This window comes from Roseovarius sp. E0-M6, from assembly GCF_037083845.1.
In the GTDB taxonomy this organism is placed as follows: Bacteria; Pseudomonadota; Alphaproteobacteria; order Rhodobacterales; family Rhodobacteraceae; genus Roseovarius.
On sequence record NZ_JBAPLA010000002.1, the window covers coordinates 621,866 to 717,084 of the forward strand.

A 95,219-nucleotide genomic window follows, 5' to 3' on the forward strand; every position below is an offset into this window, starting at 1 on the left:
AGTCAACGCGATCGCCCCGGCCACGCACAACATGAGGCCGTAAAGATCGACACCACTCGAAATCCGGCTGCCCATGATGATCGACACCCCGATAAGGCCCGCGACCAAGCCGCCGATGGCCATTGGGGTGATGCGCTCTCCCATAAAGAGCCACAGCGCCAGCGCCACCAGAAGCGGCATCGTAGAGGCGATGATCGCGGCAAGCGACGCCTCGATGGTCTGCATCGCGACGAAGTTAAGACCCAGATAGAGCGCGTTCTGACAGATGCCAAAGATGATCGTGGCGCGCCATTGCATAGGGGTGAGCCGCCATTTCTGTCCCATCATCCGCGCGATCAGAACCCCAAGCAGCCCGGAGATAAGGAACCGCAGCGCCAGCGCGCTGACCGGCGGCGCATGTGCCACGATCACCCGTGCCGAGGTGAAGGCCGAGGACCACATGACCGCAAAGGCCACGCCCATGATGATCGCGCGAATGTCCAAAGAATGCCTTTCACCCATGTGTGGAGTGTCATGCCATAGCGGTGCAGTATTGGAAAGCGGGGTTAGGCGCCCGCGAAACGCAGGGTCATGCGGCTGCCTGCCTCGGTCAGATCCTTGTTCAGCGTCGCGCCCAATGTGCTGGCGGCGGCGTCGACGATGTCCAAGCCGATGCCGGTGGAGATCGCGTCCTCCGATGGGCGCGCGGCCGAACCCACGCCGTCATCTTCACACCGCAAGGCGATCTCTCCACCCTCGGCCCGCCCAAATCGGAAGCGAACGGTTCCGGCCCGCTGGTCTGGAAAGCCATGCTTGATGCTGTTGGCCGCGAACTCGGTCATTACCACGGCGACTTGGGCGGCTTGGGTCGCGCCAAGCATGATGTTTTCCGTCTCGACCGACACGGTGACATGCGCGGGCGCTGTCCGTTTGATCAATTGGCCTATGCGCGGCAGATACGCACCCATGTCTATCTTGTCATGCTCGGTCGCCGTCTGTAATTCGGCATGTAGCGCGGCGACGGCCTCGATGCGGCGTTCCACCGCGGTCAACGCTTCGCGCGCGTCTTCTTGGACGATTTTGCGGGCATGCAGCCGCACCACGGCACTTATGGTCTGAAGCGAATTCTTGACCCTGTGGTCGATTTCGGATCGCAACGTGTCGGCGGCCTTGAGCGCGCGGCGCAGGTCCAACTCTCTCATGACGCGCTGTGCCAGAACTTTGAGCGTGTCGCGCTGAATCTCGGTCAGGGCGCGCGGTTCATGATCGAGCACGCAGAGCGTTCCAAGAGGAAGCCCATTGGCCGCCACAAGTCGCGCGCCAGCATAAAAGCGCAGACCCGGATCTCCGAGGCACAGCGGATTGTCCGCCATGCGCGGATCGGCCAGCGTGTCGGGGATTTCGATGAAATCCCCCTCCAGAATGACATGCGAGCAGATCGAGGTTTCAAGCGGCGTCTCGCGCACGCCCAAGCCGACCTCGGCCTTGAACCACTGCCGGTCGATGTCGATAAGGTTGACCACCGAGATGGGCGCCTCGCATATCCGCGAGACAAGCGAGACGATATCGTCGAAATCCGCCTCGCGCGGGGTGTCGAGAATGTCGTAGCGACGCAGGGTTTCAAGTCTGGCGTCCTGCATGGGATGTGGTTGGGCGCGCATGGAACGGGTCCGGGATATCGTGGTTCGGTCGGATACGTCATCTGACGCTTCCATTCGCGCTTACATCAATCTCGGCCCAAATAAAAGAAGCCGCCCACACAGGACGGCTTCGAAACTCGGTAAGGGATCAGCTGATCACTCGTTGACGCTGTCCTTGAGTGCTTTTGCGATGGTCATCTTGACCACCTTGTCAGCTTCCTTCTTGATCTGCTCGCCCGTGGCGGGGTTGCGGACCATGCGCTCGGGCCGCTCGCGGCAATAGATTTTGCCAACGCCGGGCAGGGTCACGGCACCGCCTTGCGAAACTTCACGGGTGATCACCGCGCAGACGGCGTCAAGCGCGGCGGCTGCGGATTTCTTGTCGCTGCCCATTTCTTCGGCCAGAGCCGCGGAAAGCTGAGATTTGGTCATCGGTTTTGCCATTTTATGGTCTCCTTCAACTGCCCGTTTCTTGGGCCTCATGACCGGGAGTTAACTGCATATCGTGGGTGAACACAACAAACAGTGTAACAAAATAAGGGTATTTTTGCCGTTTTCGGCCCGTTTCGCGCGGTTGCGGGACAGCCTTTCTCTGCTACTGCGCTATAGCGGACCGGAAAAGACGTGCTAGCTTCGCTATTTGAAACATATCGAACGTGCAGCGGTGGCGCTTTGGGAGGGCATCATGCGAGACAAACAAGGGCTTGATCCGTCCGATATCCGTATTCTCAGTGCCGTTCAGAAACACGGGCAATTGAGCAAGACAAAGCTTGCCGAGCTGGTGAACCTGTCGGCCACGCCGTGCTGGTCGCGGCTGACCCGGCTGCGCGAGGCAGGTTATATCCGGGGCTATCACGCGGATATCGAGCTGGAACGCGTGGTCGATGTCACGCGGGTGGTCGTGACGGTGGGGCTGACGCATCACCGCAAGACCGATTTCGACCGGTTCGAGGCGCATATCAGGACCCGGGACGAAATCATCAACTGCGTCGCCACGGGCGGCGGGATAGATTACGTGATGACGGTCGTGGTGAAGAATCTGGAGGCGTTTCAAGCGCTGATGGAGGATCTGCTTGCCGCGGATATCGCGATCGACCGCTACACGACGTATTTCGTCACCCGCCTGATCAAGGCGCAGCAACCCAACCTTGCGAATCTGGCCGCATCGAAGGTCCGCTGAGGCATTAGGACCATTTGGTCCTCTTTTCCCGGAAAAGATAGCCTGTCCGGTCTTTAAAGCGCCTCCTGTTCAGGCTGTGTGTCAAAAAAATAGGCGCTATGTGAAGGGGACATCGACGCGCCCGATGTTTCGGTCGACGCGCACATCACGGGAGGATGACATGATGCAAACGCAGGAGTTCGGCTTTGGTACGCAGATTCGCAAATCGCCCTATTTCGACGCCACAGTTCGCTGGGGCGCTCAGGGGTTTTCGGTCTACAACCACATGTACATTCCACGCGATTTCGGCGATCCGGAACAGAATTTCTGGAACCTAGTGAACGACGCCATCCTGTGCGACGTCGGCGTCGAGCGTCAGGTCGAGATCACCGGCCCGGATGCCGCGCGCTTTACCCAGATGCTGACGCCGCGCGATCTGTCGAACATGGCGGTCGGCCAGTGCAAATACGTGCTGATCACCAATGGCGAGGGCGGCATCCTGAACGATCCGATCCTTCTGCGCCTTGCCGAAAACCATTTCTGGCTGTCGCTTGCCGATAGCGACATCCTGCTCTGGGCGCAGGGCGTGGCGGTGCATTCCGGGCTCAACGTCAAGATCACCGAGCCGGACGTGTCGCCGCTGCAGTTGCAGGGGCCGAAGTCGGGCGAGATCATGCGCGCGCTTTTCGGTGACGAGATCATGGACCTGCGCTATTACTGGCTGCGCGAACTTGAGCTGGACGGAATCCCTCTGATCGTGTCGCGCACCGGATGGTCGAGCGAGCTGGGCTACGAAATCTACCTGCGCGACGGCGCCTACGGCGATGCGCTGTGGGAGCGGATCATGGCCACGGGTCTGCCCCTGGGCCTGAAGCCCGGCCATACCTCCAGCATTCGCCGGATCGAGGGCGGGATGCTGTCCTATCACGCCGATGCCGACACCACGACCAACCCGTTCGAGCTGGGTCTGGACCGGTTGTGCAACCTGGACATGGATGCTGAGTTCATCGGCAAGTTCGCGCTGCAGCGGATCCGCGACAACGGGGTTTCGCGCAAGCAGGTCGGGCTGATCCTGGACTGCGACCCGTTGCAGGGGCCGAACACCGCGTTCTGGACAGTGTTCCATGAGGGCGAGGCCGTGGGCAAGGTGACCTCGGCGGTTTACTCGCCGCGTCTGCAGAAGAACATCGCGCTGGCCATGGTGTCGGTCGAGTGCGCCGGGCTTGGCACGGAACTGAGCGTGGCGCGCCATTCCGGCGAAATGACCGCGCGGGTGGCCGAGCGGCCGTTCTACGACCCCCGCAAGTCGATCGCGGTGGCCAACCGAGCCTGAGCTTTGCGACAGGACGCGCGCGGATCGGAGCAGGACCCGCGCGCGCGCCTAAAGCGTTCCGAGAAAAACCTGTTGCGCAGCTTTTTGGGGATACGTTAGAGAAAGGCTGTCTCGTCAAATGAGCGTAGTTTCCGGCTGTGAATCCGTTCAAGTGGCATGTCGCGCAAGGCCTCCATCGCGCGGATTCCGATCATCAAATGCCGCGCAACCTGCGTTTTGTAGAAGTCCGACGCCATGCCGGGAAGCTTCAATTCACCATGCAGCGGTTTGTCGGATACGCACAAAAGCGTCCCATACGGCACCCTGAACCGATAGCCGTTGGCGGCAATCGTGGCGCTTTCCATGTCCAGCGCGATCGCGCGCGATTGGCTCAGGCGCTGCACCGGGCCGGATTGGTCCCGCAATTCCCAGTTGCGGTTGTCAAAGCTGGCCACGGTGCCGGTGCGCATCACTCGCTTGAGGTCATATCCCTCAAGCCGTGTTTCCGCCGCCACGGCCTGTTCCAGCGCGATCTGTATCTCGGCCAGTGCCGGCACGGGCACCCATGCCGGCAGATCGGCGTCAAGCACGCCGTCCTCGCGCAGATAGGCATGGGCCAACACGAAATCCCCGAGCGACTGAGAATTGCGCAGGCCCGCGCAATGGCCCACCATCACCCAGGCATGCGGACGCAGCACCGCGATATGATCGGTCGCCGTCTTGGCGTTGGACGGCCCCACCCCGATATTCACAAGGGTGATCCCCGACCGGTCGGGCCGCTTCAGGTGATAGGCCGGCATTTGCGGGAGTTTCGCAGGCCGCGCGATATCCGACATGGGGTCGGTGATCTCGGAGTTGCCGGTCGCGACAAAGCTGTCATACCCGCTGTCGGGATCGGACAGCATGGCCCGGGCGAAGGTTTCGAACTCTTCAACATAGAATTGGTAGTTGGTGAAAAGGACGTGGTTCTGAAAATGGCCCGGATCGGTCGCGGTGTAATGCGACAATCGGGCCAGGGAATAATCGATCCTCTGGGCGGTGAAAGGCGCGAGAGGCAAGGCGGCGTTGGTTTCGGGAATATGCGTGCCATTGACGATATCGTCATTCGTGGTGGCAAGGTCCGGCACGTCGAAGTGATCGCGCAGCGTAAAAGGCGCGGCCCCCTGATGCGGCACGGTCAGAGCCTCATCCCCCGCCACGGCGAAATGCACCGGCATAGGCGTGGTCGACTGCCCGATCACCACCGGCACCTTATGATTGCGTAGCAAAAGGCCGATCTGCTGCTCGAGATAGTCGCGAAACAGGTCGGGCCGTGTGACCGTTGTGGCATAGATGCCCGGCGCCGCCACATGGCCAAAGCTCAGGCGGCTGTCCACCTGTGCGTGACTGGCGGTCGTGATGCGAATTTCGGGATAAAAGGCCCGGATACGGCGGCCGGGCACCTTGCCGGAAATGGCGTCGGTGAACTCGTCCCTCAGAAAGGTCACCGCCTGTTCATAAAGCGTGACAAGCCGGTCCACGGCCGCGCCCGCGTCATCGAAAGCCTCGGGGGCTGACACGTCGGGCGTAAGGCTCTGGGGCGCGGTGCGGGAATTGGTCATGTGGGGGCCTGTCCGTGATGCTTGGGCAGGTTGACACGGCTTCGGGGCGGGATCAAGCTGGCGTCTCAAGACACGGGAGACGCCCTTGGACTACGAGACGGTCAGCCCCGAAGCCTTTGGTGCTTCGCTACGCGGTCTGGGGCTCAATATCCTCGTGCGTGACGTCGAGGCACAGGCACGATTCCTCTGCGATATCTTCGACATGAAAGCGCATCGCCTCAGCCGTGATTTCGCCATCATGACCTATGGCCAGCAGGTGTTTCAGCTTCACAGCGATGGCACCTATGCCGAAAACCCGCTTCTGTCGCTTGTGCCCGAGGCGGGCGCGCGGGGCGGCGGGGCCGAGTTTCGCCTCTATGACACAGACCCCGACGATGTGGCCGCCCGCGCGACGGCCCGCGGCGCGATGATCCTTCAAGACCCCACCGACAAGCCCCACGGCCTGCGCGAGGTTTATGTGCTCTGCGACAATGGTTATGCGTGGGTCGCCTCAAGACCGCTTGACAGCCAATGACAGGCACATTGCTCAGCTTTGGTCACGGCTATTCGGCGCGGGCCCTCGCGCGCTTGTTGGTGCCGCAGGGCTGGTCCGTGATCGGCACAACGCGCGATGCGGCCAAGTCAAGCGCGATCGCGGCAGAGGGTGTTCAGCCCGTCTTGTGGGATAGTCCCGAGGTCGACACCGCCCTCCAAAGCGCGACGCATATCCTGAGTTCCGCCGGGCCCGGACCCGAGGGCGATCCGGTTCTCGCACGCCACTTCGCCGCGATCCGCGCTGCCGCGCCGCGCCTGACTTGGGTTGGCTATCTGTCGACCACCGGGGTTTATGGCGATCACGCTGGCGGATGGGTGGACGAGGACACCGTGCTCTCACCTTCGACGGCGCGGGGCCGCGCGCGCGCCAAGGCCGAGGTGGCTTGGCAGGCCATCCCGGACCTGCCGCTGCATATCTTCCGCCTCGCCGGGATCTACGGACCCGGCCGGGGGCCCTTTGAGAAGGTGCGCCGGCAAACCGCCCGGCGCATCGTGAAAGACGGGCAGGTCTTTTCGCGCATCCATGTCGACGACATCGCGCAGGTGCTCGCCGCCTCCATCGCCCGTCCCCGGCCCGGCGCGGTCTATAACTTGTGTGATGACGATCCCGCCCCGCCCGAGGACGTGATCGAACACGCCGCCCGGCTTTTGGGCCTGCCCGTGCCGCCCGCCGTGCCCTTCGAGGAGGCCGAGATGACCCCCATGGCGCGCAGCTTCTATGCCGAATCCAAGCGTGTGCGAAACGACCTGATCAAAGAGGAACTGGGTGTGCGTCTGATCCACCCCGACTATCGAAGTGGCCTGCGCGCGCTCCTCGAGTCCGGCGCCGAGGATATCTGAACACGCCTTTGCGGGGCTTTCCGCGTTGCGCTCCCCGGTCGTTGGCGGCTACCACGGCGGGGCGGGCACGCCGTCCGCCCGCATCAGGACCGCCCGCCGTGACCACAAGCCCCGCTCTCGCCGCCCGTGCCAACGCCGTAGGTGCCCTGTGGATGGTCGCCGCCATGGCAGGCTTCGCCATCGAGGACACCTTTCTCAAACATGCCGCCGTGACGCTTCCCATCGCGCAGATCCTCGTGATGTTCGGGGCCGGTGGCGCATTGCTATTTGCGGGGCTGGCGGCGGCGCGGGGCGAACGGCTCGTGACTGCGGGTGTCGGCTCACGGGCGATGCGGGTCCGCGTCGGGTTCGAACTGACAGGGCGGCTCTTCTACACTCTGGCCATCGCCCTCACGCCGCTCTCCTCGGCCACCGCAATCCTTCAGGCGACACCTATCGTCGTGGTGCTGGGGGCGGTGCTCGTCTTTGGTGAAAAGGTGGGCTGGCGGCGCTGGGCGGCCATCATCGTCGGGCTTCTCGGGGTGCTGGTGATCCTGCGCCCCTTGGGCCAAAGCTTTTCCGCGCTGTCGCTGCTTGCGGTGATCGGCATGCTGGGCTTTGCCGGGCGCGACCTTGCCAGCCGCGCGGCGCCCCTGACGCTCAGCACGCGGATTCTGGGCCTCTACGGCTTTGTGACGATCATCCTCGCGGGTGGGCTCTATGCCATGTGGGAAGGGCGCGCCTTCGTGATGCCTGCATATGATGCGGCGCTGGCAATGACCGGCGCCATTCTGACCGGCGTCTTTGCCTATAACGCGCTCATGTGGGCGATGCGCACCGGCGACGTGTCGGTCGTGACACCTTTTCGCTATACCCGCCTGCTCTTCGGTCTGGGGCTGGGCATGCTGATTTTCGGGGAACGCCCCGATGCGATGATGCTCGTCGGCTGCGCGATCGTCGTGGCCTCGGGGCTCTTCCTGCTTTGGCGTGGCCGAAGATGACCCGCCTTGCGCCCCCCGGCCCCCTTTGATTTAACCGCTTGGCACAGTTCCGAAAGGCTCGCCCATGGTCGATATCGCCACCCGCGTCCACAACCACCGCTGGAAGATCGACCCGATCGTCCGCTCATTGATTGATACGGACTTCTACAAGCTCCTGATGTGCCAGTCGGTCTTTCGCAACAAACCCGACACGCATGTCACCTTCAGCCTGATCAACCGGACCAAATCCATCCGTCTGGCAGACACGGTGGACGAAGGCGAATTGCGCGAACAGCTTGATCATATCCGTTCGCTGTCACTGTCGCGGGGCGAATCCACTTGGATGCGCGGCAACACCTTCTATGGCAAGCGACAGATGTTCACGCCCGAGTTCATGGACTGGTTCGAGGCTCTGCGCCTGCCGCCCTACCACCTTGAGAAACGCGACGGTCAGTATGAGCTTACCTTCGAAGGCAAATGGCCCGAGGTCATGCTGTGGGAAATACCGGCGCTTGCGGTGATCATGGAACTGCGTTCGCGCGCGGTGACCGGCGGCATGGGCAAATTCGAACTTCAGGTGCTTTATGCCCGCGCCATGACCAAGCTTTGGGAAAAGGTCGAGAGGCTGCGCCCCGTGCCCGACCTGCGGATCGCCGATTTCGGCACGCGGCGGCGGCACTCCTTCCTCTGGCAGGACTGGTGCGTGCAGGCCATGACCGAGGGGTTGGGCCAGAAATTCGTCGGCACCTCGAATTGCCTCATCGCCAAGAACCGTGACCTCGCGGCGATCGGGACCAACGCGCATGAACTGCCGATGGTCTATGCCGCGCTGGCCGACACCGACGAGGAACTGGCCCGTGCCCCCTATGACGTGCTCAGCGACTGGCACGAAGAGCATGACGGCAACCTGCGGATCATCCTGCCCGACACCTACGGAACCGAAGGGTTTCTGGCCAACGCGCCCGATTGGCTCGCCGGGTGGACCGGCATCCGCATCGACAGCGGCGACCCGGCCACAGGCGCCGAAACCGCGATCCGCTGGTGGAAAGAGCGCGGCGAGGATCCGATGCAGAAGCTCATCATCTTTTCCGACGGGCTGGGCGAGAAAAAGATCATGGCGCTTCACAATCAGTTTCATGGCCGCGTCCGTGTGTCCTTCGGCTGGGGCACGCTGCTCACGAACGACTTCCGCGGCCTCACCCCCGATGACGCGCTCGCGCCCTTCTCACTGGTCTGCAAGGCCGTCTCGGCCAATGGCCGCCCCACGGTCAAACTCTCCGACAACCCGCGCAAGGCCATGGGGCCTATTGACGAGATTGCGCGCTATAAGCGAGTGTTCGGGGTGGGCGAGCAGGAGGCGCTGGAGGTGGTGGTTTAGGGAACGCCATTCGGTAGGGGCGCCCATGATCGCGCATCCGGTCAAGCGAACAGAACAAAACCGCTCACAAGCAGTATCACGAAGAAACCCAGAACCTTGAGGTTGAACCCGTAATGCTCGTCATCGCGGTCGAACAGGGTGTCGTGGCGGAACGGTCTGACGAGGAAATGCATGTAGAATGCAAAGAACAGGAAACCGAGAAAGGCGACGATCCATATCGCCTGTGCGACTATACTGAAAATTTCAAACGACATCCTCTGCTCCTGTTATAGATGACGCGATCCATGGCAATGCGACCCCGCTCAAATCCGCGTATGCGGCCCCCGCGCGCCCCAGAGCCGGGCGCGGCGCAGTTGCCGTTCCCGCCATACGATCAAAAGACCGCCCGCCGCCACGAGGACCGCGCCCGGCATCAGGTCGTCCACCGGTGCCTCGTCGTAAAAGATCCACCCCAACACGAAGGCAAACAGGATGCCGAAGTAATGGAACGGGGCGAGGTTCGCCTGTTGGGTCATGCGGAACGAAATCACCAGCAGAAGAACCGCCGAACCGCCGAACATGCCCATCGCCACGATCCAACCAAGGTCACCCGGCCCCCGGATGCCCGAGAACCCGCCAAGCGCAAGCGTAAGCAGGCTCGCGCCCACCACCGACGTGGCGGTTCCATAAAGGTTGATCAACGGGCTGGGCACATCCGCATCCATCCGCCGCGCCAGAACACCCGACAGCGCATAGCAGAACGCCGCCACCAGCGGCAGAAGCGCGGCAGGGGTGAAGCTTTGGCTGCCGGGCCCCATGATCATCACCACGCCGGCAAAACCGATGCCCACCGCAAGCCACCGCGCCTTGCCAACCTTCTCTCCCAGAAGCGGCACCGCCAGAGCGGTCATGAAAAGCGCGTCGGCATAGCCGATCGTCGCCGCCGTCGCGAAAGGCAGCAAGCCCAGCGACATGTAGAAACAGAATTGCGCCAGCGTCGTGATCATGCCGCGCAGGCAACCCACCTTCCATTGCCGCATCCAAAGCTGTCGGCCTTTCGCGTGCCACGCCCGCGATGACCAGAGCGCGATTGCGCTCGGCACAAGGCCAAAGAAATTGCGATAGGCGCTGAGTTCGGCCGGGCTGTAGTGTTCAGACAGGTGCTTGATGATCAGGCCCATCGCATCGAACAGCAACAAGGCGACAAGGCTCAGGCCGATGGCAAGCCCGGTGCGGTCGCTGTCGCTTTGCATGTCGCTTTGTCCCTGATGTCCGGTCTGGTCGGGTGACGTTGGAGAAGGTCCGGGCAAAGGGCAAGGGGCGCCGGGAAGAAACGGAGGTCAAAAGGCGGTCATGCCGATATGTGAAGGGTGCGCTTCACCACGGGCACCCCGCCTACGGGCGAATGAGCCCGACACCGCATTTGGCCGCGGTTCCATCAGGAAAAGATCAGGTCGAGGCGCGCTCCGGCTTGGCGGTCGCCGCTATGATCGTCATCGCGATCGCGGCACCGAGTGCATTGAACACTAGGTCAAGCGCGGTATTGAAATATCCCCCGACATTGGTTTCCGGCACCGAAAGAATAGCGATGAATTCGATGATCTCGTTGACAGTTCCAAGGCCCATGGCCGCCAGTGCCGGGTAAAGCAGGCTCGTCTTGGTTCCCATCAGCATCGGAAAATGCCGCTTCATCAGATACCAGAGCACCCAAGCCGTCACGCCGAACCCATAGGCGTGGACGATCTGATCATACTTGAGCAATTGCATCTCACCATCCGCCGGCGTGATTGGAAAGAGTTGCAGCGAATAGAGAACAGACCCGGCCACTGGCACGCCGCCCCCGGCCATGTGCAAAAGTCCCCATGCCGAAAGCGCCCAGAGCATGGACACCGGATACTCCACCGACCGGAGACTCCTGCCGATGAGCGTGATCAGGATGAACATCGTGATCACGTAGACGACGAATTCGTAATTCCCGCTCATCAGAAACCAGACCGTGAAGGCCAAGACATAGACAGTTGTGAAAATGGCGACCGGATACTCACGCGGTTTAAGCTTGATGACTGGCATCCAAAATACTCCTCCGTTTCTGGCATGGCCAATGCGTTTCGGCTTTAGCCCGACTTGCTCCGCCTTTTGATATATCAGGTTACAGACGAGGTGCTTTAACTTCGGGTCTCAGCGTTCAGGTTCATGGCTCTCTCATGGGTGTCGCCCATGCAATGTTTCGCACCGGCGTGATACCGACGTGAATGCCGACGTGAATACCGACGTTCCGTTCGCTGCGTTAACCCGGCCCGGCTTCAGGCCGGAACGTGTTTGTGAAACTCCGCCTCGGCCCGGCCCCAGACCCCGCTGTCCGGCTTATCCAGCGTCAGGAGTGATGGCAGAAGTTGTGCCGCATAATCCTCGCTGCTCTCAACAGGAAGAAGGGAGGGAAGATTGTCGATCGCCATCACGTCGAGCACCGGATTTTCGGACACCCGCACCACGGGCTTGGTCCATGTGGTTGCGGCGTCATAGACCGGTACAGGGTTGTAGTCGCTGTCGGGATCACAGGCCACGTCGCCGATCACCTTCAGGCGGCGCGGCGCTGTCAGCGCGGTTTCCGGGACAAAGACCGGCGTGCCGGGACGGGCAAGGATACAGTTGAAAAAGAGGTCATGTTCAAGAAGTTCGGGAAACGGGCCGCCATGCGATGTTTCTTCTATATCCCAGCGGGTTACGGTCATGCTCAACGCCTCGCAAAGGTCGGCCGCACCAGTGCCGACGCGGCCTTTCGCGCCGATGACGATGGCGCTTGGGCGGGATGCGCCTAACGCATCGCGAAGCGTTTCAAGAAGGGCCGCCGTATCAGGATAGGTCGCCACGGGTGGACAGATGCCGCCATCTCTCTGCGCGACCCAAGCCAGGGTTGACACCGCGGCGCCCGCATATCCCGCCCAATATCCGAACGCCGCCACGCGGCGGCCGTCCGCGTCCACGAGATACTCAAGATCATAGAGCGTTCCGCCCCCCTTTGCGAAGCGCGCCAGAAGTGCCGCGCCCGAATGCTGGCCCTTGTAGGCATGGCCGAACATGATGTGACGGTGTCGCAGCGGCGTGCCATCCTCGGGCAGTTCCTTGAGCCCGAAAATCACCGCATCTTGCGGCGCCTCGGGCCAGCTTGCCTCGGGTGCGATGTCGCATCCCGCCGCGCGGTATCCTTCGATGGGAATCGCCCGCCGCCCGCTGTCTTCGACCGTGACCGAAAAGCCTTTTTCCATCAGGGTCTTGGCGCCTTCCGGCGTGAGGCCCGCGCGCTCTTCGTTGGGCCGTTGTTCGGCCCGCACCCAAAGATGTGTCATCGCTTATGTCTCCCAAAGCGTTGGTGTGGTGTGCCGGGTGTCACAAAAGCTGTGAGCCAAGCTCTTCGCAACACCTATCAGCCAAACAACCCGTTTTCGCGTGCGAACCGCACCGCGTCTCGCATCTCCATCTCGGCCCGGAAGGCCCTGATCCCCGGAAGCGGCTGAACGTCTACGCCATCGCCTTCGAGCCACGAACAGACAGTGTAAAGATAGAAATCGGCCACGCTCAGGTCAGCTCCAAGGATGAACGGACCGGTCAGCACGTTCGCCTCGATATAGCGCGCGCTGTCGGTCATGGTCTGCGCCACCTTCCCGGTCATGTCCCTGCGGCTTTCCTCGCGATCGGCCCAGCGATGACCACGCCGTTTATGCGCGTGGTTCACATGCATGGTCGAGGCGAGGTAATACATCGCCGCGCGCATGCGCGCCGCCTTCAATGCATCAACAGGGACAAGCGCGCGATCGGGCGCCTGTGCCGCGATATATTCAAGGATCGCTCCGGTTTCGGTCAGGATCTCGCCCCCGATGTCAAGCGCCGGCACCCGCCCCTTGGGGTTGATGGTGTGAAACGCCGCGCTCGATTGTTCGCCACCGGCGATGTCGATCGGCGTGAGCTTGTGCGCAAGCCCGGCCTCCTGCAAGGCCATCGCGACAGCCACCGAGATTGTCTGCGGTGCATAGTAAAGTTCCATGATGCGGGTCGCCTTTCAGATGAAGGTGCGGCCATGGGCGCGTTCGGGCGCGTCCAGATGCGGCGTGGCATTGAACGAGGACAGCATAAGCCGTCCGTGAACGAAATGCAGCCGATGCATGGACGAGTTCATCACCTGTAGCATGACTTCGGCCATCGCTTGCGTCTCAAGCCGCAGGATCTGACGCAGAACCATCCCGATCACGCCCCCTGATGTCACGACAAGAGTTCGACCCCCGAGAGAGCACAGCTCACCCAGAAGCGAATCGACCCGCGTGTGAAAGCTGTGAAATGTTTCGGGAACTTCGTTGAGCCGGTCCTCGGCCCAATGCTCGACCACTTGCGGCAGGTAGCGCGCGAATTCGCGCGCATCCAATGGTGCCGGAAGGCCAAATTGAACCTCAACCGCCTGAGCCAGCGCGAAATAACTCAACTCATTGAGCCGGGCATCTCTTTCATGCGTCTCGTATCCTGCGCTGCGGGCGGTCTCGATCTGACGCGAGAGGGTGCCGGTGATAACCCGGTCAAAATGCGGATTGGTCGCCTGCAAATGCGCACCCAACCAACGCGCCTGATCATGGCCGAGATCGGACAGGCGATCATAGTCCTCTTCGTCCTGTGCATGCGAATTGGCTTGCCCGTGCCGCACCAGAAGGATGTCTGCCATGCCCGCCTCGTTTTTTGTGAATGACCGAAGCTGCAGGTTAGGGTCGGCCCCGGCCGATTGCAACGCATCCACAGCGGGAAAAACCGTTCTTTATTGGAAACCTCGCGGGGCGTTTGGCGCAAAAAATGCAGCAGGTGTCGCGATTGGCGGACTCCCTTTTTGCGCCTCATGGTCTAGAATGGTTACAAGTAGGGAGCGCACTCATGTCCGATACGATCAAGTTCACGCTGGATGGCAAGGAAGTCGAGGCCCGCACGGGCGAGACGATCTGGGAGGTGGCCAATGGCCGCGGACTGGTGATTCCCCATCTGTGCCACAAGCCTGCGCCCGGCTATCGCCCCGATGGCAACTGTCGCGCTTGCATGGTCGAGGTCGAGGGCGAGCGCAATCTTGTCGCGTCGTGCATCCGTGAACCGCGCGATGGCATGGTCGTGAAGACAGACACATCGCGCGCGGCCACCGCCCGCAAAGTGGTCATCGAGATGCTGGCCGCCGATCAGCCCGAGCGCAACGAAGCGCACGACAAATCGGCGCATTTCTGGGATATGGCCGAAGCGCAGGGTGTTTCGGAAAGCCGCTTCCCCAAGCTTGAAGACGGGCGCATTCCGCTTCTGGATGACAGCCATGTCGCGATGAGCGTCAATCTCGATGCGTGCATTCAGTGTGGGCTCTGCGTGCGGGCCTGTCGCGAAGTGCAGGTGAATGACGTGATCGGCATGGCCGGACGCGGGCATGACACCTATCCGACATTCGATTTCGCCGATCCGATGGGCGACTCGACCTGCGTCGCCTGTGGTGAATGTGTTCAGGCTTGCCCGACCGGCGCGCTGATGCCCTCCTCAGTGGTCGACGAGGATCAGGTGGGCGACCGCGCCGACTACGACCACGAGGTCGATAGCGTCTGCGCGTTCTGTGGGGTCGGCTGTCAGATTTCGGTCAAGGTCAAGGACAACAAGATCAAATATGTCGAGGGCATCAACGGCCCCGCCAACGAAGGTCGCCTCTGTGTCAAGGGGCGGTTCGGCTATGACTACATCCACCATCCCCATCGCGTGACCACGCCGCTGATACGGCGCGAAGATGCGCCCGAAAAGGCGCTGAACGTCGAGCCGGGCAACTGGCAGGAATTCTTCCGCGAAGCATCTTGGGACGAGGCGCTCGATGTGGCGGCCAACGGGCTCAAGGGGCGCGGTCGCGAGGTCGCGGGCTTCGGCTCGGCCAAATGTACGAATGAAGAGGCTTATCTCTTTCAAAAGTTCATCCGCGAAGGCTTTCGCCACAACAACGTGGATCACTGCACGCGGCTGTGCCATGCCTCTTCGGTGGCCGCACTAATCGAGAACGTGGGCTCTGGGGCCGTGACCGCCACGTTCAACGAGATCGAGAATGCGGATGTGGCTATTGTCATTGGTGCCAACCCGATCGAGAACCATCCCGTCGCCGCCACCTATTTCAAACAGTTCACCAAGCGCGGTGGCAAGCTTATCGTGATGGACCCGCGCGGCGTGGGCTTGCGCCGCTTCGCGACGCATATGCTGCAATTCCGCCCCGGTGCGGATGTTTCGATGCTCAACGCGATCATGCACACGATCGTGGATGAGGGGCTTTACGACAAACAGTATATCGACGCCTACACCGAGAACTGGGAGGCCGAGAAAGCCCACCTTGCAGATTTTGCGCCCGAAAAGATGGAAGACCTTTGCGGTATTCCGGCCGAAACCCTGCGCGAGGTCGCGCGCGAATTTGCCGGTGCGAAATCCGGCATGATCTTCTGGGGCATGGGCATCTCGCAGCACATCCATGGCACTGACAATTCGCGCTGCCTTATCTCGCTTGCGCTGATGTGCGGGCATGTGGGGCGGCCCGGAACCGGGTTGCACCCGCTGCGCGGTCAGAACAACGTTCAGGGCGCGTCGGATGCGGGTCTCGTCCCGATGTTCCTGCCCGATTATCAGAGCGTCACCGACGACAAGGTGCGCAAAGCCTTCACCGATGTCTGGGGGTCCGGCGATTTCAGCAACGAGAAGGGGCTGACCGTGACCGAGATCGTGGACGCGATCCATGACGGCGATATCAAGGCCATGTATATTCAGGGCGAGAACCCGGCCATGTCGGACCCCGACGTGGAGCATGCCCGCGAGGCGCTGGCCAAGCTCGATCATCTTGTGGTGCAGGACATTTTCATCACCGAGACGGCCAACTATGCCGACGTGATCCTGCCCGCCTCGACCCTCTATGAAAAGTCGGGCACCGTTTCGAACACCAACCGTCAGGTTCAAATGGTGCGCCCCGCCGTCACCCCACCCGGAGATGCGCGCGAAGATTGGGCCATTCAGGTGGAATTGGCCCGGCGGTGCGGACTCGACTGGGGATATACGCATCCCTCCGAAGTGTTTGCGGAAATGGCGCTGAACATGCCGTCGATGAACAACATCACCTGGGCGCGGCTTGAGAAGACCGCCGTGACCTATCCAAGCCTCAGCCCCGAAGACCCCGGTCAGGCGGTTGTATTCGGCGACGGATTCCCGCGCAGCGAGGGCCGGGCCAAGTTTACCCCGGCAAGCGTCATCGCGCCGGACGACACACCCGATGCGGATTATCCGATGATCCTGACAACGGGCCGTCAGCTTGAGCATTGGCACACCGGGTCTATGACGCGCCGGTCGCGTGTTCTCGATGCGGTCGAGCCCGAGGCGAACTGTTCGATGCACCCCTCCACGTTGCGCAAGCTCGGTGTAGAGCCGGGCGGCATGGTGCGTCTCACCACCAAACGCGGCACGATCATGGTCATGGCCCGCGCCGACCGGGCCATTGCGCCCGATATGGTGTTCCTGCCCTTCGCCTATGTCGAAGCGGCTGCGAACATCCTTACAAACCCGGCCATCGACCCCTATGGCAAGATCCCCGAGTTCAAGTTCTCGGCGGTGAAGGTCGAAGCGGTCGAAGGGCAGGTCGCGGCGGAGTGAGCGAAGCCTGACGTTTCAAGGCGCGCGCGTGGTCATGGACCCGCGCGCGCTTAGCGTCCAAAGCGTTTCGCGAAAATCTGTGATTCAGGTTTTTCGCGAAACGCTTTAAGTTTGCCGAAATCCCGCGTAGACGGGCATCCGGCATCGAGGCGTTATGGCAAAATCAACGAAACCCGCGAAGCGTGCCCCGTGGCATGTACGACTGCGCCGCTGGTTCCGGCGTTGGACATTGTGGTTTCTCGTCACCTCGCTTCTCGTTGTGGCCGGGGTGGTCGCCGCGCATCGCGTGCTTGATCCCGGTGTCACGCTTTACATGAAGCAGGAACGCCACCGGCTTGGCACGATCCGCCATGAATGGGTGGATATCGAGCGCATTGCGCCGGTGATGGCCCGCGCCGTTGTCGCAGCCGAGGACGCGAATTTCTGCCGGCACTGGGGCTTTGACATGCGCGCGATCCGCAAAGTTGTCGAAAGCGGTGAAACACGCGGCGCTTCGACGCTTAGCCAACAGACCGTGAAGAACGTCTATCTCTGGCATGGCCGGTCCTACCTGCGAAAGGCGCTTGAGGCGACGATCACGCCGGTCATCGAAGCCTTCTGGACCAAGCGGCGCATTGTCGAAGTCTATCTCAACATCGCCGAGTTCGACGAAGGTGTCTTTGGCATCGAAGCGGCGGCACAGCATTATTTCGACCGGTCTGCCGCTGAACTCAGCGCGGTTCAATCCGCGCGGCTTGCGGCGCTGCTTCCTTCGCCGAAAACACGCTCGGCCAGTCAACCGTCAGCGCGCTTGCGCAACCGCGCCGCACAGATCATGGACGGGGCGGCCACCATCCGCCGGGATGGCCGCGCCGCCTGTTTCGAGGATTGAAACCCGTCGCTTATCCGGGCATTGAAGAAGAACACGCAACACCGGAACTCCGTCCGCCCATGGCCAAGCTCTTTCACGTCCCGCTCTCGCCTTTTTGCCGCAAGGTTCGGCTAAGCCTTGCCGAAAAGAAGATCGACTGTGAATTGGCCGAAGAGCGATACTGGGAGGCGAGCCCGGATTTCCTTAGGCGAAATCCGGCGGGCAAGGTGCCGGTGTTGCGCATCGAGGGGCGCACACTTTCCGAAAGCGCCGCGATCTGCGAATACCTCGAAGAAAAGTATCCCGAACCGCCCTTGATGCCCAAAAGCCCCGAAGCACGATACGAAGTGCGGCGTCTGGTGAGCTGGTTCGATGACAAGTTCCACCATGAGGTGACATCAAAGCTGGTCTATGAGCGGGTCAACAAGAAGGTGATGGGACAGGGCTTTCCCGACAGCACGAATGTCAAGGCCGGCGCCAAGGCCATCAAGTTTCACCTCGATTACATGGCGTGGCTTCTCGATCACCGCCGCTGGCTGGCGGGTGACGTGATGACCCTTGCCGATTTCGCCGCCGCGGCGCATCTGAGTTCGCTCGATTATATCTCGGACGTGGATTGGAACCGTAGCGAGACGGTCAAGGACTGGTATGCCAAGATCAAATCGCGCCCGGCCTTTCGCCGTATCCTCGCCGATCAGGTGCCCGGTTTTCCGCCTCCCGCGCATTATGCCAATCTCGACTTCTGATAGGCGCGGTGCCCCCTGCTGCGAAGGGCGGGGGGATTTCGCGGTTTCGCCGGGATATTTCAGGCAAGAAGAAAGATGAGCTCGCTCAAGGACAAACTGGTCGCCCGTGCGATCGAAGAGGGCTTTGACCTTGCCCGTATCTGCCGGCCCTGGGACGTGCCGCAGGTGCCCGAACGGCTGGCTGAATTTCTCGCAAAGGGGCGGCATGGTCAGATGACATGGCTCGAAGGTCGCAGCCAATGGCGCGCCGATCCTTCGGTGCTTTGGCCCGAGGCGCGGTCGGTGATCATGCTGGGCGAAAGCTATACCCCGGAACGCGATCCGACCGAGACCCTAGATCAAGGCGATGTTGGCACGATCTCGGTCTATGCGCGGGGCCGCGATTACCATGATATGGTGAAGAAACGGCTCAAGCGGGTGGCTCGCTGGCTCATTGCCGAAACCGGAGACGAGACCGAGGTGAAGGTCTTTGTCGACACCGCGCCCGTGCCGGAAAAGCCACTCGGAGAGGCCGCTGGTCTTGGTTGGCAGGGCAAGCACACCAATCTTCTGAGCCGGGATCTGGGCAATTGGTTCTTCATCGGCTCGATTTTCACCACGCTGGAATTGCCGGTGGATACGCCCGAGGCCGATCATTGCGGATCGTGCCGCGCGTGCCTTGATGCCTGTCCGACAGATGCGTTTCCCGCCCCCTATCAACTGGATGCCCGGCGCTGTATTTCCTATCTCACGATCGAGCATCATGGCCCCGTGGACCCTACGTTGCGCCCCCTCATGGGCAACCGCATTTATGGCTGTGACGATTGTCTTGCGGCCTGCCCGTGGAACAAGTTCGCGGTGACGGCGCGTGAAACGCGCTATCATGCGCGCGATGATCTGAACGCGCCGCCATTGGCCGAGTTGGCCACGCTCGACGATGCCGCGTTCCGCGCGAAGTTCTCAGGCTCGCCGATCAAACGGATCGGGCGCAACCGCTTTCTGCGCAACGTGCTTTATGCCATCGGCAATTCCGGTGATCGCGCGTTGATCGCCTCTGCCGAGCCGCATCTTGCAGATCCCGATGAAACGGTGGCGGATGCTGCGCGCTGGGCGGTGGAACGACTGAAATCTGACGCAAACGGGCTGGACCACGACGCCTGAATCTCTAAACCCTTGCCGAGACAACAGGAGACGGGTGCATGGCGCTTTTGCTTGGGGTGGATACGGGCGGAACCTATACTGACGCGGTATTGATCCGCGACGAGACCGAGGTGATCGCCACGGCCAAGTCTCTGACCACACGGCATGACCTTGCCATCGGCATCGGCGGCGCGGTCGAGGCGGTTCTGGCTCAAAGCGGTGCGGATGTGTCTGAAATCGGTCTGGCCTCACTCTCGACGACACTTGCTACAAATGCGCTGGTCGAAGGGCAGGGCGGGCGCGTTGGCCTTGTCTATGTCGGGTTCAAGGAGCGCGACCTTGAGGCTCACGGTCTTCGTGAGGCGCTCTCGGGCGACCCGGCGCTCCTGCTCAGTGGTGGTCACAGCCATGCGGGTGGTGAGACGGCCCCGCTCGACCTCGATGGGCTTGCGCGCTGGCTCGCTCAGGATCAAGGCATCTCCGCCTTTGCCGTCGCCGCGCAGTTCGCAACGCGAAACCCGGCGCATGAACTGGCCGTGGCCGAGATGATCCACGATGTCACCGGGCGGCCTGTCTCGTGTTCGCATCATCTCTCGGCGCGGCTCAATGGCCCGAAGCGGGCCCTGACGGCGGTGCTGAATGCGCGCCTTATCGGAATGATCGCGCGCCTGATTGACCGCGCCGAAGGCAAGCTGCGGGAGCTTGGCGTCACAGCGCCGCTGATGGTGGTGCGCGGTGACGGAGCGTTGATCAGTGCCGATCAGGCCCGTGCCCGCCCCATTGAAACCATTCTGAGCGGTCCCGCCGCCTCAATCGTTGGCGCCCGCTGGATGACGGGGGCCGAATTCGCCCTTGTGTCGGATATCGGCGGCACCACCACGGATGTGGCAGTGCTTCGCGAAGGGCGACCGGCGATCGACCCTGCGGGCGCGCGCGTCGGACCGTGGCGCACCATGGTCGAGGCGGTGGCGATGCGCACCACCGGGCTTGGCGGCGACAGTGAGGTGCATGTCGAGGACGAAGGCCTCAAAGGCGGCCTGACACTTGGCCCGCGCCGTGTCGTGCCGGTCAGCCTGATTGCCGCCGAGGCGCCCGGTGTCGTGCATGCGGCCCTTGAGGAACAGGTGCGCAGCGCGGCCCCGGGCGAGTATGACGCCCGTTTCCTGCGTGCCGTGCCGGGGATGGAGGCCGATGGTTTGCAGGATCGCGAGGCGGCGTTGCTGGCCCGGATTGGCGATAGCGTGCATCCTGTGGGCCGTGTTTTGCGCACCCGGATGGAGGCACAGGCGCTCAGGCGGCTGGTGGCGCGTGGGCTGGTGCAGGTTGCGGGCCTCACCCCCTCGGACGCGAGCCATGTGCTCGGACAACTCGACAGCTGGGACAGTGAGGCCGCGCGAATGGCACTTGAACTCACCGGGCGCAAGCGCACCGGTGCGGGCAACATGCTCTGCCCCGATCCGGTGCAACTGGCCCGTTTGATCGTGGATCAGCTGACACACCAGACCTCGCTTGCCTTGCTGGAGTCGGCGTTCGACGAGGACCCGCATGATTTCAAAGAGCCCGCGGTCAACCTCGCGCGTCACGTCCTCACTCAGCGGGGCCTTGACGGGCATCGCGGCCTTGTGCGGCTTTCGGCGGGACTCGACGTGCCGGTCGTCGGCCTTGGCGCCTCGGCCCGAACCTATTATCCGGCGGTCGGGGCGCGGCTGGGATGCGAGATGGTCCTGCCCGAATATGCCGGCGTCGCCAATGCCATCGGGGCCGTGGTGGGGCGCGTCACCATCCGGCGTAGCGGCACCATCACCGTGCCGGGTGAAGGTCGGTATCGGGCGCATCTGGAAACCGGGCCCGAAGATTTCACGACCGTGGACACCGCGATCGAAACCCTGCTGTCCCACCTCCGCAAGGAGGCGCGCTCCGAGGCTGTCGCCGCAGGCGCCGAAGATATTCAGATCAAGGATCATCGCGATATCCGCAAGGCGCAGGCCGAGGGGCGCGAGGTCTTTCTCGAAGCTGAAATCACCGTCGAGGCGTCGGGTCGTCCGCGCATCGCGGAATGACTTCGCTGGGCCCGTGGTCTTTCTTCTTGCCGAAAATATCCCCGCCGGAGGCATGAAAATCAAAGCGTCTCACACGGCGAGCGCCACCAGCCAATCCCGCACTTGCTTTGCTTCGGGGCTGAGCGGGCGCGACGCCGACCAGACAAGATAGAAGCCTGCCCCCGTTTCCCAAGCCCAGTCCTCGCGCATCGTCAAAAGCCCTTGGGACGTAAGAGTTTCGGTCGTATGCCGCCAACCAAGCGCAAAGCCTTCGCCGGCCATCGTCGCTTGCAACACAAGCGCATAGTCATTCAGTCTCAGACCCTTGTGAGGGGCCTTTACGGTCAGGTTCCAATGGGCAAAGAACTCGGCCCATCCGGGCCGGTGACGAACCGGTTCCTCCAAGTGGATGAGCGGCAGACTCAGCAGATTGGCCAGCGTGCGAAGATGCGCCGCCGCGGCCATAACCCGTGGCGCGGCAATGGGGGCGATCACCTCGGGTGCGATCCTGTGGCAATGGCATCCCGGCCACTCGCCATGGCCCCGGCGAATGGCGAGGCTGATCCGCTCCGCGTCCATGTCGGGTTCCCTGTCTGAGGTTTGCAGCCGCAGGTCGATGTCCGGCTGCGCCTCGTGAAATCGGGCAAGGCGTGGCACCATCCAGTAATGCGCAAACGCGGTCGAGGCCGAAAGGGTCACATGGTTTTGATCACCGCGTGACGCGATCATGATTGCGGTCTGATGTATCCGGGCAAAGCCCGCCGCCACATCCGCATAAAGCCGCTCGCCCGCCTGTGTGAGCGTGACCGCACGATGCGCGCGCAGGAAAAGGGCGGTGCCCAACGAGGTTTCCAATTGTTTTATCGCTGCGGAAACGGCGGGTTGCTGCACGTTGAGTTCCCGCGCGGCACGGGTGAACGACCCGGTGCGCGCCGCGGCCTCGAACACCAGAAGATGCCGCGGTGAGGCGACCAGTTTCCATAGATCATGCATAAGCTGTGTTTATCCAAAGCGTTGAATTTTGCAAGGATCACAGGGCGGAAAAGCTTGTATAGATTGATTTGCTCAGAGGGGGGATCGCATGGCAAGACGTGTGAGATCGCGGCGCGACACCGGGGCTGCATTGTCGGCGTTGCCGTCGCCGCATGTGCGGCGGGGCCTGCCCTTCTTCGACGTGATCGACGAAGAGACCCTCGTCAGGCTCGAAGCGCAGGTGAATTGGCTGATCGAAGTGAACGGAGTCGAATTTCGCGACGACCCCGAAGCGCATCGCATCTGGAAAGACGCCGGTGCCGACATTCAGGGCACGCGCGTGCGCGCCGATGCCCAGTGGATTCGCGAGCTGTGTGCCAAGGCGCCCAGTGAATTCACCCAAGTGGCCCGCAATCCCGCTCGGTCGGTCACCATCGGCGGCACGCATCAGGTGTTTGCGCCGATCTATGGCGCGCCCTTCGTGCGCGACCTTGCCGGCGGGCGGCGCTACGGCGACATGGCAAGTTTCGAGAAGCTGGTAAAGCTCGCCTACATGCATCCCAATCTGCATCACACGGGCCTCGTGATCTGTGAGCCTTGCGACGTGCCGGTCAGCCATCGACACCTCGACATGATCCTGTCCCACATGACCGCCTCGGACAAACCGCATCTGGGTGCGATCACCGAAATGAGCCGCGCACAGGACAGCGTCGACATGGCCGAGATTCTGCACGGCCGCGATGTCATGGACCGGCAATGCGTCATCATGGGCAACGTCAACACCAACTCGCCGCTCTTGGTGGACAAGGTCGTGACCGAGGCGATCCGGGTTTATTGCGGTCGCGGACAGGGGATCATCGTGGTGCCGTTCATCCTTTCGGGTGCCATGGGGCCGGTCAGCACGGCGGCCAGCGTGACCCAAGCCATGGCCGAAGCGATGATGTGCTGCGCCTTCGCTCAGCTTGTCAGGCCGGGTGCGCCCTTTGTGCTGGGCAACTTCCTGTCGTCGATGAGCCTCAAGAGTGGGGCCCCCACCTTCGGCATGCCCGAGCCGGTGATCTCGAACTATGCCATCGGTCAGATGGCGCGCCGCGTGGGGCTTCCCCTGCGCTGTGGCGGGTCGCTGACCGCCTCCAAGATCGAAGACGCGCAGGCCGCCTACGAATCCGCCGATTCGATGCACTCGACCGCGCTGGCCGGTGCTCATTTCGTGTTGCACGCCGCCGGCTGGCTCGAAGGTGGGCTCTGCACCGGCTTCGAAAAGTTGGTGATGGATGCCGACCGGCTCGGTGCGTATCAGAAGTTTCTGGGCGGGCTTGATGCCAGTGACGAGGCATTGGCAAGAGATGCCTATAAGGAGGTCGACCCGGCGGGTCATTTCCTTGGATGCGCGCACACCATGCGCAACTACCAGACAGCCTTCTATGAACCGGCCCTCAGCGACAGCGAGAATGTCGAAAGCTGGGAGGACGGGGGCTCGATGGATATGCGCGTCAGGGCTCATGCCCGCTGGAATGCGCTGCTTGATGCCTATCAGCCGCCGAAGCTCGATGAGGCCAAGGAAGAAGAGCTGCGCGCCTATGTTGCCCGTCGAAAATCTGAGATACCAGAGGCATGGTATTGAAGCTGGATACAGGCGGGCTCCCATGGACCTGCCCCCCGTATCGGGAGGGATCCGGCGGTAAGAAACACAGGAGAGCGATATGCGCGCTGCCGATAGGTTCAACGACGACATCAACGACCGCCTCGACGGGTTAAGGTCCGACGGGCTTTACAAGAGTGAGCGGGTCATCACCTCGATGCAGGCCGGTGAGGTAACACTGGCCGGCGGGAATGAGGTGATCAATCTCTGCGCCAATAACTATCTGGGCCTTGCCGATGATCCCCGCATCATTGCCGCTGCCCATGACGCGCTTGACCGTTACGGGTTTGGCATGGCCTCGGTGCGCTTCATCTGCGGCACGCAGGAAGAGCACAAGGCGCTCGAAGCACGTATCGCGGGGTTTCTGGGCAAGGAGGACAGCATCCTCTATGCCGCCGCTTTTGACGCCAACACCGGACTTTTCGAAACCATCCTCGGCCCCGAGGACGCGATCATTTCGGATGCGCTTAACCACGCCTCGATCATCGACGGCGTGCGGCTCTGCAAGGCGCAGCGGCTGCGCTATGCCAATTCCGACATGGCCGATCTTGAGCGGTGCCTGAAAGAGGCAAGCGGCGCGCGCCACCGCCTGATCGCGACCGATGGCGTGTTTTCCATGGATGGCTACTATGCAAGGCTGGACGAGATCTGTGATCTGGCCGATCGGTATGACGCCATGGTCATGGTGGACGATTGCCATTCCACCGGCTTCGTCGGCCCCACCGGGCGTGGCACCGCCGAGAAATTCGGTGTGACCGACCGGGTCGATATCATGACCGGGACGCTGGGCAAGGCGCTGGGCGGGGCCTCGGGTGGTTACACAGCGGCAAGCGCGCCGGTGGTGGACTGGCTGAGGCAAAGGTCGCGCCCCTATCTCTTTTCGAATACGCTCGCGCCGGTCATCGCTGCGGCGTCCCTCAAGGTTTTTGACCTGCTTGAGGATGGCGGTGAACTGCGAACCCGCCTTTGGGAGAATGCCGCCTATTTCCGCGAGAAAATGGGCGCACTCGGATTCGAGCTTCTGCCCGGTGAGCACGCGATCATCCCCGTCATGCTGCGCGATCCGAAACTGGCACAGGAGATGGCCGCGCGACTGGGCGAAGAGGGGGTTTACGTCACCGCCTTCAGCTTCCCCGTCGTGCCGCGCGATCAGGATCGCATCCGCACACAGATGAGCGCGGCGCTCACCCGCGACATGCTCGACCGCGCGATCGCGGCATTCGAGAAGGTGGGCCGTGAGCTGGGGGTGATCTCGTGATCCTGCCATCGGTCATAGACGCAATCGGCGGCACCCCTTTGGTCGAGCTGAGCCGTATCAGGGACGAATTGGGCCTTGAGGGCCGGCTTCTGGCCAAGCTCGACAACCTGCTGCCGGGCTATTCCAAGAAGGACCGCGCCGCCCGTGCCGTCATCGAAGACGCCCGCGCAAGCGGTGACCTGTCCGAGGGGCAAACCGTGGTCGAACTGACCTCGGGGAACATGGGCACCGGGCTGGCCATCGTCTGCTCTGTGCTTGGCCATCCCTTCGTCGCAGTGATGAGCGAGGGAAATTCGCCTGAACGCGCGCGGATGATGCGGGCGCTTGGCGCCGAGGTCGTGCTTGTCCCACAGGCCGAGGGCGCCCGCCCGGGTGAGGTTTCGGGCGCCGATCTTGCGCTGGTGGATAAGGCCGCGACACGCCTCACCAAAGAGCGTGGCGCCTTCCGTGCCGATCAGTTCCGGGGGCCCGCGAACCCGCGCGCCCATGAAACCGGCACCGCGCCCGAGATATGGGACCAATCCGGCGGTTCGATCACCGCGTTTTGCGATTTCATCGGCTCTGGCGGAACCCTGGGCGGCTGTGCCCGCTATCTTGGGCCAAAAGGTGTCCGCCTTTACGGTGTCGCCCCCGAAAGGCCCGATCACCCGATACAGGGTGGCGGTTACGGAATGCCCGAGCTTGCACATCTTGCGCAGGTCGATCTGGCGGGAACGGTCACTGTTTCGGGGCATGACGCGCGTGAGAACGCCCGCCGCCTTGCCCGTCACGAAGGTATCTTCGGTGGCTACTCGGCTGGCGCCAACCTTGCCGCGGCCATCGACCTTCTCAAAGGGCCCGAACGGGGCGGCACCGTTGCCTTCGTCGTCTGCGACAGCGGGCTCAAATATCTGTCAACCGACCTCTGGGAGGACGCGGCATGAAGAACGAAATGAAAGCACTCGTCAAAGCCAAACCCGAGCCGGGCCTTTGGATGGAATACGTGCCCGTGCCCGAGCCGGGGCCGAACGACGTGCTGATCAAGGTCAGGAAATCGGCCATTTGCGGGACCGATGTGCATATCTGGAAATGGGACGAGTTCAGCGCCAAGACCGTGCCGGTGCCCATGGTAGTGGGTCACGAATTCGTGGGCGAAATCGTTGATATGGGACCGGCGGCCACCAAATACCGCAAAGGTCAGCGGGTGAGTGGCGAAGGCCATATCGTCTGTGGAACCTGCCGCAACTGCCGCGCGGGCCGCGGGCATCTTTGCCGCAACACCAAAGGTGTCGGCGTGAACCGCCCCGGTAGCTTTGCCGAATACCTCTGCATCCCCGAGGACAACGTCGTGCCCATTCCCGACGATATCCCCGACGAGATCGCGGCCATCTTCGACCCCTTCGGCAACGCCGTGCACACCGCGCTCAGCTTCGATCTGGTGGGCGAGGACGTGCTTGTGACAGGTGCTGGCCCCATCGGGATCATGGGGGCGCTGGTGGCGCAGAAAGTGGGCGCGCGCAAAGTCGTGATCACCGATATCAACCCCTATCGCCTCGATCTGGCGCGCCGGATGGGCGTGCAACACGTCGTGGATGTCAGCAAGGAAGAGCTGCGCGGCGTGATGGATGATATCGGCATGACCGAGGGCTTTGATGTGGGCCTCGAGATGTCTGGGGCTGCGGCGGCCATGCAGCAGATGATCGCGCGCATGAACAACGGCGGCAAGATCGCCCTGCTTGGCATTGCACCAACCGAGTTCGCGGTCGACTGGAACACGCTCATCTTCAAGATGTTGCATGTCAAAGGCATCTACGGGCGCGAGATGTTCGAGACTTGGTACAAGATGATCGCGCTTGTGCAGTCGGGCCTCGATGTGTCGGGCCTTATCACCCATCGGATCGGAATCGACGACTTCGAAGAGGGATTCGCCGCGATGATCTCGGGCAATTCCGGCAAGGTCGTGATGGATTGGGAAGGATAGAAAATGGCCGATATAGGCTCTGTTTTTCGCGATTTGCACAGGCCGGGAAAGCCCTTCGTTCTGGTGAACGCGTGGGACATGGGATCGGCCCGCATGGTCGAAGCCTTGGGCGCTGAGGCCATCGCAACCACCTCGGCCGGCCATGCCTTTACCCAAGGCCGCGTCGATGGCGGAACGCTGACCCGTGACGAAGCGCTTGCCCATGCTGCCGATCTTGTGAGTGCGGTCGGTATCCCCGTCTCCGGCGATTTCGAAAACGGCTTCGGTGAGCCGCCCGATCACGTGGCCGGGACCATCCGCCTTGCCGCCGAGGCCGGGCTGGCCGGGTGTTCGATCGAGGATACGGCGCTACCCGCCTTCACGCCCTACGCCACCGATCTCGCCGTAGAGCGCATCCGGGCAGCGGCCTCAGAGGCCCGCGCCCTGCCGCGCGATTTCGTGCTGGTGGCCCGCGCCGATGGCCTCATGCTGGGTCAGTATGATCTGGCCGAGGCCATCCGCCGCATTCAGGCGTTCGAGGCCGCGGGCGCCGATTGCGTCTATGTTCCGGGCTTGCCCGACGCAGATGCAGCAAAACAGGTGATCGCAAGCGTATCCGTGCCTGTGAACATCCTTGCAAGTGGCTCGCTTTCGGCTCTGACACACGCGGATTTTGCGGAAATGGGTGCGGCGCGTCTCTCGGTCGGGGGGTCGCTCGCTCGCGTCGCCTATGGCGCGGCCATCACCGCCACGCGCGGCCTGCTCAGCGGAGATTTCACCGGGCTTTCGCGGGCCATGGATGAAGATGACATCAACGATCTATTGACGAAAAACCACGGAGACCAAGATGCCTGAAGTCCTGAAAGAAGGTGAAGCCGGGGGCAAGACGCTCCCCTCGCACACACGGGTGGTTGTGATCGGCGGCGGCGTGGTCGGCTGCTCGATCCTGTTTCACCTCGCCAAGTTCGGCTGGAAGGATGTCGTTCTTCTGGAACGCGATGAGCTGACCAGCGGATCAAGCTGGCACGCCGCGGGGCAAATCCACACGATTTCAAGCGACCCCAACATCAGCCGCCTTCAGGGCTACACCATCGACCTCTACAAGGAGATCGAGGAAACCAGCGGACAGTCGGTCGGCCTGCATATGACCGGCGGCTTCTATCTTGCATCGAACAAGACATGGTATGACTACCTCAAGCGTGAACGCTCCAAGGCGCGCTATATGGGCCTCAATCAGGAATTCATCTCGCCCGAAGAGCTGGCCCGCCGTCATCCGCTTATTGACCCAAAACACTACCTTGCCGCCCTTTGGGATGATCAAGATGGCGATCTTGATCCATCGGGCGCCACTTATGCCTTTGCCAAGGCCGCGCGGCATCACGGCGCGCAATATTTCACGCATTGCGGTGTCACAGAGACGAAACAGCGCCCCGACGGAAGCTGGGACGTGACCACCCCCAAGGGCGTCATCAACGCCGAGCATATCGTCAATTGCGGGGGCCTCTGGGCGCGCGAGGTGGGGCATATGCAGGGGCTCAACATCCCCGTGCAACCGATGGAACATCACTACCTTATCACCGAAGCGATCCCCGAAATTGCCGAGCGCAGTGAGCGCCTGCCTTGCGGCATCGACTACGAAGCCAATATCTATTTCCGGCAGGAGCGGCAGGGGATGCTCTTGGGCACCTACGAGCCGCGCGGCACGCCATGGAAGGTCGACGGCACGCCGTGGGACTTCGGTCACGAACTGCTTCCCCCCGACCTAGACCGTATCGCCGACCGGCTGGAACTCGGGTTCGACCGGATTCCGGCGCTGGGGCGCGCAGGGATCAAGGACATGATCAACGGGCCCTTCACCTTCGGCCCGGATGGCAACCCGATGATCGGGCCGGTGCCTGGCATGACCAATTACTGGTGCGCGGTCGGTGTCATGGCGGGCTTCTGTCAGGGCGGCGGCGTGGGTCTCACCATGGCCGAATGGATGATCGACGGTGAACCCTCGATAGATGTCTGGGCGATGGACGTGGCGCGCTTCGGTGACTGGGCCAGCCCCGATTGGGGCACCGTCAAATCGACCGAGAATTACGAGCGCCGCTTCGTCATGACATTCCCGAACGAGACCCTGCCCAAGGGCCGCAAGCAGAAAACCACGGCGCTTTATGACCGTCTCGTGGCCAAGGGCGCGATCATGGATCAAGGCTTCGGGCTTGAGCATGCGCTCTGGTTCGCCGACGGCCCGGAGGATGCCCACGAGGTTCCCTCGTTCGAGCGTAACCGCTCTTTCGACTATGTGAAACGCGAGGTCGAAGCCGTGCGCTCTGACGTCGGGGCCATCGAGATCGCCAACTTTGCCAAGCACGAGTTCAAGGGCACTGGCGCGCGCGCCTTCCTCGACCGCGTTCTGGCGGGGCATGTGCCCAGGCCGGGCCGCCTGACGCTCACTCCGATGCTGACCGAGAAAGGTAAGCTTTACGGTGATCTCACGGTGGCCTGCCTTGCCGAGGATCATTTCATGCTCTTCGGATCGGGCGCCATGCAAGAAGCGCACCGCCGCTGGTTCGAGGCCCGCCTGCCCGACGATGTAGCCTATGAAAATGTCTCGGATGACTGGCACGGAATCGCGATCTCGGGGCCCAGATCGCGTGATCTTCTGCAACAGATCACCCGCAAGGATGTCTCGGCCGAGGCGTTCAAATTCCGCGACCTCGATCAGTGCTATGTCGGAGATGTGCCGGTGATCCTGAACCGGATCAGCTTCTCGGGGGAATTGGGCTACGAGATTTATTGCAAGCCGCAATACCTCATCCGTCTGTCCGAGGCGATCGAAGAGGCGGGCGCCGATCTCGGCCTGCGCTGGTATGGGGCGCGTGCCCTCATGTCGATGCGGCTGGAAAAGGGCTGGGGGGCTTGGGCGCTCGACTTCCGGCCTGACTTCAACGCGGTTGAAAGCGGGCTCGACGCCTTCATCAACTGGAAAAAGGATTTCATCGGCAAAGCCGCCGCCGAAGAACAGCGTGCTTCGGGTGCCGAAAAGAAACTCGTAACCCTTGTCATCGACGTGGACGGCATCGACGTCAGCAACGATGAGGCGATCCTGAGGAATGGCGACGCTGTCGGATACGTCAGCTCGGGTGGATATGCCCACCATGTCGGGAAATCTGTCGCAATGGGGTATATCCCGTCGGAAATGGCTAAGGACGGTGTGGAGTTACAGGTAGAGATTCTGGGCGAAATGTATGACGCGCGCGTTCAGGGCGCGCCGCTCTATGACGCCAACGGAGCCAATATGCGCGCCTGAATGAAAGGATCCCGGAATGCTGGAGGATAGACCCAAACGCTATGTCTTCCTGTTGATTCCGGGATTTTCACCCCTTGGTCTCACCTGCGCCCACGAGGCGTTGGCGCTGGCCAACCGTTTTGCCGACGGCCGCACCTATTACGACTGGCTGTTCCTGAGTGAGGATGGTGCGCCGGTCACCGCGTGGAACGGGGTGCAGGTGGGGGTGGATGCGGGGCTGATCGACCTTCACCGCGATGATACGCTGATCGTGTGCGCCGGTGTCGATGCGCTGGCCGGGAGCACCAAGCGCATCCTCAACTGGCTTCGGCGCGAAACCCGCCGGGGTATAGATTTCGGCGGGATCAGCGCGGGCACTTATACGCTGGCCTTGGCCGGGCTTTTGAATGGCAGGCGCGTGACGACCCATTGGGAATACGCCAGCGCCATGGCCGAAACCTTTCCCGATGTCGATGTGCAGGATGTGATCTATGCCGTGGACGACCGGATATTCAGTGCCGCCGGAAGTGCAAGCTCGATGGATTTGATGCTGGACCGTATCCATACCGATTACGGGGCCGACCTTGCCGCGTGGGTGGCCGATCAGATGGTTTATCCCGCCCCGCGCCCCGAAAGCCAGTCACAGCGGGGCTTTCTTCCCAGTCAGCCCGGCGTGCGGCAATCCGGGCTGTCCGTAGCCATCGAGATCATGCGCCATAACCTTGAGGAGCCGCTTCGCCCGACCGAGATCGCCGGCTTGGTAGGGGTGTCCACGCGACAGCTTGAACGGCTTTTTCAACGGTATCTCGGCACGTCGCCAAACAAGTATTATCTCAGTTTGCGGCTTGAGAAGGCGCGCAATCTTCTGGCGCAAACGAACCTGAGCCTGATGGAAATCTGCCTGTTATGCGGGTTCAAGGCACCATCGCATTTCTCGAAAAGCTATCGTCGCGCCTATGGCATGCCACCAAGCCGTGATACGGGCGGTTCGAACCTTCTCATGTCGCGCAAGTGATCCGGGCGCGCGCGCTGCACGGCAGGTCCGCGGCTTCAGTCAAGAAACCTTTCGATCTCGCGAGTGATCCGGGTCGCCATCGGGCGCACAGGGCTGCCATAAGTGGCCGCAACGCGGCCATCGGGGGCGATCAGGATCTTGTTGAAATTCCACGAGGGCGCGAACCCCGTTTCGGATTTCACCGACTGATAAAAGGGATGGGCTTCTGTGCCCCGCACCGATGTGATGCCGGTCATCGGCATGTCGATCCCGTAGGTGAGCGTGCAGAACTCCTTGACCTCCGCGTCCGACTTCAGCTCTTGGCGGAAGTCGTCGGACGGCACGGCAAGCACAACAAGCCCCTGATCGCGGTATCGGTCATAAAGCGCCTGAAGCTCTTCGTATTGACGCGTAAAGGCACAGCGCGACGCCGTATTGACCACGAGGATCGGTTGCCCGTCCCACTCCGACAGGCTGAGCGTGCCGCCATCTATGTTCTGGAACGGGGCCTTGAGGTCAAGCGCGGCTGCGGGCAGGCCCCACAGAAGGACGCATAAGGCGGTGATAAGGCGCATGGCACGATTCCTTGTCGTGTTAAAAGTATCCGTCTTGCATGATCGGTCTTGAGGTTATTCGCTAACGCAGAACATAGTGCTCGTGGTGAAATTGGTAGCGAGCGAATGACGGCAGTCAGCCCGAAGCGGACGACGTCAGTTGCTCTACCGACGGTTATACGTGGACTGGAAGGCACAGAACTTTCCTCTGCTTGCCCCTTGAGGCGTAAGCGTCAGTCAGGCTATCGAAAGGCATAGAGTGTTTTGCGGCTCTGCAGTTCATTAACGCGGACGCTACAGGAGCATTGATCGTGGGAGAGGCGAAAATCAGGAGCCGCCGGCGGGAGGAGATCCTTTCCTCACACCCTCGGTGCATTTATTGCCCATCTACCCATGCAAGCACGCTCGAGCACATGCCGCCACGCGGTCTATTCAAAGACAAACAACGTCCCAGTGGCTGGGAATTTCCCGCATGCTCAGATTGCAATGAGGGAAGTCGTGGAGCAGATGCCGTCGCTGAGATGCTATCATTGATCCAACCTTTCGAGGAAGATCGATGGCAGTTTGAGAGAATGAAGAAAGTTCTGCCATCAGTAAAGAAGCACGCACCTCGCGCCTATCAGGAAATCAGTTCAAATAGGAAAGCAAAGTCGCGCTGGATTAAAAGCCGTGGATTACTGAGGGATGTGGTCGAGGTCACAGCGGATGGTCCAAGCACAGTCGCTCACTTAGACGCATTCGCGGGTAAGATGGCTTTAGCTGCGTTCGCAGAACTCACAGGGCGACCGATTGAGCTTGATGGCACGCTGTTTACGCAGTGGTATTTGAACGTTGGCCTCAGTCAAGAGGCCTACCATAACCATCTCAGTATCCTGCCAAGTTTCTCTAAATTGCAGCAAGGCAAGATGACTTCGGATGGCCAATTCTGGCTGCACTATAACACTGATATGAAATCGATCATTGCAGCGCTTATTGTGTTTCATGGCAACTTAAGTGTCATGGCCATTGCCTCAGATGGCGAACCTTACAAGCAGGCGCTGGTTGATGTCCTGGACGACATTTCCGGACCAAATCGGCCGGGGTCTCGTTTGATGCATCCCATTGACCTGAAGCTTGATAGCCTACGAGATATGTGACCGACGCAAGATGTGAGCGGACTTCTGCTGCGTCTGACGCAATCTGCGGTTTCGGGTCGCTGAAAGGTCTTTATCACACGACTTTGCAAAGTGCGCTATCTGCGCATAGCTGCCGTAGCCTCGTCAACGTCGACTTACGAGTCCGCTCAGGTGTGCGGTGTGCGTGGGAAAATAATGACCTACGGACGCCTGTCACTCTCCCGAAAAACGCGGCGGTGGCATGATGGGATCACCCAAGAGTGAAAGCCGTGAAATAACCCTTTGCTTCTGTCCCGATGCCCCCATTTAATGACCATGAACCGCAAGGAGGGACTCATGGCGAAATATGAAAAGTCACCTGATGCGCTCGCGGCCCTCGACGCCGAGCAATTCCGTGTCACACAGGAAGGTGGCACAGAACGCCCCGGCACCGGCAAATATCTCGACAACAAGGCGCCGGGCATCTACGTCGATATCGTTTCGGGCGAGCCGCTTTTCGCCTCGTCTGACAAGTATGAATCGGGCTGTGGCTGGCCCAGCTTTACCAAGCCGATCGAACCTGCCCACGTGGCCGAGCTGCGCGATACCTCGCACGGGATGGTGCGCACCGAGGTGCGTTCGGCTCACGGCGACAGCCATCTGGGCCACGTCTTTCCCGACGGGCCGCAGGACAGGGGCGGGCTACGCTATTGCATCAATTCCGCCTCGCTCAGGTTCATCCATCGCGATGAGATGGAGGCCGAAGGCTATGGCGATTATCTGGATCAAGTGGAGGACGTGACATGACTGAACGCGCTGTATTTGCCGGGGGCTGTTTCTGGGGCATGCAGGATCTCATTCGCAAGCTCGACGGGGTGGTGTCCACCCGTGTGGGCTATACCGGTGGCGACGTGCCCAACGCCACCTATCGCGACCACGGCACCCATGCCGAGGGGATCGAGATTCACTTCGACCCCAAGCGCATCAGCTATCGCGACCTGCTGGAATTCTTCTTCCAGATTCATGATCCGACAACCCTCAACCGTCAGGGCAACGACACCGGCATCAGCTATCGTTCGGCGATCTATTATGTGAACGAGGGCCAGAAATACGAGGCCCTGCGCACGATCTCGGATGTCGAGGCCTCGGACCGGTGGCCCGGCAAGGTCGTGACCGAACTTGAGCCCGTGGGCGACTTCTGGGAGGCCGAACCAGAGCATCAGGATTATCTCCAACGGTTCCCTCAGGGCTATACCTGCCATTTCCCGCGCAAGCAGTGGGTTCTGAAACGCCAAGACGCCTGACAGTGCAAAGGCTGGCCGCAACGAAACGGGCCGGATGATGCCCGGCATGTCGCTGATCGCAGGGGTGCTGGCCGGGATTCTTTTCTTCTCGCTGCTTTCCGAGCGGCTCCAGCGTAGCGCAATCACGCTGCCGATCTTCTTCACCGCGCTCGGCTACGGGATGACGCAAATCCCCGACACGAGTATTGCGGCACTGAGCGATCATGGGATGCTTCTGACCTTGACCGAGGCGACATTGGTCTTGGTCCTGTTTTCTGACGCTAGCCACGTGCGGCTTCGCGATCTTTGGCGCAGCGCGGCCTATCCCGCGCGTATGCTGCTGATCGCCATGCCGCTGGCGATTCTGCTGGGCGCGGGGGTGGCGCGGTTCATGACGCCCGAGGCGCCTTGGGTGATCACGCTTCTGCTCGCCGCGATTCTGGCCCCGACCGATGCCGCGTTGGCACAGGCTGTGACCTCGTCCGAAAAGGTTCCGGCCCGCCTGCGGCGCAGTATCGAGGTCGAAAGCGGGCTCAATGACGGGCTGGCGTTGCCGATGGTGCTGGCGGCGGCGGTCGTGGCCGTCGAGGTGCTGGGCGTCACGGGCGCGCAGGTTCCGGCCAATCTTGGCCTCTTCACCCTGAAACAGATAGTACTCGGCCCCCTCGCAGGCATTGTGGTGGGCTGGGTCGCGGCGCGGGCGCTGGATTTGGCAATGACCACGAAGTCGATCTCGCCGGCCTATGACGGTCTGGTCTTTCTTGCCGCAGCCTTCCTTGCGTTCGCGGTGGCCGGTGCGATCGGCGGCAACGGCTTGATCGCGGCCTTCGTCGGCGGGCTGACCTTTGGACATGCCCTTCGGACCTCCACCAGCTTCATCTCCGAGTTCATGTCGGCCGAGGGCAAGCTCCTGACCATGCTCAGCTTCACGATCTTCGGGGCCGCTATGGTGCCCGATGGGCTCGCGCATGCCAGTTGGGCCACGGTCGGGGCGGCGGTCTGTTTCCTCACGATCGTGCGCATGGGGCCTGTCTGGCTCTCGCTTGCGGGAACCGGGCTGCGCCCCTGCGAGAAGCTTTTTCTTGGCTGGTTCGGGCCACGCGGATTGGCCTCGGTGCTATTCTCGCTTCTGGTGCTCGAAAAATTTCAGCTTCCCCATATCGAAGAGCTTGTCGCCTGCGTGGTGCTGACGGTGATCCTGTCGGTGGTCCTACATGGAATTTCCGCGCGGCCGCTTGCAAGCCTCGTCAAGGATCAGGAAAACAGCGACGCGTGACCCTCGCGCAGCGCCTTTTTCTGCACCTTGCCCATCGTGTTGCGCGGCAACTCGTCCACCATGATCACGCGCTTGGGCTGCTTGAACCGCGCCAGACCGCTTGCAAGGGCGGCCTGAATGTCGGCCTCGTCAATCCCGCCATCGGGCACGACAACGGCGACGACCGCCTCGCCCAGATCGGGATGCGGCACACCGATTACGGCGCTTTCACGAACGCCCGGTAGCGCGTCGATCACGCTCTCGACCTCCTTGGGATAGACGTTGAAACCACCGGTGATGACCATGTCCTTTTCGCGGCCCACGATCGTCACATACCCGTCGGCATCCACCATCCCTTGATCGCCGGTGATGAACCAGCCGTCGGGCCGAAGCTCTTCTGCCGTCTTTTCGGGCATCTGCCAATATCCCTGAAACACGTTGGGGCCGCGCACTTCGATCACGCCGATCTCGCCTTGTGACACCTCCGTGCCGTCGCGCATCACCCGAAGCTCGACACCGGGTAGGGGGCGGCCCACCGTGCCGGCCCGCCGCTCACCATCAAGCGGGTTCGACGTGTTCATATTGGTTTCGGTCATGCCATAGCGTTCAAGGATGCGGTGCCCTGTCGCGGCCTCCCACCGTTCATGCGTTTCAACCAGAAGCGGTGCCGAGCCGGACACGAAAAGCCGCATGGCTTGCGTGCGCTCTTGGGTTAGGCCGGGATGATCGAGCAGGCGGGTATAGAAGGTCGGCACCCCCATCAAGGCGGTCGCCTCCGGCATCGCCGCTATGATCGCATCCGCATCGAAGCGGGGCAGGAAATGAACCGACGCCCCGGCCAGAAGCGCCACGTTCGTCGCCACGAAAAGCCCGTGGGTGTGAAAGATCGGAAGCGCATGAATCAGCACGTCCCTCTCGGTAAATCCCCAGACTTGGCACAGCGTCTCCGAGTTCGAGGCGAGGTTGGCATGTGACAGCATCGCGCCTTTGGACCGGCCCGTGGTGCCCGAGGTGTAAAGGATCGCAGCAAGGTCATCCGGCCCGCGCGCCACCGCCCCGAACCGGCTTTCGCGTCTGGCGGCTACGGGCAATGTGCCCTCACCATCCGGGCCAAGGGTCATGACCACCGCATCGGCTGCCAGAGCGGCGACCTCGGCTTGGCTCGATGGGTCGCAAACCACCACGCGCGGCGTCGCGTCGCCTATGAAATAGGCCACCTCCGGCCCGGTATAGGCGGTGTTGAGCGGAAGAAACACGCCCCCCGCCATCACCGTCCCAAGATATAATTGCACCGCTTCAAGTGATTTCTCGACCTGCACCGCCACCCGGTCACCGGGATTGAGCCCCGCCGCCACCAGCGCCGCCGCCATTCGTTCGGCCCCTTCAAAGAGCGCCCCATAGGTCATGTCCGCGGCGCCCGGACGGGTGGCAAAGACCTTGTCCCGCGGTCCATTGGCGGCAAGTTTTCGGATCAGGTGATTGGCGTCATACATCGTGTCGGTCCCTCCCTTGACCTTCCATGCAACAAGGCGCAGACCAAAGGCAAGGAGACCCGACATGCACCCTGTCAAAGGCATCGCGCTCAAGCTTTGTGCCGTGATACTTTTCATATGTATGGCATCGCTGATCAAGGCCACCGCCGACCATGTTCCACCGGGCGAGGCGGTGTTTTTCCGCTCGTTCTTCGCGCTGCCGGTGATCGTCGGCTGGCTGATTGTGCGCGGCGATCTTGCCACGGGGCTGCGCGTGGTGTCACCCATGGGTCACTTCTGGCGCGGGTTCGTGGGCACGGCGGCGATGGGGCTGGGGTTCACGGCCCTTGGCCTGCTGCCGCTGCCCGAGGCGACGGCGCTGGGATATGCCGCGCCGCTTCTCACCGTGGTGTTCGCCGCGATGTTTCTGGACGAAAAGGTGGGCCTATTCAGGATCAGTGCGGTGCTCTTGGGTCTTGGCGGTGTCGTCATCGTGCTGAGCCCGCGGCTCACCGCCTTTGGCGGGGAAACGGTTCAGACGTTGCAGGCGGTCGGCGCGCTTGCGGCACTCACCGGGGCGATCTGCGCCGCGCTTGCCCAAATCTACATCCGCAAGATGGTCGCCACCGAACAAACCTCGGCCATTGTGTTCTACTTTTCGATCACCTCGGCCCTTCTGTCGCTCCTCACCGCGCCGTTCGGCTGGGTCATGCCGGATGGCCCCGAACTTGTGCTGTTGATAAGTGCGGGGCTTCTGGGGGGGCTGGGACAGATTTTCCTCACCTCCTGTTACCGGTTCGCCGATGCATCGGTCGTCGCGCCTTTCGATTATGCGTCGATGATCTTCGCCCTTGCGATCGGCTTCGTCATTTTCGACGAAGTGCCGACCTCGACCATGCTTGGCGGCGCGTCTCTGGTGATCCTTGCCGGTTGCCTGATCATCTGGCGCGAGCGGCAGCTTGGCCTGCGCCGCGAACGGTCGCGCGCGGTCAAGACACCACAAGGCTGAGATGGAAGCGGGCCTGATCCGACGGTCCGGCACAAGCCGCGGTCAATCGCCCCGCAACGTCGCCCATGCATAAAGCGGCCACATCAGTTTGCGCCGCTGTTGGCCCAGCGGCATCCGCTCGGGCGGGCGCGTCATGATCTCGGGATGAAGCCGTGTTGACGGGCGCTCGAGCACCTGATCGGCCAAAAGCGCGCCGGCATAGCTGGCCATCGCGACACCATTCCCGTGATAGCTCAGCGAGGTAAAGGCGCCCTCCATGCCGGGGATGGCGCCGGTATAGGGCGTCCGGTCCCACGAGATGCTCAGCAGACCGTTCCAGTAATGCTCGGCCTCCACATGCGACCACGCCGGAAACATCCGGTCGAAATGACCCTTGATGACGTTGAGCATATGCGCGTCGCCCTCGGGCGAACACCGCAGTCCCGCACGCATCCCAAAAAGCATCCGTTTGTTCGGCATCAGGCGGAAGTAGTGCAGGAAAAACCGATCATCATAACACATCTGGTTGGTGGTCCAGCCCTGTGCCTGCAACTCTTCATCGATCATTTCGCGGGTGACGATCACGTTCGACTGCGTCGGAAGATACCGCCCGCGCATCCAGTCGGGCAGGTCGTCCGAAGAATAGCCGTTGGTGGCCACGACGATGCGCCTTGCCCGGATCTGCGCGTGATCGGTCACAAGGGTGTAATCGCCTGATCTGTCGATCCGCCGCACCGGGCTTTGACCGAAAATCCGCACACCCGCCCGCATCGCCGCCCGCGCCAGGCCGTTCACATATTTGAACGGGTTGACCGCCACGCCGATGGGCGTCGTCATCGCCGCAAAGAAGGGGCCGCGCATACCGTTCTGCGAAAGCTCGGCCTCGGGGGTGATCTTCGGCGTCACGCCGAAATCCGCCTCGACCTGACGCGCCCGCGCTTCGAAGCCTTGGGCGGCCTTGCGGGTATGCGCCATAAGGTTTTCACCCTCGGAATGCATGTCCACATCAATCTCGTGTCGTGCCATGAGATCGCGGGCGAACTCGACCGAGGCGAGCTCGGCCTGGCACCATTCCTTGCGCGCGGCCTCTCCATAGGATCGGCGCAGCGCGTCGTCGCTTGCCGCGGTGCCACCAAGGCAGCAGAACCCGCCATTGCGCCCCGACGCGCCCCAGCCCGGAAACTCCGCCTCAAGGACCACGACATCGGCCCCCGCCTCGGCCATGTGCAACGCACAGGAAAGGCCGGCAAAGCCCGCCCCGATCACCGCCACATCGGCGCGTATCTCGCCGCGTGCCTTGGGCACCTCGACCGGTTCGGCGGTGGTGGGCCAATAGCAGTTTTCGCGCGGGGCCGCGCCATAGGCGTGGGCGGGGTAAATCCTGCTCATCCGCGCATCGCCGCGCGTTCCTCGGCCTCCTGCCGAAGCGTGGCGCGCTTCGAGATGAGTGATGCACTGATCACACCGACGGTCACGATGGCGATCATGATCGTCGAGAGCGCGTTGATTTCCGGGCTGACGCCCAGACGCACCGCCGAGAAGATCTTGATCGGCAGGGTGGTGGCCGACGGTCCGGCGGCAAAGGATGCGATCACAAGGTCATCAAGGCTGAGCGTGAAGGCCAGAAGCCAGCCTGATATCACCGCAGGCGCGATGATCGGCAAAGTGACAAGCCGGAACGCGGTAAAGGGCGTGCAGCCAAGGTCAAGTGCGGCCTCCTCGAGCGAGCGGTCGAAACTCACCAGCCGCGACGAGACGACGACGGAAACATAGCACATCGAAAACGTCGTATGCGCGAGCACGATGGTCAGAACCCCCCGGTCCAGCCCGATCCCGATGAACAGGAGCAGAAGCGACAGGCCGGTGATCACCTCGGGCATCACCAGCGGCGCATAGATCATCCCCGAGAAAAGCGTCCGCCCGAGGAACCGCCCCGACCGGACCAGAACATAGGCCGCCATCGTCCCCAGCACCGTGGCGATGGTCGACGAAAAGACCGCCACCTTGATCGTGACCCACGCGGCGTTCAAAAACGCCTCGTTCTGGATAAGTTCACCATACCACCGGGTCGAGAAGCCGCCCCAAACCGTCACCAGCTTCGAGTCGTTGAAGCTGTAGACCACGAGGATCACCATCGGCAGGTAAAGAAACGCAAAGCCCAGCGTCAGCGAGACCGTGTTGAACCATGTCGTGCGCGTCATCCCTCGGCCTCCCTCTGCTTCTGCTGGTTCCTCTGGAACAGGATGATCGGGATGATCAGGATAAGCAGCAGAACCACGGCCACCGCGCTTGCCACCGGCCAGTCACGGTTGTTGAAGAACTCTTCCCAGAGCACCTTGCCGATCATCAATGTGCGCGAGCCGCCCAGAAGCGAGGGAATGACGAACTCGCCCAGCGCCGGAATGAAGACAAGGAAAGACCCCGCGATGATCCCCGATTTCGAAAGCGGCACAGTGATCAGCCAGAAGGCAGAAATGCGCGAGCATCCCAAATCCTCTGCGGCCTCCAAAAGGCTCACATCCATCCGTTCAAGCGATGCATAGATCGGCAGGATCATGAAGGGCAGATACGTATAGACGATGCCGATATAGACCGCGACATTCGTGTTGAAGATCGTAAGCGGCTCGGAAATCACGCCCGTCCACATCAGCACCTGATTGAGATAGCCCTCGGTCGAAAGAATGCCCATCCACGAATAGACCCGGATCAGGAACGACGTCCAGAACGGCAGGATGACAAGCATCAAAAGGGTAGGCCGCCAATGTGTCGGCGCATTGGCCATGCCATAAGCGATCGGATAACCGACCAGAAGCGTCATCACAGTCGAGAGGAACGCGATCTGAACCGACGACAGATACGCCTTCCAATAAAGATCATCCGTGGTCAGAAACTCGAAATTCTCAAAATCCAGCCCGGCGAAGAAATCCTTGATCCCCTGCCAACCCTCTCCAAGGTCAAGTGTCGGCGTATAAGGCGGAATGGCCAGCGCGATGTCGCTCAGGCTGATCTTCAGAACGATGATGAACGGCACAAGAAACAGCGCGAGAAGCCAGTAATACGGCACCACGACAATCGCGAGCGCGGCGATACGATCACGCATCCTGCTTGGTGTAATGGCCAGCAATCCTATGGCCAAAAGCACCGCGATGACGGCTCTGCCATGAGTGAACACAACCGTATCCAACCGCCACGGATTCAGGATCAGGACGGCCGCGGCATAGACGACAAGGCCGATGACCGCGGTCAGGATCGTCAGGTTCACAAAGCGCAACATGCCCTCACCCCTCCAAAAGGACGCCGGCGGTGGCAGTCCAGCTTAGCCATACCTCGTCCTCCCATGTGAAGGGACGGGCCGACAGGCGCCGGGTGTTGGCGGCCTGCGCCTTGATGATCTGCCCGCCCGGCAGTTCGACGTGATAGGTTGAAAGATTGCCGAGATACGCGATATCGAGAATTTTGCCCCGAACCGCATTCGGCAGGTCGTCGGGCTTTTCGGCGGAAATGCGCATCTTCTCGGGGCGGATCGCGAGGTAACAGGTCTGACCCGCGGTGAAGGTGATATCCGACTTCGCGTGCAGGTCCGGCTGATCCTCGGCAAACGCGATGTCATAGCCGTCGCCGCTCGGGGTGGCGCGGCCTTCGATGATCGTGACGTCGCCGATGAAATCGGCCACGTAGGCGGAATTCGGCATCTCGTAGATGCGCGCCGGCGTGTCGGCTTGAATGATCTTGCCGTCGTCCATCACCGCGACGCGGCTGGCAACGGTCATCGCCTCTTCCTGATCGTGGGTCACGATCACGAAGGTTGTGCCGGTCTTTTCCTGAATGTCCATCAATTCGAACTGCGTGTCCTGCCGCAGCTTCGCATCAAGCGCCCCCAGCGGTTCATCCAGAAGCAGAAGCTTCGGCGCCTTGGCGAGACTGCGCGCCAGCGCCACGCGCTGCCGCTGTCCGCCGGAAATCTGGTGCGGCTTGCGCTGTCCGAACTTTTCAAGCCGCGTCAGCTTGAGCATCTCGGCGACGCGCGCCTCGATCTTGTCCTTGGCAAGGCCGTCACGCTTGAGACCGAAGGCGATGTTGTCCCACACGCTCAGATGCGGAAACAAGGCATAGGACTGAAACATCATGTTCACCGCCCGCTTGTTCGGCGGGATGGGTGCGATGTCCTGACCACCAAGAAGGATCGTGCCCTCGGTCGGCTTCTCGAACCCCGCAAGCATACGCATCATCGTGGTCTTGCCACATCCCGACGGGCCGAGCAGGGCAAAGAATTCCTGCTCATAGATATCGAAGGTCTGATCGTCGATCGCCGTGAATGTCCCGAACCGCTTGGTGACGTTCTTGAACTGGATCAGAGGTTTCGCCTCTGGATCGTTCCACGGCTCAAAAGTCTTCTCGCCCATGACTGTCCCTTGTCCCTGTCGGAATGCCTTTGTTGGATCCCCCTTTATGTATGGGGGTAAAACACCCGCGCGGCCATGCCGCGCGGGTGTGATGCTGACGGGGTTCAGGTGCCCGACTTGATCTTGGTCCAGAGGCGCGTGACGATCCGCTGCACCTTCGCCGGATAAGGCGTCGTGGTATAGAGGTTCTCCAGCGTCTTTTCGTCCGGATAAACGGCAGGATCGCCGATCACATCCTCGATCAGAAGCTTCTGGGCGTCCTTGTTGCCATTGGCATAATAGACATAGTTCGAGGCCGCGGCGATGTTCTCGGGCTCCATGATGAAGTTCAGGAACGTGTGCGCGCCGTCGGGATTGGGTGCATCCACCGGAATCGCCATCTGGTCGAACCACATCAAAGCGCCTTCGGACGGCGCATTATACAGGATCACCACCCCGTTATCCGCTTCATCGGCGCGGTCACGGGCTTGAAGGATGTCCCCGGACCAGCCGAAGGCGACACAGATATCGCCGTTGGCAAGTGCGTTGATATATTCCGAACTGTGGAATTTCTGCACATAGGGGCGCACACCGGCCAGAACGTCTTCGGCCTTGGCGATAACGTCCGGGTCATGGCTGTCGGGGTCTTCGCCCAACCAGGCCAGGGCGGCCGGGATCATCTCGACCGGCGCATCAAGGAAATGCACACCGCACTCGGCCAGCTTTTCCATGTTATCGGGCTCGAAGATCAGGTCGAGAGACCCGACCGGGGGGTTTTCACCCAAGGCATCCGTCACCTTGTCGATGTTCACACCAATCCCTGTCGTGCCCCACATGTAATTGATCGAATACGCGTTATTCGGATCGTATTTCTCCGTGCGGGCCTCGATCGTGTCCCACATGTGTTCGATGTTGGGAAGCTTGGACTTGTCCAGTTTCTGGAACGCACCGGCAGAGATCTGGCGCTGCAGGAACGTGCCCGAGGGAACGACGACATCATAACCGGACCCGCCGGCCAACATCTTGGTTTCCAGAACCTCGTTGCTGTCGAACACGTCATAGATCAGGTCGATGCCGGTCTCTTCCTCGAACTTGTCGATAAGCTCTTCGTCGATGTAGTCGGACCAGTTATAGACGCGCACTTCCTCGGCATTCGCGGCCATTGCACCGAATGCCAAGGCGGTCGTCGTGGTCATTAGAAGTCTGTTCATCTTGTTCTCCCTTTTCGCGGCGTTATCTTTGCACCGTCGCAACGGATTTGATCAAACTATTTCTTCCGTTGCAATATGGTAATGCTTTCATGGGGTCGTTAAACTCGCAAGGGACGACGCCAAAATAGACGGATGGAGCCATCTGACATTGACCGAATTCGCTGACATTTCAGGCTCCGAAGCCCCGGCTCCGCCAAACCTGCCCGCCCATGAACTGGTGTACCGCAAACTGCGCGCGATGGTGCTGTTCGGCGACCTGTCTCCGGGGCAGGCGGTGACGATACAGGGGTTGGTGGATGAGCTGGGTGTCGGCATGACCCCGGTGCGCGAGGCGATCCGCAGGCTGGTGCCGCAGGGCGCGTTGGAGTCGCGGGGCAACCGCCGGGTCAGTGTGCCACTTCTCAAGGCGTCGAGTATCGCTCAGATTATCGTGGCCCGGCAATGGCTTGATCCCCATCTTGCCCTCAAGGCATGCGAGCGGGCGAGTGACGAGGACGTGGCCCATCTGGCAAGCCTCGACACCGCGCTTGATCGCGCCATCGAGACCGGGGATCACAGATCATATCTTGAGCTGAACTACCGGTTTCACAAGCATATGTACGACATGGCGGAGGCCCCGATTCTCGCCGAAATGGCCGAAGGTCTCTGGCTTCGGTTCGGACCCTCGATGCGGGTGGTCTGTGGCCGAATCGGCACCCAGAATTTGCCCGATCGGCACAAGGATACGGTAGAGGCCCTGCGCGCCCGCGATGCCGAAGCCGCGGCCCGCGCAATTCGCGAGGATGTGCTTCAGGGAATGGAGCAATTGCGCGCCGCATTCGACCAATAGGGGGCGTTCCGCTGATTCGGTTGACAATTCAGGATTTGATCATATTCTGCTGCGCAGACGCCGGCCACGGGCCGGGCACCCCGCTCTCAGCACGAAAGGTCCGTCCATGAACATGCTCACCAATCATCCGCCCACCGCCGAACTTCAGGCGCTTGACGCGGCCCACCACATGCACCCCTTCACCTCGGGGACCGAGCTCAAGGGCAAGGGCGCGCGCGTCATCACCCGCGCCCGCGGCGTGACGCTGACCGACAGCGACGGCAATCAGATGCTGGATGCCATGGCGGGTCTCTGGTGCGTCAATCTCGGCTATGGCCGGGATGAACTGGCCGACGCCGCGGCACGCCAGATGAAGGAACTGCCCTACTACAACACCTTCTTTCAGACGACCCACGTGCCCGCCATCGCGCTCTCGCAGAAGCTCGCTGAACTGGCCCCCGAAGGCATCAACAATGTCTTCTACGCCTCCTCCGGCTCCGAAGCGAATGACACCAACATCCGGCTGGTGCGCACCTACTGGGCCGAAAAGGGGCACCCCGAGAAAAAGATCATCATCTCGCGCCACAACGCCTATCACGGCTCCTCGGTCGGAAGCGCGAGCCTCGGCGGGATGAAACCGATGCACGCCCATGGCGGCCTGCCCATCGAGGATATCCACCACATAGAAGAGCCGAACTGGTATGCCCAAGGCGGTGACATGTCGCCCGAAGAGTTCGGCCTCGCCCGCGCCCGTCAGCTTGAAGAGGCGATCGAGCATTATGGCGCCCACCGGGTCGCCGCGTTCATCGGAGAGCCCGTGCAGGGCGCTGGCGGCGTGATCATCCCGCCCGAAACCTACTGGCCCGAGATTCAGCGCATCTGCGACAAGCACGGCATCCTGCTCATCGCTGACGAAGTGATCACCGGGTTTGGCCGCACCGGCAAATGGTTCGGCTCCGAAACCATGGGGATCAAGCCGCATATCATGACCATCGCCAAGGGTCTTTCGTCGGGCTATGCGCCCATCGGCGGTTCGCTTCTGTGTGACGAGGTGGCCCAAGTCATGAACGATTGCGATTTTGCCCACGGCTATACCTATTCCGGCCACCCCGTGTCCTGTGCCGTCGCGCTCGAAAACCTGCGCATCCTCGAGGAGGAAGGCATCGTTGAGCGCGCGGGGAGCGAAACCGCCCCCTACATCAAGGAGAAGTGGGAGGCGCTGGCCGATCACCCTCTGGTGGGCGAGGCCCGTATCATCGGCCTTATGGGCTCCATCGCGCTGAGCCCCGATCCCGCCAACCGCGCGCCCTTCAAGGCCGACACCGGAACCGCGGGCCTCATCTGTCGCGAACACTGCTTCGCAAGTGGCGTCGTCATGCGCCATGTCGGTGACCGGATGGTGATCTCGCCGCCGCTCGTCATCACCAAGGACGAAGTTGATACGTTGGTCGAACGCGCTTGGGCCGTGCTCGACAAGACGCACGCCGACTTGAAAGCACAAGGGCTGATGGAAGCCGGCTGAGGCGCCTGCGCAGGGTGGGCAATCTGCCCACCAACCCTACACGCCCCGGCCCCGAGCCGGGGCCTCGCACAACGCCTCATCAAAACCGTAGGGTGGGCATTCTGCCCACCCCAAGGCCCGTCCGGGGGTCAGGCCGAGCGCGGCACTTCGATCTCCGAAAGGGCGGGCTCTCCCGCACGATTCGTCTCCCTCCGCCCGGCAACCGCTCTGCCCCCAAATCCGGTGAACCCACCGGGCGTTGCGTAAATCATGGGGGGACCGTCCAGACGCACCGACGTGATACCGACGTGGATGCCGACGTTGTTTTCCGGCCCCCGGCCTTGATTTAAAGGCGATTCGCCGATCAGCCCTTCACGATGAGCTTGCGTGGCAGGTCACAGAAGGTTTCCGGCGGGCCATCTTCACGGATGCAGATGGATTCGGTGATCTCCATGCCCCAGTCCGTCATCCACAGGCCGGGCATGAAATGGAAGGTCATTCCCGGTTCCAGCACCGTTTCATCCTCGGCCCTGAGCGAGATCGTCCGCTCGCCCCAGTCCGGTGGATAGCTGAGCCCGATGGGATACCCACAGCGCGCACCGCGTTCGATCCCCGCCCGCTCAAGCGGTCCGGCCAGTGCATTGGCAATGTCGCAGGCACGGTTCCCGGCGCGGGCTTTTTCAAGCCCCGCTTCAAGCCCCTCAACCAGTGCGGCCTCGGCCCGGCGTAGCGTATCATCGGGTGTTCCAAGGAAAATCGTGCGGCTGATCGGCGCGTGATAGCGTCGGTAACATCCTGAAATCTCAAAGAATGTCGCCTCACCGCTGGCAAACTCTCGACCGTCCCATGTCAGGTGCGGCGCGGCCGCGTCTGACCCCGAAGGTAGCAGCGGCACGATGGCCGGATAGTCGCCCCAAACCCCGTCGGTGCCCCGGATCGCATCACGGTAGATTTCGGCCACGATCTCGTTCTTTGGGATACCCGGTTCGACCCGTTCCATCAGCCCCTCGATGATCTTCTGGCTGATTCCTCCGGCCTTGCGAATGAACTCAAGCTCGGCGTCCGATTTGATCGCCCGCTGCCAGTTCACCAGCGCCGTCGCATTCGAGAATCGTGCATTGGGCAGACCCGCCTCAAGCACCTGCATCGCCTTGGCCGAGAAATAGTAGTTGTCCATTTCGACCCCGATCCGGGCCGATCCTTGGCCCAGATCCTCCAGAAACGCCGCAAGATCCTGCATCGGGTGCCGGACGGTCGATTGCACGAAGTGATCAGCATACCCCCGAACGCAGTCATCCTCCATCCAGACAGTCCGCACCGCCCCGTTGGCATCCTGCCTGCGGCCCCACCAGACAGGGTCGCGGTCGGGAAAGACGATGACCCCCTGATGAACGTAAAAAGACCATCCATCATAGGCAGTTAGCCAGTTTTGATTGGACGGATCCGTGACGAAAAGAACGTCGAGTGACGCATCTTCCATCGCCGCGCGTGTCTTGGCGAGGCGCCGGTCATACTCGGTGCGTTCAAAGGGGATGAACTTCTGAATCATGGCGTGTTCCATCTGCTGCAAATCGACAGAGGCGGACCTTGCAGGAATTTCCCGTGGCGCGCACGAGAAATCTTAACATGCCCCGAAAACAAGCGGTTCGCACTTGCTTTTAAAGGTGATTTTAGCGCCGGCTATGTCGCATTCTGCTATTAAAACGCCGTAACCTGCTTGCATCTGTTCCGCTAACACGGTTTAGTTTCGGCGGAACGCAGGTTAGCTGCGAGAAAAAATAAAACGGGGAGCCACCTTTGGCTAACAAAGACACTGGCGATGCATTCGTCGAATTCGAACGGGTGCAAAAGAGCTATGATGGTGAGACACTGGTCGTCAAAGACCTGAACCTTTCAATGCCCAGGGGCGAATTTCTGACGATGCTTGGGCCCTCAGGGTCAGGGAAGACGACATGTCTGATGATGCTGGCGGGGTTTGAAACCGCGACGCATGGCGACATCCGTCTTGGTGGCACGTCAATCAACAACATCCCGCCGCACAAACGCGGTATCGGCATGGTGTTTCAGAATTACGCACTCTTCCCGCACATGACGATCGCTGAAAACCTGAGCTTTCCGCTTGAAGTGAGAAAGATCGGCAAATCCGACCGCGAGGGCAAGGTCAAGCGCGCGCTCGACATGGTCGAGATGGGTGATTTCGGCGGACGCCGCCCGGCACAGCTTTCGGGCGGTCAGCAACAGCGTGTCGCACTTGCGCGGGCATTGGTGTTCGAGCCCGAACTCGTCCTGATGGACGAGCCGCTGGGCGCGCTCGACAAACAGCTTCGCGAAAAGATGCAGTTCGAGATTACCGATCTGGCGCACCGTCTGGGCATCACGGTTGTTTACGTGACCCACGACCAGACCGAAGCCTTGACAATGTCGGACCGCGTGGCGGTGTTCGACGATGGCCGCATTCAACAGCTCGCGGCGCCCGATCAGCTTTATGAAGAACCCGAGAACAGCTTCGTTGCGCAGTTTATCGGCGAAAACAACACCCTGATGGGAACCGTCAAGCAAATCGACGGGGAGCAAGCTCTTGTTGAGCTCGACGATGGTGAGGTTATCGACTGCAAACCTGTCAACGTCTCAAAAGTCGGCGATCGCACCCGTGTGTCGATCCGTCCTGAGCGCGTGGAGTTCAACAAGGAACGGCTTCAGCCGGGGGTTCACACCCTCAAGGCCGAGGTGAAGGAATTCATCTATATGGGTGATATTTTCCGCACCCGTCTCAGTGTCGCGGGCAATGATGACTTTATCGTCAAGACCCGGAATGCCCCCGACCAAGTCCGGCTCAAACCCGGCGAGCAGATTGAAATCGGCTGGCTGCCGCGGGACTGCCGCGCGCTCGAAGCTTGATATTCGACCTTCTCGCCCCAGTCTGACTGGGGTGATGAACAGGGGGTCCGTGCCATAGACCCGTATCGCGGATCACCAAGATAACAGTAACGGGTAGACTTAGGGAGAATACACATGAAATTGACCAATGCACTTCTGGCAACGACTGCACTGACCTTCGTGGCAGGCGGTTCCGTGGCCGAAGAAATGGCTGACAAGATGACAATCGTCTCCTGGGGTGGTGCTTATTCGGCATCCCAGCAGAATGCCTATCACGAGCCCTACATGGAAAAAACGGGCGTCGAGATCATCAACGATGAAAGCTCGAACGAGGCCGTGGCCAAGCTGCGCGCCATGAACGAAGCCGACAACATCACATGGGACGTCGTTGACGTCGTGGCCGCCGATGCCCTGCGTCTGTGCGACGAAGGTCTGGCCATGGAAATCGACCCCGATGAGATGCTGGCCGATGCCCCCGATGGCACGCCCGCCTCGGAAGATTTCGGTGATCTTCTGGTCGGTGACTGCTTCATTCCGCAGATCGTTTACTCGACGACCTTCGGCTACCGCACCGACATGGTGCCGGAAGGTGCCGAGGCGCCCAACGACATCTGCGACGTGTTCGACACCGAGACCTATCCGGGCAAGCGTTCGCTCGAGAAGCGTCCGATCAACAACATGGAATGGGCTCTGCTTTGTGACGGCGTCGCGAAGGATGAAGTCTATGACGTGCTGGCCACCGCAGAAGGCCAGGATCAGGCGCTTGCCAAGCTCGACGAGATCAAGGACGACGTGGTCTGGTGGTCGGCCGGTGCCGACACCCCGCAGCTTCTGGCTGATGGCGAGGTCTTCATGGGCTCGACATACAATGGCCGTCTCTTCAGCGTGATCGAAGAGCAGGATCAGCCGGTTGCGATGATGTGGGACGCTCAGGTCTTCGACCTTGACGGCTGGATCATTCCTGTCGGTCTTTCGGATGAGCGCAAGGCCCGTGCCCTGGACTACATCATGTTCGCGACGGACACACAGCGTCTGGCGGATCAGGCCAAGTACATCTCGTACGGCCCGGCACGCAAATCCTCGGCGCCTTTGGTTGGCAAGCATGCCGACTTGGGTATCGACATGGCGCCGCATATGCCCACCGATCCGGACAACGCCAAGAACACGTTCCTCTACAACTACGAGTTCTGGGCTGACTACCGCGACGATATCGACGCCAAATTCCAGGCGTGGCTGGCTCAATAAGCCGAGCTTCGGGGTGCGCAGTCACTGCGCACCCCAACAATAACAAACGAGCACGCGCCACATGTATGGCGCATGCCACCTGACAGGGGACACGCGCCTATTATGCCCAAGGGCTATCTCATCGGCCACATCACTGTGAACGATCCGGAGGCATACAAGGAGTATGTCGAGAAGGATACGCCGATTCTTCTTGGACTTGGGGGCAAGTTCATCGTTCGGGGCGGGGCCTCCGAAACGCCCGAAGGCGAGACGCAGGAGCGTCACGTTGTCATAGAATTTCCAAGCTATGAGGCCGCGCGCGCCGCGTATAATGATCCCGCCTACCAAGAGGTGGCCGAGATCCGCAGGCGCACCGCCGATAGTGTAATCGTTTTGGTCGAGGGGACCTGAGATGAGCGATGTAACAGACGCAACAACAGGCAAGCGCGGACCGACGCCGGATGACGGGCTCCGCATCGCAGACAGCGAACAGGGCGGGCCGGTTCTTTCTGCGGATGGCAAGCCACTCAAGCGCAGCCTTGCACGCGCCCTCAGAGTTCAGAAACTGCGCGCGCTTGGCCTTATCGCGCCGCTTCTGATTTTTGTTCTGCTGTCCTTCATCTGGCCCATCATCTCGATGCTGATGCGATCGGTCGAGAATGACATCGTGGGCAACACGCTTCCCTATACTGTTGAACAGATTGATCAATGGGACGGATCGTCGGGAGAGCTTCCGTCTCAAGCTCTGTTTCAATCGCTTTATTACGATCTGTTTCTCGCCGCCGAGGTCAAACGGCACACCCGTCTCGGGACGCGCCTGAACTATGAAAGCACGGGCATGTCATCCCTGTTCCGTCAGTCGGGCCGCAAGCTTGACGATGTCGGCAAGGATTACCGCAAGGAATTCAGCGCGGTGAACGACGCGTGGAAAGACGGTGAGACATGGTATGCGCTCATGTCCGGCGCAGAAGGTGCCGAAACCAATGAAAGCCTGCTCAAGGACGCCAAGAAACGTCTTTCGGCGCTTGACGATACGGTCCTGCGCGGGAACGTGGATTTCACCCCCGGAGCCGAAATTTCGGAACTCCTGCCGCTGACGGCGCGGGAATATGCGGCCTTCGCGGTGATGGCTGAACTCATCGACGAAGACGAAGTCGCGACGGAAAAGCCACTTGAACAGCTTTTCGTGGCCCTCGCCACCGATCTTCAGACCGCGGATGTATCCGGGTATCAGGGACCGCAGGCCGATATGCTGCGCAATCTGAAGGCAAGCGATGCCATCGCGGCCCCCGATTACGAGGCCATCATGGGAGAGGTGGACAAGGATTGGGTCAATATCGACACGTGGCGCACGATTCAGACCTTCGCGCCTGCCATCACCAGCGGTTACTTCCTGAATGCCGTTGATATGCGTATCACGCCGGATGGCCCCGAAGCACAGCCCGAAAGCAAACAGATCCTCGTCAAGCTTTTCGTGCGCACGCTGATCATGTCGCTCATCATCACCGGATCGTGCATCCTTCTGGGCTATCCGATCGCGTGGATCCTGTCCAACTTGCCCATGCGCACGGCAAACATGCTCATGATCCTTGTCCTCTTGCCATTCTGGACCTCGCTACTCGTCCGGACATCGGCGTGGAAGGTGATGCTTCAGCAGCAGGGTGTGATCAATGACGTTCTCGTCTGGCTCGGCATGGTGCCGGATGCGGCGCGGCTCGTCCTGATCAACAACCAGACGGGCACGATCATCGCGATGACGCATATCTTGCTGCCTTTCATGATCCTGCCGATGTATTCGGTGATGCAGACGATACCGCCCAGCTATCTGCGCGCGGCGAAATCGCTTGGCGCGACAAACTGGACAGCCTTCTGGCGGGTCTATTTCCCGCAATCGGTGCCCGGTATCGGGGCGGGGTCGATTCTCGTCTTCATCCTCTCGATTGGTTACTACATCACGCCCGAGATCGTGGGCGGCACCAAGGGCGTCTTCATCTCGAACCGGATTGCATATCACATTTCGAGTTCGCTCAACTGGGGTCTGGCTGCGGCTCTTGGCAGTATCCTTCTGGTGGTCGTGCTCATCCTCTACTGGGCCTATGACAAGATCGTCGGCATCGACAACGTGAAGCTGGGGTAAGCGAAATGAAACTAACCGATATTTCCCGCAAACCCCTTGGCTTTGTCTCGGCGTGTTCCGCCGCTGCCGGAGCGTTCCTTGGCCTCTTTGTGGGCACGGCCAACGGGTCTGGCTTTCTGGGCGTGGTCATTGGGGCCGTGCTCGTGGGTGGACTGGCGTTCATTCTGCCAAAGCTGGATAACGAGAAAATGGCCCGCTGGCTGACAGTTGGGCTGTTCGTGGTTCTGGGTTTCCTTTTCGGCGGGATACCTCTTGCCGTTCTTGGCGCCTTCGCGGGCTGGTTCTTTGGCTGGTTCATCCACTGGCTCTATGAAGGGCGGTATCGGGCCAAGCTTCCGCCCTATACCACCGCAGGTCAGGTGCTCTGGCACTATTCCTTCCGGGTGATCTGTGGCGCGATTTTCGTCTTCTTGATCACGCCGATTCTCGTGGTGATCCCGCTCAGCTTCAACGCCGAGAACTTCTTTACCTTTACACCCGAGATGCTCCGCTTCGACCCCGAAGGCTACAGCCTCAAGCACTATCAGGATTTCTTCACCAACAATGACTGGCAGCGCAGCTTCAAGAACTCGCTGATCATCGCGCCGATCGCGACCATCATATCGGTGAGCCTTGGCACGCTGGCGGCCATCGGTCTGAGCCAGAGCCACGTGCCCGGACGCCGCGCGATCATGGCGGTTCTGATTTCACCTATGATTGTGCCGCTGATCATTTCCGCGACGGGCATGTTCTTCTTCTACAGCCAGATCGGCAACTTTCTCGAAGGGACTATCGGCCTCAACAAGAACTTCGTCGGATATGTGAAGGTGATCCTTGCGCATGCCGTGCTTGGGATTCCGTTCGTGATCATCACGGTCACCGCGACTCTGGTGGGCTTTGACCGGTCGCTCACGCGGGCGGCGGCCAACATGGGCGCGAACCCGGTGACCACATTCTTCCGCATTCAGATGCCGCTTATCCTGCCGGGGGTGATCTCGGGCGGGCTCTTTGCCTTCATCACCTCTTTCGATGAGGTGGTCGTGGTCCTCTTTGTCGGCTCGGCCAGCCAAAAGACCCTGCCGTGGCAGATGTTCACCGGCCTGCGCGAACAGATTTCGCCCACCATCCTTGCCGTGGCTACGATCCTCGTGATGATCTCCATCGCGCTACTGACCACGGTCGAACTACTCCGCCGCCGGTCCGAGCGTCTTCGGGGGATGTCGCCGGGCTAAGGCCAAGCACATGCGCAAAGCGAGGCTCGCTTATCTGCATATCGAAATCCAGACACGAAAAAGGGCGGGAATTATCCCGCCCTTTCCATGTCAAAATCCTTGGTATCCGGCGGATCAGCTGCGCACCAGTTTTTCGTAACTCTCGGCGATTTCGCGTGTCAGAGCGCCCACTTCGAAGTGATAATCGCCAATCTGACCCACGGGTGTCACCTCCGCGGCGGTGCCGGTCAGCCAGCATTGCTCGAATCCTTCCATCTCCTCGGGCATGATGTGGCGTTCGTGAATCTTGATCTGACGGTCCTTCAGCATCCCGATGACAGTCTGCCGCGTAAGACCGTTGAGGAAACAGTCGGGCAGGGGTGTGTGAACTTCGCCTTCCTTGACGAAGAAGATGTTGGCCCCCGTCGCCTCGGCCACGTAGCCGCGATAATCCATAAAGAGCGCATCCGAGCATCCCTTGGCTTCGGCGGCGTGCTTGGACGTGGTGCAGATCATGTAAAGACCGGCGGCCTTGGCATGCACCGGGATCGTTTCGGGCGAGGGGCGCTTCCACTTGGAAATATCGAGCTTGGCGCCTTTCATCTTGGCGTCGCCGTAATAAGCGCCCCATTCCCACGCCGCGATCGCGAGGTGGACGGGATTGCGCGCCGAGGCGACCCCCATGTCTTCGCCCGCGCCACGCCATGCCAGAGCCCGTACATAGGCGTCAGTATGGCCATTTGCGGAAAGCACCTCCTGCTTGGCCGCCTCGATCTCGTCGACAGTCCACGGAATCTGAAAATCCAGTTCACCGGCGGAAAAATGCAGGCGCTCGGAATGCTCGCGGCTCTTGAATATCTTGCCATTATAGGCGCGCTCACCTTCGAAGACCGAACTTGCGTAATGCATCGCATGTGTCAGGATGTGTACGTTGGCCGCACGCCAATCCACCAGCTTGCCATCCATCCAGATCATGCCGTCACGGTCGTCATATCCCGCCATCGCGCTTATTCCCTTTTTGAGCCCAGTTTTGCGTTTGTTGCGCCAAATATGTCCGAAGTGGACATAAAGTTGCGTCAAATCTTCGATTCGCTACCAGTATGGGCTTGGAATGTCAATAAAGCTGACATAACCTCGGGGCGGAGCGAACCAACGAACGGGAGGTAGGCATGGCAGATGGCAAAGGCGGCGAAGCCCTGCTGTTTCTGACCGACGAACAGTTGCGGCTTGGTATCGAGGCGATGTTTTTCGCCTATCGCGGGTTCACCGCCGATCCTGACCGGATACTCGAGACACTTGCCTATGGACGCGCGCACCATCGTGCCATTCATTTCATTTCGCGCCGACCGGGAACAACAGTGAATAACCTGCTGGCTATTCTGGGCGTGACGAAGCAATCTCTCAACCGTGTGCTGCGCACATTAGTTGCCGATGGCCTCGTCGAGAGCCGGGTCGGAAGCCAGGACAAGCGCCAGCGCAATTTATACCTCACCGACGAGGGCAAGGCACTGGAACAGAAATTGAGTGATGCACAACGCGCCCGTATGCGAGGCGCTTACCGCGCGGCGGGCCCCGAGGCCGTCGCCGGGTTTCGTCAGGTTCTCGAGGCGATGATGGACCCGGACATGCGCCGCCGCTATTACGCCATTCGCGAGCAGGGCCAATGACCGATCCGGCGCCGCATCTGCTGATCGTTGATGACGATGAACGAATTCGCGAGCTTCTTCGCAAATTTCTGGCCCGGCAGGGGTTTCTGGTCTCGGCGGCGCGTGATGCCGCGCATGCACAACGTATTCTATCTGGGCTGGAATTTGACCTTATCGTGCTTGATGTGATGATGCCCGGTCAGGACGGCATCAGCCTCACTTCGGATTTGCGCAAGACGCTCACGACGCCGATCCTGCTTTTGACCGCGAAAGGCGAGACCGATGACCGCATCGCGGGGCTTGAGGCCGGGGCGGATGACTATCTCTCCAAGCCGTTTGAGCCACGAGAGCTCCTGCTTCGGATCAACGCGATCTTGCGGCGCATGCCTGATCCCGAACCGAACGTGGCGATGCCCAAGATTTTGAACCTGGGCCCGGTGCGATACGATATCGACCGGTCGGAATTGTTGCAGGGCGGCGAGGTTGTCCGACTGACTGCGACCGAGACCCAACTTATGCGGATATTCACCGAAAACCTGCGACAACCGGTCAGCCGTAGCAAATTGGTCGAGGATCTGGGCCGCGACAAAGGGCAGGCGCAGGAACGCGCTGTGGACGTGCAGATCACCCGTCTCAGGCGCAAGATCGAGGCGGACCCGAAGCAGCCCCGTTATCTTCAGACGGTGCGCGGCGAAGGCTATATGCTGGCGCCTGATTGATGTTCCAATGGTGTGGCTGTGCGCCACGCCCGATGATTGCGTTCGGGCCACGCGGGCCCTGAGGGGCCAGCCCCTCAGACACCCCGGGATATTGCGGGCGAGAAGAAAGCAGCAGTTTGGTGAGCGTGTCATGACTGGACGTGAGGGCGATTGGCGCGCATACCTCTTGATAGAGCCGGGCTCAGGATGTATCTGCGACGCATGACACGGATTTTCGACATGGATGATCGCGCGCGCCTTCCTTGGCGGTTTTTCGGTGCGTCCATGACAGTGCTCGCGCGGCTATAAGGCGCGCCTGAGTCCGCACGCCTGAATTCCACCTGACAAAACGGGAGAGGACCGATGTCCCCCAAAACACTTTACGACAAGATATGGGATGCTCATTTGGCTCACGAGGCCGATGATGGCACCTGCCTTCTTTATATTGACCGCCATCTCGTCCACGAAGTGACGAGCCCTCAGGCCTTCGAAGGCTTGCGGATGGCGGGCCGCACGGTGCGGGCGCCGGACAAGACGATTGCGGTGCCGGACCACAACGTGCCGACCACGTTGGACCGTGTGAACGGGATCGAAAACCCCGAAAGCCGCATCCAGGTCGAGGCGCTTGATCTCAACGCCAAGGATTTCGGCATCCATTATTACCCGGTGAGCGATGTGCGTCAGGGGATCGTGCATATTGTCGGTCCTGAGCAGGGTTGGACGCTTCCTGGCATGACCGTCGTGTGCGGAGACAGCCACACCGCGACTCATGGCGCATTCGGCGCGCTGGCCCACGGTATCGGAACCAGCGAGGTCGAGCATGTGCTGGCCACCCAGACCCTCATTCAGTCCAAATCGAAGAACATGAAGGTCGAAATCACCGGGCAACTGGCCCCTGGTGTCACGGCCAAGGACATCACCCTTTCGGTGATCGGCCATACCGGCACGGCGGGCGGCACCGGCTATGTGATCGAGTATTGTGGAGAGGCCATTCGCTCGCTTTCCATGGAAGGTCGGATGACTGTCTGCAACATGGCCATCGAAGGCGGCGCACGCGCCGGTCTTATCGCACCGGATGAGACGACGTTCGAATACGTGAAAGGCCGCCCGCATGCGCCCAAGGGGGCACAATGGGAAGCCGCGCTCACGTGGTGGAAAACGCTTTTTTCGGATGACGACGCGCACTGGGACAAGGTCATCACCATCAAGGGTGAGGATATCGCACCGGTCGTGACTTGGGGAACGTCGCCCGAGGATGTGCTTCCCATCACTGCGAATGTCCCGGGCCCCGGTGATTTTTCGGGCGGTAAGGTGAGTGCCGTGACCCGCGCGCTCGATTATATGGGGCTTACGCCGGGCATGGCGCTCAGCGATGTGGAGATCGACACTGTCTTTATAGGCTCGTGTACAAATGGCCGCATCGAGGATCTGCGCGCTGCCGCGGCGGTTCTCAAGGGGCGAAAGGTCAAGGACGGGATGCGTGCGATGGTCGTGCCCGGTTCGGGCCTTGTGCGGGCGCAGGCCGAGGAAGAGGGGCTGGCCGACATCTTCAAGGAAGCGGGCTTTGAATGGCGGCTCGCGGGCTGTTCCATGTGTCTGGCGATGAACCCTGACCAACTGAGCGAGGGAGAGCGTTGTGCCTCCACGTCGAACCGAAACTTCGAGGGGCGGCAGGGCTATAAGGGCCGCACGCATCTCATGAGCCCCGCGATGGCGGCGGCGGCGGCTGTGACCGGAAAACTGACCGATGTGCGGGGAATGATGTAATGGAGAAGTTCGAAAAGCTGACCGGCGTCGCGGCGCCCATGCCGATGGTGAATATCGATACCGATATGATCATCCCCAAGCAGTTCCTGAAAACGATCAAGCGGTCGGGGTTGGGTGTGAACCTCTTCGACGAGATGCGTTATGATCGGCAAGGAAACGAGATTCCCGATTTCGTCCTGAACCAGCCTCAGTATCGCGAGGCGGACATCCTTGTCGCCGGTGAGAATTTCGGCTGTGGCTCCTCGCGTGAGCATGCGCCTTGGGCGATCAAGGATTTCGGCATCCGCTGTGTCATAGCGCCCAGCTTTGCCGATATTTTCTATAGCAACTGTTTCAAGAACGGCATTCTGCCGATCGCCCTGCCGCAAGAGCAGGTGGATGTGCTGATGCAGGATGCCGAAAAGGGGTCGAACGCGCGCATGACCGTCGATCTCGAGGCACAAACAGTCACCACCTCCGACGGAGAAACCTTCTCGTTCGAGGTGGACGCGTTCAAGAAACATTGTCTGCTCGAGGGGCTTGATGACATCGGCCTCACCATGGAGAAGGTCGCGGCCATCGATACGTTCGAAGCCCGCGTCAGTGCGGAACGCCCCTGGGTCTGACCGCTCCGATCCGGATTTAACCTCTTTTCGCCCACCCTTATAACGGGGGTGGGCGTCTTTGTGGGTGAAATATCAACATTCACAATATCTTGTGGTGCATCGGACATCTGCCATTTCGGGCCTGTGAACTTGATGCAATCGCGCACCACCGTCGTCACCAATTCATGTCAATCGGGACAGCACGCTCAGCAAGTTCTTGAGAAGGAATCCAAAAAGCGGCAACAATTAGGCCATATTGAGGCATACCGTCGAAAAGGCGGAATCAAGTTGGGACAATGGTGCGACGATGGTATCGTGCCGGGCCAGTTTGAAGGGATCGGACAGTGATGGCGAGTCTGACAGGCGCGGTTGTGCGGGCATTTTTGGTGGTATTGATGGTCTCGTTACCGTCGCTCCTGCTTTATGATGTGCATAGCGAAACTTCCCAGATGGTCGTGATTGTCGCGGTGGTCTCGGCTCTGCTCGTGTTTGCCGAATATTTCGGCCAATATCCCAGCCTGATCGAGTTTCGGTTTGCCCCGCCTTACAACCGGTTAAAGTTCGGGTTCGCGGCATTCACGGTGCTGGTCATGACGTTGATCCTGCGCGGTGAAAGCATCGCGAGCGGCCTTGGCCTTTGGGCGGATGGCTTTGCGCGGCTTCTGGATTTCCCTTATTCGCCGGTCCGGTCTTTCGTCAATGTGTTGCCCTTCGATGCTGATCCGGCGCGGGTTCAAATCGTCCGCACGTTGGCCGGACTCAGCTATTTCATGTCTCTGCTGATGATCTTTACCTTCATCGTGGTGGTGTGGCTTCTCAACTGGCCGGTGCGCAACGGGGCGTTCAATGTCTGCATCAACATGCCGCTTTTCGATCCGACTGGCGGGGGCGATGTGGTCAATCGTCTGATCCGAGATGCGAGTATTAATGCTTCGTTAGGCTTTCTGCTGCCATTCTTGGTGCCACTTGCGGCGCTTGCGACAACCGATATGGCGGAGAAGCTCGGATTTCTGGAGCAACAAAACCTGATCTGGATCACTTGTTTCTGGGCGTTCATCCCGGCCGGGTTCGTTATGCGCGGGATTGCGCTCTACCGGATCGCGGACCTGATCAGCGAAAAACGCCGGCGCGTTTATGCCAAGAACTCCGACGTCTTGCCCGCCGCCTGAACTGGCTTTTTTATCTTCTCGCCTCGTGGAGTTTTCTCGCTGGCACCACCGCCAGTGCCGACCCATTGCGACTCGCGACCTGGCATATCGAAGCCGAGAGACAGGGGCCGGGCGTTCTCCTGCGTGATATAACGCGCGGCGATCCCCAGATTTCCGCGGTGGTAGATATCGTGAGCGATATGGCGCCGGATATCCTTTTGTTGCAGGGGGTGGATTACGATCATGACGGGCTTGCGCTGCGTGCGCTGCGCGATGCCATATCCAAGGCGGGTGTGGCCTATCCCTATATATTTGCCGCGCGGCCCAATTCCGGTCAGCCCAGCGGATACGACATGGACGGCGACGGAAGACTGGGAGAGCCGGAAGATGCCATCGGCTATGGCCATTTCTGGGGTCAGGGCGGCATGGCGATCCTCTCGCGCTATCCTGTCGTCACCACCGAGGTGCAGGATTTGAGCCATGTTCTTTGGACGGACATGCCGGCCGCGCTGTTTCACGATGAAAGCGAAGGGCCGGTGATTCCGCGTGCGGCCATGAAAACCCTCCCCTTGGCAAGCACGGCCCACTGGATTGTGCCTGTGGACACACCGCTGGGACGTGTCAGTCTGCTTGCGCTGCATGCCGCCCCGCCTGTTTTTGACGGTCCCGAGGACCGCAATGGCCGACGCAATCACGATCAGATCATGTTCTGGATCGAGGTTCTGAACGGTCGATTCGGCCCCGCACCCTCGGAAAGATTTTTTGTATTGGGAGCCACCAATCAGGACCCGCTCAGAGGGGAGGGGCGTAAGGCAGCGATCCGTGCGCTTCTGGGCGATCCGCGCTTGCAAGACCCCAAGCCGCGACGCTCGGAGGTCAAAGGGCTCGCCCCGTCTGCTCTCGGTGACACGGTGGCTTGGCCCGGGCCTGAACCGGGGCCGCTTCGGGTGGACTATGTCCTGCCGTCGCGCGACTGGACGGTTGTGGCGTCGGGCGTGCATTGGCCGCTGACCGGAGATGGGGCGGCACGCGCCGAAATCGCCAGCCGTCACAGGCTTGTCTGGGTGGATGTCACGCGTTGATCAGCGCCATGCGCAACGCGGCCCTACACCCATTTGGCCATCGGCGGGAGCGACATCAGCACTGCATTGGCATCATGCCCGGTCGCAAGGCCGAATTTGGTGCCCCGGTCATAGACAAGGTTGTATTCCGCATAAAGCCCACGGTGAACAAGCTGCGCATCCTTGTCGTCCGCGGTCCAGTCTTGCACCCTGCGCCGCTCGACAAGGGGCACAAAGGCCGGCAGAAAGGCACGACCTATGTCCTGCGTCAGGGCAAAATCGGCCTCCCAATCACCGGAATTGCGATCATCCATGAAAATGCCGCCCACGCCGCGCGCGCGGTGCCGGTGCGGAATAAAGAAATACTCATCCGCCCAAGCCTTGAGTTCAGGGTAAAGGCCGGCGCCGTGCGCGTGCAGATGGGCTTCTTGCGTGGCGTGGAAATGCGCGGTGTCGTCATCATATTCAAGACAGGGATTGAGATCCGAGCCGCCGCCGAACCACCACGCCTGCGGTGTCCAGAACATGCGCGTGTTCATATGCACAGCCGGGACATGCGGGTTTTGCATATGCGCGACAAGGCTTATCCCGCTGGCCCAGAATGACGGGTCGTTTTCGATGCCAGGAACCCCGCGTGCCGCCATCGCCTTTTGGGCAGCGGGGCCGAGTGTGCCATAGACTTCCGATACGTTGACCCCGACCTTTTCGAATACGCGGCCACCGCGCATCACGCTCATAAGACCGCCGCCCGCATCGCTTCCGTCATCCGAGGCGCGGCGGGTCTCTGTCACTTCGAACCGGCCGGGTGCGGCATCGGACAAGGGCCCGGTGTCGTGGCTGTCCTCAAGCTGCTCGAAGGCGGTCACGATCTCGGCGCGAAGTGCTCGGAACCATGCGGCCGCGCGTGTTTTTTCCTCGGCGAAACTGTCGGTCATGTGTGATCTCAATGTGCTGGCTTGGTCACTGGATCGAGGATCGAACGCCCGCCATCAAGCGTCAGGATTTCGCCGGTCATAAAGCCTGATGCGCTGCTGGCGAGGTATTGAACCGTCTCGGTCAGGTCGGAGGCGGCGGCGATCCGGCCCATCGGCGTGTGGCCTTCGATCTCCTTGCGAGCATCGCGATCATCCTTCAGGGCGTCCTGCAACGAGGCGCTCATCACCGATCCAAAGGCCAGCGCATTGACGCGGATACGGTGCGGCGCCAATGCCGCAGCCAGCGAGCGGGTCATCTGATCCAGCGCGGCGGTGGAAATCGAATAGGCAAGAAGCTCGGGCCGCGTGCGCCGTGCCGCGATGGACGACAGGTTCACGATTGACCCGGCCAGACCGCTGTCCTGACCTTCGGCCTGCTTGATCATCCGTTTCGCGACAAGTTGCGACAGACGAAGTGCAGCAAGAAGATTTTGCTCAAGCAACATTTCGACGCCGTCATCCTCGGGGTTGAGCGGGTCGGACGTCACGACCTGCCTGGACGCGTTGATCAGGATGTCGACCTTGTCATAGGCATCCACAGTCGCCGAAAGCAGATTGGCGATCGTCAGCTTTTCCCGCAGGTCGCCCGCGAAATAGCGAATCGTCTCGTTATCCTCGGGAGAGCCGATTTCCTTGGCCAGACGCTCTTCGTCCATATCGGCGAGCATGACATTCGCACCCTTGTTGGCGAAATGCCGCCCGATGGCCAGCCCGATGCCATTCGCACCGCCGGTGATGATGGCGGTCTTGCCACTCAGAGAAAATGACATGGTCGAGTCCTTTTCGCGATGTCAGCGGCGCTGAGCCTAGGATATTTCATCCGCGTTGACGAGACGGGCGGCGTGCATGGAAAAGCTTGAAACGCGAGTCGCCCTCGATGGGCGTCACCTCGGCAAAGCTTTCGGTCAATGCGGCTTCATAGGGCAGATGGCGGTTGGCCACCATCCAAAGATGTCCTGACGGTTTCAGAACGCGCGCCGCCGCCGCGATGAATTCGCGCCCAAGTGCGGGCGATGCGGTGCGTCCGGTATGAAAGGGCGGATTCATGAGTACGGTGTCGAGCTTTTCGTCCGGCTGCCATGTGCGCACATCGTGCCAGTGAAACTTTGCCCTTGGGTCGCTGATATTGTGGCGTGCACAGGCAAGCGCGTCATGCTCGGCCTCGACGAGATGGAGCTCCTCGATGCCGTCTCGGCCAAGCGCCTGTGCCGAGAGATAGCCCCAGCCAGCCCCCAGATCGGCCACCTGCCGCCCAAGCTTTGCCGGAAGCGAATCAGCCAGCGCCTTGGACGCGGGATCTATGCCATCCGCCGAAAAGACGCCCGGCACGGTCACAAACCCCGAAGCGGCTTCGCGCGCGGGGCCGGGCCTCCAGTCGTCATGCGCCGGGCCACCGTCGAACCAGAAAAGCTTGCCGTGCGCCTTGTTGATCGGGCCATGGACCTCGGTTCGCTTGCGGCACGCGCGCAAGAGCGCGTCGATGCCATCCGTCTTTGCACCATCCACAATCACGAGGGGCGCGTGATGCGCCGCGCGGGCGATCGCCGCGTGCGTCTTGTCGCGTGACCTGCCAGCACAGACCAAGGCCACGTCGAAATCGCCGTCCAGATCGGTTGTGCAGGTATATCCCGCCCGTTCGAAATAGGTGAAATCGGGGTAAAACCCTGTCACCACAGTCACCTGATCACGGTTCAGGGGGGCAAGATCGGTTTCGCGGGTCGGATAAAGCACGACCACGCGCGAATCATCCGAAAGGCTCAGACCACCGGTCTCAAGCGCGAGGGACAGGCGAAGCCCGGTCACGAAGCTATTCTTTTTCCATTGTGCATTGCAGCGGATGCTGATGCTGGCGGGCGAAATCCATAACCTGCGCGACTTTGGTTTCCGCTATTTCGTGGCTGAACACGCCGACAACCGCGACGCCCTTCTTGTGGACGGTAAGCATGATCTCGAACGCCTCGGCATGCGTCATGCCGAAAAACCGCTCAAGCACATGCACGACGAACTCCATCGGCGTGTAGTCGTCATTCAGAAGCAGCACCTTGTAAAGCGGCGGGCGCTTGGTCTTGGTACGCGTCGCGACAACGACCGAGGCGTCATCATCGCCATCGTCGTCCTGGTCAGAGTTGAGCTGAAATGGATGCAATGTCATACCAGCAAGGATAAGTCCCGTGTCGACCGTTTCAACGCGCTCTATATAGACTTTTGGTAGGACATGAAAAGAGGGGGCGGCCAAGCGAAAGGACCGGATATGCCGAAACTTCAGACAATCGGCTTCGATGCGGATGACACGCTTTGGCATAATGAGCGTTTCTTTCGCCTGACGCAGGAAAGATTCGCGAGCCTGCTTGCGCCGCACACGGACGAGGGTGCGCTTCTGGCCCGCCTTCAGGAAGCCGAGGAGCGCAATCTCGGGCATTACGGTTTTGGCATAAAGGGATTCGTGCTGTCGATGATCGAAACGGCCATCGAGGTGACCGACGGGCGCGTGCCTGGGCGGGTCATCGGAGAGTTGCTTGAAGCAGGGCAGGACATGCTCCAACATCCCATCGACCTTCTTCCACACGCAGAAGAGGCCGTTCGCGAGGTGGCCGACGCCTTCCATGTCGTGCTCATCACCAAGGGCGACCTGCTCGATCAGGAGCGCAAGCTCGCGCAGTCTGGCCTCGGAGACATGTTCGATGCCGTCGAAATCGTGAGCGACAAAACATCTGCGATCTACACCCGCATCTTTGACAGTCACGGCTCGGGTCCGGATCGTGCGGCAATGGTCGGAAATTCCATGCGGTCCGATGTCCTCCCGGTGATCGCGGCCGGGGGGTGGGGCATCCATGTGCCTCAGGATCTGACTTGGGCCTATGAGGTGCTTGATGCACCCGGCAACACGCCACGCCTTAAGGAAATTCCCGATCTTTCGGCGCTTCCGTCCCTGTTGCGCGAAATCGCCCGCGCCTGATCTATTCTTGTGCCCAGTCCTCTGACTGCATTTCGCGCAAACGGCTTGCCGTGCGCTCGAACTCGAACGTGCCTTCGCCTTCGACATACAGGTATTCGGGCGCCGAGGCGGCAGAACAGATAAGCTTCACCCGCGCCTCATAGAGCGCGTCGATAAGGGTGACGAAACGCTTTGCTTCGTTGAAGTTGGAACGGCTCAGTTGCGGGATGTTTTCCAGCACCAGAACACGTGCGGCCTCGGCCAACGCAAGGTAATCGGCGGGGCCCAGAGGTTTGCCGCACAGATCATAGAACGACGCGCGCGCCACCCCGTTGTGAAACGCGGGAATCGTCACCGGGCGCTTCTGCACCGTGAGGGTCAGAGGTTTGGCCTCTCCTCTCGTCAGGCTTTGCCACACCTCGTTGATCTGTGCGCGGCTTTCGGCATTGATAGGGGTGAAATAGGTCGGGCTTCCGGCGATCCGATCCTGCCGATAGTCCTTGTGCGCCACAAGTTCATGCACCACCATCCGGTCCTTGACCAGTTCAATGAATGGCAGGAAAAGCTGACGGTTGAGCCCGTTCTTATAAAGATCATCGGGCGGACGATTGGAGGTGGTGACCACGGCCACCCCGGCATTGAAGAACGCTTCGAACAGGCGGCCAACGATCATCGCATCCGTGATGTCGTTGATCTGCATTTCGTCGAACGCAAGCAGCCGGACCTCGTCTGTCACCGCCTTGGCCACCGGGGCAAGCGCGTCTTCGACCCCGCGTTGACGTGCGGCATGCATGCCGGCGTGAATTTCCTGCATGAACGCATGAAAATGCACCCGCCGCTTCGGCGCATCAAGCGAAGCCACGAACAGGTCCATGAGCATTGATTTTCCACGCCCGACGCCGCCCCACAGATACAATCCCTTGGGTGGCTCGGGGGCCTTGCGAAACCATCCTTTGCGCACCGGCTTCGAAAGCTCGGTCCGAATACGCTCGAACTCGGGCAATGCCTCTTCCTGAGCAGGATCCGGCGTCAGCTCACCTTTGGCAACAAGGCGCTCATAAATCTTTGGCAGCGTTTCCATGCCCAAGGCTTAGCGCGCCTCATTCAACAGCGAAAGGCTTTCAATCGGAGCAGTCTCGTGATGGCGCGCGCAACGCCCTGCAATAGGGATATTTTCCCCGGCTGCGTTCGTGGCGGGCCGGGGGTTCGGGATATCGCGTCACTTATCTGTATGAACAGACCGAGGCCACGACCCAGCATTGTTGGCCGGCATTGCGTGCCTGACATTCCTGAATGGCGCGATTGCCGGCCGCGGCTTCATTGTCATAGCCCCATGCGGCGCCCATGTTCTTGATGGTGCGGGTACTTTGGGCCCGTGCTACGGCGGCACAGCTGTCTTCAACCCAGACCGCCGTCGCACATTGGCGCCCTCCGGCCTCGGCGCAGTATTGCTTGGCAGCGGCCTCTGCCTGCCCACGTGATCCATACTCCCAGGAGCGGCCGAACTTGTTGGTCTTGAAGCTATAGGCGATTGCGCCAAAGGTTTCGGCCATGGCCGGCGTGGCGGGTAAAAAAATAGCAAGAATAAGTGCTAGGCGTTTCATCAGGTTTACAGGCTCCGTGCTAAGGCTATTCAGTTGGGCAACTTAGGGTCGATATCGACCGCATATCCGTTTGATCGTGACGCGCTTTGACAGCCCTGCAATGCCGCATGGGCGCCACCGAACGCACAGGATGCACTTGCGAACAGTCCGCGGCAAATCCTGCTAAGATGTCAGCAATATCTGGTTTTGATTTGGGGCTAACCCCGCAATTATTGCAATACCTCTTTTCACTGGCTACAGACCGCAGATCAACCGTCCTTGTTTCAAAATGAAGTTTCTCAAATGACGCTGGACATTCTCTCTGCATTGATCGCCTTCTGTTTTGTCGGTGTCATCACACCCGGCCCGAACAATCTGATGCTTATGGCCTCCGGCGCCAATTACGGGTTTCGGCGCACCGTGCCGCATATGCTGGGAATTGGCATTGGCATGCCCGTTCTGGTCGTATTGGTCGGGTTGGGCGTTATGAGAATTTTCGAGATGTGGCCGCTGGTCGAACAGGTGCTGATGGTGCTTAGCGTGGCTTATCTTCTCTTTCTTGCGTGGAAGATCGCCAATGCCGCCCCGCCCGTGCGCACCCATGAGTCCGAAGTCGCGGGCAACCCGCTCACCTTTCTACAGGCGGCAGCGTTTCAGTGGGTCAACCCGAAGGCTTGGTTCATGGCGCTTTCGGCGATTACGCTCTATGCTGGCGGTCGCGATCCCATCGCGATCCTGTGGGTCGCGGCGGCCTATGCCTGCGTCTCGGTCATCAGCACGACAAGCTGGACAGCACTTGGGCAGCAGATGCGCCGCTTGCTTGGACATCCCACGCGCTTGCGGATCTTCAACTGGACCATGGCGGCCCTTCTGGTCGCGACGCTCATTCCCGTGCTATGGCCCGCGCAAGGCTGATTTGAACGGGTTGCATGATGATCCATACCTTGCTGCACACGGCCGAGGCACATCGCCCACGGTTTGACGCGATCGCGGTGCGTATCGCCCCGGGTGTATCGTTGGATCATATGGTGCGCCCTGACCTGCTTGACCGCGTGCGGGATGGATCGACAGCCAAACTCGAGACGGAAATCGGTGATATTGTCGCCGGGGCGCCCGGTCCGGTCCTGTGCACCTGCACCACCTTGGGAGAGATAGCCGAGCGTCATGGTGCCATGCGTATCGACACCCCCATGATGGAGGCGGCGGCCCGTATCGCCGCCGAGGCACAGGGCGACATCCTGTTGGCCTATTGCCTCGAAAGCACGCTGGCGCCCAGCATCGCGCAGCTCGACCGCGAACTTGAGAAACATGGCTACCGCACGCAGGTTCATACGCTTGATCTCTCACAGTTCTGGCCACTGTTCGAAGCAGATCAACAAGAGGCGTTCGACGCGGTGATCGCCACCCATGTTCGCGAAGCCGCGTCCAAAGCGCCGGACGCCGCCGTTATTGTCCTTGCCCAAGCATCAATGGCGGGCGCGGCGCCGCGTCTGTTCGATCTGCGTCCTGCCGTGCTCTCTTCGCCGGAAATGTCGCTGGCGGCGCTTCTCGGTCGGGCGTGATTGCAAAACCCGCCCAACAAGGCCATATATCCAGACGAAATTGCCGGAGCCGCACCTACATGACCAACTACCTCGATTTTGAGAAACCGCTGGCCGAGATCGAAGGCAAAGCCGAAGAGTTGCGCGCCATGGCCCGCGCGGGCGAGGGGGTCGATGTCGAGGCCGAGGCCGGCGCGCTCGACAAGAAGGCGTCGGAGTTGCTGACGGAACTCTATCGCGATCTTACGCCTTGGCGGAAATGCCAAGTGGCCCGGCACCCCGAGCGACCGCATTGCAAGGACTACATCCAAAAGCTGTTCAAGGAATACACGCCGCTTGCCGGTGATCGTAACTTTGCCAATGATCACGCGGTCATGGGTGGCCTTGCGCGGTTGGGGGACACGCCGGTCATGGTGATCGGCCATGAAAAGGGCAACGATACGAAAAGCCGGATTGAGCGCAATTTCGGCATGGCCCGCCCCGAAGGCTACCGCAAGGCGATCCGGCTGATGGATATGGCCGACCGCTTCAACCTTCCGGTGGTGACACTGGTGGACACGCCCGGTGCCTATCCCGGCAAGGGCGCCGAAGAGCGCGGGCAATCCGAAGCCATCGCCCGTGCTACGGAAAAATGCCTGCAAATCGGCGTTCCGCTCGTGACTGTCGTGATCGGCGAAGGTGGATCGGGCGGGGCCGTGGCCTTTGCGTCGGCCAACCGCGTGGCGATGCTTGAACATTCGGTCTATTCGGTCATTTCACCCGAGGGCTGTGCCTCCATCCTCTGGAAAGATGCCGAGAAGATGCGCGAGGCTGCCGAGGCGCTGCGTCTCACCGCGCAGAACCTCCACAAACTCGGTGTGATCGACCGGATCATCAAGGAACCTTTGGGCGGCGCGCATCGCGCCCCTGCAGAGGCCATCGATTCGGTTGGTCAGGAAATTTCCAGGATGCTCGAAGAGATGTCTGGAAAAGACCGCGATGCGCTTGTCCATGACCGGCGCCAGAAATTTCTCGAGATGGGGTCCAAGGGGCTCGCGGCCTGATCGCTGCACAAGCGGTGTCATTCAAAGGCTGATATCACCGGACCAGCATGCGCAACCCTTGAGTCACATCCGATCTCACCGCCAGACGCAATGCCGGTTCGTCTCCGGCCTTGAGCGCCATGATGATGCTGCGATGGTGTTGCGGCGCTGTGGTCCGCTGAAGACGGCCATAAAGCGCGCGCATGGTCGGACCCAGTTGTAGCCAGACGGTCTCGGCCATAGCCAGCATCGCCGGGGCCTGTGCCCGAAGATAGAGCGTGCGGTGAAATTCGAGATTGCGGCGAATGTAGCTGACCGCATCCTGCCGCAAGATGTCATCGTGGATGCGGGCGTTGATCGCCTGAAGCCTGTCGATCAGCGCGATATGCGCCCGGGGCAGTGCCCGACTGGCCAGTTCCACCTCGATCAAAGAGCGAAGCGCCGCAAGCTCCTCGAGCCGCTCGTGGCTCAGTTCCGGGGTGGAAACCCGCCCCGATGCCGATAAGGTCAGCGCGCCTTCCGCCGAGAGCCGCCGCACGGCCTCACGCGCGGGGGTCATCGACACGCCGAATTCCTTGCCCACACCACGTATGGTCAACGGCTTTCCGGGGCCGATCTCGCCATGCATGATACGGCTGCGCAGGCCGCGATAAACGCGATCATGGGCCGACGGCGACGGATCTGGGCGAGTTGTCAGAAGCATGGAAAGATTTTGCGCCTTTCTGGGCTGTTGGGTCAATTCTCGAAACGATAGCGATGTAGATCGGCACCATGCCGGCGTAACCACGCCCGAGGCGCGTCAAAGCCGGGCTTGAGTCGTGCCACCGTATCCCAGAAAGCTTGTGAATGGTTCATTTCCATCAGATGTGCCACCTCATGGGCGGCGACGTAATCAAGAACATCGGGCGGGGCCATGATCAAACGCCAACTGTAATTCAGACGCCCCTGTGACGAGCAGGACCCCCACCGCGAACGTGTGTCGCGCATGGTCAGCCCATTATAGCTTCGCCCCAAGCGGGCGGCGTAGTCATCGGATGCCGCCGCAAGCCGCTCACGCGCCATGGTCTTGAGCCATGATCGAAGACGCGCGCCCGCCCGTTCGGGCGCACCCGGAACCCAAAGCGTTTCGGTGTCCAGCGTGACACGTCGGCCCGGCCCGCTCAGGACCTGCCGAAGTTCTCCCTCGATGGGTAGTTCACTGCCCGGTGCGATCACGATGGTTTCGGGGCGCCGGTCAAGATGCTTGCGAAGCCACCCTGCCTTATGCTGGACGAAACTCAGCCCCTCGGCCTCGGAAATGCCGCGCGGCAGGGTCAGGGAAACGCGCCCGTCTATGCCCGACACACGCAGCGAAATCCGCCTTGCGCGCGACGACCGTCGCACGATCACATCGATCGGGGGGTTGCCCGGAAGCGTCAGCTGCCCCATATGCATTCTGCCTCGCCTGCCTGCGGTGATCAAAGCCTTTGACACCTCGGGCCTCTTATGGCAGGTGGCGCGAACCGTCGACAAGACCTCAGATTTGAAAGGGATATCCCATGCCCAAGGAAGAATGGGGTGTAAAACGTGTATGCCCGACCACGGGAAAGCGTTTCTATGACCTGAACAAGAACCCCATCGTGAGCCCCTATACGGGTGACATCGTTGAGATCACCAACGGCAAAAGCCGTTCGATCACCGCCGATGCCGAGGATGCGGAAACCAAGAAGATGAAAGAAACGTCCGAGAAGGGCGATGATGCCGTTCTGGACGATGCCGAAGATCTCGATGTGGATGTCGATCTCGGTGATGACGTGCTCGAGGACGACGACGAAGAAGGGGATGTCTCGCTTGACGATATCGCCGACGTGGCCTCCGAGGACGAAGAGAGCTGATCCACTGTGCAGGGGACGGGATTTTCCGCTTGATCCCGCCCTGCGCTTTGCCTAGATAGCGGCGCACGGGCGACCCGCCCGAATTAGGGGCCTTAGCTCAGCTGGGAGAGCGCTTGCATGGCATGCAAGAGGTCAGGGGTTCGATCCCCCTAGGCTCCACCAAACTCCTACATGCAATCATTGCCTTGCGCGGTCGCCCCGCGTGTGAGTGGCGCTGTCCGCTGATGACATGCTGACATGGTACGAGTAGGGCCGAAGGTCCGGTTTGCGCATCACAGGCCGACGAACCAGATCGCAAGCATCCAGATTCCCATGCCCGCCATGATCAGGTTCTCGCTAAGCGAAATGGCCCCGAGCGGAACATTCGATCCACCGCCCACACAGGCGCATGTCAGTTCGCGCTTGTCCACATAGACCGCCTTGATCACGCTAACCGCCCCGATCGTGCCGATAAAGATACCGACCGGCGCCACGAGCCAGATAAGCGGGCTGCCGGTGCCGATCAGGGCCATCATTCCGGCCCCGGCCCAAAGCTCGCAGAACGGATAAGCATAGCCGTAAGGCACATAGCGTTGCGCAAGCAGGTCATAGCCCAGAAAGCCGTTCACGAACCCCTCGATATCCTGCAACTTCTGAATCGCCAGAGCGACCATGGAAATGGCGAAGAACCACTTCAGCCATGTCAGAATGGGAAACCCTTCGTAAAGGTTGAGCAGAATCGCCAGCGCCATGAGCGCGGTCGAACCGAATATCGCGACAATCGGCATATAAGTGGTGTCGCCCTCGCCAAGAACGCGATAGCCGAAATGCGCCTTGAGGTCGCTATAGCCGCCGATCCGCTCACCCTCGATGAATGTTTGTGGCGTCGTTTCGACACCATGCGCGTCGAGAAACGCATCGACCTCTTCTCGCGTCTTAAGGTGGGTGTCCTCCACATCATAACCCCTGCGCTCAAGCATGGATTTCGACTTGAGGCCGAAGGGGCAAAGGTGCCCCGGCATGACCATCCGGTAAAGCGATGCCGTCTTTCCGTCTCCTTCGCTCTTGGCCCGGGCGGTGTCGGGGGTGTCGGCGGATACTTGGGTTTCGGCCATGGGCGAATCCTTCCTGTCATTTCGCTGGTCGCGATCAGCAATTTTCACTCGACCCCTTAACGTATGGGCGCGGCAATCGTTCCCGGCGCCACCTTAGCCACAACCGAAGCAAGGCTAAGCCATATGGTGCTTGAGCCGACCGCGACCCTGTGAAATCGTCGGCGCGATGTCCTGCCCGAGCCCTTCGGGCCCGTAGGAGGAGCGCCCCATGGCCCATACCCGTATCCGCAAGTTCAACACGCGCGAGACATATCCCGAGCAACAGCTTGATAACGATCTCTGTCAGGCGGTCGTCACGCAAGGTGGCAAAACGGTCTGGTTGCGCGGCCAATGCCCCCAGAATCTTGACGACGCCAGAAATATCGAGAGTCATGATCCCGTTGAGCAAACTCACAAGGTGATGCAGAATATTCAGCAACTCATCGAGGAAGCGGGCGGCCAGATGGAGCATCTGGTCAAAGTGGTGGTCTATATCACCGATGTGCGCCACCGCGAGGCGGTGTATCGAACGATGGGCGAATACATCAAGGGTGTGCATCCCGTTTCGACCGGCCTTGTGGTGCAGGCGCTGGCGCGTCCCGAATGGCTGGTCGAGATTGACGGCACCGCCGTGATTCCCGACTGATGCCGGGCCATCCCTGAGGGGTAATTGAAACCAGAAAGAAAGACGGAGTTGACGACATGACATTCTCACTTGTGGCGCGCTGTGCCGACACCGGGATGTTCGGGGTCGCGATTTCCTCCTCCTCTCCGGCGGTGGCGGCGCGCTGTTCCTACGCGCGGGCCAGTGTCGGGGCTGTGGCCTCGCAAAACGTGACCGACCCGACGCTCGGGCCACTCACGCTCGACCTGATGGAACAGGGGCTGTCTGCTGCCGAGGCCATCGAACAGATCACGAAACGCGGGCGCTTTATTGAATACCGGCAAGTTCTGGCAGTCGATGCCGAAGGCGACACGGCGATTCATTCTGGGCCCAACTCGCTTGGCATCTGGACACAAGCACACGCGGCGGATGTGGCCTCGGGGGGCAATCTTCTTGACAATGACGGCGTGCCGCAGGCTATCGTCGATGGCTTTCTTGATGCGTCGGGGCATCTCGGGGATCGTCTGATCGCCGCGATGCGCGCCGGGCTCGCCGCTGGCGGAGAGGCGGGGCCGGTACATTCGGCGGGCATGATGCTTGTGGACAAGGTGGCATGGCCGGTGGCCGATCTTCGTTGTGACTGGACCGAAGACTGCCCGATCGAGATGGTTGCCACCGCATGGGATGTCTACAAACCTCAGCTTGATGCCTATGTGCAGCGTGCCCTCGACCCGCGCGAGGCCCCTTCCTACGGTGTGCCCGGCGACACATGATCCGATGACGCCCCTTGCTGTTCGCGGTGTTGAAACCCGTGCTTTCCTCGTGTCTGCCCGAGCAATATAGTGACCTCGGGATCACCTGATCCGAAGTATACCGGGAACGCGCCTTGCCCATCAGATACACGTTGCGACAGCTTGAGTATTTCATCGCGGTAGGCGAGGCGGGGTCCATTGCCGCGGCCTCGGGAAAAGTGAACGTGTCGTCGCCTTCCATCTCGGCGGCCATTTCCCAACTTGAAAAGGAATTCGGCATCCCGCTTTTCGTGCGCCAGCATGCACAGGGGCTTGCGCTGACGCAGGCCGGGCGCACCATGCTCGAACAGGCCCAGACCGTCCTCCGCGAAGCCGAACGACTGATGAATGTCGCTGGAGATATTTCGGGCGAAGTGCGCGGCCCGCTCGCAGTGGGGTGTTTGCTGACCTTTGCGCAGATGGTCCTGCCGTCGATCCGCCGCAGCTTTGAGGATATTTTCCCCGACGTCTCGATGCGACAGTTCGAAATCGATCAGGCCGATATCTTCAGCAAGATCAGGCGCGCCGAAATCGACGTGGCTCTTACCTATGATCTGGATATTCCCGCCGATCTCCGTTTCGTCACCTTGGCCAAGCTGCCGCCTTACGCGCTCCTGCCCGAGGGGCATCCGTTGGCCGTTCATGACACGCTCTCTGTCACGGACCTGCGGGATCAGCCGATGGTGCTTCTGGATCTTCCCTTCAGCGCGGAATATTTCCTCTCGGCCTTCAACGAACACGGGCTGCGCCCCAATATCGTCGAGCGTACGCGGGACATGTCGGTGATGCGCGGACTTGTGGCCAATGGTTTCGGCTATTCGATCGCCAATATCCGCCCTTCGCACAACGTGTCGCCCGATGGAAAGCCGCTGGTTTGCGTCCCTCTCGACGGCGCGGTGCGCCCGATGCGTATTGGTCTGCTGATGGCCCCCGAGGCGGAAAGCTCAAGCACGATCAGGGCTTTTGTCGATCATTGCGCTGACCTTGCCGCCCATCAGGCGCTGCCGGGGGTGCATACCGCGCCGGTATCGCAATCTTAGGGCAAGGCTAAGCAATGCTTTTGCAAGCCCGTCTTTTGAGTTGGGCAGGCGGCGCTATTCTTGGCTGAACAATCCCGGGGAGACTTTTATGCGCGATCCAAGGTATGACATCCTGTTCGAACAGGTGAACATCGGCCCGCTTACCGCCAAGAACAGGTTCTACCAGGTGCCGCACTGCAATGGCGGTGGGTATCGCGACCCGTCCGCCGCTGCGGAAATGCGGGGTATCAAGGCCGAAGGTGGCTGGGGCGTGATCTTTACCGAACAATGCGAGATGCACCACAGTTCGGAAATCACCCCGTTCATTGAACTGCGCCTGTGGGAGGACAAGGATATTCCGCAACTGCGCAAGATGTCCGACAAGATGAAAGAGCACGGAGCACTCGCGGGGATACAGCTTGCCTATTCAGGCATAAACGGCCCCAACCTCTATACCAAGGAGGTGCCGCTTGCCCCGTCGGCGTTGCCCATCCGAACCTTCACCAACGATCCGGTAAGCGCACGGGCCCTGTCCAAATCCGATATCCGCGATCTGCGCCGGTGGTTCGTGAACGCGGCCAAACGGTCCAAAGAGGCGGGGTTCGATCTCATCTGCCTTTACGGTGCGCATGGCTTCGGCATCTTTCAGCACTTCCTCAGCCGAGCCACCAATCAACGCGATGACGAATACGGCGGCAGCCTTGAAAACCGGTCGCGGTTCGCGCGCGAGGTGGTGGCCGACATGCGCGACGCGGTGGGCGACACCATGGCTCTCACCATGCGTGTGTCGCTTGACGAAAGCTTGGGAGAGTTGGGTTTTTCCAATGCCGAACTGCGCGATTTCATCGAAATGCACCACGACCTGCCCGACCTTTGGGACCTGGCCCAAGGCACGTGGGAGGATTGCTCCGGTCCCTCGCGCTTCAAGGAGGAGGCGGCGCAAGAACAACTCGTGCGTGGCATCCATGAGCTGACGGAGAAACCCATCGTCGGGGTCGGGCGCTTCACCTCGCCTGATGTGATGACCAAGATGGTGAAATCCGGCACGCTTGATTTCATCGGCTGCGCACGTCCTTCCATCGCTGATCCCTTCTTGCCGAAAAAGATCGAAGAGGGGCGCATTGATGATATTCGCGAATGCATCGGCTGTAACATCTGCATCACGGGCGACATGACCATGTCGATCAGTCGCTGCACCCAGAACCCGACCTTCATGGAGGAATGGCGCAAAGGCTGGCATCCCGAGCGGATGAACGAAAAGGGCGAAAGCTCGAACGTGCTTGTCGTGGGCTCTGGCCCGGCTGGGCTTGAGGCGGCGTGGGCGCTCTGCCGGCGCGGCTATGACGTGGCCGTGGCCGAAGCAAAGGACATCATCGGTGGTCGTGTCACGCGCGAACGTGCCCTGCCGGGTCTTTCGGCTTGGGGTCGGGTCGTGGATTACCGCGACTATCAGCTGTCGCAGCGTCCGAACGTGGAAATCTACCGCCAAAGCCCGCTCGACGCCGAAAGCATTCTTGAGTTCGGGTTCGAGAACGTGTGCATCGCCACCGGGTCAACCTGGCGGCGCGACGGGGTCGCGCGGCAGCACGTCGTGCCGATGCCCATCGCGGACGGGGCCAAGGTCTATACCCCCGACGACCTGATGGATGGCACCATCCCCGAGGGCAAGATCGTGCTCTTTGATGACGACCATTACTACATGGGCGGAGTTCTGGCCGAGTTGCTGGCAAAGAACGGCGCCGACGTGACGCTCGTGACCCCCTCCGCCTTCGTCAGCGAATGGACAAACAACACGCTTGAACAGGTGGCCATCCATCCCCGGCTTGTGGATGTCGGGGTTGAAATCGTGCTCAATCGTGGCGTGACTGAAATTCATGCCGATCACGTCATCACCAACTGCACCTATACCGACAGGACATGGCCCATGGAGTGCGATGCCGTGGTGATGGTGGCCTCACGCACCGGCGATGACGGCATCTATCGTGATGTCGCCCGGCGGGAGGCGGAGTGGGCCGATGCCGGTATCAAGTCGGTAAAACTCATCGGTGATGCAGAGGCGCCCGGCCCGATCGCATGGGCCACCTATGCCGGTCATCGCTATGCGCGCGAACTCGATGCGCCCGATATCGGTGACGATTTGCCCTTCCGGCGCGAGATCACCGAACTCGCCGCCGATTAAAGCATATCAACCAAAAGGCACGGCTTAGTCCCAACCCAACCATAGCTTCACGAAATCATGGTTTTTGGAACATCGCCTACCGCTTATCTTCGCCACCAAAGCTCTGCGCTACGGCGCGATTGCCAGAAAGGACATTGAACATGCCGATTGAGACAACCGACACCGTGATCGTGGGCGGCGGACAGGCGGGTCTCGCGATGAGCGAGCATCTGTCACGGAATGGCGTGGATCACATCGTGCTCGAACGGCACCGCATCGCCGAACGCTGGAGGTCCGAGCGATGGGATTCCCTCGTGGCGAACGGTCCGGCATGGCATGATCGGTTTCCCGGCATGACATTCAAAGACACGGACCCCGAGGCATTCCCGGGCAAGGAAGATGTGGCCGACTATTTCGTTGAGTATGCCAACCGGATAAAGGCACCGGTTCGCACCGGGGTCGAGGTGACAAAAGTGTCCCGCATCGACGGAAGCCGCCGTTTCCGCGTCGAGACATCCGAGGGTGAGATCGAGGCGCGCAACATCGTCGCTGCCACGGGCCCGTTTCAGAAACCGATGATCCCCCCCGTCGTGCCCGAAGCTGCGGGCATTGAGCAGATGCATTCGACCGCCTATCGCAACCCCGATGCGCTACCTGAGGGTGCGGTGCTTGTGGTCGGGTGCGGTTCCTCGGGGGCACAGATTGCCGATGAATTGGCGCGTGCCGGTCGCGAAGTCTACNTGTGGTCGGGTGCGGTTCCTCGGGGGCACAGATTGCCGATGAATTGGCGCGTGCCGGTCGCGAAGTCTACCTCTCCATGGGCCCCCATGATCGCCCGCCGCGGCGCTATCGCGGACGTGATTTCGTCTGGTGGCTGGGGGTGCTTGGAAAATGGGAACTCAACGCGCCCTCGCCCGAAACCGAACATGTGACCATCGCCGTGAGCGGGGCCAACGGCGGTGAGACCGTCGATTTCCGCCGCATGGCGGAGCGCGGCGTGACACTGCTTGGACGCACCGAAGGGTATGAGAACGGCGTGCTCACCTTCTCGAATGATCTCAAGCGCAATATTGAAAACGGCGATGCGAATTACCTCTCCGTCCTGCGCGAAGCCGACGCCTATGTTGATCGCATGGGGCTCAACCTCCCCGAAGAGCAAGAGGCGCATGACATCGCTCCTGATCCTGCCTGTGTCTCCGATCCGATCCTGCGTCTCGATGTTGAAAAGGCTGGGATCACTTCGATCATCTGGGCCACCGGTTTCTCGCTCGATTACGGCTGGCTTGATGTCGATGCCTTCGACGAAAGGGGCCGACCAGTGCACCAGCGCGGCATTTCGCCCGAACCGGGGGTCTACTTTCTGGGGTTGCCTTGGCAATCGCGCCGCGGATCGGCCTTCATCTGGGGGGTATGGCACGATGCGAAATTTCTCGCCGATCAGATCGTGATTCAGACCACCTATATGGCGTATCATGACACAACGTCCCGCGTGCCGGAACCTGTCTGACTGAAACCCGGCTGGCCGAAAGCGTCATCCGATCAGATCAGCCTGTCGACCCGGCGGTTCAGGATATCGGCCCAATCGGACTGATGTCGCGCGGTCGCCAGAACCTCGACACGGTCTCCAAGGACGTCCCGGACGCGGCCGAGCACGGCAGGCGGCACCACGTTGTCGCGCTCACCAAAGAGGTAAAGAGCGGGGATGGAGAGCTGTGCAAGACCACTCAAGAGGCGCTCCGGGCTGCGCGGACCCTCTAGGGGCGGAACGCCGTGAAATGCCGTCCATGCTTCAAGATCGAGCGGGGCCGCCAAGGTGACCAGTCCGCCGGCATCCACCCGCGTGAGCGCCAGTTCCGATGCAATCAGACCGCCCCCTGAGTATCCGATCAACATGACCTGCATCCGTTGGGCATATCTGTTGATGAGGCCTTGATAGGCGGCCATTACGGGGGCTGAAAAGCGACCGGTTGTCCAATGCCGCCTCGCGCAACGCGCCAGCGTCTGTTCAGGCAGATACTGGCAGGGCCGTCCGAGCCACAGGCGCGCGTCGTCGGGCGGAAGGCCGGAAACAACCGAGGGGCCAACCGGACGTCGCGGTGTCGGATCGTTGGGGGGGTGTCCCCCCGTCCAAGCTGCGCCATCACCTTCGATCACCACCCAAAGCCGCACAGGGCGCCGTGAACCGGATGGTGGATGATACCGCCCCCGGATCGACAGCCCCGGGGCATCGAAGGCAACCCTCTCACCGGATGGCTCCGGCAAAGACGCGACACCCGCGCAACCCACAAGCGCCGAGCATCCCAGACCCGCCAAGACCTGTCGTCGGTTCATCCGCTCAGAAAGCGATCCGAAGACTGAAATTGGCGCTCGTGTCTTCCTTGCTGTCCCGCCCGAATGCGTGAGTGATCGAGAACCCGCCAGAAAGGTTCTCGTTGTCCCCGGTGCCATAGATGTGGCTGCCCAATGTCACGCGGAATTCGTCCCGGTCATTTGGGGCGCCGGCCACGGTTGAGCGGTCATGATCAAAGTCATAGGCATATTCGGCGCTGACATAGGGCAACATGGGTTTGGCCCAGTAACCGATCGTGCCCCCGATCCGTCCCTGCACAAGGTCCGATGTGTCGGACGGGTTCACTGTGCCGTCGCTTTCCACAAAGGTCTCGCGGTCGGTCGAACTGGCGCTCAGGCCGACGACCCCGGACATCAGCCACGCACCGCTCCATTTCGAGGCGGTGAGGTTGGCCGCGCCGAATAAAGTGTCGCTATCATACGACCCGGTGACGGGCGCACCGCCCACTGTCCGGCGCTGATCGGTATCGGTAAAGCCATATCCAAACGAGATATCCGCCGACAACCAATCGTTCAGTTTGAAATTGGCATAGGGCGCGATAAAGACTGACCCGGCATCGCGAGACCCCGTGCCGAAAGCGGTCGTCGCATCTTCTGTGGTGGCGGTTATGGAAACGCCAAGCGTGACTGTCTCGCTCACCGGTCGGTCCATGCCAAGTGACACGGTCCAGATGTCGGAGTCCTCCTCTTCGGGGGCAAAGTTGTTTTCTGTTGCGCGCCCCACAAGGCTTCCCCACACGGTCCACCCCTCAAGCAACGCCTCGTCACCCCCCGCGAGCCCTTGTGGCGTCGCTTCTGCGCCTGTCGGTGCGCCGGGCAATGAGCGCGCGTTGGACACCGGCGCAAAGCGTCGCGTGATCTGTGAGGACGCAAAAATACCGGCCTTGGCCTGTGCCCTTTCGGCGGCATCCAGCTGCGCGGCAGGATTGCCATGGCCATGCGGTGGAGTTGCCTGCGCCTGAACTTGCGGCGCGATTCCGAGGCTCACCAAAAGCGTGGCTGCGGAAAGGATGAGCGTGGAATTTCTGGGCATTGCGGATATCTCCTGAAAATATTCAACAAGTCGAATATATCTTGCCCGCCGACCCGAAATCATGATCTGCATCAAGTTCTCCCGCCATATTCTTTCGTAAAATCAGTTCCCGAACCGGTGTGACCATCGCGCCACATGTTGGACCGACCCGGCCCACAGAATGAGCGGTGACCAAAGCAGTCGAACAGGAGAAAAGCGAGATGGCAATTTTGCATGCAATGTCCCGAAAATCGGCCCTTGTATCGGGGTCTGCTCTGGCGCTCATGCTGTTGGCCAGCCCGGCAACATCCTTTGAGCCGCACGGCGCGCCGCCCCCTGTGACGACGCCACCTCAACAGCCGCCCCGCGTGTATGCGCCGCCTGTCCTGCCACCCGAAAGTCAGGCGATTCCCAGCCGCAAACCGTCTGCGACCGCACCCAAGCAAACCAGCCCGTCCCAACCGGCCGCGGCCCCAAAGAAATCCGCCGATCAGATCGCGCGGGAAAAAGCGGCCGCCGAGGCAAGGGCCAAAGCGCGCGAAACGGGCCGGACGCTTCAGCAACTGCTTGGTGAGTTGGGGCATGATCCCGGCCCGGTCGATGGTATCGTCGGACGCAAGACCATGGATGCAATATTCGGCTGGATCGCCGGGATCGAGGATCCCGATGTGCAGCAGGAGGCCCGCGTGGCCGCGCATAATGACAACTACGCAGCACTGGCCGAGATCGCCTATAAAGAAACCCTGCGCCCGAAATCGCCCGCGATCGCGCGCGGAGAACCGGCCAGTGGCGACAACGCTGCGCCTCCCGAAAAAGACGCAACCGTCGGCATGACGCAAAATGATGCCATTCCTGAGCAGACCACCGAACCCGAGGCCGAACCCGAACCCGAGGTTGCCCAAGCCCCCGACCTGTCCGAGGAGCCCGCCACCGATCCTGAGGGTGCCACCGAGGCCGAGCTACCGCCCCCGCCGCCGCCCTATGTCTGGGGCGCCGAGCTGGAAGCCGCAGCTAACGCCGCCGCGCAGTTTCTGGCAAGCGAACTGCGCATAAAGCTACCGGACGCAAACGGCGAGATCAGCGCCTACTCTTCGACTGTCGTTGTGAACAGGTATGGGCGTGCCTACTATAGCCCGACCTCCTGGAAAAACCGGACGGACGAGTATCTGGCCCATGCCCAGCAGACCACGAAAGAGCTTTACGCCGACATCGCGCAACGCCAGCAATCGATCGAGCAGATGCGCGCGGAAATGGCTGAATATCAGGCCAAGATTGATGACCTGAAAGCAGTGGCGATATCACGCATCCCCAAGGCTCAGGCCACTTGGCGGAACCGGGTGCAGGACGCCGAAAACGCCATCGCCGAAATCGAGGCGCGCAGCAAGGAACCGGCACCGAAGGGGCTCTACGAGTCGCTGGAACGCGCCCGTAACGCGCTCGCCAACGCCGCAGAAAATACGACCAATTCCTACAAGAATTGGATGCAATACCGAAATGCGCAAAAGCAGATCGACTTTCGCACGCGGGATATTCGAAGGCTCAGGCAACAGATACAGGTTCTGCAATGGAACGCCGAGAAGGTTCAGAGCGCGGGAGCGGCGGTGCGTCTATACGCCGAGAGCATGGCCGCCGCAGCCGCCGGTGAGGTCTTCGACGACCCGGAAGTGGTAGAAATCCTCACCGCAGAGGCCGAGCGTCAGGAAGCGATCTCGCAATCCCAACAGGACATGGACACCTTCCTGAGCAACCGGGCACAGGCCGAGGCCGAGCTGAAATCGCTGAATGACCGCGCCGATCTTTCCGCCGAACAAAAGGCGCGCATCGCAAAGGACATCAACGCCCGGCTGGCCTTCAACGATACTCTCTTGCGCGAGGCGCAGACGAAACTGGCCGCCCAAGGGGCGAGTTTTGACGGCTATGATGGCAAGGACATGACCGAGTTCAACCCCTATGCGATCAACCAGACCGATATTGAATTGACGCGCATCGCGCAGGAGGCCGAGGCAACCGACCGCTTCTATGATGAGATCAGGCTGGCGCGCGAGACCATCCGCGACACCGCCGATGGTCTGGATGCGATCACCCTTCAGGAAAGGGTCACAGATATATCCGAGCGGCTGGCCGGAAACGCGGAGGACATCAATAAACTGGCTGAGCAGGTTCACGATTACTCCGTGAATATCCGGGTAACCCGTGAACAAGGCGAATTGGAGCACCTGTCGGCCCTTGCCGATCTGGCCGTGATCGATGCCGAAGAGAATCTGGCCTATACGCGCAGTGTCGTAACCACGTCGAAAAACGCGAACCTTCTGCTTGCTCTGGGGGCCGGAGCGGGGTCCGCGCTCGGGATTGGCGGTGTCACCGCCGCCGAGGTGGCGTCCGCACAGGCCGTGATGGCCGCTATGGATGGAACCACCGGCGCGATCGAAGGCTTTGACAATGGTGGCTTCGGTGAGGCGCTGAAACAGGGTGCGGCGGAAAGCGGCAAATACTACCTGCCGATCAACACGGTGATGGCGGTTGACCGTGGCGACGACAAGACCGGGCTTGCCTTGAGTGTCCTGTCGGACGCGGCCATGCTCTTTACCGGCTACAAGACGGCCCGCACCCATCTCGACAAGGCGCGCGCAGCAAAGGCCGCTGTGACGCGACAGACACTCGGCGCCAGTGAAAAGGCCGTCTCGGACGCGGCGCGGCGGGCTGTGGACAAGGCTGACGACCTGATCGCCAACTACCAGAAAGCCAAATGGACAGCCCAGCAGGCGCGTGCCACCGGCATGGTGGACGAGGTGGCCGAAACCACCCTGCAAAGGGCGGTCAAGGCGATTGACCGCAGCGATGAGGCGAAACTCGCGCTCAAGGCGCGTGATTCCAAGCTGCAATACCTGTTCGTCCGGGACCAGACGAAGATCGTCAAGGCACCCGCCAGCGCCGCATGGGAAAAGAACATGCGTGATCTGGGATGGAGCGATACCGCGCTCAGGACCGAGCAGATTCGGAACCGGTCCTCGGCGGGCACGGTGGGGTTGGATGATGATATTCGGCTGCTTGAACCGTCCTTGCTCGACACGCTGGATGATGGGGTGACGCCGCGCTATTCGGGCTCGAACGATCCGGCCTTGCTCAAGGCGCGGGCGGATTTCCGCAAATCGCTGACGCGCCGGGGCGAAAGCGCGTCGCTCGCGCAATGGGAGCAGGACGCGAAGACAGCCATGGAAAAGGCCTATCGCGAAACCGCCGGATACGCCGCCTCGGATGCGCGGGTCAACATGACCACATCGGTCAATCCCGAAGCCTATTCTGATATCGGCCTTCTGACCGGTGACGGCGGCAGCGCGGGATGGGCCGAGCAGACGTCCGGCGTGACCCAGACCAAGATCCGCGACGGGGTCGAAGCTGCGGAAGCGATGGGGCTGGGAAGCAGCAATCCGAACACATCCCTGTCCGGCGCGGCCCTTGAGGCGGCGGCGACCGAAACCAAGGTGGCGTCGCGCGAATTGCTCAAGGACCTCGTGGGCAAGGCCATGCGCACCCGCCCGGATGTGGCGCTGCCCCGCAAGGTGGAAAGGCAACTGAGCATTCTTGACGGATTGTCGCGGGGGATACTCGATCCTGCGGTTGCCAACCGGCAACTGATCAACGAGACCGGAACAACCCTCGCCAAGACGATGGAAACACTTGGGGGACAGGTAGAGGTGCTTCTCAAGCTCAATTGATCAGGCGTTGCACGCGTTTCGCGAAACTCTGTGAGTCAGGTTTTCGCGAAACGCCTTAGGCCCGCTGACCCTGCGAAGAGCTGCGAAGAACGGCACCGGGATCGCGCGCAATGGGGTCAATCGCGTGCCCCTTACCGCAGCATTTCTCGCGCCATGAAACCCGATTTTTCGTCTCCGTACGCTATTACCGGGCAGGTCCAATAACTTCGACCCGGTCAAACCATGTCAGCGTCTGTTCAGGGCCCATCGTTCCTGCAAAGATGGCGGGTGTGCCTTTGCTGCGCAGCACCGTCACCGGATCGGTTTCCAAAACATCCGGGCCTCCGTCCTGAAGGGTCCATCCGTCTAGTGACAGCCGCGCCCTATAATCCCGCCCCGTCTTGACGAGGCTGAGTGTCGCGCCCTTCTGTTCGAAGTCCCGAAGAATCTGGCCAAGATCGAACCCCCGAACATCCCCGGCGATTTCGAGGGTTGCTTCGCTACTGGTGCCACCAGATACCGCCAGAAGCTTGAGCCACATGTCGTCGTTGGAATTGCCTTGGCGATAAAGTTCGGCAACCACGTAGGTCTGCGGGTCCGCGTAGCGGCCCACCTGCACGATCGCGCGGCGCCCACCAAGGGTTTGCACCTCTCCCATGCGCGCGGTGAAATCAGCAGAGATTTCCCAGTCGCCTTCCGGCATCTCGGCTTCGCGCCACAGGAAGACATTCGGCTGATCGGGCTTGCCCATATACCCGTCCTCGACGGTCATGGTCATCAGCGCGCTGTCCTCGAGGATGAAACCCGAAGGGTCGGCATTCTGCACAACCCATCCACTGCCAAGCTCGGCGCGGTCGAAATCATCCACGAGCAAAGGGCCGGTCGGCTCAGGCGCAGGCTCGGGCTGACTGACTTCCTGGAGCGCATCGGTCAGGCTCTCGGCATTCGCCGCGCTCAGGTATTGACCACCCGTCGCTTGGGCGAGACAGGCAAGCTGCCCCTCGGCATCCTCGACATCGAAGCCGATCACATGCGCCGTCAAGGGCGTGCCGCGCTGTGCCAGATCGTCACCCAAGGCACAAAGATCGGCACCGCAGGTTTCAAGGCCGTCAGTCACGACAATCACCGACGCCGGGACATCTTCCGACGCCAATGTCTTGCTCGCTGCCTCGACGGTCGCACCAATCGGCGTCTTGCCGCGCGGCGATACGCTTTGCATCAAGCCTCGCAGGCGCGCCCGGTCAAGCGGTGCAGGGTCGGCCAGAACCTCGATATCGGTGCAATCGCCTTCGCGACGATGGCCATAGGCCATGAGGCCAATGTCCCGGCTTTCGGGCCAATCGGACAGCATGTCGCCGATCGCCCGCCGGGCGATTTCGATCTTTGCGCGACCGTCGATCTGGCCCCACATACTGCCCGATCCATCCAAGATCAGCATGGTCCGACCGGTCGCGGCGTCCTGTGACGCGGCGATGCCGGGCATGGTCAGAAAAGCCAATGCAAAAGCGAATAAACCTGATTTCTTCAAGGTGCAGCTCCTTCCAAGTGCGGGGGCATGCCAGATGGGTTTGTCACGGCACCGGAAGCGTCTCGCCTTTAACCCGAGATATCGGTGAAGACCGAAACCTTGAGTGCCCCCGCATATAGTGCCGTTTATGCTGACATACCCCTTGAGTGATCGAATCACACACAACGCTGCCTGTTCGGACCTGACGAATCAACCCGAGCGAAGCGGACCATCCGCGCCAGAACCCAAACTCCAAGCTGGGATCGGCATCTTTGAACGCCTCCATCATTTCCGATTGGATGCATGCGCATGGCTGCCCGCTTGACGAAGTGGAGGCGGCATGTCGCAAATGGAAAATGCCATCGTGACCATTCACCTCGAGGACAGATATGAATAACCCGCACGATCCCCCGATCCAAGGCCACGCCGTGTGCCACCCGTTTGCTGCCGCGGTGTGACATGCCGGATGCGCTGACCTTCCGCTATAGGCCGGCACCGCTGCGCCCTCCGCGTGAACTGCGCCTCGACGGCCCGCGCCTGTGGATAGGTGAGGACGGGCCGTTCGATTTGTCGCGTGTGAAAGATGCGGTTTTCGTGACCCATGCGTTCGGCGATAGCCGAATGGAGCGACTTGACCTGACGTGGCCGGACACCCACTGCGCGATTGGTTTCAACGCCGGGCGAAAGGGGTTTTCTGACAGCGCCGAGGGCCGGGAATATCGCGCCGCCGTGGGTGCCGTCTTGCGTGCGCTGGCGGCAGCACGGCCTGACGCGCAGGTGACGCTTGGCGCGGCGCGCGGAACACGGTGGGCCTTGTTTTGCATCGGGGGTGTCTCAGTGCTCGCAGGCGTCGGGCTCGGGGCCGGGGCGCTGGCCAGCGGTGTATCGGGCGGCCGCTTCGCCGGGGTGGCGATGCCAGTGGTATTGCTGACGGTGCTTGGCGTGGCGCTGATCGCCGGTAACTGGCCGTCGGGCCCCCGCCGGCAAATCGCCGCAGAGGAACTGGCGGACATGATCGCGCCGCGCTGAGCCTCGTCACCGCCAGCCAAGGTGACAACAATAGGCCGCCGCCGTCGCGCGCGGGCTTAGACCGTGCTACTCTGGGCCTCCTTGGGGTGCTCTTCCCGGCGCTCGCGCTGCATCAGGTCATACAGGACCGGCGTAAGGAACAGGGTAAGGCAGGAGGCCGAAAGGAACCCGCCAATGATGACGATCCCGATGGAAAATCGGCTTTCGGCACCGGCACCCGTAGACAGCATGAGCGGCACGGCCCCAAGCACCGTCGACGCGACAGTCATCAAAATCGGGCGGAAACGGACGGTGGCGGCCTCTGTTATGGCGTCGCGGACGGAACTGCCATCCTCGCGAAGCTGGTTGGCAAACTCGACGATGAGGATGCCGTTCTTGGCCATCAGCCCGATCAGCATCACCATGCCGACCTGAGAATAAACGTTCACGGTCTCTTCGAGTGCGAAAATGGTGAATAGCGCACCCGCCACGGCCAACGGGACCGACAGCAGGATCACAACCGGCTGAACGAAGCTTTCGAATTGCGCCGAGAGAACAAGGAACACGATCAACAGCGCCAGCGCGAAAGTCACATAGAGGCCGCCTGATGTCTCTTGATAGCGTTCGGCCTGACCTGAATAAACAAGGCGCAGATCAGACGAAACCTCATCGGCGAGCCGCTCCAGGGTGTTGATGGCGGTGCCAAGGTCGGTGCCCTCGGACAACGCGGCAGAAACCTCGACCGCCGGTTCTCGGTCGATCCGGTTGAACGCGCGGACCGAGGCCCTGCGATCAACCTCGACCAGCCCGCTCAACGGCACCAGCGCGCCGCTCTCTGTGCGCAGGTAAAGCCCAAGTAGCGAATCGATGCTAACGCGGGTCTCGTCGGGGGCTTGTAGGATGACCGGATACTGCCGGTCGCGGTCGATGAACTCCGTCACCTCGGCGGAGGCAAAAAAGGCGCGCACCGTGTTGGATATGGCACGCGCTTCGATGCCCACCTCGCGGGCCCGTTCCCGGTCCACCTTGATGTCAAAGCCGGGTGTGTCCGGCTGATAGTCGCGGCGCACGTTGACGATGCTCGGCGCGTCGCGCATTCGCTTGGTGAGGCTGGCCGAGAACTCGGCGGCTTCGGCGAAACTTGGGGCTGTCACCCAGGCTTCGAGCGGCGCCCCACCACCTGATCCCAGTCCCGAAGGGGCGAAGGCACGGACGTCGGCTTGGGTGATGCCCGCAAAGTCCGGTCGCAACTCTTCGATGATCTCTTGCGGTCTACGGTCTCGTTCGCCCCAAGGTGAGAGCACCGCGACGAGGAAGGCGCGCCCGGCTTCGCCATATTGGCCAGTGATCGAAATCACGTCCTCGATATGTCCGTCCTCGCGATAAGGTGCGAGATGCGCCTCGACCCGCTGGACCACCTTGTCGGTCGCCTCCAGCGCGGTGCCCGCCGGCAAGCGCACCGAGACGAAGAAAACCCCCCGATCCTCCTGCGGGGTAAGCTCGGAGGGAAGACCTTGGTAAAGCGACCAGGATGCCCCCGTAAGCAGGGCGGCGATCCCGATCACCAGTATCGGCAGCTTCATCGCCCTCTGCAGGGCCCAGCGATATCGCTGTGTGAGCTTTTCGAGCGCGCCGCGCACCATGCGTGCCAGACGCTTCTCGCCCACATCCTTCCGCAAGACCCGCGCAGCGATGACCGGGCACAGCGAAAGCGCCACGAAGGTCGAGATTCCAACAGCGATCGCAAGGGTCACGCCGAACTCGGTGAAAAGCCGACCGATTTCGCCCTGCAAGAAAGACAGCGGCAAGAACACCGAGATCAGGACGATCGAAGTCGAGACCACAGCGAAGAAGACCTCGCGCGCGCCGGTTCGGGCGGCGTCACCGGGCGCATCGCCTTGCTCGATCCGGCGCTCGATATTCTCAAGAACCACGATGGCATCATCCACCACCAGCCCGATCGCCAGAATCAGCGCGAAGAGCGTCAAAATGTTGATCGAGTAACCCGCAAGCGCGATGCCTGCACAGGCACCAAGGAGCGCGATCGGAATCGTGACCGTGGGCACCAGCGTCGCACGTAACGTGCCCAGAAACACAAAGATAACCGCCACCACCACCGCCACGGCGATGGCCAGAGTGGTAAGTACTTGGCGGATGGCATTGCGGATGAAATCGGCAGAGTCGTTGGTGATCTGGAGCGTCATGCCCTGAGGTAATCCGTCGCGTACCTCCTCCACAGCACCGGCCACCGCCGAGGAAATTCCGATCGTGTTGGCGCTGGATTGACGTAGCACTCCCAGTCCGATGGCTGTTGCGCCGTTGGCGCGAAACACGGAATCATCGGATTCCACACCAAGTGCGATGCGGGCGACATCCCCGAGGCGCACCGGCGCCGCGTCGCGTTCCTCCACGATCAGCGCCTCGAACTCCTCGACCGACGACAGGCGTGTTTCCGTCCGTAGCAGAAAGGTCCGCGCCTCGGTTTCGATCTGCCCGGCGGGCAGCTCAAGATTATTGCCCTCGAGCGCATTGGAAATGTCTCGCGCCGTGACATCGCGCGCCGCCATCGCCTCGGGATCGAGCCAGATGCGCATTGCATACGGTCGCTCGCCATAGAAATTGACCGAGGCCACCCCCGGAACCCGCTCCAGCCGGTCCACCACATAGCGATCGGCATAATCGGTGAGCTCCGAGGGGGACAACCGGTTGCTGGTCATCGTCATCCAGAGCACGGGATCATCTTCGGCGTCGTTTTTCTCGACCGTTGGCGCCTCTGCGGCCTCCGGCAGGTCGCCAGCCGCCGCCTCGACTGCGGCGCGCACATCCGCTGCCGCCTGATCTATGGCGGTCCCGGGGCGGAAAGTGATCACGGTTCGGCTGCCGCTGAGTTCGGCTTCAGAGGATATCCGTTCGATCCCCGGCACGGTCGAAATCGCGGACTCCATGACCGCGGTCACCTCCGCATCGACCACGCTCGGCCCTGCGCCGGTATAGGTCACGCTCACCGTGACCTCTGCGGGGTCGACATCCGGCAATTCGCGGACGGGCATTCGCGTGAGCCCGCCGAAGCCAAAGACCACGATGAGGATCGACATCACCGTCGCCAGGACGGGCCGGCGCAGGCTAAGCTCCGACAGCGTCATTGCGCGGCCTCACCCTGATCACTCAGGATTTTGACGTCCGCCCCATCCGAAAGGGCGTTCCAACCGCTCACCACGACCTCCGCGCCGGACTCAAGCCCGCCCTTTATAGCGGTGTAGCCCTCATGGCTTCGCCCCGGTTCAACGGGTGTGCGGCGCGCGGTGCCGTCTTCGATCTTGAAAACATAGCTGTCGCGCCCTTCGGTGATGATCGCTTCGTCGGGCACTTCGGGTGCCTCGAACGTGGCGAACACGATCTCCAGCCGGACAAACATGCCGCCGACCAGCCTTTGTTCGGCGTTGTCAAAGCGCGCGCGCACATCAAAACTACGCGTGCTTTCCGAGATGCGCGGCGCGCGAAGCGCAACCTCGCCCTCAAAGACCGCATCGGGATATACGGCGCTGCGCGCACGCACGGTCAAACCCGTTGAGACGGCTGAAAAGTAACTCTCGGGAAGCGCGAAGTCGGCCTCGACATCGGACAGATCATCGAGTTGCCCGACGATCGTGCCCTGATCAATATAGTCGCCCACGTCGATATCAATGATGCCCAGCACGCCGGCGAAAGGCGCGCGGATGGCGCGTTTCTCCAGTTCGACCTCGGCCCTTGTCATATTCGCTTTCGCCCGGTCAAAGGCGGCCCGCACCTCATCAAGCCGCGCCTTGGCTGCGACATTCTCGTCCTTCAACTCCTCGAACCGACGGAAATCCCGCCGCGTCTCGTCAAGTGTTGCCTGCGCCTCGGCCAGTGCGGCCTTGGCGGCGCGGGGGTCGAGCTGCAGAATCAGATCGCCCGCCTCGACCTTGGCGCCGGAACGCACAGGGCGCGCGGTCACCCGACCGGTGGCCTCCGGACGTAGCTTGACCGAACGCAAGGGCTGAATCGTGCCGACCGCTCCGGCACGGTCCTCGATCTCTCGCCGCTCGGCGGTGGCGGTGGTCACACGCACGGCTTGTGGTGTCCCGCCTTGGCCGTCCCCGGATGCCTCCTCGTCAGACAGAAGGGCCTGTGCGCCCCAAACGCCCGCCGCGGCACAGATCGCGACCACGATAGCGCCAACAAAAAATTTCGCGCTACGTCGCAAGCGCCTAACTCCTCGGTCTTGCTTCATATCCCGACAGAAATGATGTGGCGGACGAAGAGAAAGGCAAATGATGATGTCTCAATTCGCAGCCGCCAACCACAGGCTACCTGTGATCACATTGGGTTGAGATCAATCAGCGGGGTCAAAGCCTTGCTTGGTGCGGGCGGCCGGACTCGAACCGGCACGGCCTTGCGGCCTGGAGATTTTAAGTCTCCTGTGTCTACCATTCCACCACGCCCGCACGCGCCGCGAGAATAGGCAAAGGGCAGGGGGTGTAAAGAGCGGATACGCCTAACGTTTCGCCGAATTCTCCGATGCCATGGTGTCTATCGCCGGGGCGGGCACCGCCAGACATTTTGTGATCAAAGCGTCTCTTCCTCTTTCTCGATCACCTTGAGCAGAGCGCGTTCGCTCAGCCACGGATTGAGATCAAGCGCCGCGCGAAGCACCAGCGCCGCCTCGGCCTTCCTGTCCAGCGCCACCAGCGTCAGCGCCTGACCGGTCATGGCCGCGATGTGCCTGGGCGCACGTTCGAGCGCACTCTCAAGATCGGGCAGGGCAGCGGCATACTCTCCACGCAGGAAGTTGACAAAGGCGCGCTGATTGTATCCTTCGGCATAGTCCGGGCAATAAGCCACCAACGCATCCGCGGCCTTTTCCGCCGCCGCGTAATCGCCCACTTCACGCCGGGCCATCGCCTCATCCAGAAGCGCCTGTGCCCGGTCATCCGGGGCATCGGCCCATAGCGCCCACATGTCGTTGGAAATCTCGCGCGCTGCGGATTGGTCGGGCGCGTTCTGCGCCGCTTCGATCAATGCGCTTAATTCCGTGCTGTGATCGGGCGGGGCCGGGCACGGATCGGCAAACGCGGGCGCGCCAAACATGATGGCCATGCAAAAAGGCAAATGTTTCATACCCGATATCATGGCGCGTTGTGCTCTCGGGTCAAATCACATCTGCCGGTGCGTTGTCCTTCACGGCCTGCATCGCCACATAAGTCGAGGTGTGCGCCACGCTCGGCAGTGATGAGATATGCTCGGCCAGCACCCTGCGGTAATCACTCATGCTCTGTGTGCGGATCTTGAGGAGATAGTCGAAATTCGCCGCGATCATGTGGGCCTCCTCGATCTCGGGCACCCTGAGCACGGCCTCGTTAAACGCGGCAAGGGCCGCCTCGCGCGTGTCGTTCAACCGAACCTGAACGAAACTCACGTGATCCCGCCCAAGGCGGATGGGATCGACCGTCGCGCGATAACCGGTAATGACGCCCGCCTGCTCAAGCCGCCTCAGCCGTGCCTGCGTCGGTGATTTCGACAGCCCGATCCGCGTCGCAAGTTCGGTGACGCTGATACGTCCGTCACTGGAAACGGCGCGCAGAATCGCCTGATCATACCTGTCGAAAGGAAACTTATCGGTTTGCATGGCGGAACCTTTGAAATTTGACCATTCGGACTGCAAAAATTGGAATATCAGGAAAAAGAGTTTATCCTGAGGTGGTATATTGGGTCAATTCACCTCTTTGACGGGAGAGTCCTATGAACATCCAAACAACTCCGCGCACCGGCATTGATCAGGACATGTATGCCAACGAGGCCGCCGTCATCGCGCGGCTTATGGATGAAGCCGCCCTGACCGAGGCGGACCGTGCGCGCATCTCGGCGCACGGCGCCAAGCTGGTGCGCGAAATCCGCGCCAAGACCGATCCCGGCATGATGGAGGTTTTCCTCGCCGAATACGGGCTTTCGACGGAAGAGGGGATCGCGCTCATGTGCCTCGCCGAGGCTCTTTTGCGGGTGCCCGACGCCGATACGATCGACGCCCTGATCGAGGACAAGATCGCACCGTCAGACTGGGGAAGTCACATGGGGCATTCCACCTCGTCGCTGGTCAACGCCTCGACCTGGGCACTGATGCTCACCGGCAAGGTTCTCAAGGACGAACAGCCCGGTCCCGTCGGCCACCTGCGCAGCGCGATCAAACGTCTGGGAGAGCCCGTGATCCGCACCGCCGTTGGCCGCGCGATGCGCGAAATGGGCCGTCAGTTCGTGTTAGGCGAAACCATTCAATCCGCCATGGACCGCGCCCGGAACATGGAGAAAAAGGGATACACATATTCCTACGACATGCTGGGCGAGGCCGCGCGCACAGATGCCGATGCCACGCGCTATCACCTCTCCTATTCCCGCGCGATTTCGGCCATTGCCGAAGCCTGCCATCACAAGGACATCCGCAAGAATCCGGGTATCTCGGTCAAACTTTCCGCCCTGCACCCCCGCTATGAAGAGGCGCAGCGCGAAGAGGTGATGGAGGTGCTCATGCCCCGTTTGCGCGGTCTGGCGCTCTTGGCGAAATCGGCGCGCATGGGCCTCAATATCGACGCCGAGGAGGCCGACCGTCTGGCCATCTCGCTCGACGTGATCGAGGCGGTGCTCTCGGAACCCGCGCTCGAAGGTTGGGACGGGTTTGGCGTCGTGGTTCAGGCCTACGGACAGCGTGCGGGCCACGCGCTCGATTTCCTCTATAACCTCGCCGAAAAGCACGACCGCCGCATCATGGTGCGTCTTGTGAAAGGGGCCTACTGGGACACCGAGATCAAGCGCGCGCAGGTCGAAGGTGTCGATGGTTTTCCGGTCTTCACCCACAAGGCCGCCACCGATATCAGCTATCTGGCCAATGCGCGCAAACTTCTGTCGATGACCGACCGTATCTATCCCCAATTCGCCACGCACAACGCGCATACCGTGGCTGCGATCCTCGATATGGCGGGCAATGACAAGGACAGTTTCGAATTTCAGAGACTGCACGGGATGGGCGAATCGCTGCACTCGATCGTCATGGACTCCGAAGGCACGCGCTGCCGCATCTATGCCCCCGTCGGCGCGCATCGCGATCTGCTCGCCTATCTCGTGCGGCGGCTTCTCGAGAACGGTGCGAATTCCAGCTTCGTCAATCAGATCGTGGACGAGGATGTGCCCCCCGAAGAGGTGGCGCGTGATCCCTTTGACGTGTTCCAAGACGCCGAGCCACAGATCACCACTGGCCCCGATCTCTTTCAGCCCGAGCGCGAGAATTCCCGCGGGTTCGACCTGACGCACACACCCACGCTGGCCCTGATCGACGAGGCGCGCGCGCCCTTCGCCGCCGGACAGCATCAATGGCACGCGGCACCCGTTCTCGCGCAGGACGCATCTCCAAACGATCCGCAGCCGGTGATCAACCCGGCCGATCCCGCCGATGCGCCCGGCACCGTGGCCGAGGCCAGCGAGGCCGACATCGAAACGGCCCTCGCAAATGCCACGCCATGGGACGCCTCCCCCGAGGAACGCGCGCGCATCCTCAACAAGGTGGCCGATCTCTATGAGGCCAATTTCGGAGAGCTCTTCGCGGCACTTGGCCGCGAGGCGGGCAAGCTGCAACTCGATGCCGTGGCCGAACTGCGCGAGGCGGTCGATTTCCTGCGCTACTACGCGGCGAACGCCCCCGCCGATCCACCCGTCGGCGTGTTCACCTGCATCAGCCCGTGGAACTTCCCGCTGGCGATCTTCACAGGTCAGATCGCGGCGGCATTGGCGGCGGGCAACGCAGTCCTGTCGAAACCCGCCGAACAGACACCCCTCATCGCGCATGTGGCCGTTTCCCTGATGCACGAGGCCGGCGTGCCCCGCACCGCGCTTCAGCTTCTTCCGGGCGGCGGCGCGGTGGGGGCGGCGCTTACGTCCGATCCGCGCGTCGGCGGCGTGGCCTTCACCGGCTCCACCGAAACGGCGCATAAGATCCGTGCGGCCATGGCCAAGAACCTTGCCCCCGGCGCGCCTCTCATTGCCGAGACGGGGGGCATCAACGCGATGATCGTCGACTCGACCGCGCTCCCCGAACAGGCGGTGCAGGCCATCATCGAAAGCGCGTTCCAATCCGCAGGTCAGCGGTGCTCGGCCCTGCGCTGCCTCTACGTGCAGGAAGATATCTCCAAGAGTTTCCTCGAGATGCTTACCGGCGCGATGGATGCGCTCAGTATCGGCAATCCGTGGAAGCTCTCGACAGATTGCGGCCCCGTCATCGACGAAGAGGCGCGGACGGGCATCGCCGACCATATTCAGCAGGCCCGCACCGATGGACGGCTCCTGCATGAACTCAAGACACCGAACGCCGGCACCTTCATCGCCCCCTCGCTGATCAAGGTAGGCGGCATCAAGGATATCGAGCGGGAAATCTTCGGGCCGGTTCTCCACGTCGCCACCTTCAAAAGCCGTGACCTCGACCGCGTGATCGGCGCGATCAACGACACCGGATATGGCCTGACGTTCGGCCTGATGACACGGATTGACGACCGCGTTCAGCACGTGACCGAGGCGGTGCATGCGGGCAATATCTACGTCAACCGCAATCAGATTGGCGCCATCGTCGGCTCACAGCCCTTCGGCGGCGAAGGGCTCTCGGGCACCGGGCCCAAAGCGGGTGGCCCGCACTATCTCACACGGTTCTCCGAGCGGCCGGCGCCCATCTCGGGTAGCGCATGGGATGGCAATATGGACGAAAAGGCGATCACCAAAGTGCTCGCCAAACCGCAGGGCAATGCCGAATCCCGCGCCCTCATCCTGCCCGGGCCCACCGGCGAATCGAACAAGCTCACCGTTTTCGCGCGCGATCCGCTGCTCTGCCTCGGCCCGGGCAAGGAGGCGGCCAAAGCCCAGGTCGATGCGGTGCTCGCGCTGGGCGGTCAGGCGGTCGCCGCCACCGGCCATGTCGCGCCCGAAGCGCTCACCACGCTCAGCGGGGCCTCGGGCGCCTTGTGGTGGGGTGACGAGGATACGGCCCGCGCCTACGCCAAGGCCCTCTCGGAACGCGACGGGCCCATCCTGCCGCTCGTTACTGGCGCGCCCGATACTGGCCACGCATGTCATGAACGGCATGTCTGCGTCGATACCACGGCGGCGGGCGGCAACGCGGCACTTCTGGGCGGGGTCGCCTGACGGGCGTCGCGGCGTCCGGTCCGGGCGCCGCACCCGCTCTTTCTTTTTGCCGAAAATATCCGGCCTTATGTATCAAACGCACCAAAAATATAGCTGACTTTTCGGCCC

General features: G+C 61.2%; 84 protein-coding genes, 2 tRNA genes and 1 pseudogene (1 of these 87 cut by a window edge). 50 read left to right on the forward strand and 37 right to left on the reverse strand.

Features of this window, described 5'->3' with window-relative positions:
• From V8359_RS09400 to V8359_RS09410, 3 genes are all read right to left on the reverse strand, one after another.
• Positions 1-483 carry the 5' portion of a DMT family transporter gene (locus V8359_RS09400; RefSeq protein ID WP_336428628.1) on the reverse strand. 402 nt of this gene lie to the left of the window's left edge, so 483 of the gene's 885 nt are visible here — the first part of the coding sequence; it begins with the start codon at positions 481-483; the stop codon falls past the left edge of the window.
• Positions 484-545: 62 nt separating this feature from the next.
• The gene (locus V8359_RS09405; protein WP_336428495.1) at positions 546-1,640 is read right to left on the reverse strand and encodes a sensor histidine kinase; all 1,095 of its coding nucleotides are present in this window, start codon (positions 1,638-1,640) and stop codon (positions 546-548) included.
• 135 nt (positions 1,641-1,775) lie between these two features.
• Positions 1,776-2,063 carry an HU family DNA-binding protein gene (locus V8359_RS09410; RefSeq protein ID WP_336428496.1) on the reverse strand — a complete coding sequence of 96 codons (288 nt, stop codon included), beginning with the start codon at positions 2,061-2,063 and terminating at the stop codon, positions 1,776-1,778.
• Between the two features lie 241 nt (positions 2,064-2,304).
• On the opposite strand from V8359_RS09410, the gene V8359_RS09415 reads away from it, so the two are divergent.
• Both V8359_RS09415 and V8359_RS09420 read left to right on the forward strand, forming a co-directional pair.
• The gene (locus tag V8359_RS09415) at positions 2,305-2,799 is read left to right on the forward strand and encodes an Lrp/AsnC family transcriptional regulator (RefSeq protein WP_336428497.1); all 495 of its coding nucleotides are present in this window, start codon (positions 2,305-2,307) and stop codon (positions 2,797-2,799) included.
• Positions 2,800-2,959: 160 nt separating this feature from the next.
• Entirely contained in the window at positions 2,960-4,111 is a 1,152-nt protein-coding gene (locus V8359_RS09420) for a glycine cleavage T C-terminal barrel domain-containing protein (RefSeq protein WP_336428498.1), read from the forward strand.
• 95 nt (positions 4,112-4,206) lie between these two features.
• Here V8359_RS09420 and V8359_RS09425 read toward each other — a convergent pair whose 3' ends face one another.
• Complete coding sequence (locus V8359_RS09425; protein ID WP_336428500.1) at positions 4,207-5,691, reverse strand: AMP nucleosidase; 1,485 nt, start codon at positions 5,689-5,691, stop codon at positions 4,207-4,209.
• 85 nt (positions 5,692-5,776) lie between these two features.
• Here V8359_RS09425 and V8359_RS09430 point away from each other — a divergent pair, with 85 nt between their 5' ends.
• The 4 genes from V8359_RS09430 to pncB all read left to right on the forward strand — a co-directional run bounded on the left by V8359_RS09430 (position 5,777) and on the right by pncB (position 9,402).
• Complete coding sequence (locus V8359_RS09430) at positions 5,777-6,205, forward strand: VOC family protein (RefSeq protein ID WP_336428501.1); 429 nt, start codon at positions 5,777-5,779, stop codon at positions 6,203-6,205.
• Entirely contained in the window at positions 6,202-7,065 is an 864-nt protein-coding gene (locus V8359_RS09435; RefSeq protein WP_336428503.1) for an SDR family oxidoreductase, read from the forward strand. Before V8359_RS09430 ends, V8359_RS09435 begins: the two co-directional genes overlap by 4 nt.
• Positions 7,066-7,217: 152 nt before the next feature.
• The gene (locus V8359_RS09440) at positions 7,218-8,045 is read left to right on the forward strand and encodes a DMT family transporter (RefSeq protein ID WP_336428629.1); all 828 of its coding nucleotides are present in this window, start codon (positions 7,218-7,220) and stop codon (positions 8,043-8,045) included.
• 64 nt (positions 8,046-8,109) lie between these two features.
• Positions 8,110-9,402, forward strand: coding sequence for a nicotinate phosphoribosyltransferase (gene pncB / locus V8359_RS09445; RefSeq protein WP_336428505.1), 1,293 nt, complete (start codon positions 8,110-8,112; stop codon positions 9,400-9,402).
• A 41-nt stretch (positions 9,403-9,443) separates the two neighbouring features.
• On the opposite strand, the gene V8359_RS09450 is transcribed toward pncB, so the two are convergent.
• The 6 genes from V8359_RS09450 to V8359_RS09475 all read right to left on the reverse strand — a co-directional run bounded on the left by V8359_RS09450 (position 9,444) and on the right by V8359_RS09475 (position 14,089).
• Positions 9,444-9,656, reverse strand: coding sequence for a hypothetical protein (locus V8359_RS09450; protein ID WP_336428507.1), 213 nt, complete (start codon positions 9,654-9,656; stop codon positions 9,444-9,446).
• 48 nt (positions 9,657-9,704) lie between these two features.
• Positions 9,705-10,634: a DMT family transporter gene (locus tag V8359_RS09455; RefSeq protein WP_336428509.1), complete on the reverse strand. Its 930-nt coding sequence runs from the start codon at positions 10,632-10,634 to the stop codon at positions 9,705-9,707.
• Positions 10,635-10,830: 196 nt separating this feature from the next.
• Positions 10,831-11,451 (reverse strand): hypothetical protein, encoded by a 621-nt coding sequence (locus tag V8359_RS09460; RefSeq protein WP_336428510.1) that lies wholly within the window; start codon positions 11,449-11,451, stop codon positions 10,831-10,833.
• A 233-nt stretch (positions 11,452-11,684) separates the two neighbouring features.
• On the reverse strand, positions 11,685-12,728 hold the full coding sequence (locus tag V8359_RS09465) for a saccharopine dehydrogenase (protein WP_336428511.1): 1,044 nt from the start codon (positions 12,726-12,728) through the stop codon (positions 11,685-11,687).
• Between the two features lie 77 nt (positions 12,729-12,805).
• A complete protein-coding gene (locus tag V8359_RS09470; protein WP_336428512.1) occupies positions 12,806-13,423 on the reverse strand; it encodes a glutathione S-transferase family protein in 618 nt (205 codons plus the stop codon).
• 15 nt (positions 13,424-13,438) lie between these two features.
• Positions 13,439-14,089, reverse strand: a complete 651-nt coding sequence (locus tag V8359_RS09475) for a histidine phosphatase family protein (protein ID WP_336428513.1) — start codon at positions 14,087-14,089, stop codon at positions 13,439-13,441.
• 203 nt (positions 14,090-14,292) lie between these two features.
• On the opposite strand from V8359_RS09475, the gene fdhF reads away from it, so the two are divergent.
• The 5 genes from fdhF (at position 14,293) to V8359_RS09500 (ending at position 21,830) form a co-directional block, all read left to right on the forward strand.
• Entirely contained in the window at positions 14,293-17,055 is a 2,763-nt protein-coding gene (fdhF, locus tag V8359_RS09480; RefSeq protein WP_336428515.1) for a formate dehydrogenase subunit alpha, read from the forward strand.
• A 154-nt stretch (positions 17,056-17,209) separates the two neighbouring features.
• Positions 17,210-17,926, forward strand: a complete 717-nt coding sequence (gene mtgA, locus V8359_RS09485; RefSeq protein ID WP_336428516.1) for a monofunctional biosynthetic peptidoglycan transglycosylase — start codon at positions 17,210-17,212, stop codon at positions 17,924-17,926.
• Between the two features lie 59 nt (positions 17,927-17,985).
• A complete protein-coding gene (fzlA, locus tag V8359_RS09490) occupies positions 17,986-18,651 on the forward strand; it encodes an FtsZ-binding protein FzlA (RefSeq protein WP_336428517.1) in 666 nt (221 codons plus the stop codon).
• 75 nt (positions 18,652-18,726) lie between these two features.
• A complete protein-coding gene (gene queG / locus V8359_RS09495; RefSeq protein ID WP_336428518.1) occupies positions 18,727-19,791 on the forward strand; it encodes a tRNA epoxyqueuosine(34) reductase QueG in 1,065 nt (354 codons plus the stop codon).
• A gap of 38 nt (positions 19,792-19,829) precedes the next feature.
• A complete protein-coding gene (locus V8359_RS09500; RefSeq protein WP_336428519.1) occupies positions 19,830-21,830 on the forward strand; it encodes a hydantoinase/oxoprolinase family protein in 2,001 nt (666 codons plus the stop codon).
• 69 nt (positions 21,831-21,899) lie between these two features.
• On the opposite strand, the gene V8359_RS09505 is transcribed toward V8359_RS09500, so the two are convergent.
• A complete protein-coding gene (locus tag V8359_RS09505; protein WP_336428520.1) occupies positions 21,900-22,802 on the reverse strand; it encodes a LysR substrate-binding domain-containing protein in 903 nt (300 codons plus the stop codon).
• Between the two features lie 88 nt (positions 22,803-22,890).
• On the opposite strand from V8359_RS09505, the gene V8359_RS09510 reads away from it, so the two are divergent.
• The 7 genes from V8359_RS09510 to V8359_RS09540 all read left to right on the forward strand — a co-directional run bounded on the left by V8359_RS09510 (position 22,891) and on the right by V8359_RS09540 (position 31,912).
• Positions 22,891-24,405 (forward strand): trimethylamine methyltransferase family protein, encoded by a 1,515-nt coding sequence (locus tag V8359_RS09510; protein ID WP_336428521.1) that lies wholly within the window; start codon positions 22,891-22,893, stop codon positions 24,403-24,405.
• A gap of 79 nt (positions 24,406-24,484) precedes the next feature.
• Positions 24,485-25,681 (forward strand): glycine C-acetyltransferase, encoded by a 1,197-nt coding sequence (locus tag V8359_RS09515; RefSeq protein WP_336428522.1) that lies wholly within the window; start codon positions 24,485-24,487, stop codon positions 25,679-25,681.
• Positions 25,678-26,604 carry a PLP-dependent cysteine synthase family protein gene (locus tag V8359_RS09520; RefSeq protein WP_336428524.1) on the forward strand — a complete coding sequence of 309 codons (927 nt, stop codon included), beginning with the start codon at positions 25,678-25,680 and terminating at the stop codon, positions 26,602-26,604. Before V8359_RS09515 ends, V8359_RS09520 begins: the two co-directional genes overlap by 4 nt.
• Positions 26,605-26,612: 8 nt before the next feature.
• Positions 26,613-27,641, forward strand: coding sequence for an L-threonine 3-dehydrogenase (gene tdh / locus V8359_RS09525; protein WP_442970349.1), 1,029 nt, complete (start codon positions 26,613-26,615; stop codon positions 27,639-27,641).
• A 3-nt stretch (positions 27,642-27,644) separates the two neighbouring features.
• On the forward strand, positions 27,645-28,475 hold the full coding sequence (locus V8359_RS09530; RefSeq protein ID WP_336428526.1) for an isocitrate lyase/PEP mutase family protein: 831 nt from the start codon (positions 27,645-27,647) through the stop codon (positions 28,473-28,475).
• Positions 28,468-30,918: a GcvT family protein gene (locus tag V8359_RS09535; RefSeq protein ID WP_336428528.1), complete on the forward strand. Its 2,451-nt coding sequence runs from the start codon at positions 28,468-28,470 to the stop codon at positions 30,916-30,918. The genes V8359_RS09530 and V8359_RS09535 overlap by 8 nt, the downstream gene beginning before the upstream one ends.
• 16 nt (positions 30,919-30,934) lie before the next feature.
• On the forward strand, positions 30,935-31,912 hold the full coding sequence (locus V8359_RS09540) for a GlxA family transcriptional regulator (RefSeq protein ID WP_336428529.1): 978 nt from the start codon (positions 30,935-30,937) through the stop codon (positions 31,910-31,912).
• Positions 31,913-31,947: 35 nt separating this feature from the next.
• Here the strand turns inward: V8359_RS09540 and V8359_RS09545 are convergent, their stop codons facing one another.
• On the reverse strand, positions 31,948-32,466 hold the full coding sequence (locus V8359_RS09545) for a glutathione peroxidase (protein WP_336428530.1): 519 nt from the start codon (positions 32,464-32,466) through the stop codon (positions 31,948-31,950).
• Between the two features lie 551 nt (positions 32,467-33,017).
• On the opposite strand from V8359_RS09545, the gene V8359_RS09550 reads away from it, so the two are divergent.
• From V8359_RS09550 to V8359_RS09565, 4 genes are all read left to right on the forward strand, one after another.
• Positions 33,018-33,581, forward strand: coding sequence for a hypothetical protein (locus tag V8359_RS09550; RefSeq protein ID WP_336428531.1), 564 nt, complete (start codon positions 33,018-33,020; stop codon positions 33,579-33,581).
• A gap of 315 nt (positions 33,582-33,896) precedes the next feature.
• Positions 33,897-34,346, forward strand: coding sequence for a peptide-methionine (R)-S-oxide reductase MsrB (msrB, locus tag V8359_RS09555; protein ID WP_336428532.1), 450 nt, complete (start codon positions 33,897-33,899; stop codon positions 34,344-34,346).
• Positions 34,343-34,843 (forward strand): peptide-methionine (S)-S-oxide reductase MsrA, encoded by a 501-nt coding sequence (gene msrA, locus V8359_RS09560; RefSeq protein ID WP_336428533.1) that lies wholly within the window; start codon positions 34,343-34,345, stop codon positions 34,841-34,843. Before msrB ends, msrA begins: the two co-directional genes overlap by 4 nt.
• A 46-nt stretch (positions 34,844-34,889) precedes the next feature.
• Entirely contained in the window at positions 34,890-36,098 is a 1,209-nt protein-coding gene (locus V8359_RS09565) for a cation:proton antiporter (protein ID WP_336428534.1), read from the forward strand.
• Here V8359_RS09565 and V8359_RS09570 read toward each other — a convergent pair.
• Positions 36,077-37,570 carry a malonate--CoA ligase gene (locus tag V8359_RS09570; protein WP_336428631.1) on the reverse strand — a complete coding sequence of 498 codons (1,494 nt, stop codon included), beginning with the start codon at positions 37,568-37,570 and terminating at the stop codon, positions 36,077-36,079. The genes V8359_RS09565 and V8359_RS09570 overlap by 22 nt on opposite strands.
• Before the next feature lie 64 nt (positions 37,571-37,634).
• Between V8359_RS09570 and V8359_RS09575 the strand changes: the two genes are divergently transcribed.
• Positions 37,635-38,558 carry a DMT family transporter gene (locus tag V8359_RS09575; protein ID WP_336428535.1) on the forward strand — a complete coding sequence of 308 codons (924 nt, stop codon included), beginning with the start codon at positions 37,635-37,637 and terminating at the stop codon, positions 38,556-38,558.
• 42 nt (positions 38,559-38,600) lie between these two features.
• Here the strand turns inward: V8359_RS09575 and V8359_RS09580 are convergent, their stop codons facing one another.
• From V8359_RS09580 to V8359_RS09600, 5 genes are all read right to left on the reverse strand, one after another.
• The gene (locus tag V8359_RS09580; protein WP_336428536.1) at positions 38,601-39,926 is read right to left on the reverse strand and encodes an NAD(P)/FAD-dependent oxidoreductase; all 1,326 of its coding nucleotides are present in this window, start codon (positions 39,924-39,926) and stop codon (positions 38,601-38,603) included.
• Entirely contained in the window at positions 39,923-40,738 is an 816-nt protein-coding gene (locus V8359_RS09585) for an ABC transporter permease (protein ID WP_336428537.1), read from the reverse strand. Before V8359_RS09585 ends, V8359_RS09580 begins: the two co-directional genes overlap by 4 nt.
• Positions 40,735-41,637, reverse strand: a complete 903-nt coding sequence (locus V8359_RS09590) for an ABC transporter permease subunit (protein ID WP_336428632.1) — start codon at positions 41,635-41,637, stop codon at positions 40,735-40,737. Before V8359_RS09590 ends, V8359_RS09585 begins: the two co-directional genes overlap by 4 nt.
• 178 nt (positions 41,638-41,815) lie before the next feature.
• Positions 41,816-42,940, reverse strand: coding sequence for an ABC transporter ATP-binding protein (locus V8359_RS09595; protein WP_336428538.1), 1,125 nt, complete (start codon positions 42,938-42,940; stop codon positions 41,816-41,818).
• Between the two features lie 104 nt (positions 42,941-43,044).
• Entirely contained in the window at positions 43,045-44,130 is a 1,086-nt protein-coding gene (locus tag V8359_RS09600; protein ID WP_336428539.1) for a polyamine ABC transporter substrate-binding protein, read from the reverse strand.
• Positions 44,131-44,278: 148 nt separating this feature from the next.
• Between V8359_RS09600 and V8359_RS09605 the strand changes: the two genes are divergently transcribed.
• Complete coding sequence (locus V8359_RS09605; RefSeq protein ID WP_336428540.1) at positions 44,279-44,959, forward strand: GntR family transcriptional regulator; 681 nt, start codon at positions 44,279-44,281, stop codon at positions 44,957-44,959.
• 106 nt (positions 44,960-45,065) lie between these two features.
• Positions 45,066-46,460 carry an aspartate aminotransferase family protein gene (locus V8359_RS09610; protein ID WP_336428541.1) on the forward strand — a complete coding sequence of 465 codons (1,395 nt, stop codon included), beginning with the start codon at positions 45,066-45,068 and terminating at the stop codon, positions 46,458-46,460.
• Between the two features lie 343 nt (positions 46,461-46,803).
• Here V8359_RS09610 and V8359_RS09615 read toward each other — a convergent pair whose 3' ends face one another.
• Positions 46,804-47,988, reverse strand: a complete 1,185-nt coding sequence (locus V8359_RS09615) for a M24 family metallopeptidase (protein WP_336428542.1) — start codon at positions 47,986-47,988, stop codon at positions 46,804-46,806.
• Positions 47,989-48,236: 248 nt separating this feature from the next.
• On the opposite strand from V8359_RS09615, the gene V8359_RS09620 reads away from it, so the two are divergent.
• From V8359_RS09620 to V8359_RS09640, 5 genes are all read left to right on the forward strand, one after another.
• Positions 48,237-49,337 (forward strand): ABC transporter ATP-binding protein, encoded by a 1,101-nt coding sequence (locus V8359_RS09620; protein WP_336428544.1) that lies wholly within the window; start codon positions 48,237-48,239, stop codon positions 49,335-49,337.
• 114 nt (positions 49,338-49,451) lie between these two features.
• Positions 49,452-50,561: an extracellular solute-binding protein gene (locus tag V8359_RS09625; RefSeq protein WP_336428546.1), complete on the forward strand. Its 1,110-nt coding sequence runs from the start codon at positions 49,452-49,454 to the stop codon at positions 50,559-50,561.
• Between the two features lie 102 nt (positions 50,562-50,663).
• A complete protein-coding gene (locus tag V8359_RS09630) occupies positions 50,664-50,951 on the forward strand; it encodes a DUF1330 domain-containing protein (protein ID WP_336428547.1) in 288 nt (95 codons plus the stop codon).
• A gap of 1 nt (position 50,952) precedes the next feature.
• The gene (locus V8359_RS09635; RefSeq protein ID WP_336428548.1) at positions 50,953-52,677 is read left to right on the forward strand and encodes an ABC transporter permease; all 1,725 of its coding nucleotides are present in this window, start codon (positions 50,953-50,955) and stop codon (positions 52,675-52,677) included.
• Between the two features lie 5 nt (positions 52,678-52,682).
• Positions 52,683-53,888, forward strand: coding sequence for an ABC transporter permease (locus V8359_RS09640; RefSeq protein ID WP_336428549.1), 1,206 nt, complete (start codon positions 52,683-52,685; stop codon positions 53,886-53,888).
• A 114-nt stretch (positions 53,889-54,002) separates the two neighbouring features.
• On the opposite strand, the gene V8359_RS09645 is transcribed toward V8359_RS09640, so the two are convergent.
• On the reverse strand, positions 54,003-54,869 hold the full coding sequence (locus V8359_RS09645) for a branched-chain amino acid aminotransferase (protein ID WP_336428550.1): 867 nt from the start codon (positions 54,867-54,869) through the stop codon (positions 54,003-54,005).
• A 167-nt stretch (positions 54,870-55,036) separates the two neighbouring features.
• Between V8359_RS09645 and V8359_RS09650 the strand changes: the two genes are divergently transcribed.
• The 6 genes from V8359_RS09650 to V8359_RS09675 all read left to right on the forward strand — a co-directional run bounded on the left by V8359_RS09650 (position 55,037) and on the right by V8359_RS09675 (position 60,792).
• On the forward strand, positions 55,037-55,534 hold the full coding sequence (locus V8359_RS09650; RefSeq protein WP_336428551.1) for a MarR family winged helix-turn-helix transcriptional regulator: 498 nt from the start codon (positions 55,037-55,039) through the stop codon (positions 55,532-55,534).
• Positions 55,531-56,232: a response regulator gene (locus V8359_RS09655; protein ID WP_336428552.1), complete on the forward strand. Its 702-nt coding sequence runs from the start codon at positions 55,531-55,533 to the stop codon at positions 56,230-56,232. Before V8359_RS09650 ends, V8359_RS09655 begins: the two co-directional genes overlap by 4 nt.
• Before the next feature lie 342 nt (positions 56,233-56,574).
• On the forward strand, positions 56,575-57,978 hold the full coding sequence (leuC, locus tag V8359_RS09660) for a 3-isopropylmalate dehydratase large subunit (RefSeq protein ID WP_336428553.1): 1,404 nt from the start codon (positions 56,575-56,577) through the stop codon (positions 57,976-57,978).
• Positions 57,978-58,583, forward strand: coding sequence for a 3-isopropylmalate dehydratase small subunit (leuD, locus tag V8359_RS09665; RefSeq protein WP_336428554.1), 606 nt, complete (start codon positions 57,978-57,980; stop codon positions 58,581-58,583). Before leuC ends, leuD begins: the two co-directional genes overlap by 1 nt.
• Positions 58,584-58,909: 326 nt before the next feature.
• Positions 58,910-59,731 carry a hypothetical protein gene (locus V8359_RS09670; protein ID WP_336428555.1) on the forward strand — a complete coding sequence of 274 codons (822 nt, stop codon included), beginning with the start codon at positions 58,910-58,912 and terminating at the stop codon, positions 59,729-59,731.
• 65 nt (positions 59,732-59,796) lie between these two features.
• The gene (locus tag V8359_RS09675) at positions 59,797-60,792 is read left to right on the forward strand and encodes an endonuclease/exonuclease/phosphatase family protein (protein WP_336428556.1); all 996 of its coding nucleotides are present in this window, start codon (positions 59,797-59,799) and stop codon (positions 60,790-60,792) included.
• A gap of 23 nt (positions 60,793-60,815) precedes the next feature.
• Here the strand turns inward: V8359_RS09675 and hemF are convergent, their stop codons facing one another.
• From hemF to clpS, 4 genes are read right to left on the reverse strand one after another with little or no spacing between them, the layout of a single operon-like run.
• Positions 60,816-61,706 carry an oxygen-dependent coproporphyrinogen oxidase gene (gene hemF / locus V8359_RS09680; RefSeq protein ID WP_336428557.1) on the reverse strand — a complete coding sequence of 297 codons (891 nt, stop codon included), beginning with the start codon at positions 61,704-61,706 and terminating at the stop codon, positions 60,816-60,818.
• An 8-nt stretch (positions 61,707-61,714) separates the two neighbouring features.
• Positions 61,715-62,515: an SDR family NAD(P)-dependent oxidoreductase gene (locus V8359_RS09685; RefSeq protein WP_336428558.1), complete on the reverse strand. Its 801-nt coding sequence runs from the start codon at positions 62,513-62,515 to the stop codon at positions 61,715-61,717.
• A 46-nt stretch (positions 62,516-62,561) separates the two neighbouring features.
• Entirely contained in the window at positions 62,562-63,548 is a 987-nt protein-coding gene (locus V8359_RS09690) for a class I SAM-dependent methyltransferase (protein ID WP_336428559.1), read from the reverse strand.
• Between the two features lie 4 nt (positions 63,549-63,552).
• Positions 63,553-63,897, reverse strand: a complete 345-nt coding sequence (gene clpS / locus V8359_RS09695; protein ID WP_336428560.1) for an ATP-dependent Clp protease adapter ClpS — start codon at positions 63,895-63,897, stop codon at positions 63,553-63,555.
• A 99-nt stretch (positions 63,898-63,996) separates the two neighbouring features.
• Here clpS and V8359_RS09700 point away from each other — a divergent pair, with 99 nt between their 5' ends.
• Entirely contained in the window at positions 63,997-64,701 is a 705-nt protein-coding gene (locus tag V8359_RS09700) for an HAD family hydrolase (RefSeq protein WP_336428561.1), read from the forward strand.
• A gap of 1 nt (position 64,702) precedes the next feature.
• Here the strand turns inward: V8359_RS09700 and zapE are convergent, their stop codons facing one another.
• Together zapE and V8359_RS09710 are read right to left on the reverse strand one after the other, a co-directional pair.
• On the reverse strand, positions 64,703-65,761 hold the full coding sequence (gene zapE, locus V8359_RS09705) for a cell division protein ZapE (protein WP_336428563.1): 1,059 nt from the start codon (positions 65,759-65,761) through the stop codon (positions 64,703-64,705).
• Positions 65,762-65,903: 142 nt separating this feature from the next.
• Positions 65,904-66,284, reverse strand: coding sequence for a DUF4189 domain-containing protein (locus V8359_RS09710; protein WP_336428564.1), 381 nt, complete (start codon positions 66,282-66,284; stop codon positions 65,904-65,906).
• 282 nt (positions 66,285-66,566) lie between these two features.
• Here V8359_RS09710 and V8359_RS09715 point away from each other — a divergent pair, with 282 nt between their 5' ends.
• Genes V8359_RS09715 through V8359_RS09725 form a run of 3 tightly spaced genes read left to right on the forward strand, consistent with a single transcriptional unit; the run spans position 66,567 to position 68,847 of the window.
• A complete protein-coding gene (locus tag V8359_RS09715) occupies positions 66,567-67,178 on the forward strand; it encodes a LysE family translocator (protein WP_336428565.1) in 612 nt (203 codons plus the stop codon).
• 17 nt (positions 67,179-67,195) lie between these two features.
• Positions 67,196-67,825: a hypothetical protein gene (locus V8359_RS09720; protein ID WP_336428567.1), complete on the forward strand. Its 630-nt coding sequence runs from the start codon at positions 67,196-67,198 to the stop codon at positions 67,823-67,825.
• Positions 67,826-67,884: 59 nt separating this feature from the next.
• Positions 67,885-68,847, forward strand: a complete 963-nt coding sequence (locus tag V8359_RS09725; protein WP_336428568.1) for an acetyl-CoA carboxylase carboxyltransferase subunit alpha — start codon at positions 67,885-67,887, stop codon at positions 68,845-68,847.
• Positions 68,848-68,881: 34 nt separating this feature from the next.
• Here V8359_RS09725 and V8359_RS09730 read toward each other — a convergent pair whose 3' ends face one another.
• Together V8359_RS09730 and V8359_RS09735 are read right to left on the reverse strand one after the other, a co-directional pair.
• Positions 68,882-69,529: a GntR family transcriptional regulator gene (locus tag V8359_RS09730; RefSeq protein WP_336428570.1), complete on the reverse strand. Its 648-nt coding sequence runs from the start codon at positions 69,527-69,529 to the stop codon at positions 68,882-68,884.
• Positions 69,530-69,561: 32 nt separating this feature from the next.
• Positions 69,562-70,254 carry a M48 family metallopeptidase gene (locus V8359_RS09735; RefSeq protein WP_336428633.1) on the reverse strand — a complete coding sequence of 231 codons (693 nt, stop codon included), beginning with the start codon at positions 70,252-70,254 and terminating at the stop codon, positions 69,562-69,564.
• 110 nt (positions 70,255-70,364) lie between these two features.
• Between V8359_RS09735 and V8359_RS09740 the strand changes: the two genes are divergently transcribed.
• Together V8359_RS09740 and V8359_RS09745 are read left to right on the forward strand one after the other, a co-directional pair.
• On the forward strand, positions 70,365-70,700 hold the full coding sequence (locus V8359_RS09740; protein WP_336428571.1) for a TIGR02300 family protein: 336 nt from the start codon (positions 70,365-70,367) through the stop codon (positions 70,698-70,700).
• Between the two features lie 86 nt (positions 70,701-70,786).
• Positions 70,787-70,862: transfer RNA gene (locus tag V8359_RS09745), tRNA-Ala, on the forward strand.
• A gap of 110 nt (positions 70,863-70,972) precedes the next feature.
• Here V8359_RS09745 and V8359_RS09750 read toward each other — a convergent pair.
• Complete coding sequence (locus V8359_RS09750; RefSeq protein WP_442970344.1) at positions 70,973-71,794, reverse strand: MauE/DoxX family redox-associated membrane protein; 822 nt, start codon at positions 71,792-71,794, stop codon at positions 70,973-70,975.
• 208 nt (positions 71,795-72,002) lie between these two features.
• Between V8359_RS09750 and V8359_RS09755 the strand changes: the two genes are divergently transcribed.
• The 5 genes and pseudogenes from V8359_RS09755 to V8359_RS09775 all read left to right on the forward strand — a co-directional run bounded on the left by V8359_RS09755 (position 72,003) and on the right by V8359_RS09775 (position 77,852).
• Entirely contained in the window at positions 72,003-72,419 is a 417-nt protein-coding gene (locus tag V8359_RS09755) for a RidA family protein (RefSeq protein ID WP_336428573.1), read from the forward strand.
• A gap of 56 nt (positions 72,420-72,475) precedes the next feature.
• Positions 72,476-73,150, forward strand: coding sequence for a DUF1028 domain-containing protein (locus V8359_RS09760; RefSeq protein WP_336428574.1), 675 nt, complete (start codon positions 72,476-72,478; stop codon positions 73,148-73,150).
• Positions 73,151-73,263: 113 nt separating this feature from the next.
• A complete protein-coding gene (locus V8359_RS09765) occupies positions 73,264-74,208 on the forward strand; it encodes a LysR substrate-binding domain-containing protein (RefSeq protein ID WP_336428575.1) in 945 nt (314 codons plus the stop codon).
• A gap of 88 nt (positions 74,209-74,296) precedes the next feature.
• On the forward strand, positions 74,297-76,366 hold the full coding sequence (locus V8359_RS09770; protein WP_336428576.1) for an oxidoreductase: 2,070 nt from the start codon (positions 74,297-74,299) through the stop codon (positions 76,364-76,366).
• Between the two features lie 140 nt (positions 76,367-76,506).
• A pseudogene (locus V8359_RS09775) lies at positions 76,507-77,852 on the forward strand (flavin-containing monooxygenase).
• A gap of 32 nt (positions 77,853-77,884) precedes the next feature.
• Here V8359_RS09775 and V8359_RS09780 read toward each other — a convergent pair.
• On the reverse strand, positions 77,885-78,238 hold the full coding sequence (locus tag V8359_RS09780) for an alpha/beta fold hydrolase (protein WP_336428577.1): 354 nt from the start codon (positions 78,236-78,238) through the stop codon (positions 77,885-77,887).
• A gap of 442 nt (positions 78,239-78,680) precedes the next feature.
• Positions 78,681-79,727: an autotransporter outer membrane beta-barrel domain-containing protein gene (locus tag V8359_RS09785; protein ID WP_336428578.1), complete on the reverse strand. Its 1,047-nt coding sequence runs from the start codon at positions 79,725-79,727 to the stop codon at positions 78,681-78,683.
• 200 nt (positions 79,728-79,927) lie between these two features.
• Between V8359_RS09785 and V8359_RS09790 the strand changes: the two genes are divergently transcribed.
• Positions 79,928-83,422, forward strand: a complete 3,495-nt coding sequence (locus V8359_RS09790) for a hypothetical protein (RefSeq protein ID WP_336428579.1) — start codon at positions 79,928-79,930, stop codon at positions 83,420-83,422.
• Between the two features lie 184 nt (positions 83,423-83,606).
• Here the strand turns inward: V8359_RS09790 and V8359_RS09795 are convergent, their stop codons facing one another.
• Positions 83,607-84,929: a vWA domain-containing protein gene (locus V8359_RS09795; protein WP_336428580.1), complete on the reverse strand. Its 1,323-nt coding sequence runs from the start codon at positions 84,927-84,929 to the stop codon at positions 83,607-83,609.
• Between the two features lie 438 nt (positions 84,930-85,367).
• Between V8359_RS09795 and V8359_RS09800 the strand changes: the two genes are divergently transcribed.
• Positions 85,368-85,937: a hypothetical protein gene (locus tag V8359_RS09800; RefSeq protein ID WP_336428581.1), complete on the forward strand. Its 570-nt coding sequence runs from the start codon at positions 85,368-85,370 to the stop codon at positions 85,935-85,937.
• A gap of 56 nt (positions 85,938-85,993) precedes the next feature.
• On the opposite strand, the gene V8359_RS09805 is transcribed toward V8359_RS09800, so the two are convergent.
• The 5 genes from V8359_RS09805 to V8359_RS09825 all read right to left on the reverse strand — a co-directional run bounded on the left by V8359_RS09805 (position 85,994) and on the right by V8359_RS09825 (position 91,563).
• On the reverse strand, positions 85,994-89,059 hold the full coding sequence (locus tag V8359_RS09805) for an efflux RND transporter permease subunit (RefSeq protein ID WP_336428582.1): 3,066 nt from the start codon (positions 89,057-89,059) through the stop codon (positions 85,994-85,996).
• Entirely contained in the window at positions 89,056-90,141 is a 1,086-nt protein-coding gene (locus V8359_RS09810) for an efflux RND transporter periplasmic adaptor subunit (RefSeq protein ID WP_336428583.1), read from the reverse strand. The genes V8359_RS09805 and V8359_RS09810 overlap by 4 nt, the downstream gene beginning before the upstream one ends.
• 155 nt (positions 90,142-90,296) lie before the next feature.
• A tRNA-Leu gene (locus V8359_RS09815) sits at positions 90,297-90,382 on the reverse strand.
• A 121-nt stretch (positions 90,383-90,503) separates the two neighbouring features.
• Positions 90,504-91,055 carry a tetratricopeptide repeat protein gene (locus tag V8359_RS09820; RefSeq protein ID WP_336428584.1) on the reverse strand — a complete coding sequence of 184 codons (552 nt, stop codon included), beginning with the start codon at positions 91,053-91,055 and terminating at the stop codon, positions 90,504-90,506.
• 31 nt (positions 91,056-91,086) lie between these two features.
• Positions 91,087-91,563 (reverse strand): Lrp/AsnC family transcriptional regulator, encoded by a 477-nt coding sequence (locus V8359_RS09825; RefSeq protein WP_336428586.1) that lies wholly within the window; start codon positions 91,561-91,563, stop codon positions 91,087-91,089.
• A gap of 113 nt (positions 91,564-91,676) precedes the next feature.
• On the opposite strand from V8359_RS09825, the gene putA reads away from it, so the two are divergent.
• Positions 91,677-95,111, forward strand: a complete 3,435-nt coding sequence (gene putA / locus V8359_RS09830) for a bifunctional proline dehydrogenase/L-glutamate gamma-semialdehyde dehydrogenase PutA (protein ID WP_336428587.1) — start codon at positions 91,677-91,679, stop codon at positions 95,109-95,111.
• The last annotated feature ends 108 nt before the right edge of the window (positions 95,112-95,219 follow it).

Bases quoted from the DNA above. Each gene is read 5' to 3' on its own strand.
- V8359_RS09405 (WP_336428495.1), bottom strand. From the start codon at position 1,640: ATGCGCGCCCAACCACATCCCATGCAGGACGCCAGACTTGAAACCCTG.
- V8359_RS09410 (WP_336428496.1), bottom strand. From the start codon at position 2,063: ATGGCAAAACCGATGACCAAATCTCAGCTTTCCGCGGCTCTGGCCGAA.
- V8359_RS09415 (WP_336428497.1), top strand. From the start codon at position 2,305: ATGCGAGACAAACAAGGGCTTGATCCGTCCGATATCCGTATTCTCAGT.
- V8359_RS09420 (WP_336428498.1), top strand. From the start codon at position 2,960: ATGATGCAAACGCAGGAGTTCGGCTTTGGTACGCAGATTCGCAAATCG.
- V8359_RS09425 (WP_336428500.1), bottom strand. From the start codon at position 5,691: ATGACCAATTCCCGCACCGCGCCCCAGAGCCTTACGCCCGACGTGTCA.
- V8359_RS09435 (WP_336428503.1), top strand. From the start codon at position 6,202: ATGACAGGCACATTGCTCAGCTTTGGTCACGGCTATTCGGCGCGGGCC.
- V8359_RS09440 (WP_336428629.1), top strand. From the start codon at position 7,218: ATGGTCGCCGCCATGGCAGGCTTCGCCATCGAGGACACCTTTCTCAAA.
- pncB (WP_336428505.1), top strand. From the start codon at position 8,110: ATGGTCGATATCGCCACCCGCGTCCACAACCACCGCTGGAAGATCGAC.
- V8359_RS09450 (WP_336428507.1), bottom strand. From the start codon at position 9,656: ATGTCGTTTGAAATTTTCAGTATAGTCGCACAGGCGATATGGATCGTC.
- V8359_RS09455 (WP_336428509.1), bottom strand. From the start codon at position 10,634: ATGCAAAGCGACAGCGACCGCACCGGGCTTGCCATCGGCCTGAGCCTT.
- V8359_RS09460 (WP_336428510.1), bottom strand. From the start codon at position 11,451: ATGCCAGTCATCAAGCTTAAACCGCGTGAGTATCCGGTCGCCATTTTC.
- V8359_RS09465 (WP_336428511.1), bottom strand. From the start codon at position 12,728: ATGACACATCTTTGGGTGCGGGCCGAACAACGGCCCAACGAAGAGCGC.
- V8359_RS09470 (WP_336428512.1), bottom strand. From the start codon at position 13,423: ATGGAACTTTACTATGCACCGCAGACAATCTCGGTGGCTGTCGCGATG.
- V8359_RS09475 (WP_336428513.1), bottom strand. From the start codon at position 14,089: ATGGCAGACATCCTTCTGGTGCGGCACGGGCAAGCCAATTCGCATGCA.
- fdhF (WP_336428515.1), top strand. From the start codon at position 14,293: ATGTCCGATACGATCAAGTTCACGCTGGATGGCAAGGAAGTCGAGGCC.
- mtgA (WP_336428516.1), top strand. From the start codon at position 17,210: ATGGCAAAATCAACGAAACCCGCGAAGCGTGCCCCGTGGCATGTACGA.
- fzlA (WP_336428517.1), top strand. From the start codon at position 17,986: ATGGCCAAGCTCTTTCACGTCCCGCTCTCGCCTTTTTGCCGCAAGGTT.
- queG (WP_336428518.1), top strand. From the start codon at position 18,727: ATGAGCTCGCTCAAGGACAAACTGGTCGCCCGTGCGATCGAAGAGGGC.
- V8359_RS09500 (WP_336428519.1), top strand. From the start codon at position 19,830: ATGGCGCTTTTGCTTGGGGTGGATACGGGCGGAACCTATACTGACGCG.
- V8359_RS09505 (WP_336428520.1), bottom strand. From the start codon at position 22,802: ATGCATGATCTATGGAAACTGGTCGCCTCACCGCGGCATCTTCTGGTG.
- V8359_RS09510 (WP_336428521.1), top strand. From the start codon at position 22,891: ATGGCAAGACGTGTGAGATCGCGGCGCGACACCGGGGCTGCATTGTCG.
- V8359_RS09515 (WP_336428522.1), top strand. From the start codon at position 24,485: ATGCGCGCTGCCGATAGGTTCAACGACGACATCAACGACCGCCTCGAC.
- tdh (WP_442970349.1), top strand. From the start codon at position 26,613: ATGAAAGCACTCGTCAAAGCCAAACCCGAGCCGGGCCTTTGGATGGAA.
- V8359_RS09530 (WP_336428526.1), top strand. From the start codon at position 27,645: ATGGCCGATATAGGCTCTGTTTTTCGCGATTTGCACAGGCCGGGAAAG.
- V8359_RS09535 (WP_336428528.1), top strand. From the start codon at position 28,468: ATGCCTGAAGTCCTGAAAGAAGGTGAAGCCGGGGGCAAGACGCTCCCC.
- V8359_RS09540 (WP_336428529.1), top strand. From the start codon at position 30,935: ATGCTGGAGGATAGACCCAAACGCTATGTCTTCCTGTTGATTCCGGGA.
- V8359_RS09545 (WP_336428530.1), bottom strand. From the start codon at position 32,466: ATGCGCCTTATCACCGCCTTATGCGTCCTTCTGTGGGGCCTGCCCGCA.
- V8359_RS09550 (WP_336428531.1), top strand. From the start codon at position 33,018: ATGAAGAAAGTTCTGCCATCAGTAAAGAAGCACGCACCTCGCGCCTAT.
- msrB (WP_336428532.1), top strand. From the start codon at position 33,897: ATGGCGAAATATGAAAAGTCACCTGATGCGCTCGCGGCCCTCGACGCC.
- msrA (WP_336428533.1), top strand. From the start codon at position 34,343: ATGACTGAACGCGCTGTATTTGCCGGGGGCTGTTTCTGGGGCATGCAG.
- V8359_RS09565 (WP_336428534.1), top strand. From the start codon at position 34,890: ATGTCGCTGATCGCAGGGGTGCTGGCCGGGATTCTTTTCTTCTCGCTG.
- V8359_RS09570 (WP_336428631.1), bottom strand. From the start codon at position 37,570: ATGTATGACGCCAATCACCTGATCCGAAAACTTGCCGCCAATGGACCG.
- V8359_RS09575 (WP_336428535.1), top strand. From the start codon at position 37,635: ATGCACCCTGTCAAAGGCATCGCGCTCAAGCTTTGTGCCGTGATACTT.
- V8359_RS09580 (WP_336428536.1), bottom strand. From the start codon at position 39,926: ATGAGCAGGATTTACCCCGCCCACGCCTATGGCGCGGCCCCGCGCGAA.
- V8359_RS09585 (WP_336428537.1), bottom strand. From the start codon at position 40,738: ATGACGCGCACGACATGGTTCAACACGGTCTCGCTGACGCTGGGCTTT.
- V8359_RS09590 (WP_336428632.1), bottom strand. From the start codon at position 41,637: ATGCGTGATCGTATCGCCGCGCTCGCGATTGTCGTGGTGCCGTATTAC.
- V8359_RS09595 (WP_336428538.1), bottom strand. From the start codon at position 42,940: ATGGGCGAGAAGACTTTTGAGCCGTGGAACGATCCAGAGGCGAAACCT.
- V8359_RS09600 (WP_336428539.1), bottom strand. From the start codon at position 44,130: ATGAACAGACTTCTAATGACCACGACGACCGCCTTGGCATTCGGTGCA.
- V8359_RS09610 (WP_336428541.1), top strand. From the start codon at position 45,066: ATGAACATGCTCACCAATCATCCGCCCACCGCCGAACTTCAGGCGCTT.
- V8359_RS09615 (WP_336428542.1), bottom strand. From the start codon at position 47,988: ATGATTCAGAAGTTCATCCCCTTTGAACGCACCGAGTATGACCGGCGC.
- V8359_RS09625 (WP_336428546.1), top strand. From the start codon at position 49,452: ATGAAATTGACCAATGCACTTCTGGCAACGACTGCACTGACCTTCGTG.
- V8359_RS09630 (WP_336428547.1), top strand. From the start codon at position 50,664: ATGCCCAAGGGCTATCTCATCGGCCACATCACTGTGAACGATCCGGAG.
- V8359_RS09635 (WP_336428548.1), top strand. From the start codon at position 50,953: ATGAGCGATGTAACAGACGCAACAACAGGCAAGCGCGGACCGACGCCG.
- V8359_RS09640 (WP_336428549.1), top strand. From the start codon at position 52,683: ATGAAACTAACCGATATTTCCCGCAAACCCCTTGGCTTTGTCTCGGCG.
- V8359_RS09645 (WP_336428550.1), bottom strand. From the start codon at position 54,869: ATGGCGGGATATGACGACCGTGACGGCATGATCTGGATGGATGGCAAG.
- V8359_RS09650 (WP_336428551.1), top strand. From the start codon at position 55,037: ATGGCAGATGGCAAAGGCGGCGAAGCCCTGCTGTTTCTGACCGACGAA.
- V8359_RS09655 (WP_336428552.1), top strand. From the start codon at position 55,531: ATGACCGATCCGGCGCCGCATCTGCTGATCGTTGATGACGATGAACGA.
- leuC (WP_336428553.1), top strand. From the start codon at position 56,575: ATGTCCCCCAAAACACTTTACGACAAGATATGGGATGCTCATTTGGCT.
- leuD (WP_336428554.1), top strand. From the start codon at position 57,978: ATGGAGAAGTTCGAAAAGCTGACCGGCGTCGCGGCGCCCATGCCGATG.
- V8359_RS09670 (WP_336428555.1), top strand. From the start codon at position 58,910: ATGGCGAGTCTGACAGGCGCGGTTGTGCGGGCATTTTTGGTGGTATTG.
- hemF (WP_336428557.1), bottom strand. From the start codon at position 61,706: ATGACCGACAGTTTCGCCGAGGAAAAAACACGCGCGGCCGCATGGTTC.
- V8359_RS09685 (WP_336428558.1), bottom strand. From the start codon at position 62,515: ATGTCATTTTCTCTGAGTGGCAAGACCGCCATCATCACCGGCGGTGCG.
- clpS (WP_336428560.1), bottom strand. From the start codon at position 63,897: ATGACATTGCATCCATTTCAGCTCAACTCTGACCAGGACGACGATGGC.
- V8359_RS09700 (WP_336428561.1), top strand. From the start codon at position 63,997: ATGCCGAAACTTCAGACAATCGGCTTCGATGCGGATGACACGCTTTGG.
- zapE (WP_336428563.1), bottom strand. From the start codon at position 65,761: ATGGAAACGCTGCCAAAGATTTATGAGCGCCTTGTTGCCAAAGGTGAG.
- V8359_RS09710 (WP_336428564.1), bottom strand. From the start codon at position 66,284: ATGAAACGCCTAGCACTTATTCTTGCTATTTTTTTACCCGCCACGCCG.
- V8359_RS09715 (WP_336428565.1), top strand. From the start codon at position 66,567: ATGACGCTGGACATTCTCTCTGCATTGATCGCCTTCTGTTTTGTCGGT.
- V8359_RS09720 (WP_336428567.1), top strand. From the start codon at position 67,196: ATGATCCATACCTTGCTGCACACGGCCGAGGCACATCGCCCACGGTTT.
- V8359_RS09725 (WP_336428568.1), top strand. From the start codon at position 67,885: ATGACCAACTACCTCGATTTTGAGAAACCGCTGGCCGAGATCGAAGGC.
- V8359_RS09730 (WP_336428570.1), bottom strand. From the start codon at position 69,529: ATGCTTCTGACAACTCGCCCAGATCCGTCGCCGTCGGCCCATGATCGC.
- V8359_RS09735 (WP_336428633.1), bottom strand. From the start codon at position 70,254: ATGGGGCAGCTGACGCTTCCGGGCAACCCCCCGATCGATGTGATCGTG.
- V8359_RS09740 (WP_336428571.1), top strand. From the start codon at position 70,365: ATGCCCAAGGAAGAATGGGGTGTAAAACGTGTATGCCCGACCACGGGA.
- V8359_RS09750 (WP_442970344.1), bottom strand. From the start codon at position 71,794: ATGGCCGAAACCCAAGTATCCGCCGACACCCCCGACACCGCCCGGGCC.
- V8359_RS09755 (WP_336428573.1), top strand. From the start codon at position 72,003: ATGGCCCATACCCGTATCCGCAAGTTCAACACGCGCGAGACATATCCC.
- V8359_RS09760 (WP_336428574.1), top strand. From the start codon at position 72,476: ATGACATTCTCACTTGTGGCGCGCTGTGCCGACACCGGGATGTTCGGG.
- V8359_RS09770 (WP_336428576.1), top strand. From the start codon at position 74,297: ATGCGCGATCCAAGGTATGACATCCTGTTCGAACAGGTGAACATCGGC.
- V8359_RS09780 (WP_336428577.1), bottom strand. From the start codon at position 78,238: ATGTTGATCGGATACTCAGGGGGCGGTCTGATTGCATCGGAACTGGCG.
- V8359_RS09785 (WP_336428578.1), bottom strand. From the start codon at position 79,727: ATGCCCAGAAATTCCACGCTCATCCTTTCCGCAGCCACGCTTTTGGTG.
- V8359_RS09790 (WP_336428579.1), top strand. From the start codon at position 79,928: ATGGCAATTTTGCATGCAATGTCCCGAAAATCGGCCCTTGTATCGGGG.
- V8359_RS09800 (WP_336428581.1), top strand. From the start codon at position 85,368: ATGCCGGATGCGCTGACCTTCCGCTATAGGCCGGCACCGCTGCGCCCT.
- V8359_RS09805 (WP_336428582.1), bottom strand. From the start codon at position 89,059: ATGACGCTGTCGGAGCTTAGCCTGCGCCGGCCCGTCCTGGCGACGGTG.
- V8359_RS09820 (WP_336428584.1), bottom strand. From the start codon at position 91,055: ATGAAACATTTGCCTTTTTGCATGGCCATCATGTTTGGCGCGCCCGCG.
- V8359_RS09825 (WP_336428586.1), bottom strand. From the start codon at position 91,563: ATGCAAACCGATAAGTTTCCTTTCGACAGGTATGATCAGGCGATTCTG.
- putA (WP_336428587.1), top strand. From the start codon at position 91,677: ATGAACATCCAAACAACTCCGCGCACCGGCATTGATCAGGACATGTAT.